Raw genomic sequence first — 115,343 nt, 5'->3', positions numbered from 1 at the left:
CCAGCAGCGGGAGGCCGTGCAGGCGGGTGGCCATGCCACCGGGGCCAGAGGCAAAGCCACCGAAGGCGACCACCGCACGCGGCTGGCGCTTGCGGATGATCATGCCGGCAGCGCGCAGCGCGCGCATCAGCCGCCACGGCGCGCCCAGCAGGGCCAGCTTGCCCTTGCCGCGCAGGCCGGTGATGGCCAGCGTGTCGATTGGAATGCCGTGCTGCGGCACCAGTCGCGTTTCCATCGCGCCGTCGGCGCCCATCCAGGTCACCGGCACGCCGCGCTCGCGCAGCACGCGGGCCACAGCCAGGCCGGGAAAGATGTGACCGCCGGTGCCACCGGCCAGGATCATCACCGGGCGCACGCTATCGGTGGCCGCGCTCATGACAGCCTCCCGAAGGTCGGTTCGATACGCGACTGAAGGCGGCTGGTGCCGCGCGCGGCGTTTGCTGGAGCTGGGGCTGCGGCCGTCGCCCCGGCGCTGATCGGCGCGCTGGCGGCCACCTGCACGGCTGGCTCGCCCACCGGCTCAGCAGCTGCGTCTTCGGCACCACCGATGCGCACGGCCTGGCGGCGCTCGGCACGCTTGAGTTCATAGGACACGCGCAGCAACAGGCCCATCGCAACGCAGGTCATCAGCACCGACGAACCGCCGGAGGAAATCAGCGGCAGAGTCAGTCCCTTGGTCGGCAGGATGCCCAGGTTCACGCCGATCGAGACGAAGGTCTGCATGCTGATCCACAGGCCGATGCCGAAGGCGATGTAGCCAGAGAAGTGGCGCTTCATTTCCACGCAGCGCATGCCCAGCCAGAAGGTCCGGCCGACCAGCAGCGCGTACAGGGCCACGATCACGCAGGTGCCCAGGAAGCCGAATTCCTCGGCGGTGACCGAGAAGATGAAGTCGGTATGCGCTTCGGGCAGGTAGTACAGCTTCTGCACCGAGTTGCCCAGGCCGACGCCTGTCCACTCGCCACGGCCCACTGCCATCAGCGCGTTGGACAGCTGGTAGCCGTCGCCCTGCTGGTCGGCCCACGGGTCCAGGAAGGAGGTGATGCGGCGCATGCGGTAAGGCTCGATGATCGCCAGCGCGCTCATGCCGACCAGGCCGATGATCACCGGCATCGACATGCGCGGCATGTTCACCCCGCCCAATACCAGCATGCCGGCGGTGATCGCCAGCAGCAGGGTGGACGAGCCGAAGTCCGGCTGCAGCAGCAACAGCACCACCAGCGCACCGGCCACGCCCAGCGGCTTGAGCATCGCCGGCCAGGTCGCGTTGACCTCGTCGCGGAAGCGCACCAGGTAGCTGGACAGCCAGACGATGTAGAGCACTTTCACCGCCTCGACCGTCTGGAACTTGGAGATGCCCAGGTTGATCCAGCGGCGCGCACCGTTGACCGTGCTGCCCAGGCCCGGCGCGAACACCGCCAGCAGCAGCACGAAGCAGCCCAGCAGCAGCATCTGGTTGTACTGCTCGATGGACTTCAGCTCGGTACGGGCGGCAAGCACCGCCAGCACGATACCCACCGCCAGGAAGATCAGGTGGCGGTTGAGGTAGTAGAACGGGCTGCTCATCAGCGCGATCGAGCTGGACGCCACCATCACCACGCCAATGCCGGTGAGCGCGATGATCGCGCCCAGCAGCCACTTGTCGTAGCTGCCTTCGATGGCTTCAAGGCGTGTTGCCTGGCGGGACAGGTCGTTCATCTCAGCGCACCTTCAACGTGGCCAGGCCGATCAGCACGAGCACGACGGAGATGATCCAGAAGCGCACGATCACGCGCGGCTCCGGCCAGCCCTTCAGTTCGAAATGGTGGTGGATCGGCGCCATGCGGAACACGCGCTTGCCGGTCAGCTTGAACGAGGCCACCTGGATCATCACCGACAGCGTCTCGATGACGAACACGCCGCCCATGATCACCAGCACCAGTTCCTGGCGGGTGATCACCGCGATCGTGCCCAGCACCGCACCCAGCGCCAGTGCACCGATGTCGCCCATGAACACCATGGCCGGATAGGTGTTGAACCACAGGAAGCCGAGGCCCGCACCGGCGATGGCCGCGCAGATGATGACCAGCTCGCCGGCGCCCGGGATCTGCGGGATCTGCAGGTAGTTGGCGAACACTACGTTGCCCGAGGCGTAGGCGAACACACCCAGCGCGCAGGCCACCAGCACGGTCGGCATGATCGCCAGGCCGTCCAGGCCGTCGGTCAGGTTCACCGCATTGGAGAAGCCGACGATCCAGAAGTAGGCGATCGCCACGAAGCCGATGCCGGCCAGCGGCAGCGCCACCGACTTGAACATCGGGATGTAGAAGGTCAGCGCTGCCGGCACGTCGGCTGTATGGAACAGGAACAGGCCGGCAGCCAGGCCGAAGATCGACTGCAACAGGTATTTCCAGCGCGACTTCAGCCCGTTCGGGTCGCGGCGGACGATCTTGATCCAGTCGTCATACCAGCCGATGGCACCGAAGCACAGCATCACTGCCAGCACCAGCCACACGTAGCGGTTGCGCAGGTCGGCCCACATCAGCACCGACAGGGTGACGGTCAGCAGGATCAGCGAGCCACCCATGGTCGGCGTACCGGCCTTGGAGAAATGGGTCTGCGGACCGTCCTTGCGGATCGGCTGGCCGCCCTTGAACTGGGCAAGCTTGCGGATCATCGCCGGGCCGAGCCACAGCGACAGGAACAGGGCCGTCAGCGCGGCAAGGATGGCGCGGAACGTCTGGTAGTTGAACAGCCCGAACAGGCTCTCCAACTGCTGCAACCATCGAGCCAGTTCATACAACATGCGGGGATTCCTCTCCTTGCGCCAGCAGCGCTTTGACAATCGTGTCCATGGCGCTGCCACGGGAACCCTTGACCAGGCAGCGCACGCCGGCGTGCAGCTCGTCCTTCAGCGCCTTCGACAGCGCGTCATGGGTGGCAAAGTGACGGCCGCCTTCGCCGAAAGCGGTAGCGGCAGCGGCGCTGAGCGGGCCCAGCGCATACAGGCGCTTGAGGCCGGCCGACCGCGCGCGGAGCCCGGCCTGCGCGTGCAGCGCTCCGGCGTCCGGACCCAGCTCACGCATGTCGCCCAGCACCAGCCAGCCCTCTTCCGGCGCGGCGGCCAGGGCGTCGATGGCCGCGGCCAGCGAACCGGGATTGGCGTTGTAGCTGTCGTCCACCAGCACCGCGCCATTGCGCAGCAGATGGGCAATCTGGCGGCCCGGTACCGGCTGCGCCTCGGCCAGGCCAGCCGCGATCAGCGACAGATCGACACCGGCGGACAGCGCCAGGCTGGCGGCAGCCAGCGCATTGCTGACGTTGTGGCGACCCGGCAGGCCGAGCACCACGCGAGCCTCGCCGGCCGGCGAGACCAGGGTGAACTGGCTGCCCTGCGTACCTGCGCGGATGTCGCGCGCGGTCACATCAGCAGTATGTTCCAGGCCGTAGCGCAGCACGCGGCAGCGTGCCGGGGTACCGACGAAATGCTGTTCGAACCAGCGGCCGTAGGCATCGTCGGCGTTGATCACCGCCACGCCATCGGCCGGCAGTGCGGCATAGATTGCGCCCTTGGTCACGGCCACGCCAAGCAGGCTGCCCATGCGTTCCAGGTGTGCCGGGGCGATGTTGTTGACCAGGGCATAGCGCGGGCGGGCGATTTCGGTCAGGTAGGCGATATCACCCGGCTTGCCGGCGCCCATCTCGTAGACGGCGTAGTCGGCATCTTCCGGCGCATCGATCACCGCCAGCGGCAGGCCGATCTCGTTGTTGCGGTTGCCCGGGTTGGCGTAGACCACCTTGTGGGCGTGCTGGGCCACCTGCTGAAGGATCGACAGCAGCAGGCTCTTCACGCTGGTCTTGCCGTTGCTGCCGGTGATCGCGAACACCTCGGTGTCCCGGTCACGCTGCATGCCGGTGGCGATCTTCGCCAGTGCAAGCTCGCTGTCGGCCACCAGCACCTGCGGCAGCTCGACCGGCAGCAGGCGCTCGACCAGCAGCGCGCTGGCACCGCGCACCTGTGCGTCGGCGGCAAAGTCATGGCCGTCGAAGCGCTCGCCGCGCAGCGCCACATACAGGCTGCCCGGACCGAGGCTGCGGGTGTCATTGCTGACCGCGTCGATGGCCACGTCGTCGCCGTGGATCTCACCGCCGGCCCAGTGGGCGATCAGCGAAAGCAGAGTGCGCTTCACGCGGCACCCTCCCCGGCCTGCGCCTCTAGTACACCGGCCTTGGCCGCCAGTGCAGCGGCAGCCACCTCGGTGTCGTCGAAGTCATGGCGCACACCGTTCACTTCCTGGTACGGCTCGTGGCCCTTGCCAGCAATCAGGATGATGTCGCCGGCACCGGCACGCTTCACCGCCAGGCCGATCGCACGCGCGCGACTGCGCTGCACGGTCACGGCATCGGCATTCTGGAAGCCGGCCAGGATGTCGGCGACGATCACGTCACCGTCTTCGCCACGCGGATTGTCGTCGGTGACGATGACCTGGTTGGCCAGGCGCTCGGCGATCGCGGCCATCTGCGGACGCTTGCCGGTGTCACGCTCGCCGCCGCAGCCGAACACGCAGAACAGCGTACCCTGCAGGTGACCATGCAGGCTGCCCAGCGCTTGTTCCAGCGCGTCCGGGGTATGTGCATAGTCGACCACCACGGTCGGCAGGCCATTCTCGCCGCCGAGGCGGTTCATGCGGCCGCGGATCGGCTGCAACGCCGACAGCACCTCGGCGATGCGCGGCAGCGGCTGGCCCTGCGCATGCAGGGTACCGGCCACCGCCAGCAGGTTGTCCACATTGAAGCGGCCCAGCAGCGGCGAATGCACGGCCGCGCGCTGGCCGTCGATGACCAGTTCAAACGCAATGCCACGACCATCCAGCTGCAACGCTTCGGCGCGCACGCTGGCATCGCTGGCACCACGCGAACTCAGGCCGATCGGCTGCATGCCCACCGGCAGGCCGGCGAACAGCTGGCGACCGAAGGCGTCGTCCAGATTGATCACCGCTGCCTTCAGGCCCGGGCGATGGAACAGCCGCGCCTTGGCCGCGCCGTAGCTGGCCATGTCGCCGTGGTAATCCAGGTGATCGCGGGTGAGGTTGGTGAACACCGCCACGTCGTAGTGCACGGCATCGACGCGACCCTGGTCCAGCGCGTGCGAGCTGACTTCCATCGCCACCGCGCGCGCACCTTCGTCGCGCAGCTGCGCAAGCAGCGCATGCATCTGCAGCACCAGCGGCGTGGTGAAACCGGTCGGTTCAACTGCACCATAAAGTCCGGCGCCCAGCGTGCCGATACTGCCACTGGGCGTGCCGAGCAGGTGCCAGGCCTGGGCCAGCAGCTGCACGGTGGAGGTCTTGCCGTTGGTGCCGGTCACGCCCACCATCGCCATCGCCCGCGACGGCGCGCCATGGAACTGATCGGCCATCGCACCCATGCGTGCGCGCAGGCCCGGCACGGCGATCGCATCGGCTGGCGCCGGCAGTTCGGCCGGTGCCGGGGGCTCGAACAGGATGGCGCTGGCACCGGCCGCGCGGGCCTGCTCGACAAAGTTCAGGCCATGCGCGCCGAAACCGGCGATGGCGACGAAGGCATTGCCGGGACGCACGGCGCGGCTGTCCAGCGCCAGCCCGGTCAGAACGGGATCATGGCCCGCCAGGGCCACGTCCGGAAGCAACTGCGAAAGCAACATCGAAGGACTCATTGCGTGCCTCCCGTAACGGGGGGCGTCTGGGCGTGCGCGCTCGGCAGCGCAGCATCGAATTCAGCGGCGGCATCCACCGGCAGCGCGGTCTCGGCCGGCGGCGCGGGCAGGATCGAGGCCGAGTGGCCGACCTTGCCGGACTGCTGTGCGGCCAGCCACGACTGCAGGTCATCCAGCGGCACGTCCATCAGGCGCAGTGTGCCTTCCATCACGTTGTGATAGACCGGCGCCGACACCAGGCCGCCGTAGAACTTGCCGGCCTGCGGATCGTTGATGACGATGACGGTGGCGAAGCGCGGGTTGGTGGCCGGCACCACACCGGCAAACAGCGCGTTGTAATGGCCACGCTCGTAACCACCCGGGCCGGTCTTGCGCGCGGTACCGGTCTTGCCGGCTACGCGGTAACCCAGCACCGCTGCCTGCTTGGCGCCGCCCTGGGTGACCACCGTTTCCATCATCGCCACCACCTGCCTGGCGACGCTCTCGTCGATGATCTGATGCGCTTCGTTGCGCTGGCCCTTGACGAAGGTCGGCGCGATCAACTTGCCGCCATTGGCCAGCGCCGAGTAGGCGGTGGCGATCTGCAGCGGTGTCACGTTCAGGCCGTAGCCGTAGGACATGGTGGTCTTGGTGGCACCGTCCCAGTTGGCCGGGCGCCGCACCACGCCACCGGATTCACCCGGGAACCCGCTGTGCGGCACCGAGCCGTAGCCGAAACGGCGCACGCCGTCATAGAACACCTGGTCCGGCATCTTTGCCGCGACCTTGGCCGCGCCGATGTTGGAACTGCGGGTGATCACGCCGGTTACGTTCAGCACGCCGTTGTTGCGCGGCACGTCGCGGATGGTGAAGCGGGCCACCTGCATGTAACCCGGGTTGGTATCGATGATGGTGTCCTTGGTCACCGCACCGGCCTGCAGCGCCGTGGCAATCGTCAACGGCTTCATCGTCGAACCCGGCTCGACCAGGTCGGTCACCGCACGGTTGCGGCGCGCATCGGGCAGCGCGCCGGTCAGCGAATTCGGGTTGTAGGTGGGCAGGTTGACCATGGCCAGGATCTCGCCGGTGTTCACGTCCATGATCACCATCGAACCGCCGGCCGCCTTGTTGGCCACCAGCGCGTTGCGCAGTTCCTTGAACGCCAGGTACTGGATGCGGCGGTCGATGCTGAGCGTCAGGTCCTTGCCCGGTTCGGCGGCGCGCAGCAGATCGCTTTCGACGGTCTCGCCCTTGCGGTTGCGGATCACCCGCTTGGCACCGGCCTTGCCGCGCAGCCATTCGTCGAACGCCAGCTCCAGGCCTTCCTGGCCGCGGTCGTCAATGTTGGTGAAGCCCAGCACGTGCGCCATCGCTTCGCCCTGCGGGTAGAAGCGGCGGAACTCGCGCTGCGCGGCCACGCCCGGAATCTTCAGCGCGACCACCTTTTCTGCCTCGTCCGGATTGATCCGGCGACGCAGGTACATGAATTCCTTGTCCGACTTCTGCGACAGGCGGCTGCTCAGCTCATCCACCGACATGCCGACCGCCTGGGCCAGCTCCGGAATGCGCTCGGGCGAACGCAGCAGGTCCTGCGGATTGACCCAGATCGAGGCGACCGGGGTGGACACCGCCAGCGGCTCGCCGTTGCGGTCGGTGATCATGCCGCGCGAGGTCTTGATCGGCAGCTCGCGCAGGTAACGGGCCTCGCCCTGGCGCTGGTAGAAGTCGCTGTTGATGATCTGCACGTAGGCGGCACGACCGACCAGCGACACCGAGCACAGGCCGAGCGCCAGCGCGACCCAGCGCAGGCGCTGGCGCAGGTTGAAGGCGTTGCGCGGGCGGTTGCGGCCGGTCTTGCTCATGGCCGCACCACCACGATGTCGGCGGCCTCGGGGAACTTCATGCCGAGCTTCTCGCGGGCGATGCGATCGACACGGTTGGCTTCGGCCAGGGTGGCCTGTTCCAGCTGCAGGCGACCGAACTCCAGGTTGATGTCATCGCGCTTGCGCTCGGCGCGCGACAGTTCGATGAACGTCTGCCGGTGACGATGACGCACGAACACGACGCCGATCGCCGAGGCCACGGTGGAAGCCAGCAGGATGATCAGCAGCAACCGGCTCATGCGTCGGCCTCCCGCTTCTGCGCCACGCGCAGCACGGCGCTGCGGGCACGCGGGTTGGCGGCCAGCTCTTCGTCGGTGGCCTTGATGGCACCGCCGATCAGGTCCAGCGTCGGCACGAACGCGACCGCCTCGGGCAGGCGGCGGTTGGCCGGCGGCGCCTTGGCCAGGCGGTTCATGTACTGCTTGACGATACGGTCTTCCAGCGAATGGAAGCTGATCACCGCCAGGCGGCCACCGGGCTTGAGCCGTTCCACCGCCGCATCGAGCCCGGCTTCCAGATCGGCCAGCTCGCGGTTGATGTGGATGCGGATGGCCTGGAAGCTGCGCGTGGCCGGGTGGATCTTGTCTTTCCCACGCGGCATCACCGAAGCGATCAGCTCGGCCAGTTCGGCGGTGCGGGTGAACGGCTGCTTCTCGCGGCGAGCCACGATGGCACGGGCGATGCGGCGGCTCTGCCGCTCTTCGCCGTAGGTCCACAGCACGTCGGCAATCTCGCGGTCTTCCACGCGGTTGATCCACTGCGCGGCGCTTTCGCCGCTGTCCGGATCCATGCGCATGTCCAGCGGGCCGTCCTTGCCGAAGCTGAAGCCACGTTCGGCCACGTCCAGCTGCGGCGACGACACGCCCAGGTCGAACAGCACGCCGTCCAGGCCTTCGGCCGTCGCATCCCACTGCAGCAGCTGGGCGAAGCTGCCACGGAAGATGGACACGCGCGGGTCCGGCGCGAAATCGCGCTCGGCAACGGCAATGGCTTCCGGATCCTTGTCCATGACCAGCAGGCGCCCCTCGGGACCAAGCTGGGTGAGCACGCCACGTGCATGACCGCCACGACCGAACGTGCCATCCAGATAACGTCCGTTTTCGATCACCCTCAGGCCTTCAAGGACCTGGGTGTACAGGACCGGCAGGTGCACCGCCGGCGACTGCGACACCGGAAGGTGACCGGTCTGCGCTTCTGGGCGCATCCGGGCACCCCGGCTCACAACTTCAGGTCGAGCAACCCATCACCCAGATCCTCGTCAGACAACGTCTGCTGGATCAGGGCCCGATGCGCCTGCTCGCTCCACAATTCGAACTTGTCGCCCATACCGAGCAATACCGCCCTCTTTTCAATGCCCACCGCACCGCGGTGGCTGGCGGGGATGCTGATGCGACCGTTGCCGTCCAGTTCCAGATGGGCGGCCGAGCCGACCAGCTTCTGCTGCAACAGGCGCACGACGCGCTGGGTGTTGGGCTTGGACATGACGTCGTCGCGGACCCGCTCCCATTCCGACTCTGCATACAGCCACAGGCAGCCGGCTTCGAACGGGTTGTAGGTCAGCACGAGACGGTTGTTGCTGGCGCGCGCGACGAGGTCGCGGTAAGCGGTGGGAACCGCCATGCGCCCTTTATCGTCAACTGTGATGGCCGTCTCGCCCTGGAACACGACGCGTGCACCTATCCTTCGCCCGGTGAAACATTGAACCACGAAAACCCACAAAACACCCGGATTTCCCTCTGATGCCCACCTTAGCAGCGGCCGAAGGGTTGTCAACAACTTTTCAGCGGGGAAATCGCCAGCCACATCAATGGCTTGCAACAACCTTTAGAGAATTGTTCAAGGCTTATCCACAAGTTGCTGATCCGTCTCAATTTTTGAGATTGAACGGAAGTTCAGGGCTGTGGACAGGGCGTGAAACACCTGCTGCGCATTCATCCGCGAGGGCCCGGAAACGCCGCCGGACTGCGCAAACCATGCACAATGAACCCATGTGCCTGCTCGCTCTTGGCTGGATGCACCACCCGCGCTGGCGGCTGGTGATGACCGGCAACCGTGATGAGTTCCACGCCCGCCCCACCGCGGCGCTGGCCCCCTGGCAGGATGAGACCTCCGTCATCGGGGGGCGCGACCTGCGCTCCGGCGGTGGCTGGGCCGGCGTCGGCGCCTCGGGCCGGATGGCGGTGGTCACCAACGTCCGCGACCCGCTGGCGGCCCAGACCGGTCCGTCGCGCGGGGCACTGGTGGCCGACTTCCTGCGCGGCCGCGACCCGGCGGCCGTGCATATTGATCGCTTGGCGACCGTGGCTGGCGCCTACGCCCCGTTCAATCTGTTGCTGGCCGATAGCAACAGCCTGGAGTACCTGGGCAACCATCCCGCCGAACGGCAGACGCTTGGCCCGGGCGTGCATGGCATGTCCAACGGCGCGCTGGACGCACCCTGGCCGAAGACCCGACGACTGATGGCCGCGCTGTCGGCATGGCTGGAAGCGGACGGGGTCAGATCCCTTTCGCAACGCGAAAGGGATCTGACCCCAGACCTGACCCCGCTCTGGGACGCCCTGGCCGATGAACACCGCCCCGCCGACGGCGACCTGCCCGACACCGGCATCGGCCTGGAACGCGAACGCTGGCTGAGCCCGGCCTTCATCCGCGGCGACGACTATGGCACCCGCGCCAGCACGGTGCTGCTGATCGATGCCGAAGGGCACGGGCAGATCCACGAGCGTCGCTTCGGCCCTCAGGGTGTCGCCCTCGGCCAGAGCCAGGTCGATTTCTGACCCTGTACCTGTTTCCTGTGTCTATAAATGTCTGCACGCACGCCACACGATGACCCGGCGCGGTTCTGCCGCGCGCCTCACCGATCCACAGGGAGTCATCGATGCGCCGTGTTCTCGTACTTGTCGTCACCCACCTGCTCGCCCTCGGCCTGGGCTTCGGCCTTGGCATCTACCTGCTGCCGATCCTGATCGCTCCCGACGACCCGCCGGTCGCGCAGGTACAGGCGGCGATGGGCGACGCCCGTTACCACACCACCTTCCGTCGCGACCTCAAGGGCAGCGACGCCGTGCACTGGGCCGACGGCAAGGTCAGCGTCAGCCCGCGCCAGGTCGCGTTCGACGGCAAGATGGGCCCGGGGCCGGACTACAAGGTCTACCTCGTGCGCGACTTCGTCGACAACAAGGCCGATTTCCTGAAGATCAAGGCACAGGCCCAGCGCATCGGCGAGGTGAAGACCTTCAACCGTTTCCTGGTGGACGTGCCTGAAAGCGTCAACGTGGACGATTACACCACCGTAGTGGTGTGGTGCGAACGGTTCGAGCAGTTCATTTCCGCCGGGCAGTACCGCACGCCGGGTTGAACAACATCCCAAGCATCTGGGCGAAGAGCAGCCGAGCATGGCTCGGCTCTACTGTAGAGCCGAGCCATGCTCGGCCTACCGTAAGAAAGAGGCGGAGCCGGCCGATAAGCCGGGTTCTGTCGTGGACAGTCATTCCTCTAGGCGTTACGTCACCGCAACGCTCAAGCAACCTACCCGGATCCAACGCGGGCCGCGCCAAAGGATCCCTATTTGGTCTTGCTCCAGGTGGGGTTTGCCGTGCCGGTCTGTTGCCAGACTCGCGGTGCGCTCTTACCGCACCATTTCACCCTTACCGGCCTTCCGAAGAAGACGTAGGCGGTATCTTTCTGTTGCACTTTCCGTCGGCTTGCGCCGCCCAGGCGTTACCTGGCACCTTGCCCTATGGAGCCCGGACTTTCCTCGGCACCCCCGAAGGGATGACGCGACTGTCTGGCCGACTCCGCCAGCGCGTATTCTAGCGTACGCACGCCCTTCCTGCCGTGCCGATCGCGGCGTCCGGTTCATCCATGCACGCGTGGCGTGGATCTACCGATGCCGCTGCCCTGGTGGGTGCGGATTCCGCTCTGGTGGGTGCGGACCTTGGTCCGCACGATCCATCAACTGCCGTACAACGCCTTGCGCGGCGCACCGGTCAGTTCCGCGGCCAGCTTCGCGGCGGTCGACGGCGGCAGATGCTCGCTCAGCTTGGCGTAGACGCGGCGGCCATGCGCCAGCTGCGCTTCCTCATCGTCGCCGGCGCCCTGCACCATCACCACGAACTCGCCCTTGCGCTGGTTCTCGTCAGCTTCCACCTTCGCCAACAGGCCGGCCAGGTCACCGTCGAGCACGGTCTCGAACAGCTTGGTCAGCTCGCGGGCCAGCACCGCCGGGCGCTCGCCGCCGAAGATCGCCGCCATGTCGGCCAGCGACTCGGCGATACGGTGCGAGGATTCGTAGAACACCATCGTGCGCACTTCGCCGGCCAGCGCCTGCAGGCGGTCGCGGCGGCCGCTGGCCTTGGCCGGCAGGAAACCCTCGAAGCTGAAACGGTCGCTGGGCAGGCCGGCCACGCTCAGCGCGGCGATGGCGGCGCAGGCACCGGGCACCGGGCTGACCTTGATACCCGCCGCGCGCGCGGCACGCACCAGGCGGAAACCGGGGTCACTGACCAGCGGGGTACCGGCATCGCTGACCAGCGCCAGCGACTCGCCGGCCTGCAATCGCGAAACCAGGCGCTGCGCCAGGGCCTCTTCATTGTGTTCGTGCAGGGCCACCAGCGGTTGCTGGATGCCGAAATGGGACAGCAGCTGGCCGCTGCGGCGGGTGTCTTCGGCACAGATGGCCGCCACCGAACGCAGCACCTCCTGCGCGCGCGGGCTCAGATCGGCCAGGTTGCCGATCGGGGTGGCGACGACGTACAGGGTTGGGACACTCATTTCAGCGGTACTCACGGGGCAAGGGTAGAATCGTAGCGTGTACCCGGCCAAGGCCGCTGCCCTCATCGCATGGACCCGATCATGAACAAGCCCGCCGCACGGATCTCCGCCCTGTCGCTGTCGCTGATGCTGCTGGCCGGCTGTGCCACCACCAGCCTGACCAGCGCGCCCGAATCGCCGGCCCAGAGCCAGGCGCTGGCGCTGATCGAACAAGGCAAACCGCGCGACGCCGCCCTGCAGCTGGAAGCGCTGGCCGCAACCCTGAAAGGTGGCGCCCGCAGCAACGCCCTGGCCGATGCCGCCTGGGCCTGGCACCTGGCCGGCGACAGTGCCCGCGCACGCAGCCTGCTCGGCCAGCTCACCGCCCGCCAGCTGTCCGGCGCCAGCCTGCAGCGCTACCAGCTGACCGGCGCCGAGCTGGCACTGGCCGACAAGCAGCCGGCGCAGGCCCTGGCCCTGCTGAAGGAACAGGGCGACAACGTCTTCCCCGCGCTGCGCACGCGCTGGCACGTAGCCCGCGCCAACGCGCTGCAGGGCACCGGCGATGCCTTCGGTGCCGCCACCGAGCGCGCCCGCGCCCACGCCAGCCTGACCGGCAGCGCACGCAGCGAGAACCAGGCCGCCATCGCCGGTCTGCTCGGTACGCTTGACGACGCCACCCTGCGCAGCCGTGCCGCCGCGCTGCCGGCCAACGACCCGCTGTACAACTTCGCCGGCCGTGCACTGATCGCGCGTGGCCTGCCGCTGCCGCGCCCGTTCGACCGCGATGGCGCCGCCCAGTTCGATACCAGCAAGCGCCCGCCGGCCATGAGCGACGGCTACCGTCCGCCGGCCAAGCTGGCCGTGCTGCTGCCGCTCAGCGGCCGCCTGGCCACCGCCGCGCAGCCGGTGCGTGATGGCCTGCTGGCCGCGTACTACGGCGAGACCCGCCGCCGCCCGGACATCAACTTCATCGACACCGCCGGTACCCCGGCCGGTGCGCTGGCCGCCTATGACAAGGCCGTCGCCTCCGGCGCCGACTTCGTGGTCGGCCCGCTGGGCCGTGACGAAGTGGATGCGGTCTATGGCCGCCAGCAGCTGCAGGTACCGGTGCTGGCCCTGAACCGTGGCAAGGACGCGCCGCCAGCCGGCAGCGCCGGCTTCTCGCTGGCGCCGGAAGACGACGGCATCGTCGCCGCCGAATACCTGCGTGGCCGCGAGCGCGGCAAGGCGTTGGTGATCAACAGCGCCGACGACACTGGCCGCCGTGCCGCCGCTGCCTTCGCCCAGCGCTTCGCCCAGCGTGGCGGCCAAGTGGTGGCCACCGTCGGCGTCAGCGACGCGGTTGGCGATGTCGGCGCGCAGGTGCGCAATGCCGGCCAGGTCGATGCCGTGTTCCTCGCCGTGCGCGCGCCGCAGGCCCGCCTGCTGGCGCCGCAGCTGGCGCTGGCCGGTGCCGGTGGCGCCACCCGCGTGGGCACCTCGCAGCTGACCGTCGGCAGCGGCAAGGTGGAAGAAGACGTGGCGCTGGACGGCATCGTCTACCCGAACGAAGCCTGGAACGTGCGCAGCGTGTCCGGCCTGCCCTCGGCCAGCCAGGTGGCCAGCACCCTGCCCAGCGCACGCGGTGCCGCCGGCCGCCTGTTCGCCTTCGGCGCCGATGCCTGGAAGATCACCGCCTACCTGGACAAGCTGTCCAACGAAGGCGGCCTGGACGGCGCCACCGGCACCCTGTTCCTGGACAGCAACGGCAACATCCTGCGCCAGCCGGCCTGGTCCACCTTCAATGGCGGCCGGCCGATGCCGATCGTCGGTGGTCGCTGAGCGCAGCCAACGGGGCTCGGCGGTGGAAGCCGCCGCCGAGCAGCATCTGCAGCAGGCCGGACTGCAGCCGCGTGCGCGCAACGTGCGTTATCGCGGCGGTGAACTGGACCTGGTGATGGACGACGCCGGCACCGTGGTCTTCGTGGAAGTGCGTTACCGCGCGCGATCCGATTTCGGTGGCGGCGCGGCCTCGGTGGATGTGCGCAAGTGCCGACGCGTGGCACATGCCGCGTTGCTGTACCTGCAGGACCATCCCGCGCTTGCCGATGCGCCCTGCCGTTTCGATGTGGTGGAAGCCACGGGTGAACCTCCGCAGTTGAACTGGCTGCGCGATGCGTTCCGGCTGGATGATTGCTGATGTGTACCGTCCGCTCTGGTAGAGGCCAACCTTGGTTGGCGCTTCTGTGCCAACCAAGGTTGGCATCTACCAGCGCGCAGCCTGGCCGGCACGACCATGGTGCGTGACTGATGCCGTCGATCATCACCCATGCCGCTGTACCGCTGGCGCTGTGGTGCGCCGCGGATCGTGGCCGCATTCCTGCGTGGTTGCTCGCTGCGGGTGTGGTCGCGGCGATGCTGCCCGATGCCGATGTACTGGCCTTTGCCCTGCACATTCCCTATGCCGATGCGTTCGGCCATCGCGGTGCCAGCCATTCGTTGTTGTTTGCCTGCGTGCTGGCCGCGTTGGCCGCGGTGTGGGCGTTCTTTGGTAGCGGCCGGCCTTGGTCGACACCACACAGCTCCGGTAGTCGCCGACCTTGGTCGGCGGTTTCGTGCCAACCAAGGTTGGCACCTACCCAGCGAGGGCCAACGTTGGCGTCCACCGTACAGGCGGCGGTGTTCGTCTTCATCTGCGCCGCCAGCCATCCCCTGCTCGACGCAATGACCTCCGGTGGCCTCGGCGTTGCCCTCGCCTGGCCGTGGAGCGAACAGCGCTTCTTCGCCCCGTGGCGGCCGATCCGCGTTTCACCGTTTGCGCCGCAGTTCTTCAGCGCGCGCGGCATCGCCACCCTGCTCTCTGAACTGCGCTGGGTCTGGCTGCCGCTGGCCGGCGCCGTTGTTGCCTGGAAACTGATCCAACCCGCTCCTGCTTCCCCACGAGATCTGTCATGAGTACTGCCCTGCCCGCTGCCCTGGTTGCCGAACTGTCTGCCCTGCTGGGAGCGGAGGGCTGGCGCATGGATGACAACGCGCTGGAGGCGAACGCGCAGGACAACTCGTGGCGCCACCAGCGCCCCGCTGCCGTCGCGCTGCCCGCCAGCGTCGAACAGGTACAGGCACTGGTGCGCGCCTGCCGTGCACATCACGTGGCGCTGGTTGCGCGCGGCGCGGGCACCGGCACCACCGGCGCTGCCGTGCCGTTGCCGGGCAGCATCGTGCTGTCGTTCACCCGCATGGACCGCATCGTGGAGATCCGTGCCGGTGATCGCTGCGCCGTGGTGCAGCCGGGCGTGCTCAATGGAACGCTTCAGCAAGCCCTGGCACCGCACGGCCTGTTCTGGGCGCCCGATCCTTCCAGCGCGGAGATCTGCAGCGTGGGTGGCAACCTGGCCTGCAACGCCGGTGGCCCACGCGCCGTGAAGTACGGCACCAGCCGCGACAACGTGCTGGGCCTGGTGGCCGTCACCGGCACCGGCGAGGTGATCCGCTGCGGGGGTGCCTACACCAAGGATTCCACCGGCTACGACCTCACCCACCTGCTGGTGGGCAGCGAAGGCACGTTGGCGCTGATCGTGGAGGCCACCCTCAAGCTGACCCCGCTGCCGGTCAGCCAGGCCGGATTGCGCGTGCTGTACCGCGACGCCGATGCGGCCGCCGCCGCAGTGTCACGCCTGATGTCGCAGCCGGTGGTGCCCACGCGCCTGGAATTCATGGATTCACGCAGCCTGGAGCTGTTGCGCCTCAATGGTGCTGACGTACCCGAGGCAGGCGCGATGCTGCTGGTCGAAGCCGATGGTGACCACGACACCCTGCCCTACCTGCTGCAGGCACTGGCCAGCGCCGCCGAAGGCGACGGCATGATCGAGCTGGACGTGGCGATGGAAGGCCGTGCACGCGACCAGCTGTGGGCCGCGCGCAAGGCACTGTCGCCGGCACTGCGCACCGTAGCGCCCGGCAAGATCAATGAAGACGTGGTGGTGCCGGTGTCGCGCATTCCGGAACTGGTGGCTGGCGTGCAGGCGTTGGCGCGCGACTATTCGCTAACCATCGTCACCTTCGGTCATGCCGGCAACGGCAACCTGCACGTCAACATTCTTTACCACCCGGACGATGCCGATGAGAACGCACGCGCGCATGCCGCGCTGCCGAAGATCTTCGAACTGACGCTGTCCCTGGGCGGCACGTTGTCCGGTGAGCATGGCATTGGTCTGGCCAAGCGCGATTTCATGGCACAGGCGTTCAGCCCGGCCACGCTGGCGACGATGCGCGCGATCAAGGCTGCGTTGGATCCGGATGGCATTCTCAACCCGGGCAAGGTGCTGCCGCCGGTGTGATGCTGGCCGGGCATGAACCGGCGCTATCAAGGCGTGCACCTGTAGAGCCGAGCCCACGCTCGGCTGCTCTTCGCTCAGATCACGATGCACCCGCGCTTCGCGCGGTGAGCCGAGCGTGGGCTCGGCTCTACAGAGGTCCGCGTGCCGACCCCGGCATTGCCGCTTACCAGGCCATGCGCACGCCCACCTGGCCACCCACGTTGCGGTAGCCGTGCTCACCGCGCTGTACGCTCAGCCCGCCCCATGCGCCCCAGCGCTGGCCCAGCTTGAACTCGGCACCGGCCTGCACTTCATAACGATTGCGCGGCACATCCGCGCCCAGCGTGTCATCGTTGAACTGCAACGTGCTGATGCCGCTGCCGCGCAGCCAGTTCATGCCCAGGTACGGCTGCACGGTGTTGCCGGCCGCAGTGCCATGACCGAACACACGTATGCCCAGGCGCCCACTCAGGCCACCGGCATCGGCGTGGTCGATCACCGTGCCATTGCTCTCCACGTGGCGATCAGCGCGGAAATCGACATAGCTCAGCTGCAGCTGCGGCTGCACATACAGCGCGCTGGCGATGCCCTGCCACACGTTGAAGGTGTAGCCGGCCTCCAGCGACGCACTTGTCATGCGCGAATCGTAGTGCTCCGGCTCCAGGCCGATGCCCTGCACCCGGTTATCGAAACGGCCGTGCTGCAGGTTTGCATCCATGTACGCACCCTGCGTGCCGTCAGCGGCCTGCAACCAGGTGCCGTACACACCCACCGCGCTGCCGCGCACCCGACCCTTGGCGCTGTAGCCGGTCAGATCGGACACTGCACTGCTGTCGGCACGCCCCGTGCCCAGCATCACGCCGAACGCTGCATTGCCTCGGCGAACCAGATCAGTGCCAATCTGCAGCACCGAGGTGTTGCCATCAATCGACAGCTGACCACCGACCGCGCTGAAGTCCGCCTGCTGACGGCCCACGCGCACCCACGCGGCACGGCCTTCATCCAGCGAAACGGCACCGATGCGGTCGTTCAGGCGATGGGAAAACATGTTGATGGCTGCCGACTGGTTGGCCAGGTACGCCCCGGCTTCGGGACGCAGCACCGGCACCGGATCCACCGGATCCACCGGATCCACGGGGTCCACCGGATCGATGGGGTCAACCGGATCAACCGGGTCCACCACACAGCCCGGCGCGGCCGGATTGTCCTTGCAGACATCAAACCATTGCGAACGCAGATACCAGTTGCCATCGGTGGGATCAGTCACGCCCCCCTTGAAGAGGAAGTACTCATAGGAGCCGCCCACGGCGCGGCCGGCCAGCGTATAGGTTGCCAGCGATGCACCGTCCACTTCGATCAGCTGGATGCCATCGGTGGTCTGAGCGCCAACGCCGCCAATGTTCCTCACCGCAATGCTTGCATCGCCCGAAGTATCGCCACGCACATGCAGGCGATCAAAGGCGCTGTCGTCACCGCCCAAGGCGCCCTGGAACAGGAACGTGGCGCCTTCGCTGTGCAGGTCGCCCTCCACGGTGAGCGTGTTGAAGCGGCCACTGGCGTCGGACAACGCCACGCCGCTGTTGCGCACATCCAGCTCGCCCACCGTAGCGTCGCCGGTCAGTGTCCACTGGCTACCGCTTTCAATCGCCATCGTCTGCACCAGGTTGGACGTGCCCTGCCACAGCGACCCGTCTGCCAGGCGCACGTGCACATCGGACTGCGGCACCAGACCGGCATCCTCGTCCTCGGGCGTGATGACGATGTCGCCGACCATCTGCGAACCACCCCGGACGACCACATCGAAGCGACCGGCCACCGCCGCATCCAGCGCGATGGCGATGCCGTTGCCACCGGATACGTAAGCGTTGTTGGACAACGTCAAACCCGGGTCACGGCTGCTCCGTACCCAGACACCGCCATGCTGGGCGCTCACCAGCGAACTACCATCGATGCCCAGGCTGCCGTTGTCATTGATGACGGCGGCCCATGCGCCCTCACCCTCGGTACGGACGTCGGTCCCGGTCAACGTCATCGCACCGGTGCCACCGGCCAGCACACCGTAGGCCTCGCGCCCCTCGGTGCGGATGATGCTGTCGTCCAGGTGGATGCTGCCGCCCTTGCGTGCCACGGCGCCAATGGCCCCGACGCCAGACGTAACAACCTGGGTCGCACGTGCGCTGATGGTCGGATCGATACCGATACCAGTGAAGTCGGCATACAACCCATGGCTGCTCTCGCCCGACGTGGTCACATTCACACTGTCTAGATCCACCGTACCGGTTCGCACATCGATGCCGACAGCGCGATCACCCTCGCTGATGACGGAACTGCGTGCCATCGCCAACGTTGAATCGGAGAACATCTTGACGGTTCCCGTCCCATCGCCGGTGCTATGGAAGCTGGAGTCCACCACAGTGACTGCGTTGCCGCGGCCATTGATGTCCAGCGCGATGCCGCTGGCCCTCACGGTGCTTCCCGCAAGGTCGAGCTGGTTGTTATCGGCCAGCCAGATGCCGGACGCACCCTCAATCTCAACGCCGGTCAGGCTCATGTTCGCTCCGGTGGCCGACACCGCCCGGCTGCCCAGCCCCATTGCCGAGATCGAGCCACCGGTCATCGTGATGTCACCGCCGCCGGAGAGACCCACTGACGACACCCCCTCCATGCGGATGTTCACATCCTGCAGCGTGGCCTGGCTCCCGGTATGGGCCACAACGCCCATGCCGGTACCCTTGTTGATCACGTCGGTCGCCGTCAGATTCAGTTCACCGCCCGTCGTCGCCAGTGCCGTGGTGGCACCGAAGCCGGTGGTGACCAAGGTCGAACCGTTCAGTTCGATACGACTACCAGCGCCTTCGGCACGCGCCGCGGATGCACCATCGCCATCCGTACTCACGTTGACCGCACCCAACGGCACGATGCTGCCGCCATTCAGCGCATGGAACGCATGATTGCCCACTCCGGTTGCACTGTAATCGCCCGCTGCCGGGATTTGCGCGTCACCGTCCGCAATGACCTGCTGTGCGTGTGCCTTGACGGGAATGCCAACGGCGAGTGTAGCCGTCAGTGCCAAGGCCAACGCCGAGTAGTGGACCTGATCGATTTGCATGTCCGGATCTCCATTTGTCGAGACCGGCATGGTGGATGTCGCGTTACCCACCCACCATGCAATTAGTTGCAATGTGGAATACGGCATAGCCACAGCACTTGCGTCACCACTTGTCGCGACACAACCGAATTAGCCTGTCAGCGCTCCACCAACATCGCGCAGATTGACGCGTTGCCCCCATTCAAGAAAAATGGCGAGAATGCGACGACATTGCGAAACCGGAATCATTCAGCACCTGCTACAGCAACTGCGCTCGTACCCCAGCTTTCGTGAAGTCCAGTCTCTGGCGTGACAGCTGTGACGGTTCCGCGGAAGGTCACATCAGCGCCATCCTCACGGACTGAAGGTTGGTGCAAGATAGTAGTAGGCACTGCTGTCCAGGCTTGGGTACATCGGCGAGCGCAGCGAAATGACTCCGGTGCGGATGCTGGAGGACTGCATCCGTCCGCCGCGCGAGAACACAAGCGCTGTGTAGTTGATGGTGTATTGCAGGCCATCGCCGGCGCGCGTTTCGTACATGATTTCCATCTCCTCACCCAGACGCAGCGGCGTGCGGTCGAGAGCATTCCAGTACACGTCGAAGGCCAACAGGGCCGAATCGGCAGAGGTGGCGTAGGACGCATACGTCCTGCCTTCATACTGCAGCTCCCCCACATAGGTAAGCCCCGGCACGTCCAGGCGCACGAAGATCGGAATCGGTCCTCCGGGGAATGAGCACTTCCTCATTGCCGAGCGCCCGCGCTCCTGGTCCATGAACATCCGAGGTTGTGTCGGAGCGGATGCATAGAAAGAATCAAGCACAACGTCGGGGTACGCCGAGTACTGCTCGCATGCCGCTGCCGTACCGAAGACCATCAGTGCACCGGCCAGAACCACCGCCTTCAACTGGAGCGGGGCGCGCAACACTCGTTTGCTGCCGGTGTTGGCCGCACGTAATGCGCGGGATGCGTTGGTGCGGCGCGGCGGAGGGAATAGTGCGGAACGAATGCGGTCATGAGTCATGCTGGCACCTCGGAAAAGATCGAACCATCCTCGCCGAGGCCGCCATGCTGCGCCATCAAACTGGTTGCAGAATCACCAACGCACCACACCTGCAGGAGATCGTCGCGCGCACATCATGTGCACGCGCGATCCGCTGCACGGCCTTACCAATAGCTCACGTTGAGCACCGCCTCACCCTTGATAAGACCCGGCATCAACGGCTCATCGGTGCGGATGTAGCGAGCCGTGAATGCGATGTCATGCGTCCCGCCAACACCCGGCTCGAAATTCCAGATTCGTCCAAAGTTCACTTCGCCTCCCGCTTGCAGCAGTTGCACCCGCACGCCCTTCGCATTCGAATCGGCCGTGGGTGTCAGCTGGCTCCCCGAATTTTTCGGGTCGCCAGCATCGGTCAATGTGATCTGCGCGCGCGGTGCATCCGTGCCGCAGTTCAGGCGGACCGCCACCGGCTTCTCCTTGGCAGTGCTGCCCGGCGTGGACAACTCAGCCCACTGGACATCCTGAAGCGTTTCCGAGACATCCCGCAACGGACACGTCACGGCCGGGAACTGGGGTGCCAGGTAGTAGGGCGCACTGGAATCCAGACCAGGATGCGCGGGAGATCGCAGCGAGATACTACCTGTGCGAATACTGGAAGTGCGCATCCGTCCTCCGCGCGAGAACACCAGCGCGGTGTATGAGATCACGTACTGTACACCGTCTCCAGCGGTGGTCTCGTACTCCATTTCAAGCTCTTCGCCCAGGCGAAGAGGCTTGCGGTCAGCCTCATTCCAGTACACATCGAACGCCAGTAGAGCCGAGTCTTCAGAAGTGGCATACGATGCGTAGGTTCTACCCTGATACTGCAGGTCACCCACGTAGGTAAGTCCCGGAACGTCCAAGCGCACGAAGACAGGAATTGGGCCGCCCGGGAACGAGCACCGCCTCAGTGATGACCGGCCTCTTTCCTGGATCATGAACCTCTGCGGGTCCTCCGGGGCATTCGTAAAGACGGTATCAAGGACAACGTCTGGAAACGCGGTGTAGTGCTCGCACGCCGCTGCCGTTCCGGAGAAAACCAGTACACCGGCAAGGGCAGCCGACCTCGGCCGGAGTTGGCCGCGAGACACGCGCTTGTTGCCGGCCTTGGCAAATTCGGCTGCGCGGGACAGATTGGTTCCGCGCAGCGGAAAGAAGAATGCGGAACGAATGGGATCAAGCCTCATGTTGGCGCCTCGGCGGCGGTGGCCCATCGTCGCCGCCACCGCTATGCAGCGCCATCGAACTGGTTGCAGAATCGCGGGCACACAGGCACTCGCGCACATCTCCAGCGGAAGCGAGCCGCTACACGGTCTTACCAGTAGTCGACGTTGAGCACCGCCTCTCCCTTGATCAGACCAGGCACCAGTGCCTCGCTGGTGCGGATGTAGCGCGCGGTGAAGGCGTGATCGTGCACGCCGCCGACGCCAGGCTCGAAGTCCCAGGTCTGGCCGAACTGCACTTCGGTGCCATTGCGCAGCAGCTGCACGCGCACGCCTTCAGCATCGGAATCGGCTGTGGGCGTCAGCTGGCTCCCGGTGTTGCCCGCATCGCCGGCGTCACTCAACGTCATCCGGGCGCGCGGCGGATCGACACCGCAGTTCATGCGAATCGCCACCCGCTTTTCCTTGGCTGTCCCACCAGGAGTGGACAATTCTGCAGTCTGCACGTCGTCCAGCGTCTCGTCGCTGTCCTGCAACGGACACGTCGCCACAGGAAAGTGCAGGGTGTAGGAGCTGTTGTAGGCACCATCAATTGCCGGGTGCTGCGGGGAAGTCCAGGTCAAGGACACGTCAAACGTATACGTACGCATCCGCCCACCTCTGGAGAAGAACTCGGGCCGGAAATCGACGTTCGCATTCATCGGCGTCTGTACCTGGATGGGATAGGTCTGTTCGCGTCCCACTTCAAGCGGGACGCGCTCCCAGCCAACAACCTGCTCAAAGGTGAAGATCACCAAGGGAGATTCCGGCCCGAACTCGTAAGCCGGAAAGGTCATGCCCAGATAGTCGAGGGTGCCGACATAGGTCAGCCCTGGTGCGTCCAGGTGCAGATTCAGATCGAAGTCGGCCGTGCAGTTATTGAATGTTGTGGGGCCATTGCTCCCTCTGAACCATCGGCCACGCTGCTCCGGATAGGTGTCATGGGTGTATTCCCGATGCCTTGGAGTGTTGCTGAAACCTGTGCACGCCTGGACCATCGCGGACACCGTCAGCAGTGAGAGGCCAATCACCAGTGCCGCTGCACGCAATCGCGTGTTCTTTGCCATTGGCTCTCGTTTGAATGCAACGTTCATTGTCATGCTCCCTGGGCGTTGACCCGCCGCCTCACTCGTAGTCAGCAGTAACCACGATCTCAGTGGAAACTTCACCGGCACTCAGCGAAGAACCGGTCGGTGCGTGATACGCCGCCCGCAGGTCATAGCGCGCGGTGGCGCCGGTCACCGGCACATCGATGCCGGTGTCACCGTCCTTCAGATAGGTGTTGCCGGTGGTGCCCGACAGCAGCGAAATCGACACACCGTCGGCGGCATCGGTGGCAGCGGTGTTTTTCCAGCGATCGGCATCACCGTCGGCCGGCGTACCGGAGAACGACAGCACCGCCTTGCTGACGCCCACGCAACCGGTGAACTCCAGCGCACCGGCCTTGATCTGGCTGTCCTGCCCAGGGGTCAAGTCGCTGGCTTTGACCTCGTCCAAGGCGATCGGCGCAGCGGTGAGCGTGCAGGTGCCGGGCAGAACGCGGCCGGTGATGGTCAGGGTGGCGCTGTCGGCCAGGGCCAGCGGCGCAGCGGCCAGCAGCACGGTGGACAGGGTGAGTCGGTTGATCAGGTTCATGGGGTACTCCAAGGTGAAAGAAGAAGTCGGGATCAGGGGGTTGATTCGCTTGCTGCATCCAGTGCGGCCTGCAGGCCGGGGCTTGGCTTGCGCAGCGGCGTGCACACCGCCTGGCTCCACGACAGCCCATAGGCATCGGGCGCGTCGGGGGTGGTGTACCGCAGGCGGCAACGGTTGGGGCCTTCAGGGTCGACAATCAGCTCGCCCTGTTCCGGTGCGCCGCGCAGCTGGATCACGCCGCCCTGGCCAACGGCGCCGTAGGCACGGCCGCTGTCGTCCTCGATGCGCGCGGCAAACGGCAACGGTTGGCCCAGCGCATCGGTGGCATCGATGAACAGCGTGCGTTCGCGCTTGGCATTGAACGCCACGCGCACAATGCTGCCCGCCGTGGGTGCCACCCGCTGCGAGGTCTGCAGCAGCTCCACGTCCATCGGCAGGCCCGACGGATCCAGTTCGATCTGGTTCCAGCGGTAGGGGCTGACATGCGGCAGCAGCGCGTAGCCGTTGCGGCCGATGCGGACATCATCGCCATAGCCGATGCGTGCACCTTGCGCGCCGTCGGCCTGCACCAGCGCAAAGCCATCACCCAGGGGGGCGCCGAAGTTGATGCCATCCCGGTGCAGCACCACGCTGCCCGCCGCGCTGGCATTCATGGCGCTGTAGTCGCCCGAGCGGCTGTAGCCGGCCGTCACTGTGCCGTGGCCACCACGATAGGTGGCATATGCACTGGTGCTGCGCTGGCCGCCGCTGCCGTCGCTGGCACCCACGCTGTAGCTGAGCTGCTGCGATTCGCCCAGCGTGCCGCTCAGGCCCAGCTGGCCCTGTTCGCCACGGGCAGAATGGGCCAGCTGCGTGCTCAGGCGCGGGGCGCGCGGCGCGGTGCCCAGCGGAATGCTGAGGCTGGCGGTGTAGCGCGTATCCTGGCGGCCGTCACCCAGGCGGTAGCGCATGGCAGACAGGCTGTAGCTGGCGCGGCCGATGCTGCTCTGGAAGCGCAGCTGCAGGTCGTTCTGCTGCGGAGAATCGCCCCAGTAGCGCACATGGCCGCCACTGAGCGAAAGGCTGCTGCGCTCGCCCAGGCGCTGCGAGAAATTCACCTGGAAGCGCTGGCGCGCGCGGCCAGCGTGGCCCCAATCGTCACTGCGCGACAGCGCGAAGTCGTTCAGGGTCATGTAGCCGCGCGTGCTGTAGCGATGCGCAGCCAGGCCGAAGTTGGTGCCGGTGGCAGCCACGTAGCGCTGGTAGTTCACCCGGAAGCTGTTGCCGGTCACCTGTTCGCCATTACCCAGGCGCGCACGCGAGTGGGTCACATCGGCACCGAATGCACCAACGGGCGTGTTGACTGCGCCACCGAACAGCGCCGCCTGGAAATCCTCGGCGATCTGCACGCCGCCCAGCGCGGTGAAATGATTGCTGATGCCACGCGCGTAGGTGCCTTCGGCAAACCGCAGCGCCTCGCGCTCGCCACGCGCGTCGCGCAGCTCACCGGCGGTGGCACTGAAGCGGCTGGCGCCCGGGCGCAGTGCCTGCGGCACCGCAGAGAAGTTCACGGTGAAGCGCTGGGTGCGGCCATCGGCTTCGGTAACGGTGACCTCCAGATCACCGCCGAAGTTGGTCGGGTACAGGTCCTCGATGGAGAACGGCCCCGGGGCAACGCTTACCTCGTGGATGATGTTGCCGTTCTGGCGGATGGTCACCAGCGCATTGCCCTCGGCAATGCCCTGCACCACCGGCGCGAACCCGCGCAGGGAATCGGGCAGCATGCGTTCATCGCTGGCCACGCGCGCGCCGGTGAACGACAGCGATTCAAACAACTCGCCCCCGGTATTGCCCTGCCCCAGCAACAGCTGGCTGTTCCAGGCCGGAAGATCGCGTTGCAGGTAACTGCTGATCACATCGTGGCGGGTGCCATGGCTGCTCTGGCTGAAGGACGAACGGTGGCGCAGGCGCCAGGCCCCCAGGTTCAGGCCCGTGTTCAAGCCAAGATAGGTCGCATCCTGGCCTTGGGCACGGTTGTGGTTGACGTTGTAGTCGAAGAACGCAGCGGTAACGCCATGGTCGCGCTGGTCCGGTGCCACGTAGCCGCGTGCATTGCGCGCCTGTGCGGCCTGCGGCACGTTCACAAGCAACTGCAGGTTGCCTGCATCGAATTCCACGGTGGCGCCTTCCACCAGCGCAGGCAATGCAATGCAGCCCTCTGCATCTTCCTGCAGATCGGCCAGGTAGCTGTCCTTCAGATTCAAGCGGCCCAGCAGCGCCATCGGCAGGCAGGGCGTGGCACCCACCGGCGCCGGTGCCTCGACAAAGCGGATGTCGCGGTTCTCCAGGAACTGCCCGTTCACCACCACGTCCAGCGGATAGTCACCTGGCTCCATCGGATTGCCCTGCGCATAGCGCTGCATGTCGATGGCCTTGCCACCAATCAGGAACCCTGCGCTGAACTGCAGCGGCTCACCGTCGCCGGCATGGGCGTGGCTGGCCACTGCCATGGCCATTGCAACGGCAATGGCCACGCCCAGCGGACGGCTGATCAGGCGGCAATGATTGCGGCAAGGGAAGGCTCGCTTTTGCATGGCAAACGTCACTCGATGAGGCCAAAGCCGACATCGCTCGTAGTCGAAGTGGGCCGAAGCGTAGACAGCCCCCCGCCGCCTTCCCATGCAATTTGTTGCAAAGCGACAACACGGAACGCAAAGACGCGGCTTTCCGTGAATGCGCCGTTTTATGGCGATTCAGCGTTGTTTTCACGATGCGACGATGGTCAATCGAATGCGTTGCAGATCACGCACCTCCCGCTTTCAATCGACGGTCGCAGGGTCGAATGTCGTTTCCTGACTGCGCGCTTTACCGCAAGCACGAACCCGCGCGTTGCACAAGCACCTTGCAACTAATTGCATGTTCCCGGCGGGCATGCCCGGGAACACTGGGTGCATCCGCTGGCACGCCCAATGCGGATTCATTGATCCCCCTTCAAAGGACATCCGCATGTCGAACACGTTGAACATGATTGTTGCCGGTGCGCTCGCACTGGCTGTTTCCCCCGCCGCCTTCGCTGAAAAGCTGGAGATCACCGGCGAACTGATGACCAGCACCTGCGCGGTGGATGCCGTGGGCGGCACCATCACGGTGCCGATGGGCAAGGTTGATGTGGCTTCGGTCAATGCGTCCGAGCGCGCTGGCATGAAGAACTTCAGCATCCAGCTGGACTGCACCGGCTCCGGCGCGACGCAGGATGTGGGCGTGCGCTTCGGCGGCACCCCGGACGGCAGCACCGGCAACCTGGCCCTGAACCCCGACCCGAACGCGGCCTCCAACGTGGGCGTCGCCCTGTACGACGTGGCCGGCAATCACCAGAAGCTGGGCGAGGACCCGCTGCAGTGGGTGACCATTCCGGCCGCCGGCAAGGGCCAGCTGGATTACAGCGCGTGGTACGCCTCGCCGGGGCAGAACGCTACCGCCGGTGTTGCCAATGCGTCCGGCGACTTCGTCGTGCTCTACAAGTAATCCCTTCTGCACGCCGGCCCAGGGACGGGCTGGCACGCACTCAACCGAGGTATCTGCAATGAAGTTCCGTGCAATGACGTGGATGACCGCGCTGCTGGCTGGCGCATTGGCGCTGCCGGCATCGGCAGCGGTAACGCTGCAGGGCACGCGTATCGTGCATGACGCAGCCAAGGGCCGCGACGTGACCGTAAAGGCCACCAATACCGGTGAGCAGGCGGCGATGGTGCAGGTCTGGATTGACGATGGCGACAGCCATGCACGTCCTGAGAACGTGCGCACGCCGTTCCGGCTGACCCCGGCCGAACCGCGCCTGCTGCAGGCGCACCAGGGCCAGGCCTATCGCATCACCTACGCGCCGCGTCCGTCGGAAGCACCGCTGCCGACTGATCGCGAATCGGTGTTCTATTTCAATCTGCTGGACATTCCGCCCAAGCCCAGCGATGCCAGCGGCAAGAACCTGCTGCAGTTCGCGGTGCGCACGCGGATAAAGCTGTTCCATCGCCCTGCCGGCCTGCCCGGCAACGCGCGCGATGCGGCAGCGCAGCTGCAATGGCGCGCCGAGGGCAACGCGCTGCAGGTGCGCAATCCCACGCCCTACCACGTAACGCTCAGCACGCTGACCCTGTCTGACGGGCGCACGGTGGAGGTGGACATGGTGGCACCCGGCGCACAGGTACGCCTGCCGCTGCCGGCCGGCTCGGCGATGCCGACCACGGCCAGCTTCACCTGGCTGGATGACTACGGTACGCCGCGCGAGGCCGAGGCACGTATCGAGCGGTAGGTGCAGCGCACCACCATCTACTCTCCGTTGAGCCGAACCATGCTCGTCGGCGCCTCGGTCAGCCCGTATCTGCCCGCGAACTGGTTGCCAGATCGCGCCGGTGGTGGCATCGCCTTCGAGGATGAAGTGCTGAAGGTCGGCATTCCGCGAAACCATTATGAACTGAGCGCGGGTGCGCGGATGGAGTTCCGTTCCGGATGCAGTGCGTGGGATGGCTTCGGCGTGATGCGCGGTGACAGCGGGTACCGGGGAAGCAACGGACAACCTGTCGGTGGCGTACAGCTGTTACCGCGCCGGCATGCCCGGCGCCGTTCCACTGTGCACGATGCGCCTTCTGTAGAGACGAGCCCATGCTCGGCTGCTCTCCGGTCAGGTCACGAAGAACGCCGCGCTTAGCGCGGTAGGCTGAGCATCTGCTCAGCTCCACAAGGGTCTTGCGCGTAGCTTCCAGCGCTCTCTGCCATCGCCTTAACCGCCCTGAAGCACGCGCGCCAAATAAGCCGGTTTTGCAACTAATTGCATGGGCCAGAGCTGTACCTGCACCCAAAATTCGTGCCGATCAAGACACAGGTTGCCTACTTAGGCCCATCACGCACGCTTCACGCGAACAGGTCGAAAAGGCCACATACGTGAACGAGTGCCTGAACGACTCTCTGTGTCGACTCTTTCCCAGAAAGGACAAGACCATGAACCGTCATCGCACCCGCACTGCTCATCCTCATCAACGCCCGCTGGCGCGTGGCATCGTCCTCGCACTCTGCATGCTGCCGCTGGCCGGCGCCTGGGCCGGTGATCTGGACGGTACCGTGGCATCGGTCAACGACGGCGACCCGATTGAGGAATGGACGCTGCGCAACGACGCGATATTGAACGTGACGGGTGGCCAGACCAACAACATCCGTGCCGTTGATTCACGCGTGACCATATGGAATGCCACCATCAACCGCAGCGGCTCCCACCAGCGTGCAGTGGAACTGGACGGGACGGCACGCTTCGAATCAGAGTTCAGTACGATCCGTGGTGGCGGCATCCTGGTGCAGGGCTCCTCGTCGGCGCACCTGATCGGCAGCCGCATTCTTGTCACCGCTGCCGACGGCCTGCTGCCAAGCAATCCACTCAGCATCGGCCTGACGCTGGGCAGCACCCCCGGCGGCATTCCCTTGCCCGGCGCCTGGTCCATTCTGGATTCCACCCATGTGCGCGTGGAGGACACGACAAGCGGTAGCGATATGTCCAGTGGTCTGGGCGTGCGCATGGAAAACGGCCGGGTAGACATCGTCAATGGCTCGGAAATCGACGCCGACAACGTGGGGGTGTTGATGTACGGCTCGATCCATACGCCCGACACGCTACGTCTGGGTATTGACGGTTCCACTATTCGCTCCGGGCGCGGCGCGGCGATCCGCGTGGGCGCCGACGAGGCTGCCGACTTCGAGATCACCGTGGCAAACGGTGCACGGTTGATCGGGGGGAATGGCAACCTGCTGCAGGTGGACTCGCTTACCGGTAGCAGCACGCCGGGGGCCAGCCATGTGCGCTTCAACGTGGATGACGCGCGCCTGATCGGCAATGTCAGCTTCGATGCCGCAACGGTTGATGGCAGCCTGGACGTCTTCCTGCGCAACAAGGCGCAGATCGACGGCCGCTTCATCAACGTCACCAGCGCCACCATCGATACCGACAGCGCCTGGCTGATGACCGGCGACAGCAGCGTGGGCCATCTCACCCTGGGCGCCGGCGGTACCGTGGCGCTGGGCAATGGCAGCAGCTTCAACACCCTCAGCCTGGACGAGTTCACCGGCAACGGCGGCACCCTGCTGTTCAACACCCAGCTGGGTGACGACACCTCGCTGACTGACACGCTGGTGATTGCTGGTGATGCCAACGGCCAGGCCAACGTGCGCGTGCTCAATGCCGGCGGTGCTGGTGCCAAGACCGAACGCGGCATCGAGCTGATCGACATCGGCGGCGCCTCCAACGCGCAGTTCGATCTGGTCGGCCGCGCTGTGGGCGGCCAGTACGAGTACTTCCTGGTGAAGGACGCCAACGGCAACTGGTACCTGCGCTCGGAACTGGCGACCACGCCGGACCCGTGCCTGGCCGACCCGACCCTGCCGCAGTGCAAGCCGATCATTGATCCGATTGATCCCATCGACCCGATCACCCCCATCCCGATCCTGCGCCCGGAGACCGGCGCCTACCTGGCCAACCAGTTCGCGCTCGACCAGATGCTGCGCCACAGCTACCGCGATCGCCAGGGCGGCGCCGCGGCGGCGGAGGGCATCCGAGGCTGGGCCCGCGTGGACGGCACCCAGAGCAAGCTCGGTGCAGTGGATGACCAGCTCGACCTGCGCGTGGACCGCTCGCGCCTGCAGCTGGGTGCGGACGTCGGCGTGTTCGATGACGGCCGTGGCCGCGTCGGCGTGATGGGTACCGCGGCACGCAGCAGCGCCACCTCGCGTTCGGACGTGACCGGTTTCAGCGCACGCGGCAAGGTGGAAGGTGGTGCTCTGGGCGTGTATGGCAACTGGGCCAATGATGCAATGTACGTGGACGCCAGCGTGCAGCGCGGCCAGTTCCGCAACCGCGTGCAGGGCGACGGTCTGGCCGAAGAGCGCTACGACTCGGATATCTGGCAGCCGTCTGTGGAAGCCGGCTACCGCTTCGGCATCGGCCAGATCGGCAACACCGCGCTGAGCCTTCAGCCGGAGGTGCAGCTGATCTACACCGACGCGAAGACCGACGTGCATACCGAAACCAATGGCACCGTGGTGCGTGCAGCGGGTAACAGTGGCCTTTCCGGCCGTGCCGGCCTGCGCCTGCAGGGTGAATCGCGCTCGGCAGCGGGTGCCTCGGTCAGCCCTTATCTGGCGGCCAACTGGTACCGCGATGGCGCGGGTAATGGCATCGCCTTCGATGATGAAGTGCTGAAGGCCGGCATTCCGCGCAACCGCTATGAACTGAGCGCAGGTGCGCGTGTGGAATTCCGTTCCGGTTTCAGTGCATGGGGCGGGTTTGGTGTGATGCGTGGTGACAGTGGGTATCGCGAGGCGACCGCCAACCTGTCGGTGGCGTACAGCTGGTAATGGGAATAGAACGGCGCCGACATCTCCGGCGCCGTTCTGCTTTCTGTAGAGCCGAGCCATGCTCGGCTGCTGTCCGATCAGATTGCGGAAAGCGCCGCGCTTCGCGCGGCAAGCCGAGCATGGCTCGGCTCTACAAGGACGCTGCGCGAATGCTGACGCATTCGCCTCACTCTGCACGGCGATCTTTCGCGCGCATGCAGATTGCAATAACTTTGAATTTGAAACTTTTCTGATTGGTACAGCGGCACCTTCGTGCGCATCATGTGTCCGCCACCGACAACGGGTGGCACGGGCTTGCAATCCCGTTTGATGACTCTGTTGTTTACGCTTGCCTGTCGGCGTCGCCCATTCCTCGGGTGGCGCCGGCAGGCATTCTGTCCGCGCTTACATGGCGGGCGGTGCGTGGGGGCCTCGTGCCCGCCGGCGTTTCGCAGAGTTGTCACCGGTATTGCAACCACGCACCGTCCGCCACCCTCGCTGTTAAGCGGGGTGGCCCCTTGCTTCGCACACAAGGACGCCGCCATGACCACATCACACTATCCCCACCTGTTCGCCACCTTGGGCGAGGCCGCCACGCGCCTGCCCGACGATCTGGCGCGCACGCTGGAAAGCACCTTCGCCACACTGCAGGAAGGCGAAGCGCCCGGCACCATCACGCTGCTGCACTGCCTGCAGCACATCCGCCAGGGCGACGCCGCCGATGGGCAGCCGTGGCCGGGCAAAGGCCGCACGCCAGGGCAGCGGCTGGCACTGGCGCGCATCGACCGCGCCAATGCCGGGCTGACATTTCTACTTGAACTGCTGCACGCCACCGAGCGCGTGCGCGTGGACGGCGAGATCAGCCAGCAGGTGGACGATGACGCGCGCGAGGGGTTGCTGCTGGCGTGCCGGGGGTTGGCCGAGTATGTGGATGTGCAGCTGCACGCAGCTTAGCGGCTTCTGTAGAGCCGAGCCCATGCTCGGCTTGCCCGGAACCTGACCGAAGAGCAGCCGAGCGTGGGCTCGGCTCTACAGGGCCGCGCCGGTTTTCAGTCGTAGGCGGCGGTGACCACGATCTCGGTGGAGATATTGCCGGCGTTGATACCACTGGTGTTGGGAATGAAGTAACCCGCGCGCAGCGGATAGGACGCCGTCGCGCCAGAGACAGCCACCGGAATATCAGTGTCGCCCTTCTTCAGGTACGTGTTGCCGGTCGCGCCGGCCAGCAGCGCGACCGTCACGCCGGTTGCTGGCGTGGTGGCGGCGGTGTTCTTCCAGCGCTCCGGGTCGCCGTCGGCGGCCGTGCCATCGAAGGACAGGCGCGCACGGCTGACGCCCACGCAGCCCGTGAAGTTCAGTGCACCGGCCTTCACGCTGTTGGCGGCACCTGGCGTCATCTCATCGGCCTTCACCGGATCCAGTGCGATGGTGGGCGCTGCCAGCGTGCAGGTGCCCGGCAGCACGCGACCGCTGATGGTGAGTGTGGTTTGGGCACCTACGGCCGACGCGATCAGGCACAGCATCGGCACCGCGATCACCTGAAGAAGAGAACGGGACATGGTTGAACTCCTGTGAACGTTGAAAGGAAAGACGAAACTCATGGGGCGGTGCCCTCTTCCTGCTCCGGCGTGCCCGCCTGCAGGCTCTCCGGCGGCAACGGCTGCGGCACGCACACGGCCTGGCTCCACGACAGCCCGTAGGCGTCCGGCGCATCGGGCATTCGGTAGTCGATGCGGCAGCGTCGCTTGCCATCGGGGTCGACGATCAACGCGCCGCTGTCCTGCGCACCCCGCAGCTGGATCACCCCGCCCTGCCCCACCGCACCGGTCGGCGTGCTGTCTTCGGTCTGCACCATCGCCGCAAACGGCAGCGGCTGGCCCAGCGCGTCGGTGGCGTCGATGAACAGCGTGCGCTCGCGGCGCACCTGGAACGGCACGCGCACGATGCCACCGGCGGTGGGCGCTACACGCTGCGAGGTCTGCAGCAGCTCCACCTCGATCGGCAGGCCAGAGGGGTCCAGGTCAATGGTGTTCCAGCGATAGGGGCTGATGTGCGGCAGCAGTGCGTAGCCATTGCGCGCCACACGTAGGTCAGTGCTGCTGCCGATGCGTGCGCCCTGCGCCCCCGGCGCCTGCACCAGCGCGAAGCCGTCGCCCACGGGAGCGCCCAGGTTCAGGCCACCGCTGTGCAGCGCCACGCTGCCCGATGCGCCAAGCGACAGGCTGCGGTAGTCGCCACTGCGGCTGTAGCCGGCATTGAGATTGCCACGGCTGCCTTGCCACGCGGCATAAGCACTATGGCTGTTCTGTCCATTGCCTTGTGCGCTGGACAGGCTGTAGCTCAGCGCACGTGACTCACCCAGGCTGCCGGTGATGCCCAGCTGCGACTGCCTGCCACTATCGGCGTGGCTGAGCTGGGTGCTGGCACGCGGCGCGTTGGCGCTACGGCCCAGCGGCACGCTGAGGGTGAACGCGTAGCGGGTGTCCTGGCGGCCATCGCCCACGCGGAAGCGCAGCGCGGACACACCATAGTTGACCCGCCCCAGCGTGCTCTGGAAGCCCACCTGGAAATCGTTGCGGCGTCGGGCGCTGTCCCAGTAAGACACATGGCCGCCGCTGAGATACAGGTTGCTGCGCTGGCCGACCTTCTGCGAGAAGTTCACCTGGTAGCGCTGGCGGGCGCGCTGGCCGTAACCCCAGTCGTCGCTCTGCGCGCGTGCCACATCGTTGAGGCTGAGGAAGCCGCGCGTACTGTAGCGATACGCAGCCAGGCCGAAGTTCGTACCGGTGCGCGCCACGTAACGTTGGTAATTCACGCGGAAGCTGTTGCCGGTGGCGGTGTCGTTGCCGCGCAGGCGGGCGCGCGAATGGGTGACATCGGCACCGAATGCACCGATGGCCGTGTTGACCGCAGCACCGGCGAGCAGGGCGCGATAGTCCTCACCCAGCTGCGCGCCACCCAGCACGGTAAGCCGGTTGTTCAGGCCGTGCGCGTAGGTGCCCTCGGTGAAGCGCAGCGCCTGCAGCGTGTTGCCGGTGTCGCGCAGCTCGCCCGCGGTGACCGCAAAGCGCGACGACCCGGCACGCAACGCCTGCGGCACGGCGGAGAAATTGACACTGAAGCGCTGCACGCGGCCATCGGCTTCGGTAACGCTGACGTCCAGATCGCCGCCGAAGTTGGTGGGATACAGATCCTCGATGGTGAACGGGCCCGGCGCCACATTGCTTTCGTGAATGATGCTGCCGTTCTGGCGGATGGTGACCACTGCATTGCCTTCGGCGATGCCCTGCACCACCGGCGCATAGCCGCGCAGCGAATCGGGCAGCATGCGTTCGTCGCTGGCCACCCGGATGCCGGTGAACGGCACGCTTTCGAACGGCTCGCCACCGGTGTTGCCCTGGCCCAGCAGCAGTTGGCTGTTCCAGCGCGGAATGTCGCGTTGCAGATGGCTGCTGATGACCTCGTGCCGGGTGCCCTGTCTGCCATGGGTGAACGATGCGCGGTGGCGAAGCCGCCATGCGCCCAGGTTCACGCCTGCCCGCAGCCCAAGGTAACTGCTGTCGCTGCCTTGGCTGCGGTAGTGGTTGGCGCTGTAATCGATGAAGGCAGCGGTGATGCCGTCGTCGCGCAGTTCCGGTGCCACGAAGCCACGCGCGGCGATGGCCTGTGCCGCCTGCGGAATGCTGAGGGACAACTTCAGCTCGCCACTGTCAAAGGTGCTGTTGGCGCCCTCCACCAGCGCTGGCAGATTCACGCAGGTGCTGTCTTCGGCGGGCAGTGCCTCCAGGAACGCAGGCTTCAACGGCAGCCCGCGTACCAGCGCCGGTGACAGGCATGGCACCGCAATCTGCGGGTCGTCCTGGATGACGAAGCGGATGTCCTGGCTGCGCAGGAACTCGCCGTTCACATGCACGTCCACCGCGTAGTCGCCGGCCGGCAGCGGATTGCCGTTGGCGTATCGCGCCATGTCGATGGCTTCGCCGCCGATCAGGAAACCTTCGCTGAACTCGACCGGGGCTGCCGTGGCATCCAGTGCGAATCCAGCCGACAGCACCCCACCGATGGCGGCGCAGAGCGATCGCGTGGCGGCACGGGTACGATTGACAGCCATCATCGGTAGTCGGCGGTCAGCACCGCCTCGCCTTTGACGTCGCCCGGCACCAACGGATCGGCCGTACGCAGATAGCGCGCACTGAACGGAATGGCCTGTTGCCCCTTGCTGGACCAGCCGTGCGACCACGCCTGGCCGAACTGCACCGGCTGGCCACCACGGAGCAGCTGCACCTGCACCCCGCCAGCGGTGGCGCTTGGCGCTGGCGCAAGCTGGCCGTTGCTGCTGCCAGGATCATTGGCATCGGCCAACGACAGCTGCACGTCGATGTTGTCCATCGGGCAGTTCATCGCGACGTCGAAGCTGGATTCCTTCGCGTTGCTGCCGCTGGCGGCGAGTTCGTTGGCGAGCACGTCGTCAAGGGTGTGGGACGCATTGGCGAGCGTGCAGGTGACGGGAGGGACCGTGAACTCCACCGTAAAGGAATGCCGGAATGGATTGGCCGGATTACTTACCGGCCACGTCTCTACCGTACCCAGGAATGAGCGAGGCACGCTCTCCATCGCACCACCGCGGAAGAAGATCCGGATCTGGATGTAGTGCTCGATTGTAGATGCCGAGGCGAGCAACGTACCTGGATTCCGGTTGAGCAAGCCGTTGCGCAATGGAATGGCCGAGAGAGAGCCACCGAAACCGCCGGAACCACGTACGCCATGCAGGAAGATCACCAACGGCGAGCGTGGACCCAAGCTGTAAGCGGGAACCGACAGCCCTGCGTAGGAAATCTCGCGCTCATAGGTCAGCCCCGAGAGGTTCATGCTCACCAGGAACTCTTCCTGCCCGGGCGGACACTGGTAGGAATCTGAGAGCGTCACACCTGTGCCTGAAAAATGCTGATCTGGGCGATCCAGGTTGGGGACCGTCCGAACGAGCTCATCAACCTGATCATCGAGCCTCAATCGAACGCATGCTGCGGCCTGCCCTGCAACTGCAAGCAGCACCACCGCCAAGGCCGTCATGCGAAGCGATTCTGGAAAGGAGGATGGAATCCGCATAGCGATCCCCTTGGAAACCAATCGAGGCCGCGCAGTCTAGGCAGCGGCACTGCCACTTCCTATCGGATTAATTGCAGTTCGCAAACGTCAACGCGCTTTTACAACTTGTTGCATTCCGTGGTCTGGCGCGCGCGTCGAAACTGGCCGCGCTGGCTGCCGTGGGCGGCCACTGCGTGCCTTCATTCCACAACCGAGAACTGTCATGTCCCTGACGCTCCGCCTGCTGTCCCTTTCCGTCTTCGCCATCGCCGCGTCGTCGGTGTCTGCCGAAACGCTGGAAATCACCGGCGAACTGATGACCTCCACCTGCTCGGTGGGCTCCACCGGCGGCACCATCACCGTGCCGATGGGCAAGGTGAATCTGGCCTCGGTCAACGCCAGCGCCCGTGCCGGCCAGAAGAACTTCACCATCGCCCTGGACTGCTCGGGCTCGGGTGCATCGCAGGATGTGGGTGTGCGCTTCGGCGGCACGCCCGATGGCAGCACCGGCAACCTGGCACTGACCGCGGCGTCTTCTGCAGCCAATGTTGGCGTGGCCCTGTACGACGCTGCGGGCAACCAGCAGAAGATCGGTGAAGATCCGGCGGTGTGGGTGACCATCGCCGCCGGTGGCAGCGGCCAGCTGGACTACAGCGCGTGGTACGCCTCGCCGGCCCAGAACGCTACCGCTGGCACTGCCAATGCCTCGGGCGACTTCGTGGTGCTCTACAAGTAATCCGCTTCCGGCAGGCCAGCGCCACGTTGTGCTGGCCTGCACCCTTGAATGAGGTTGACCATGAAACTACGCGCCGAGGCGTGGATATGCGCACTGCTGGCCGTGTCGGTGGCGCTGCCGGCATCGGCCGCGGTGACACTGCAGGGCACGCGCATCGTGCACGATGCCAGCAAGGGCCGCGACGTGACGGTCAAGGCCAGCAACGTGGGTGAGTTGCCCGCGATGACCCAGGTGTGGATCGATGACGGCGACAGCCAGTCGCGTCCTGAGCATGTACGTACGCCCTTTCGGCTGACACCGGCCGAGCCGCGACTGCTGCAACCGAAGCAGGGCCAGGCATATCGCGTCACCTACGCACCGCGCCCGTCGGAGGCACCGCTGCCAACCGATCGCGAATCGGTGTTCTATTTCAATCTGCTGGACATTCCGCCCAAGCCCAGCGATGCCAGTAGCAAGAACCTGCTGCAGTTCGCGGTGCGTACGCGGGTGAAGCTGTTCCATCGCCCGGCCGGGCTGCCGGGCAGTGCACGCGATGCAGCGGCCACGCTGCAGTGGTCTGCCGATGGTGATGGCCTGCAGGTGCGCAACCCGAGCGCGTACCACGTCTCGTTGAGTTCATTGACGCTGGCCGATGGCCGCCGCGTGGACGTGGATATGATCGCGCCGGGGGCACAGGTGCGCTATGCGCTGCCGGAAGGTGCAGCCATGCCGGCAACGGTGGCGTTCAAATGGCTGGATGATTACGGCACGCCCCGTGAGGCCGAGGCGCGCGTTGATCGGTAAACGTAGATCGGGCTTCCGCAGTGCACCGGCAATGACTTGCACTGAGGGTGGCAGACGCGTCACGCTGCACGCCACAGCCTCACAACCCAGGTTCGCACCATGGCGTCACCCTTGGGCTCCGTGCTTGCCACCCTGCAAGGCCTGCAGCGCCGGCTGCTGTTCGGCGGCGGTGCCGTCTTGACCCTGCTTCTCCTGGCCGCCGGCTGCGCGGCGCTGTGGCTGCGGTTGGAAACGGTGCACCTCAACGAGCGCGAGGCGCTGCAGCGCGGCCAGCAGACGGTGGATCGCTACATTGGCGAGCGCAGGCGGGCCTACGTGGCCAGCTTGAACACCAACGCCATGCTCTGGGCTACCCAGCAAACCGCACTGGTGGCCGGTGGCCTGCCTGTTGCGGCCCGCTTTTCAGCACAGGATGGCCAGGCCGGCGTGGTGGCACCGGGCGCCCTGTCCGTCCCCTGGCTGGCGCTGTCCCCGCGCGAGGGCCGTCTTCCGCCACAGGCGGAGGCGGCATACCTGGGCATGGTGCAGACCTATTCGGCGTACATGGCCGCCACCGTAGCGGCGCAGGATTCGCCCACTTCCTTGATCTCCTTCGCCTTCGAACCGGAAGGGCGCCTGTTTGCGATCGCCGGGCTGCATGATGAAGCGCAGCTGCTGCAACTCATGAAGGTGCCTACCCGTGAACAGGCACTGGCCGCGCTGGCACAGACCGCCGATGCCGGCTGGCAGTCAGCGGGTGCGGACTCCGAGCTTCAACTGGACAGTGGCCGGCTGCGCGCCTACTTCGGCCGCAATCCGTTCACCGGCGAGGATGCACTGGTCACCCAGATGCGCCTGCGCAGCAATGGCACCCCCTTCATCAACCGGCTGACGTTTGAACCGCTTCAAGGCCTGCGCGAGCGGTTGGAGGAGGCCAGCCCGGGAATGTGGGTGGTGCTGGACCGGCAGGGAAACGATGTTCTGCGCAGTGCTGCGGACGCTGCGATTTCCGGGCCTGCGCTGCGCGCCGCGCCATCGCCCCGGCCTACGCTATTGGCACTGCCTGCCGGCCGTGCCTTCGTGATGTCCGCACCCTTGCAGGGCATCGACTGGACGCTGCTGCGGCTCTACCGCTGGACCGACATCTGGACGGCGCAGCAGACCTATCTGCTCGGGGGCGGGCTGGCCCTGACCGCCCTGCTGGCCGCACTGTGGACGCTGTTGCTGCTGGTGGACCGGCGCGTGCTGCGGCCGGCGCTGGAAGAAGCCGCGAGGGTGCATGAAAGCGAAGCGCTGAGCCGCACGCTGATCGAAACGTCGCCGGTCGGCCTGTGCCTGCTCGACCAGCAGAGCGGGCAGCTGATCCTGCACAACCAGGCACTGGAGCAGCTGATCGGTGACACCACTGGCAACCTGATGGACGCGCTGGTCGGCCGCCTGGTGCAACGCGTTGACGGCCAGGTACACGGACAGCTGTTCGAGGCGCCGTCCGCGGACGAGCACGGCCCATCGCGCTACCTGCAATCCATCGTGGCCGCCGCGCGCTACCAGCGGCGGGCGATCTGGGTCTGCGCGGTGACCGATGTGACCGCACAGACGGAAACCCAGCAGCGTCTGCTGGATGCACGGCGTCATGCCGAACAGGCCCAGCACGATGCCGAGGCCGCGGACCAGGCCAAGACCGCCTTCGTGGCAATGATCAGCCATGAAATACGTACCCCTTTGAGTGGCGTGCTCGGCCACCTTGAACTGCTTGCCCGCCAGACCATGCCGGCGGCGGCGCATAGGCATGTCACGCGCGCGCGCAGCGCGGCCGATGTGCTGCAGGGGCTGGTGAACGATACCCTCGACCTTTCCCGTATCGAAGCCGGGCTGATGACGCTGGAACCGGCGCCTTTCGACCCGCGTGCGCTGCTGCAGCAGACTGCGACACTGTTCGAACCACAGGCTGCCGCGAAGGGGCTGCGCCTGGAGCTGCACACCGGCAATGCGCTGGGGCCAGCCTACGTGGCCGACGCGGGTCGCGTGGCGCAGGTGATCAACAACCTGGTGGGCAATGCGGTGAAGTTCACGGCATCGGGAACGGTGGCGGTCAGCGTTGATGCCTCGCTGCGGCCCGATGGCACCGAGTGGCTGCACGTGGAGGTGCGCGATACCGGCCCGGGCATCGATGCCGAAGCACAGGCCGTGTTGTTCAAGCCGTTCGTGCAGGTCGGTGCCGGCTCGGCACGGCAGCACGGCGGCAGCGGCCTGGGGCTGGCCTTGTGCCAACGCTTCGCCGAACTGCTCGGCGGCACCCTCGGCGTGCGCAGCACCCCGGGCACCGGCAGCGTTTTCCGCCTGGACATTCCAGCACGCCGGACCACCGCCGTGGCAGGCACGCCGCCACGGCCGGCGCCTGTAGAGCGCGCGCATTCCCCGCGTGGCCACGCCTTGCTGGTGGATGACAGCGTGATCAGCCGCGACGTGACGCTGGGGCAACTGCATGCGCTGGGTTGGCAGGTCACCCTCGCGGCCGACGGCGAGGAGGCGTGGCAACGCTGGCGCGAGGGCCGGTTCGACATCGTGCTGACCGATCTGAACATGCCGCGCCTGGACGGATACGGGCTGGCCCGGAAACTGCGTGCGGATGACTCCTCCATCCCCATCGTCGCGCTCACCGCCAATGCGATGCCCGAGGACGCGCAGCGCGTGCGCGAGGCCGGCATGTCCAGGTTGCTGCTGAAGCCGCTCGACCTGCCGTCGCTAGAGGCCGCGCTGCATGGATTCGACCTCGATCGCTCGGCACAGGCACCACTGCCTCCGGTAGTGAGCGCGGCGGTTCAGCGGCAGATGCGCGAGGCGTTCCTGCAGACCGCGCACCGCGACTACGCGGCGCTGACCCAGGCGCTGGACAGTGCCGATGCACCGGCCATGATCGATCAGCTGCACAGCTTCGCCGGCGCGCTGGTATTTCTGGGAGAGCCCCAGGCGGCGCGCAGCTGCCAGCAGGCCGAACAGGCCCTGCGCAGCACCGGCGCGACAGATGCGGCGTCGAAGGCGATCGTCATTGAGGCTGTCGGATTGATCGCGGCGAGCATCGAGCGTCAGGTCGCCGCGCAGCAGGCTTGAGCCCGCACCCTCAACCGGCGAAGTGCTGGTATCCGCCGTCGGCGGCTTCGCCATCCACGTGCACGCCCTGCCCTTCGGCAATGCGGCCGATACGGGTCAGCGGCACATCCAGCGATTCGGCGAGGTAATGCAGCGCGTCGCGCTGGTCGGCAGCTGCCGTGAAGCACAGTTCGTAGTCGTCGCCACCCCGCAGTGCGCATTCGCGGGCGTTTTCGCGCCCAAGCAACTCACGCAGCGCATTCGAGATCGGCAACAGATCGGCATCAACATGCGCGGCCACCGCGCTGCGCGTGGCGATGTGGCCCAGATCGGCCAGCAGGCCATCAGACACGTCCACGGCCGCATGCGCGAACGCACGCAGGCGCAGGCCGAGGGTGACGCGCGGGGTCGGCCGCAGCAGGCGCAGGCGCAGACTCTCGTAGTCGGCCAGCAGCGTGGCGGTGGCCACGTTCAGCGCCCCCTGCTGCCACAACCGCAGTGCACCGGCAGCGTCGCCGAGGGTGCCGCTGACCCAGATGTCATCGCCAATCTGTGCGCGATCACGACGCAGCGCCTGGCCGCGCGACACCTGCCCCATCGCAGTGACCGACAGCGACAGCGGGCCACGCGTGGTGTCGCCACCAATCAGGGCGATGTCGTGCTGGTCGGCCAGTGCGAAGAAACCGTCGGCGAAGGCCTCGATCCAGTCTTCGCTGGCTTCCGGCAACGACAGCGCCAGCGTGCACCACGCCGGGCGCGCGCCCATCGCGGCGAGGTCGGACAGATTCACGGCCAACGTCTTCCAGCCGATGTCGAACGCCGGCGTTTCGGCCGGGAAGTGCACGCCGCTGTTGAGCGTATCGGCGGTGACCACCAGCTGTTCGTTCGGGCGTGGCTGCAGCAGTGCGGCGTCGTCGCCAATACCGAGCACGATGTCGTCGCGCTCGGCGGTGCGGGCGCGGATGCGGTCGATGAGGGCGAATTCAGCCAGGGACATGGGGCGTTCCCGTGGGGGTGGCGGCGATATCGGGCATCGGTGCCAACCAGGGTTGGCACCCACCAGAAGCGGAGTCAGGGCCGGTATCGACCCAGCAGGTCACGGCCCGTCCAGGACGAGCAGAACCGGGTCAGTGACCCGATTCGACCTTGCGCCATTCCACGGCGGCACGATCCAGCACGCCGTTGACGTAGGTGTGGCCGTGTTCGGAACCGAAGCGCTTGGCCGATTCGATGGCTTCGTTGATCACCACGCGGTACGGCACATCCAGGCGGTAGCGCAGTTCGTAGGCGGCCAGGCGCAGCACCGCGCGTTCGATCGCGTCCACTTCCTCGATGCCGCGGTCCAGGTACGGGCCGAGCGCTTCGTCGATGTCACGACGGTTGTCGAGCACGCCGTGCAGCAGCGCCTCGAAATACGCCAGATCGGCGATTTCGCGGGCCTGCTCGTGGGCGAACTGGGCGATCAGCGACTGCGCGTTGCCACCGGAGATCTGCCAGGCGTAGATGGCCTGCACGGCACGACGGCGGGCGCGCGAGCGCAGCACCGGATCGACGCCATCGCGGCGGACGGGTTTACCGGAGGGCTTGCCCTGGGTGTTCTTGTTCATGGCAGCTGCTCCAGAAGATTGACCATTTCCAATGCGGCGAGTGCGACTTCCTCGCCCTTGTTGCCGTGGCTGCCGCCTGCGCGGGCCTCGGCGTCTTCAACGCGTTCCACCGCCAGCACGCCGTTCAGCACCGGCACGCCGAAGTCCAGCTGCACGCGCATCAGGCCCTCGGCGCAGCGGTCGGCCACGTGTTCATAGTGGCGGGTATCGCCACGGATCACGCAGCCCAGGGTGAGGATGGCGGCGTGTTCATGGGCGGCGGCCAGGCGTGCGGCCACCAGCGGCAGCTCCCAGGCACCCGGCACGCGGATCACGTCGATGTTGGCTTCGGTGATGCCGTTGCCTGCCAGGCTCTGGCGGGCGCCAGCGACCAGCGTGTCGGTGATGCGGGCATTCCAGCGGCTGGCCAGGATGGCGAAGCGCGCCGATTCGGGAGTGCGAAGATCGCCTTCGTAGTGGCTCATATGCGGCTTGGGGGACTCGATAAGGGGGTAATTCTAGCGTGGATGGGCCCCGGCCGTGGCTGGCGGGACCTGCAGGGTGTGCCGACCAACGGTCGGCACCCACCACGGGCAGGGCATGGTCGGCACCCACCACAGGTAGGGCATGGTCGGCACACCAAGGGGGTTACAGGGCCACCGTCTCCACCACTTCCAGGCCGTACCCGGCCAGGCCGATCTGGCGGCGCGGGGTGCCCAGCACGCGCAGCTTGCCCAGGCCCAGGTCAGACAGGATCTGTGCGCCGGCCCCGTTGCGGCGCCACTGGCCCACATCCTTGTCCTTGCCCGGCACCACCGGCGCCGGCTGCTGGCGCAGGCGGGCCAGCAGCGCTTCGCTATCGCGCGGGGCCGACAGCACCACCATCACGCCCGCGCCCTCGGCATCGATCGCACGCAGAGCGTCGGTGGCCGCCACACCGAAGTCGTCACGGCGCCAGTGCAGCAGGTCGGCCAGCGGATTCTCCACCTGCACGCGCACCAGGGTCGGGGTGTCCGCATCCGGGGTGCCGCGGACCAGGGCGAAATGCAGGTCGTGGGCGATGCGGTCACGGTAGGTCACCAGCTTGAACGGACCGAATTCGGTGTCGATCTCGCGCTCGTCCACGCGTTCGACGGTCTTTTCAGTGGCCAGGCGGTAGGCGATCAGGTCGGCGATGGAGCCCATCTTCAGGCCGTGCTCGCGGGCGAACACTTCCAGCTCCGGGCGGCGCGCCATGCTGCCATCCGGGTTCAGGATCTCCACCAGCACGCCAGCCGGCTCCAGCCCGGCCAGCATGGCCAGGTCGACGCCGGCTTCGGTGTGGCCGGCGCGGGTCAGCACGCCGCCCGGCTGGGCGATCAGCGGGAAGATGTGGCCCGGCTGGTGCAGGTCCGACGGCTTGGCATTGGGCTTCACCGCGGTGCGGATGGTGTGCGCGCGGTCATGCGCCGAAATGCCGGTGGTGACGCCCTCGGCAGCCTCGATGCTGACCGTGAAGTTGGTCTGGAACTGGGCGGTATTGGCCTGCACCATCGGCGCCAGGCCGAGGTCGGCGGCGCGGGTGCGGGTCAGCGGCAGGCACACCAGGCCACGGCCGTGGGTGACCATGAAGTTGATGTCACTTGCCTTGACCAGCTCGGCGGCCATGATCAGGTCGCCTTCGTTCTCGCGGTCTTCGTCATCGACGATGACCACCATGCGGCCCTGGCGGATGTCTTCCAGGATTTCCGGGATCGGGGCGAAATTCATGCAACGTCTCCCTGGGGGTGTTGACCGTTGGTCGGCACGCTGATCAGCCGCTCCACGTAACGGGCGACCAGATCGATTTCCAGGTTCACCGCGCTGCCCACGCCGGTGGCGGAGAAGGCGGTGTTGGCTACCGTGTGGGGGATCAGGGCGACTTCAAAACCCTCATCGTCCACTTCGTTGACGGTGAGGCTGACGCCGTCCACGCAGATCGAGCCCTTCCTGGCTATGTAGCGGCGCAGCGAGGCCGGCGCGGCGAAACGCCAACGCTGGGCACGCGCGTCTTCGTGGATGGACAGGACCTGGCCAAGGCCGTCGACGTGGCCGCTGACCAGATGGCCGCCGAGGCGGTCGGTCGGCCGCATGGCGCGCTCCAGGTTGATGACCGCCCCTTCGCCCAGCTGGCCCAGCGTGGTCAGGCCCAGGGTTTCGGTGGAGGCATCGGCTTGGAAGCTGCTGGCGTCGAATGCGATGACGGTGAGGCAGACGCCGTTGATGGCAATGCTCTCGCCCATCTGCACGTTGTCGAACGGCAGGTTTCCGACATTGAAGGTGAAGCGGACATCGCCGCCGATGGATTCGCGTGCGGCCAGACGGCCGACGCCTTCGATGATTCCAGTAAACAAGAAACGTTCTCCGCGGAATGTGAGCGAAAAACGCCGCAAGGCAAACAGGCGGGCGCAGGGCATGAGCCCTGTGGCACCGTCTTCTTTCATCCGGACTATGACCGTCGGCTCCGGCATTGGACCGGATCTGCTGACCCCCGGCCGTGGGCCGGGGCGCTCGCGGGCTCGTGCTTGCGCACCTACCGCCGGTGGGGAGTTGCACCCCGCCCTGAAGACGTTTGTGTACCGGCGAACCGGCGTGGCCAGTGTACCAGCCCGGGCTGAACGGGGCTGGATGCCACAGCTGTGACGGCCGTCGCTCGCAATTTGTAAAACTTTCATTAAAATTCGCAGCGGACGACATGAGGTCGCCCACGGGTAGCCGAGAGGGCTGGCCCGCCAATGGACTGAAATTCACAGGAATTCCCATGCGCAAGATGCTGATCGTGGCCGCCCTGCTGGCCGCCGCCCCGCTCTCGGCTTCGGCCGACGCCCTGAGCTACACCTACGTCGAAGGCGGTTGGACGCAGGTCAAGGTTGACGACAACGCACTGGACGACCCGAAGGTCGACGGCGGCTACCTGCGTGGTTCCGTGGCGATCGCCGAACAGGTCCATGTGTTCGGTGGTTGGACCTACGCCAGCAAGTCGTACAACTACGACTACGGCTCCTACAAGCTGAAGCTGAACCAGCCGGAGCTGGGCATCGGCTACCACATGCCGTGGACCGACCGCGTCGACTTTACCGCTGACGCCGCCTGGGTCCGCCAGCAGGCCGAAATCACCGTCAACTCCGATTTCTACGGTCGCCTGCGCAACAAGGACCACACCAACCTGGGCCGCGTCACCATGGGCATCCGTGGCAAGCCGTCGCGCATGACCGAAGGTTGGGTCAAGGCCGGTTACATGGACGGCGGCAACAACTTCAAGGGCACCTGGGTCGGCACCGTCGGCGGCCAGATCAACTTCACCAGGACCTGGGGTCTGGTGGGCGAGATCTCCGGCTACCGTGACGTCACCCAGTACTCGGCCGGCGTGCGCGCCAGCTTCTGATCCAACGATCGCTCCTCGTCGTGCGGTCGAACGGGCCCCGCAAGGGGCCCGTTTTTTTGGCCGGGGTACACCGCCATGTGACCTCTGGCCGCCATCGAAAGTAGCGCTGGATGCGCTAGGCTTGCGCGCCTCTGGAACAGGAAAACACCGTCATGAAGACCCCCACCCGTACCCTTCTGGCCAGCGTGCTGCTGTGCGCCCCGCTGTTTGCCAGCGCTGCACCGGCCCAGCTGACGCCCGAGCAGGCCTTCGACCTGTACGCACGCGTGCTGCTGGAAGACGACGCGGCCGCCACGCGCACGCTCAACGACGCACTGAAGCCGGCCTTCGAAGGCCAGGACGCCTTGACCCCCAACCCGGGTGCGCTGGCCAAGGCATTGGCCGAACCCTGGCAGACCGTGCTGGCCAGCGCCGGTGACAAGTCCGACGCTGCGGCCACCGAAGCGCTGTATGCCAAGGCGCTGCGTGATTCGAAGTGCCGCGCGACCAAGAGCGTGGTCGAAGACAACGAATACGTTGAAGACCAGAAGCTGGCGCGGATCACCTACAGCTGCCAGCTGCCCGACCTGGGCAAGGTCCGCCCGCTCTTTGCCGCCAGCCTCGCGTCTGACGCCAGCCCGGCCGCGCGCAAGCAGTTCACCGATGCCTACACCCAGGCACTGCAGAGTGGCGTGCGCGTGCCGGTCAGCGGCACCTTCACCCTGTACCCGGCCAAGGACAACGGCTACTGGTACAGCGGTAATTTCGATGATCTGGTGGGCACCGTAGCCGGTGCGCTGGCGCCGTTCGAGGACTGGATGCAGGATGCACAGGCCGCCAGCGCGCCGAAAGTAACCGGCGTACCGGGCTGCGACCTGCTGCTGCAGCAGCACCGCGCCTGCGTGGCGAAGATCGCGCCGGAGCAGATCAGCGGCGTGGATGCGATGGCCGAGGAACTGAAGGCCAAGGCGCAGGTGCAGTCGGCCGAGGAGATGACGCAGGAGTGCAAGGCACTGCGGCCGATCGCCGAGATGATGTGGACCGACGAATGCGCGTGAGGTGGTAAGCGGTAGCGCCGGGCCATGCCCGGCGGTTCCATCCCACGACATGCGCCGGACAATGCCCGGCGCATGTCATTGCGCTACGACCGCAGCAACAAGCGGATGTCCTCACCCACCTGCCGCTGATCCACCACGTGCAGCCGCCGCTGCTGGTCCATCGCCTCGATGCCGAGGCCGGCCAGCAGCGGACGACCGTTATCGCCCAGCAGCGTGGGCGCCTGATACAGCAGCAGTTCGTCCACCCAGCCGCCGCGCAGCAAGGCACCGGCCAGCGTCGCGCCGGCTTCGGTATGCACTTCGTTGATGCCACGTTCGGCCAGCAGCGCCAGTACCGCGCCCAGGTCCAACCGCCCATCAACACAGGGCACGCTGGCAAACTCGGCGTCGGCCGCATCCGGTGCGCTTACTGCTGCGCCATGCAGGTACAACGTCGGCGCCCCACCCTCGCGCACACGGCTGCATTCCAGCGAACGCAGGCGTGAATCGAGCACCACGCGCAGCGGTGGCATCACCTCGGTATCGGCCAGGCGCACGGTCAGCATCGGATCGTCGGCCAGCACGGTGTCGGCGCCGGTCAGGATCGCACCCGCACGTGCGCGCCAGTGCTGCACGTCTTCGCGCGCGGCCGGACCGGTAATCCACTTGGAGCTGCCATCGGCCATCGCGGTACGGCCATCCAGGCTGGCGGCCAGCTTCACCCGCAGCCACGGGCGGTTGCGCTCCACGCGCGACAGGTAACCCTTGTTGAGCTCGCGCGCCTGCGCCGCCATCAGCCCTTCGGCGACCTCGATGCCTGCATTGCGCAGCAGATCGAAGCCACTGCCATCGACCTTGGGGAACGGATCGCGCATCGCCGCGACCACACGCGACACGCCCGCTTCGATCAGTGCCAGCGCACACGGTGGCGTGCGCCCGTAGTGCGCGCAGGGTTCCAGGGTGACGTAGGCGGTGGCGCCACGGGCGTCGCTGCCGGCCTCGCGCAGCGCGAACACTTCAGCATGCGGGCCACCGGCGCGCTGGTGCCAGCCCTGCCCGACCACGCGTTCGCCATGGGCGATGACGCAGCCGACCATCGGATTGGGACGGGTGGTGTAGGCGGCACGCTCGGCCAGGCGAAGTGCGTTGGCCATGTGCAGGTGGTCGAGGACGGAGAACGGGGTGGTCATGCGGCCATGGTAACGCCGCCGGTGTGGATCCATGCCGTCAGTGCCAACCAACGGTTGGCACCCACCAGTGAATGCGGCCACCGGTGCCCACCAAGGTTGGCACCCCCAAGGCAGAGGCAGTCAGCCTTTCTTTTTCTTGGTCAGGGCAATCACATCGCCCAGCAGCTGCAGCTGTTCGGTACTGGCCGGCAGCTCGCGCTCGAGCTTCTCGATCTCCTCGCGGAAATCGGCCACGTCCTCGAAGCTGCGGTACACCGAAGCGAAGCGCACGTAGCCCACGTGGTCGAGCTTGCGCAGTTCGTTCATGACGAACTCGCCAACCTTGATCGAGGGCACTTCGCGCTCGCCGCTGATACGCAGCTGGTGCACCACCGCACGTACCGCTGCTTCGATCTTTTCTTCGGGCACCGCGCGCTTCTGCAGCGCGCGATCGAACCCCGCGCGGACCTTGCGCTGGTCGAACGCTTCACGGGTGCCATCGCTCTTGACGATGGCCGGCAGCTTCAGCTCGACCGTTTCCAGGGTGCTGAAGCGCTCGCCGCAGGCTTCGCATTCCCGCCGACGGCGAATCGTCGCGCCGTCTTCAGAGACGCGCGAGTCGATGACCCGGGTATCGGCATGTTGGCAGAAGGGGCAATGCATGGAACGCCTGGCTCAGGGAGCAATTGCCACGGTCATGGCAGCGTCGCAAAGGTACCTGAGAAAGGGCGCCGCAGCAAATGCTGCCTGCGCGGAAGCGCCTGCATTCTGGCTACCCAGCGTGTCCGGCGAGTTCGGATGCCCGGCTCAACCGGGTGCGGGTGGCGGCGATGCCATGCGTGCCCAGCGCAGCCACGCCAAGTGCCCGGACATCACCAGTAGCGGCGGGCCAAACCCGAGGAAGCCCAATGTCGAGATCTCGCCATTGCTGACCGTGGAGTACAGCGTGGCGACGACCACGCCCGACGCGGCCAAGCCACCCAACGCCAGGCCGACCCAGGCCATGACCGGTGCTTGGCGAAGGCCGGCAACACCGCGCCACAGGAACAGCCCGCTCAGCCACAGCCACGACAGCAGGCCGATGATGCCGGCCGACGACCACAGCAGCAACAGCGTGTACTCGTCGCCCGTCAGGTACTTGCCGTCCCATACGGCCATCAGCCCCAGCACGGCACCCGTGCCGCCTGCCGCCACGGTGGGCAGGCCCACCAGCAGGCCGGCGATCGCCATCCAGCGCTTGTGCAGGCGCTCATCCATGCGTTCGATGTCCTTCCATGGGCCACGTCATGCCCGGCGCTTGATCCACACCAGCATCGCAGCCGGCACCAGCATCGACGGGCCCAACAGCAGCAGGGCGATGCCTTCGGCGTGCAGGGTGCTGCTCCACCACAGCGCCAGCCCCAGCGGGGGCACGGCGGCAAGACCGCCGGCCAGCAGCATCCACCACCAGAGGCGATGCACCTGCAGCCCGGCACGCCCCTGCAGCAGATACCCGGCGCTGAGCCACAACCAAGCCAGGCAGCCGGCAATGCCGGCCAGGCCCCACAGCGGCATCACGGTCACCGCAGCCAGCGTGCCATGGCCGAACTGGCCCAGCCCCGTCAGCAGCAGCATCAGTGCGGCAAAGCCGCCGGCCACCAGGCTGGGCAGGCCGAACAGCACGGCCAGGGTGGCGTACAGGTATTTGAGGCGGCGCTCATCCATGCGCGATCGCTGCAATGCCGGGGTCAGAGCCCTTCCCTGCGGGAAGGGGTCCGACCCCAACCCGATCAGCCGTAGACCGGGTACTTGCGGCACTGCGCGCTGACGGCGTCGCGCACGCGGGCGATGACGGCGTCGTCGTTCGGTGCATCGAGCACGTCGGCAATCCAGTTGGCCAGGTCCACGCAGTCCTGTTCGACGTAACCACGGGTGGTCACCGCCGGGGTACCCAGGCGCAGGCCCGAGGTCACGAACGGCGAACGCGGGTCGTTCGGCACCGAGTTCTTGTTGACGGTGATGTGGGCCTTGCCCAGCGCGGCTTCCGCGTCCTTGCCGGACACGTCCTTGCCGATCATGTCCACCAGCATGAGGTGGTTCTGGGTGCCGCCGGAGACGATCTTGTAGCCGCGCGCGATGAGCGTATTGGCCATCGCCTGGGCGTTCTTCACCACCTGCTGCTGGTAGGTCCTGAAGGCCGGTTCCAGCGCTTCCTTGAAGGCCACGGCCTTGCCGGCGATGACGTGCATGAGCGGACCGCCCTGGATGCCCGGGAACACGATCGACTGCAGCTTCTTCACCAGGTCTTCGTCGGCGCCCTTGGCGATGATGATGCCGCCACGCGGGCCGCGCAGGGTCTTGTGGGTGGTGGAGGTCACCACGTGGGCGTGCTCGAGCGGGCTCGGGTAGACGCCAGCGGCGACCAGGCCGGCCACGTGGGCCATGTCGACGAACAGGTAGGCACCGACCTTGTCGGCGATGGCGCGGAAGCGCGCCCAGTCGATCACCTGCGAATAGGCCGAGAAGCCGGCAACGACCATCTTCGGCTTGTGCTCCAGGGCCAGGCGCTCGACTTCGTCGTAATCGATCAGGCCCTGGTCGTTCACGCCGTACTGCACGGCGTTGAACAGCTTGCCCGAGGCATTCACCTTGGCACCGTGGGTGAGGTGGCCGCCGTGGGCCAGGCTCATGCCGAGGATGGTGTCACCCGGCTGCAGCAGGGCGAAGTACACGGCCTGGTTGGCCTGCGAGCCGCTGTGCGGCTGTACGTTGGCGTAGTCGGCACCAAACAGCTGCTTGAGGCGGTCGATCGCCAGCTGCTCGGCAATGTCCACGTATTCGCAGCCGCCGTAGTAGCGCTTGCCCGGGTAGCCTTCGGCGTACTTGTTGGTCAGCTGGCTGCCCTGGGCTTCCATCACCGCCGGGCTGGTGTAGTTCTCGCTGGCGATCAGCTCGACGTGGTCTTCCTGGCGCTGGGTTTCAGCGGCAATGGCCTTGGCCAGTTCGGGATCGTAGGATTCGATGCGGACGTCACGCGGGAACATCGGGTACTCCAGCAGGCAGGGAAAGGGGTACGGCTCAGCCCCTGATTGTAGCCCCGCACCGGCCCGCCGGGGCCGAAAAGGACGGGGCCGGCACTTCCGAAGGAATCCGGCCCCGTGCATGCCAGTGGATCCACGCCATGCGTGGACGTGGCCGCCGGCTCAGCGGCTGTTGATGATGTAGTCGGCGATGATGCCGGTTGCCACCGCCACCAGCAGCATGTTGCCGCGGTCGTCGCGGATCCAGTGGTGCCCATGCGGCGGGCGGCGCAGGTGGTAGCGCGGGTAGTCGTTCACCACGTAGATCGGGCCACGGTAGTAGTCGCGGTAGCGGTGGCCGACCTTCCAGCCGTAGCCCGGGCCATAGGCCGGTCGATAGACCACGCGCGGCGGCGGTGCCGGGCGGTAGTAGCGGTCATGGTCGCGGTGCCAGTCGCGGCGGTCGCGTTCCCAGTCGCGCCGGGCCTCGCGGCGGTCGCGTTCCCAGTCACGGCGGTCCTGTCGCCACTCGCGGCGGTCCTCGCGCCACTCGCGGCGGTCGTGGCCGCGGCGGTGGTCGTTGTCGGCGAAGGCGGGAGCCACGGCACCGAGCGCCAGCACAGAGGCCACGGCGCTGGCCATTACTCGATTGATGCGCATGTCAGACCTCTGTTTGGGTGGTGGTGAGCCCATATTGCGCAACCGATCTGAACCGTTTCCGGCTGGAAACGCTTCCCGCTGCAGGACTGTGACGGAGTATTCAGGCCACGGCCAGCCGGCGCCCCTGCGCCGGGCGCGGCCCGGAACCGGTTCCGGCTATAATTGGCGGCATTCCATTCCAGTCTGTGCCCGCTGCCGCAACGGGATGTTCCCGTGACGGGTCGGGTGCAGGGCCGCGCCTACGGAGACCTCATGTCGTCGCAATACATCTACACCATGAACCGCGTGTCCAAGGTGGTCCCGCCCAAGCGGCAGATCATCAAGGACATCTCGCTGTCCTTCTTCCCGGGTGCCAAGATCGGCCTGCTGGGCCTGAACGGCGCCGGCAAGTCCACCGTGCTGAAGATCATGGCCGGCGTGGACACCGATTTCGAGGGCGAGGCCCGCCCGCAGCCGGGCATCAAGGTCGGCTACCTGGCGCAGGAACCGGAACTGGACCCGAACAAGACCGTGCGCGAGTCGGTCGAGGAAGGCGTGGGCGAAGTGCTGCAGGCGCAGGCTGCGCTGGAAGCGGTGTATGCCGCCTACGCCGAGGAAGGTGCCGACTTCGACGCGCTGGCCAAGGAGCAGGAGCGCCTGGAGGCGATCCTGGCCGCCGGTGATGCGCATACCCTGGAAAACCAGCTGGACGTGGCCGCCGATGCGCTCCGCCTGCCGCCGTGGGATGCCAAGATCGCCAACCTGTCCGGTGGTGAAAAGCGCCGCGTGGCGCTGTGCCGCCTGCTGCTGCAGAAGCCGGACATGCTGCTGCTGGACGAACCGACCAACCACCTCGACGCCGAGTCGGTGGAATGGCTGGAACAGTTCCTGGCGCGCTACACCGGCACCGTGGTGGCCGTTACCCACGATCGCTACTTCCTGGACAACGCCGCCGAGTGGATCCTGGAACTGGACCGCGGCCGCGGCATTCCGTGGAAGGGCAACTACACCGAATGGCTGGTGCAGAAGGATGAGCGCCTGAAGCAGGAAGAAAACCAGGAAAAGGCCCGCCAGAAGGCGATCCAGAAGGAACTGGAGTGGTCGCGCCAGAACGCCAAGGGCGGCCGTTCCAAGGGCAAGGCCCGTCTGGCCCGCCTGGAAGAGCTGCAGTCGCAGGATTACCAGAAGCGCAACGAGACCAACGAAATCTTCATTCCGCCGGGCGAGCGCCTGGGCAACATGGTGATGGAGTTCAAGAACGTCTCCAAGAAGTTCGGCGACCGCCTGCTGATCGACAACCTCTCGATGCTGATTCCGCCGGGCGCGATCGTCGGCATCATCGGCCCGAACGGCGCCGGCAAGTCGACCCTGTTCAAGATGATCACCGGCCAGGAAAAGCCGGATTCGGGCGAGATCGTGATCGGCCCGACCGTGCAGCTGTCCTACGTGGACCAGAGCCGCGACAAGCTGGAAGGCAACCACAACGTCTTCCAGGAAATCGCCGGCGGCCTGGACATCCTCAACATCAACGGCATCGAGATCCAGTCGCGCGCCTACATCGGCCGCTTCAACTTCAAGGGCCAGGACCAGCAGAAGATGGTCGGTTCGCTGTCCGGTGGTGAGCGTGGCCGCCTGCACATGGCCAAGACCCTGCTGCAGGGTGGCAATGTGCTGCTGCTGGACGAACCGTCCAACGACCTGGACATCGAAACGCTGCGTGCGCTGGAAGATGCGCTGCTGGAGTTCCCGGGCAACACCTTCGTGATTTCGCACGACCGCTGGTTCCTGGACCGCATTGCCACGCACATCATCGCTTTCGAAGGCGACTCGCACGTGGAGTTCTTCCAGGGCAACTACCGCGAGTACGAGGAAGACAAGAAGCGCCGCATGGGCGACGACGCTGCGCCGAAGCGCCTGCGCTTCAAGGCGCTGAAGTAAGCCCCGCCGCAGAAAACGAAAGGCCGCGCTCGCGCGGCCTTTCGTCTTTCAGGCGTTCCTGACGCCCGCCTTCCGGGCGTTTTCGCTGGCCGCGATTCAACCGTTGATGAACGCGGGCGCCTCAAGCGGGCTTGAATCCCTGTCGTAATCGGACTTTGCAATTCGTTGTATGTTTCCGCGCGCCCACATCGGTTTTCCTACGCCCCGATTCATCCCCCAACGTAGGAAATTCCAATGAAAGCACTGATCATCACCACGGCAGCCGTGATGCTGTCGGGCACCGCCACGGCCGCGACCACCGACTGGGACGGCTTCTACCTGGGTGCCCAGGCCTCGCATGGCGAGGGGCACAGCAAGGACCGCAGCAATGCCAACGCCTCGGAAAAGAGCGTGCGCGGCTTCACCGGCGGCGTGCAGGGCGGCCGTCGCTGGCAGTTCGACAACAGCATCGTGGTCGGCGTTGAGGGCACGCTGTCGTTCGGCAACGTCACCCGTGACTGGAAGGATCGCGAACAGCACCAGTACAGCCCGTACTACGGCGAAGACGCGCTGACCCGTTCTGGCACCCTCGATGTAACGCTGGGCCGTGCGATGGGCCGCTGGCTGCCTTATGTCGGCGCGGGCGTGACCGTGGCCCAGCAGGAATTCACGCTGGGCTGCGACAAGTCGCTGGTGGAGGCCACCAACGGCTGCCGCGTGGCCGAGTTCGAGATCCGCGCCTCGCACCTTTCCACCGGCGCCCACGCCACCGCAGGCGTGCTGTACCGCTTCAACGAGCGCCTCTCGGCCGGTGCCGAATACCGCTACACCCACCTGGGTTCCAGCCCGGTGACCCTGGAAGACCCCAACTACCCCGCTGCGGCGCGTCGCAGCTTCCATACCGACTACAGCAGCGTTACGCTGAAGTTGAACTACCACTTCTAACCGCCTGGCGACGTACCCGCAGGTCCCCCGGGGCGGCAGGGCGCGCAGGCATGAGAGATCTGCGATGTCCCTGTTCGAGCGCCTGTTCCAGCTGCAGCAGCACGGCACCACCGTGCGCACCGAGCTGCTGGCCGGTGTCACCACCTTCCTGACGATGTCTTACATCGTCTTCGTGAACCCCGAGATCCTCGGCACCACCGGCATGGACGCCGGCGCGGTGTTCGTGGCCACCTGCCTGGCTGCTGCACTGGGTTCGGCGGTGATGGCGCTGGCCGCCAACTTCCCGGTCGGCATGGCACCGGGCATGGGCCTGAACGCGTTCTTCGCCTTCACCGTGGTTGGTGCTGCCGGCCTGCCGTGGCAGCAGGCGCTGGCGGCGGTGTTCATCTCCGGCCTGGTGTTCCTGGTGCTGTCACTGACCGGCGTTCGGGCATGGCTGGTATCGGGCATTCCTTCGTCGCTGCGCTCGGCCATCGTGGCCGGCATCGGCCTGTTCCTGGCGATCATCGCGCTGCAGAAATCCGGCGTGATTGTCGGCAATGAAGATACGCTGGTGGCACTGGGACCGTTGAACACGGCGCCGCCGCTGCTGGCACTGGCCGGCTTCCTGCTGATCGCGGTGCTGGAAGCGCGCCGCGTGCGTGGTGCGATCCTGATCGGCATCCTGGCGGTGACCGGCGCCGGCTGGGCATTGGGCGATGTGCAGTACCAGGGCCTGGTTTCGCTGCCGCCGAGCCTGGCGCCGACCTTCCTGCAGCTGGACCTGCCGGGCCTGCTGCACCACGACGGTGGTGCGCCGATCGCCGTATTGCTGCAGGTGGTACTGGTGTTCGTGCTGGTGGAAGTGTTCGATGCCACCGGCACGTTGTACGGCGTGGTCGGTCGCGCCGGCCTGCTGAAGCTGCCCGGCGCGCAGAAGCGTTTCGGCCGCGCGCTGCTGGCCGACAGCACCGCCATCGTGGCCGGTTCGGTGCTCGGCACCAGCAGCACCACGGCCTTTGCCGAAAGCGCCTCGGGCGTGCAGGTGGGCGGCCGCACCGGCCTGACCGCATTGGTGGTGTCGGCACTGTTCCTGGCCGCGCTGCTGTTCTCGCCGCTGGCGTCGATGGTGCCCAGCTATGCCACCGCACCGGCGCTGCTGTTCGTGGCCGGCCTGATGCTGCGCGAACTGGTGGAGGTGGACTGGAGCGACCTGACCGAATCGGTGCCGGCCGCGCTGTGTGCGCTGGCAATGCCGTTCACCTACTCCATTGCCAACGGCCTGGCCTTCGGCTTCATCGCCTATGCCGCGCTGAAGGCGGGCACCGGCCGCTGGCGCGAAGTGCATCCGGCGGTGTGGCTGGTGGCGGTGCTGTTCACCCTGCGCTACGCGCTGGAATGATGCCTGGCTGAGGGTCGGTCGGAGCCCACTGCGCTGCGTAGGTACCTGACCCCGCAGCGCTGCAGCTACCAGCGCGGCTGCAGGCGGCCGTCGGTGGCGAAGCGCCAGCGTCCTTCGGCCCAACCCACGCCGAACAGGGCCAGCATCTGCGAGTAATAGGCCGGTGCATCGGCGCGTTGCTGCTCGGCGCTGGGCAAGCTGGCCCGCAGCGACTGCGCGCGCTCCGCTTCGCCCTGCGCGATCAGATAGGGCAGCAGGGCCGCGCGGAATCCGTAGTTGCCTTCGCCCTGCCCCTGGCCACTGCGGGTGTCGATCTTTTCCCACATCGGTGCACCACTGCGCAGGCGCTGCAGCGGTCCGGACAGCGCCGCCAGCTGCGCGCGGAACAACGGATCGCGCGATGCGGTCATGCCTGCCCAGGTGTAGCAGCGGATGGCGTCGTAGCCGCCGACCGCACCGCGCACCGGATCGACGACGAAGCGATCGCCTTTCCACGCCGCCCAGTCCGGTGCGAACCCGTGCGGGCTGCTCTGCTGCAGCAACTGCACGCTGTTGCGCGCCAGCGCCTGCCACGGCCCGCTGCGATCCTCCGCCGCAAAGCGGCGCAGCAGCGGCAGTGGCAGATAGCTGGGGTTGACCCGCGTGGCGTCCCCTTCAATGAACCCCTGTGGGCCTGGCAACAGCATTGGGCCGAGCCCGGGCAGATCCACGATCTCGCGCGCCCGCACCTGCACCAGCATGCCCTCCGCGATGGCCTTCAGCGCCGGACGGCGCCACAGCCGCGCGCCTTCCAGCAGCGCGTAGGCCAGCCAGAGATCGGAGTCCGAGGCCGGGTTGTCGTCCAGCACCCGCCAGGCGCCGGCGTCATCGCGTCCCCACAGCCAGGCCGGCAGGCGCTTGCCCATGTCGCCACCGGCAAGGTTGTCCTGGGTCCAGCCCAGGATGCGGTCGAACAGCGCCTGGTCGTTGTCGACCAGGGCGAAGAACAAGGCATAGGACTGGCCTTCGGAGGTGCTGCGCTGATCGTCCTGGCTGCGATCGATCATGCGCCCGTCGCGGCTCAGGCTGCTGTCGAGCAGTACCTGCCACGCCGGCCAGCGCGGGGCGGGCGCGGCATGCACACGGCACACGCCGAGCAGCGGCAGTGTGGCGACCGCCTGCAGCAGGCGCCGTCGTCGCAGGTCAGCGGAATTCGCCATACGGCACCAGTGGTGATACGGGCAGCGGCAGGTTTCCCTGCCAGGGCTTGAAGGTGTAGCGCAGGTAGAGCTGGAACGAATTCGGCGAGAAATCGCGGCTGCGCTGGAGGGTGCCGGCAGCGCCCAGCACGAAGTGGTCGCCGAGGCGGCGTTCCACCGCGCCGTACAGGCGGTACCCGGTGCCCGTGCTGCTGCTGTCACCGGTGTACAGGCCGGCCTCGTCCAGCCGCAGCGGGCCGTACTGCGGCTCAAGCTGTGCAATCACGCGCTCGATCAAGGCCTGGTCGGGGAAACGGCTGATCGACGAGGTACGCGCACTGGACACACTGACCGAGCCATCCAGGCGCACCGACCACACGTCGTTGCGCCAGGCAAAGCTGACCGGCAGGCTCAGCGATGCATAGCGCTGCGGGCTGTAGTAGCCGCCCTGGCCCAGCGAGTAGCCGCCCAGGTCCTTCTGGTAGCGCCAGTACATCGCGGTGGTACCCACATCCAGCCGCATGTCGGGGCGCTGGATCAGCTTGTGGTACCAGCCCACCATCGCGCGTGCGCGGGTGTTGTCGACCACGTTGTGCCCGGTCAGCCGATGCCAGCTCCAGTTCGACCACACGCCATCGCGGCCGCCCTGGTCGTAGCCGAGGCTGAAGGTCACGCCGTTGGCGGTGACGCCGCCCCAGCTGATGCCGCTGCGCGGATCAACCGCACCGGCCTGCGACAGCAGCGAATTGGTCATCGGCCGCCGCGACAGCGTGGCGCCCCAGCCGAAGCGCCCGAGGTCGCCATTGAGCGTGACACCGCCAAGCCAGTTGCCGACCACGTAGTTGGACGGAGTGTGGCCGATATCGACGTTCCAGCGGTCATCCAGGGTGCGCCAGCCGACGGCGAAGCCGGCACCGGAGGTGCGCCGCTGGTGCACGAAGCGGGTGCAGCCCGGTGCGCGCAGGCGGCTGTCGTCGGCCTGCAGCAGATCCAGGTCACAGCTGCCGAAATCCTCGTCGTAGGCGCCGCTCTCATCGGTCTGGAAGCGGCCCGCATCGAAGCTGACCTGCTCGATGCGCGCCCAGCCCAGGCCACCGGCGAATGGCGCGTCCAGATGCGCGATGCGGGTATCGCGCGACAGCCGCGAAATGCCCGGCGTGCCATCGCTGCGGCGACCGGTGTCCTGCATCACCGTCAGGGTGGGATTCTCCTGCTGGTACAGGGTTTCCACATCGCTGCGCAGGCTGCGCCGCAACCAGTCATCGCCGGCTGTCTCGCGGCTGGCCAGGGTCAACGCGCGGTTGTCGCGCGGCGTGACCTGGCCGGGAGCCAACACGCCGTTGTCGGCCATCGCCTGCGCGTACATGTCCAGCGCCTGCTGCGGATCATCGCGGCGCACCAGCCGTGCCGCATCACGCCAGGACTGTGCGTCGGGCCCGGTCTTGCGCGCAAGCAACGCGCGCAGGATCGCCAGGGCCTTCGTGTCCTCGCGCAGGTCGGTCCAGATGGTGGCGAGCTGACGCTGCTGGCCGATCTCGTCATCGTCCACTGCCGGCGGTGCGTCGTGCATCTGGCGGCGTGCGCTGGCCAGATCGCCGGTGCCAATCCAGGCCTGGACCTGGCCCAGCTGCGCATCCACATTGTCCGGCTGTGCGGCAAGCACGCGCTGGTAGTAGTGCAGCGCCTGCACGTGATCGCCGCGCAGGCGCGCCCACTCGGCCATCAGCAGATCATTGTCGGTGCTGGGCGGTTGCTGCTGCAGCAGCGCGATGGCTTCGGCCTCCCTGCCCTGCGCACGCAGATCCCACAGATGATCGACCAGCTGCTGCCGCTGCAGGCGCGCCGACAGCGCGCGGATGTCGTCGTTCCACTTCGCCTGCGGCAGCGCGTCGAGTACCGCCAGCGCTTGCGGCATCCGATCGGATCCCGACAGGTAGAGCGCCTGCGCGTAGCGCGCTTCGGCGCTGTCGTTATGCGTGGCCATGTCGGCCATCGCCGCGTCGGCCTCGTCCTGCCGGCCAGCGGCGCGCAGCTCGTTGGCCAGCGCATAGGCCAGCCATGCATCGCCCGGCAGTTCGCGGCGCAGCTTCTGTCCCAGCGTGATCGCGGTGGTCGCATCACCGGCAGCCAGCGCCTGCTCGCGACGCTCACGCAGGCGGCTGATCTGGAGCTGGCGCAGGTCTTCGGCATACAACCTGCGTTGCGCAGCGGGCAATGCGTTGATGAAGGCTTCCAGCCGCTGCGGGTCGGTGCGGCCGTACAGCTGCACCAGCTTGCGGATCACGTTGGCATCGTTGGGCGCCATCCGCCGCGCAACCTGCAGCTGGCGTTCGGCTGCGGCGTCGTCACCGCGGGCCACGGCCACGTCGACCAGGCCCAGTGCAGCATTGACGTCGCGGGGCTGCTGGCGATGCGCCTGCGCATAGAGGCGCTCGGCCTCGTCCAGCCGGCCGGCCGCCAGCGCCGCATCGGCCTGGTCCAGCTGCAGCCAGTAGCGGGTGCTGGCGATCAGGTCGCGCCACTTGTCGTTGCTGTCGCCGGCCGGGGTGGCCTGCACCGCACGCTGGAAATAGCTGATGGCCTGCTCGCGGCGGCCCTGGCGCATCAGCGCCATGCCCAGCCCCCCCAACAGGTCGGGCTCGCGCGGATAGCCGCGCAACGCCTGCAGGAAAGCGCGCTCGGCCTCTGCATTGCGGCCTGCGTCGAGCAGCTGCTGGCCGCGCAGGCCGGCGCGCCACGCCGGGTCGCTGACCCGCTTGTGCTGGTCGGTGTAGCGCTCGCGCACCAACGCGATGTCGGCAAACGCTGGGTTGCGGGTGATGAAGTCCTGCAGCCGGCGCACGCTGCGGTCGTCGGCCGGCTGATCCTTCAGGTAGGCCCATTCGGCGTCCGCCGCCATGCCGCGGGCCTCCGGATTACGCCCCATGCGCTGCAGCGCGGCGAGCGCCTCTGCATCGCGGCCGGCAGCGAACAGCATCTGCGACAGCGCCTGCAGCAATGGCACATTGCCCGGATAACTGCGGTCCAGTTCGCCCAGCGCACGGATCGCCTGTGCACGCCCATCCGCCTGGCCGCCGCGCAGGCGCCAGTACTCCAGGCCCAGCTGCAGGCCGGGTGGATCATCGTTGAACAGGCGGCGGTAGATCGCCAGCGCTTCGGCGCTGCGACCACCGGCAGCGAACAGACGCGCCTGCTGCAGATCCTGCTGCAGATCACCGCGGTAGGCCCTCCAGAGGCGTTCGCCGGCGGCCAGTTCACGGGTACCTGTACCGATCTCGCGCAGGCGCTTCAGGGTCGCCTCGGCATCCTGCAGCTTCTGTTGCGAGAGCTGCACTTCCAGGATCGCCACCAAGGTGCCGCGATCATCCGGTGCCAGCATGCGCAGCCGCGCCAGGGCGTCTTCGATCAGGCTCTGGCGACCGGTGGCCTCACCGATGCGCACCTGCTGCAACAGCCACTGGCGCTGCTCGGCGACGGTTCCGCCCGGCGTATCGGGCAAGGCCTGCGCCGCGCAGGGCCCGGCACCGGCCAGTCCCAACAGGACGAGGCCGGACGCGGTGACCAGCGGATGCCGCGTACGTGCCATCAGTGCCCCGGGTCCAGGCGCTTGGCCGCGACCCAGCGCAGCGCGCGCCACAGCAGGAAGGCGACCATCAGCACCACCAGCGTGGCCAGCACCGCCAGCAGCGCCGGGTGGTCGGCCAGGTGGTACCACAGCAGCAGCCACCACGGCAGCGCGCCAACGTAGTAGTGATCACCGACGAACTGGCTGTGAATGCCCGAGGTACGCAGGATCGCCACCGAGCCGGCGATGGCTTCGCGCTTGCCGGTATCGCTGAGTGCATCGTGGAGCAGGCCGTAGTCGGCGGCATTGCTGGCGGCCAGCGAAACGATGCTGCGCTGCGCATGCGTCGGTGACTGCATGCCGATGATCGCGGCAAACGGTGCCTGCGCGCTCACTGCCACTTCGGTCACCGCTGGATCGCCATCGCGGCTGCCACGGCGGGCCTGTTCCATCGCCTGCTGCGGCGACGGAGACTGGCCATTGAGCAGGCGCGTGCGCTGGTCGTCGATCAGCAGCGACAGCTGCTGGCTACCGCGCAGTTCGGCCGGCAGGGCGCCCAGCATCAGCAGGTCCGCATCCAGCGCGCTGGCCTGCTTCCAGTCATCGGACAGGCGCAGCCCATAGGCCGGATAGCCGCTCTGCACACCCAGCCCACCGATCAGGTTCAGCAGCAGGCTGACCTGTGCCTCGTTGGCTTGGGGTGGCACCAGCACGACAGTCTCCGACAGATCGGCCATGCGGGTGAAGGGGAATCCACTGAGCGCGAACGCGGACAGGTCCGGCAGGCCCATGTAGTGATGGAATCCGGAGAAGTCGATGGTCGAGTCGTCTTCGATCGCTGCCTGCAAGTTGGGCGGCAGCACGGTCTGGCAATGATCGCGCTGCGCACTGCCCATCACGCTGGCAAAGTTGAAATCGAAACGCAGCTGGTTGCGGTCGCCCAGTTTGAGCGCCGGAATCAGCAGGCGACCGTCATCGGCACCGGCATCGCCGGCCAGCACCGGCAAGCGGATTTCCTCCAGGCCCTGCTTGCCGTTGCGGCGCACCAGCGGGAAGCTGGAGATGAACTGGTCGTTGATCGCCACGCCCAGCCGCGACTCATCGCTGCCAAACGGCGGCGTGTAGCGGTAGCGCAGGTTCAGCGGAATACCCTGGTTGCGCCAGATGAACAGATCCGGCGGCAGGTTGAGGTTGACCGTGATCGGCTGCGGCGACACGCCGTTGGCGTGCAGTTGTTGCGGATAGTCGAGCAGTTCAGCCAAGCGGACGGCGCGGTCGGTGCGCACCCAGTTCGGTGCGTCGTACGGCTTGCGCGGGGCCAGTGGCTTGACCTCATCGACACTGACCTGGCGGCCGCGGAACAGCACGTTGCCGGCCGCCATCGCAGCCACGGCCTTCTGCAGGTCGTCATCGTTGCGGCCCAGCACCAGCAGCAGCTTCCGCTGCGGATCCTCCGGCAGCGACATCAGTTCGATCATCGGGCCCTTCACCGGAGCATGGTTGGCGATCACCGGCGGGAACCTGCCGTTGACCGCCAGCACCACCGCGTGGCCCTTGTCCGGCAACGTGCCGAAGCTGACCGGGAAACGTGCCTGGCGCCACCAGCCGGACAGGCTGCCGAAGTACGAGGACATCACCGCCGCCGCCCGCTGCTGTGCCAGGCTCGGCGCAGCGGCGAACACCACTGGCAGTTCCAGCCGTGCTGTATCACGCGGATCGAAGAACGGCAGCGGGAAGTTGGCCAGGTCGTCCTGCATCGCCAGCGGCTGGCCGCCCAGGCGCAGCGTGCTGTTGCTGGAGAGATTGACCCACAGCGAGCTGTGCGTCGGCTCTTCGCAGATGTCGGTGTAGTGGCCGACGAACTCCAGGCGGACCTGGTTGAAATCCGCAATCAGGCGCGCGTCCAGCGGTAGCTTGGCCTGCACCGGGCGGCCCAGCTGCTCGTTGCTGATCGGCACCACGCCCATCATCGCGTCGTTGAGATAGACCCGCAGGTGCGACAGGGTCGGCAGCAGCGACGGTGAAGGCGTGAAGCTCAGATCCAGCTCGGCATCGCGGACCAGGCGGTCACGGCGGACCTGGAACTCGAAGGTGGTGGCATTGCGCACGCCCGACAGCAGCGTGTCCTGGCGGCGCCCCAGCTGCGCGAAGGTGTTCTGCCGCTGCCAGGGCCAGGCGCTGCCCGCCCAGGTCTGCGCAAGCGCGGGCTCGGTACCGGTGGCAGGCGTGGTGGCTGGCGCGGCCGGCACCCCCGGCGCCGGCGGAGCGGCAGGCGCGGTAGTGGGAGGGACAACCGGCGCCGGGGCAGGCGCGCTGTTGCCTGACGCCACGGGCAGGGCCAGCAGGGGCAGCAGCAGCCAACGCAGAGAGGACGGACGGGTCATGGACGAAGCCCTGGATCAGCGGCTGGGTCAGCCGGGTGGGAAGGAAGCGGACGTTGCGGAGCAAAACTGGCCAGCCATCGCAGCAGGCGACGGTTCCAATGTGCGGGGCGGTCGAGGTCGAACGGTGCGAAATCACCCATCCGCCGGTAGCCGCGCCAGCCCAGGACCAGCACGCTCCACAGGCTGCGCGGCAGGCTCTTGGGCTGGTAACCGGCGTGCCAGTCAAGCCAGGCATCGGCGCGGGCGAAGGTGCATTGGGCGAACTCGACGCGCTGGCGCTCGTCCTCGAACAGCAGCAGCAGGCCCAGTCGCTGGCCGACCGTGCGTTGCACGCGCGCCGGGAATGCGAACTCGCGGCGACCCCGCCCCAGCAGCACCTGCACGCGCTGGCCTTCGGCCAGCTGTGCGTCTTCGCCGAGTTCGACGCCCACGCCATCGTTGGAGTAATCCTGCAGCACGCCGCGCAGGCGGCGGCCATCGGGCACCTGCAGCGCCATCGGCAGACGGGTGGTGACGCGATGCGTGCGTCGCACCTGCTGCACTTCGGCCGCCACCGCCAGCGCACCGCCGATGATCAGCAGGTTGTACAGCACCCACAGCGAACTCACGATCACCGTGCCACGTTCGTCAAGTGGGCCGTGCACGAAGCGCCACACGGCAAAGCACAGGCCCAGCACGTTCAGCAGCGCCAGCACCAGGTAGGGCTGCGCCACGCGCCAGTCGAAACGATCGCCGGCCTGGGTACCGCCCTTGTCGGTGACGTTGAACTTGCCGCGGCCCGGACTGAACAGCGCCACGGTGGTGGGCCGTGCGATGTACCAGGCCAGCACCGTCTCGTACACCTCACCCCAGAACGGACGCCGGTACTTGCCCTGGATGCGTGCGTTGGTCAGGCTGGCGTGGGCCATGTGCGGTACCACGAACAACAGGATGGCCAGCGCCGGTGCGTAGATGATGTACACATGCAGCAGCAGGAACGCCAGCGGCGCAGTGAGGAACACCAGGCGCGGAATGCCAGCCAGGAAATGCAGCATCGCGTTGGCATAGCAGAAGCGCTGGAACAGGCTCAGGCCCTTGCCCAGCAACGGGTTGTCGATGCGGAAGATCTGCACCATGCCACGCGCCCAGCGGATGCGCTGGTTGACGTGCGCGCCGAGGCTGTCGGTGGCCAGGCCGGCCGCCTGCGGAATGCGCAGGTAGGCCGAGTTCCAGCCCTTGCGGTGCAGCCGCAGCGCGGTGTGCGCATCCTCGGTGACGGTCTCGGTGGCAAACCCGCCGATGGCATCGATGGCTTCGCGCCGCAGCACCGCGCAGGAGCCGCAGAAGAACGCCGCGTTCCACAGGTCGTTGCCGTCCTGCACCAGGCCGTAGAACAGCTCGCCTTCGTTGGGATCGCTGCGGAACACCTGCAGGTTGCGTTCGAATGGATCGGCCGAGAAGAAGTGGTGCGGGGTCTGCACCAGCGCCAGTTTGGGATCGCGCAGGAACCAGCCGCAGGTGATCTGCAGGAACGACCGCACCGGCAGGTGGTCGCTGTCGAAGATGGCCACCAGCTCGCCATCGATCAGGGTCAACGCATGGTTGAGGTTGCCGGCCTTGGCATGGCGGTTGTCGGCACGGGTGATGTAGTTGACCCCGGTGCGCTCGGCGAATGCGCGGAATTCTTCGCGCTTGCCATCATCAAGGATGTGGATGCGCAGCTTGTCGGCCGGCCAGTCCAGGCCCATCGCCGCGTACACGGTGTGCCGCACCAGCGCCAGGTCTTCGTTGTAGGTGGGGATCAGCACATCCACCGTCGGCCACTGGCGGATATCGGCCGGCAACGGCGCCGGGCGGCGCCGCAGCGGCCAGGCCACCTGCACGTAACCGAGCATCAGCACGAGCCACGAGTAGGTTTCCGCCGCCAGCAGCACCACGCCACAGACCAGGTCGAAGGTGCTGTTCCAGTTCAACGTGGCCGTATAGCGCCACCACAGGTACCGGCAGGACACGGTGATCGACAGCACGACCAGCACCAGCGTCGCATAGCGCCCCTGCATGCGCCGCACCAGCAGCGCGATGGCCCACAGCAGCACCACGAACACGAACTGCGCCAGATAGGTGAACGGCTGGGTGATGCACAGCGCCGCCAGCCCCAGCGTGGCCAACCCGACCAGCAGGGTCAGCAGGTGCCGCGAACGCGGCGACAGGCTGCCCATCTTCCGGCCGAACCATGCCGCCACGCGGCTGTTCCAGAATTCACTGGGCGCATCGCGCATGGCGCGCAGGTAGCGCAGGCGGCCGCGACCGGCCGCACCGCGCAGTTCGGCAATGCGTTCGCGACGGGCCCGGGCCAACCGTTGCCGCCTCAGCGAGGGCTGCGGTACCAACCGCACCACCGACAGCCACATGGCCTGGATCAACAACCGCAGTGGATCGCCCGGGCGCCAGCGGCGGTCGCCCTGGATCTGCGGGAAGGCGTTACGCAGGCGCGGGGCCTGTGCCTGCCATGCCGGCCCTTCCAGGCGCAGGAACGCCCAGCCCACGCACTGCAGCAGCCACAGCAGCGAGCGGGTTGGCCAAGGCGCATGCACGCGTTCGCGCAGGCGCCCCCAGTCCAGGTAGTAGACGCGGGCGCCCATCAGCGTGTCCCCGCAACGGGCAGGCGCCGTGCGGCCTCGGCCAGGCACCACAGCACCAGGCCATCGACATCGGCAGCGGCCAGCGAATCGGTCGCATAGCGCCCCAGTGGCTGCTTGCTGGCCAGCGCGGAGGGCACCCGCGCATCCTCGTGCAGCGGCTGCGGCACCAGCCGCGGGCCGTGCGCGTGAAGCCACAGCTGCATCAGATCGCGCTGCACCGGGATGACCGGGTCATAGCGGTTGGCCAGCAACAGGCGTGTGTCCTCCGGCTGCCGCTGCAGGAACACGTGGCTGACCGGATCGACACAGGCCAGGCGCAGCGGCAGCGTGCAGCGCACGTGCTGGTTGATGGCCGCTGCATGCGCCGGCAGGCGCTGCGGCAGGTCGAACAGGATCCAGTCGAACTGGGTCTCCAGCAGCGGAATGCGTTCGGCCCAGGTGCCCGGTGCCTGTTGCAGCTGCTGTTCGATGCGCATTGCGGCCTCGCTATCGACGCGACCATAGGGCAGCACCGCAAGTCCTGCTGCAACGGCGTAGGCGGCATCACGCCAGTCCGTGCCGTCCAGCTGCGCGCGCCCCCAACCGTTGTCCACGTCGGCAGGCAGCCCCAGGTGCAGGCCGAGCATCTGGTCCGGACTGCATTCGACCAGCAGGACGCGCTGGCCCTGCGCGTGCAAGCCCTGGCCGAGTGCGGCCAGGACCGTGGTGACACCGGTTCCGCCATGGATGCCCTGCAGCGACAGCACGGTGCTCATCGGCGCGGCTCCAGTTCGGCCAGCAACTGCCAGCGCGCCAGCGCCTGGGCACGCTCATGCTGGGCAGAGAAGTCCACGTAGGGCAGCCCCGGCATGCCCAGGCTGCGGCGCAGCAGGTCGATATCGTCCTCTTCCACGGACAGCGTGACCGGTACGGCAAGGATGTCGGCAGGCATCAGCGTGCCTCCTCGGGGTAGGGGCTCCAGGCCTGGCTGCCCTGCAGCTGCAGCCAGGGCTTGCCGGCGTACTCGATGACCTTGGCGCCTTCGTTTTCCGACACCGACGGTGTCTGCGGCAGCCCCTTCAGGAGGCTGTCCCAGTTGCGCTCGCTCGGCGGCGACTGGGCATTGAGCGCGTACACGCGCGAAACCAGCTCGGACACGGCCAGGTAGCTGCTCGGTTCGGGAACATGACGCGGGCCGCCGGCCGCCGGCGCGCCCATGCCGATCAGCTTCACGCCCACCGGCACGTGGGTGATCGACGGGCTGGGAATCTCGCGCATGCCCGGAATCTGCATGCGGTCGCCATGCAGGGCCGCGCCATGCTCGGGTACCACCACGATCATCGCGCGGCGGCCACTCTTCTCCACCGCATCGACGAAACCGGCCATGTCGCCCAACACCATTTCCGCACGTGCCTTGTAGTCGGCGGCATTCGAACGGCCATCGGCGCCGACGATGCGGTTGCCATCGTGCAGCGAAATCGTGTTGTAGAACAGCGCCACCTGCTGGCTGGACCCGGCCAGCCGCTGTTTCCACCACGCCATCAGCACATCGCCATCGCGGCGCAGCGGCGACTTGTCGAACGCCACCAGCGCTTTAGGAAACGCGCTGATATCCATCGGCTGTGCCTGCAGCCCGCCGTACTGGTGCAGTTCACCGATGAAGTCGTCGAAGTGACCGTCGTGGTTCATCGCCAGCTCGCTCTGGAAGCCCAGACGCTGCAGGTTCGAGAACAGCTGGCACTCGGCCGGCACCGGATCGAACAGCCCGGTATGCGAGGTCTGGCCACAGCTGGCGCGCAGCAGGCGGATCGCCGCCGGGCCGCTGTAGGCGGTTGCCGAGTTGAAGTCGTCGAACACCACGTCCATGTGGTCGAGCAGATTGTTCTGGCGCAGCCCCACTTCATCCAGATCGCTCCATGCCAGCGAGCAGATGTTGAGGATGATGACGTCGAACGGCGCGCCGCTGCCCGGTGCCGGGAAGCTGGTCTTGAGGCTGGCCTGCTGCTGGTAGAAGCCGGCCAGCCATGCGTTGAGCGTCTCGTTGTTGGCCGGCGGCAGGCCGCCACTTGAAGTGCCTGCGACGCTGGTGGTGGCCGCGGTGGCGGTACCCTGCCCCCAGTTCCAACCCGCCGGCATCGGTATCGCCATCACAGCCAGGCCAAGCATGCCCAGCACGCTCAGAGTGGTGATGCGCAGCCACGGCTTGAGCAGTACGTAGGCCAGCACCAGCATCGCCAGTACCGCCACCATCTGCCAGTTGATGAAGCGCTGGGCCAGCTCGAGCCAGTAATCAGCCGAGAAGTCCAGCACGCCAGGTTGCACCAACAGGCGCCGGAACGGCGGCCACCAGGTGTCCTGGTAGTACAGCGCCACGCCCACCGGTACCGCAGCGACAGTACGCGCGATGCGTGCCCAGCGCCAGCGCAGTGGAACCAGCAGCGCGCCCAGGAACAGCAGGTTGGGCAGGATCTTCAGATCCAGCGCGCCCATCCAGGCCAGTACCACCTTGGACAGGAAATACAGGTTCCAGCCGCGCAGGTCGGCCCAGGCGAAGGGCGATGCGGGAGCCACCTGCGGACTCATGCAGCCCCCCGCGGCGCACGCAGGCGTACACCGGCGCGGCGCAGGTGGCGAGGGGGCAGCCAGCGCGCGGCACGGCGGCGCAGCGCACGCCACAGCGTACCGAGCATGGCACCGAAGGGAATCATCACGAGCGCACAGGCGACGATCAGGGTCCAGAGTTGCTGGTCGGTGGTCATGCGCGATCTCCCAGTCGCAGCGGCTTCGGGACAGTGAAAACAGGCGCCTCCAGCGCCGGGGCCACCGGCGGCAGGACGGCGGGGGCTTCGGGCAGGACCTCGGCCTCCGGATCGCTGCTGCCGGCGTTCATCGCTGCAATGTCGTATTCGGCCAGACGCTGGTAGCCATCGAACAGCTCCCTCCAGGGTAGGCGGAACAGATTGCCCAGGGCCTGTTCGACCGCATCACGCCGGCACCCGAACAGGAACAGGCGCACCTGCCCGCGGTAGACACAGGCCAGATCGCCCTGGCGGCGGATGCGCAGCTGCTGCAACGTCTGCTCGGCGCGCAGGCCGGCCACCGGCTGCAACGCCAGCACGGCGCTTTCCACCGCGCTGCCGTCCTGGTCGATGCGTTCGCCGGCGATCTGGCGGAAGCGTGCGGCGTTGACCAGGCCGCTTACCGGTGGCGGCCGATGCGCACGGATCAGCGGCTCCGGATCGTCAGCCAGCTGGCCCTGCCAACGCTGACGCTGCACGGTTTCCAGCAGGGTCAACAGGCGCGGCAACGGCGTGGCTGACGGCACTACCAGGCTGCAGCCGCACTGCATCAGCAGCCGCTCATCAGCGTAGCGCAGGCAGGGCTGCAGCTCGCGCACCACCAGTTTCAGTGCATTGCCACGTTCCCGGCGCAGGCGGTGCAGCAGTCGGGCCAGTGCATCCACCTTGGCGTTCTCGTCGATGGCCAGCACTACGGTGGCCTCGCGCGCCTGAAGCGCGGCCGGCAACAATCCAGCCCAGCCGTCATACAGGTGCCAGGCTGCCGACAGTGGCGGCGCACCGTCCAGTACTTCGGTCTGGGCCAGGAAGACATCGCGATCACTGCCACTGGTGGCATCGACCCCAGTCCCGGCGGCATCGGCCTCGGCCAGATGGCGCAGCCCGCGGCTTTCCTGCTCGACGCCGAACGATCGCTGGGCCACCACGCCATGGCTATTGGACCAGTAGTGCAGCAGCAGCTGCAGGGCACCACGATGCGGATGCAGCTGGGCCACACCGGCGCAGCTCCGGTTCAATGACAACAGGCGCGGGGCCAGGGTCGCCACTTCGCCATGGCACAGCAACAGCAGCACCTGCTGCGCCTGCCCGGCCCAGTCCTGCAGCTGCTGGCACCAGCGCGCCAGCCGGGCATCATCCCAGCCGTCCAGCGCCGCCACCGGGAACTGCACCACGCTGAGCCGGGTGCGCACCGAGGCGGTGCGCGGCAGATCGCCGGTCAGCCCGCGCAGCGCCTGCTGCATGCCGTGATGCGACCGCTGGAACAGCCGCAGGCGGGCCGGCCCCTGATCGGCCGGCAGCAGCGTCAGCATCGATTCGGCCCCCCGCCCCAGCGTGACCAGCACGGCCTCATCCAGTGCGTCGGCCGTGGCCAGCACACCGGCACCGAGCAGATCCGTCGGCGCGCTGCCCGCGGCAACGACCCAATACAGGCCCCCGCTGCGCATCTCCACCAGTTCGGTGGGCAGTCCGGCAATGGCAAGGTGTGTTGCTGGCACGCCGGATCCTTTCATTGCCCCTCACCCAGGCCGACGGCCCGGCAGCGGGGGCGCTGCAGTGGAGAGGGGATCATTTCCATGACGCACATCACATTCATGTGTCTGTACGGCAATGATAGCCCTGATCTTCACGTCTGCGGGATCAAGACGCAGTCAACGCCCCACGCGGAGCGGGGGGGTGAGGCTCCAAACTCAGCAATGGGAGACCTGCGCTACTCGTACTGGATGGTGAACGTCGCCTGCCCGTTGGCGGTGCCCGCACCGACGGTACCTGCCTGGGTCTGCACATAGCGCGCGCGCAACGGCAGCGCCATGACGCTGGTACCCGGCGCCGTAGTGCCGACGTTGATGGTCTGGCCGAAGCGCACTTCTCGCTCGGTGCTGCCGTCGCGCTGGACCATCTGGATGCCGATGCGCGTGGCGCTGTTGCTGGTCGCGCTGAGCTTGAGCACGCCCGGCATGTTCGAGCTGTCCTGGTCGGCGTCGAGGCGGATGCCGATCTTGCTCTGGTAGGCGGCCACGTTGCTGCCCTGGCAGTTCAGGCGGATCTCGAAATCGCGATCAGCGGCCTTGGAGCCGACACCGGTGAAGGTGGTGTTGGGCACGCTGCCGAAATCGACGGCGATGTTGCGGCTGCCGGCCTGCACTTCGCAGGTGGGGCTGACCACGGTGGTACCCGAGCCCTTGAACGTCGAGGTCAGCTCCGGACGGCCAGGACCGTCGCCGTCGAGATAGTAGGTGGTGAAGCGGCCGTTGGGCGCGATGATGCCCGAGCCCGTCTGCGCGGCGGTCTTGATCAGCTCCACGCGGAAGCGGCCACCATTGAGGGTCAACGTCCGGTTGCCCCCCAATTGCAGCGTGTGCGGGTAGTAGGTCTGGATGGTGCCCGAATCACGATAGACACGGATACCCACTCCCGCTACATCGGTCGCATAGACGTTGCTGAAACCCGGGACTGCGTTTTGCTGTGCGGCGTTGACGAAACGCCCGTTGGCACTACCGCCCCAGCGATCGCAGTAACCGATGCTGTCGCGCTGGTTGATCGGCACGATCAACTCCTTGATCACACCACCGACGGGCAGGCTGGGCAGGATCACGATCTGCCCCATGTCCATCTGCACGTCCTGCGCGACAAAGCCCTGCTGGGTGATATAGCAGGTCGCCAACGCCGGGCTGGCCACGGCGATACCCCCCATCACGGCCATGGCGGCAAGCAGCGTGCGGCTGCGGGAAGAAATCATCGGCATGCTGCCTCCAGCGGAATGAAGCCGGTCTTGGACGCATCGGCGCCCGCCGGAACCTGGTAATCGATGGTGCAGCGCTGGTCTGCACCGGCGCCCCACTCCACCAGCAGGCGGCCCTGGCTCTTTTCACTGCGCACGTACAGGCGGCCGCCCTGGCTGACCATGCCCACCGGCTGGCCCTGCTCATCCTTGACCTGCGCACCGAACGGCATGCTGCGGCCATCGGCATTGCGTACCTGGATCAGCAGCGCATTGCCTTTGCGGGTATCGAAGCGCAGGTAGCTGATGGCACCGGCGAACGGCGCGATCGACTGGCTGGTGCTTTCCAGCTCGACGTCATGGGCCATGCCCTGCGGGTCAAGGGTGACGGTGTTGAGGCGGTACGGCGATACGTACGGAACCACTGCATATCCACGGCCATCTACGCGCAGGCCCGGGGCGTTGCTGACGATCGCATCGCGCGCACCCGGCGCTTCCACCAGCACCATGGTGTCGCCCCGCTGCGGGGTGAAGGTGAAGCCGCCCGGATGCACGACCACGCTGCCGTTGGCACCGACCGAGGCCTGGCGGAAATCGCGCGAGTGGCTGTAGGTCGCGTTCAACGCGGAGTAGCGGCTGCGGTACTCGGCGTTGCCGACCGCCGTGGTGCCACCCTCGCGGGAATCGGACAGCGCCACGCCGTAGCTGAAGTTGTTGTCGACGCCGGCCGACCCGGTGATGCCGACGCGGCTGTTGTCGTAGCCACCGCGATCGCGCATGCCCAGGTCGGCGCTGAACGATACCGGGTGAGTGCCACGGCCCAGCGGCACGCTCATCGACAGCAGGTACTGGGTGTCGGAACGCCCGAGCACGCCCTCTTCGGTGCGCAGCGCCGAGAAGCCGTAGTTCACCGAACGCCAGGCGTTGTTGTAGCCCACCTGGTACTGCTTGGAGGTGCCGGAACGGTCGTAGAAGTCACGCACCGAACCGGTCACGTACAGCGCGCCGCCGCGACGTCCCAGCGGCTGGTTCAGCGTTATCTGGAACTGGCTGCGCTGACGGCCACGGGTGGTCGGATCGATGCCGCGCGTGTCCGAATCACGGCCGTACAGCGCATCCTGCAGGCTGTAGAAACCTTCGGTCGAATAGCGGTAGGCGGCCAGGGTCAGGTTGGTCCCGGTCTCGCCGATCATGTTGCTGTAGCTCAAGCGCACGCTGGCACCGGTGTGGTTGCCGTAGTGGTCGAACGTCGTACGTGCGTGGGTGACGTCGGCGGCGAACGCGCCAACCGGCGTGGACAGGCCGACGCCGTACAGCAGCGACAGGTAGCCGTCGCTCAGTGCACTGCCGCCGTACAGGGTCAACTGGTTGCCGATACCGCGCTGGTAGGTGCCCTGCACCAGCCACGGCTCATCGGCCAGCAGCTTGTTGCGCACCTGGCCGGCGGTCAGCGAGTAACGCGACACGCCTTCGCGCAGCATCTGCGGCACCGAGCCGAACGGCACCTTGAATTCGCGGCGGCGGCCATCGGCCTCGATCACGCTCACTTCCAGATCGCCGCCGTAGCCGGTCGGGTACAGGTCGTCGATGACGAAGCTGCCCGGCGACACGGTGGAGGAGTAGATCAGCTGCTCGTTCTGGCGCACTTCGATGCGTGCATTGGTCTCGGCGATGCCGCGCACGACCGGCGCGTAGCCGCGCAGCGAATCGGGCAGCATGCGGTCGTCGCTGGCCAGGCTGGCACCGCGGTAACCGATCGAGTCGAACAGTTCACCGGTGGTGTAGGCCTCACCGATGGTGAGCATGCCGCGCACCTGCGGAATGCCGCGCTGCGCATAGGTGGCGATGCTCTGCCAATGGCGGCCATCGCCCTCGGACCAGGTCAGGTTCGAATCGTGGCGGAACTGCCAGCCACCCAGGTTCATGCCGGCGTTGAGGCCGAGGTAGGCACTGCGGTTGCGCTGGCCACCTTCGACACGGCTGTCGCTGTCGATGGCATTGAAGCTGTAGCCAACGAAGCCGGCATTGATGCCGCGGTCCCACAGCGCCGGGTTGACGTAGCCGCGTGCCTCACGGCGCAGGAATACCTGCGGGATGCTCAGGTCGTAGCGCAGGTTGCCGCTGTCATAGACACCATAGGCATTGGCCATGCGCTGCTGGACCGGCACGCAGCTGGTCTTGTCGGTCGGCACGGACGGATCCTGCTGCAGCAGCACGGCTTCGCTGTCCACGCCCATTTCTTCCAGCATCGGCAGCGGCAGGCAGGCGTCGACACGGCCCTGCGCATCGGCCTTGAACTGCAGATCGCGACGGCCCTGCCAGGCACCGTTGACGTAGACGTCGACACGATAGCTGCCGGCCACCATCGGGTTGCCGTTGCTGAAGGCCGCCAGGTCGACCTGCTTGGCCTGGCCAGACAGGAAGCTGGAATTGAACTGGGCCGACTCCGGTGCACGCGCATTGGCCGCACCACTCTGCGCCATCAGCGCCTGTTCGCCGAGATTGGCCGGGGCAGCCAGCGCCCATCCTGGGCAGGCCACGCCAGCAACCAGCAGGCAAAGCGCCTGATGGATCGACAATGTCAATCTGTTTCCGATCACACTGACATTCCTTCAATTCGCCGCACAGCGGCGGTGGCGGGATGCGCAGGCCAAGGGCCAGCGCGGCGCGTTCAGCCCCCGGTGCTGCCGAGGCGGATGGTGTGTTCCACCCGGCCGCCGTAGTCGTTGATGGTGATGAAGCGGACCTGGCCGGTGCCCGCCGGTGCGGCGAACTCCAGGCTCTGCTTCGGCGCGACCATCGCGCCCTTGTCCTCGACGGCCTTTTCACTGCTGCCGGTCACGGCATGTACTTCGGCCAGAGTGACGTGGAAGGGGCTCGGGTTTTCCACCCGCAGGCGGTCGCCATTGCGGGTCCAGCGCAGCGCTGCCGGCGCGTCGTTGGCGACGCCCTTCAGGCCCTGCGGCCGGTAGAAAAGCTTCAGGCGCGAACGGAACGCGACCTGCAGGTAATTCTGTTCGCCGCTTTCGGCGTTGTCCGGGGACGGCGGCACATCCAGCACGTTGAGCCAGAACACCGACTCACGGTCGGTCGGCAGCTGCGCGCCGGAGAAGATCAGTCGCAGCGCCTGGCTGCGGCCCGGCTCGACACGCGCGATCGGCGGTGTAAGCACGAACGGGGCATCGCTGGTATCGGCGGTCTGGTTGGCGTCGCCGCTGTCGATCCAGGCCTGCACCAGCGCCGGCGAATCGCCCACGTTGTCGACCTGCACGGTGACTTCGCGCGCCTGCGCCGGATAGATCACTCGCGTGCCATTGACCACCACGCCGGCCAGTGCGTTCTGGCAGAAGGGCAGCGTGAACGCTGCCAGCAGCAGCGCCCGGGGAAAGAATGCTTTCATCGGAAGTACTACGCTCGAGGGGTGTGGCCAGCGGCCGCGGAACACCGGCCGGCGCGAACGCCGGCCAGTGGGGGCATGACTGCGATCAGTTGTAGATGATCGTGTACTTGACGCTGCTGGTGACGTCGCCCGGGGTGGCGGCGGCAGTGGCGTAGTACTCAGCGTAGTAGTTCAGGTCGGCCGAGCCGTCGGTGCCGACGGTGACCCACTGCGAGTTGGTCTGGGCCAGGCCAGCACCAGCCGCCTTGATCGGCAGGAACTGGTTGTTCGAGCCCAGCAGCTGCAGCTGCACGTTGGTGGCAGCGTTGGCCGAGGCCTGGTTGACCAGGCGGCCACTGTTGAAGTCGACGGTCGAACCCGGCTCGAAGTAGGTGGCGACGTTGCCGGCGCTGCACTTGGTCAGGTTGATGGCGAACGGAGTACGGCCCGCAACGGCGCCGGCGGTGGCCAGGGTGTTCTTGGACACGGTCGGCAGCGTCACGGCGAAGTCCTTGCCGCCCGGGGTCGAGATGGTGCAGGTCTTGTCGGTCACCTTGCCATTGAAGGTGATGGTGCCGTCGGCGGCGTTGGCGGCCAGCGGAGCGGCGGCCAGCATCAGAGCGGCGATGATATTGATCTTGTGCATTCGCTTTTACCTAACCCTACTGAAGAGATGAGAAGTAGAGGAGGAAGCAAGGAGCACTGCCGGGCTAACAAGACCCATCCTTGCGTCTCACCTGTGGCCGGACTCGGACGTAGCTTTCCCTGAATCCGTGACGCAAGTATAGGTGCAAGTGTGATGAAAGTCTCATTATTTTTCTGAACGTCAATTCATTGACGCTGGAAATGTGACGTGATAGCCGAAATCAGGACCCACGGGGGTTCGGGAACCCGACGGTCGCCGGATCAGGTCAGAAGCGACCTTGGATGACGCTTCGGGTGGCGCGTTCGGCATGCACGGAAACAAACCTTTTCCCGGCGGAAATCGGCTTCTTTGATGCGCATCACTCTTTCTTGGTGATGGCCCTAGCAGATTCGGAATCGTCCTATTAAAGGCTGATCGAAGCTGTCGCTAACTAGGACACACCGAACCAGAGAACGTGTCATGAGGAATTCCATTCTGCTGTGCGTGGCCCTGATGTCCGTCAGTGCGCTGGCCCAGGCCAGCAGCGGCAGCATCCGTTTCAGTGGCCGCATCGCCGAGCCGGGCTGCACGACGAATCTGTCCCAGGGCGAGCTGAGCCTGGCCGCCTGCCCGCCGTCGGCCAAGGGCTCGACGGTGGAAGTGACGGCGCTGGCCAACGGCCAGGCCGCGACGCTGCGCGACGGCAAGCGCCAGGGCCAGAAGCTGTCGGTGTCGGCCAGCGCGCTGCGCGCCGGCGATATCGCCTTCTCCGAGCGTTACAGCGTGCAGGCTTCGACGCAGCAGCCGCTGCAGGGCGCCTATCTGGTGGTGGTCGACTACCTGTAAGCCGGCACGCTTACGCCGGCGGCAGCTCGAAGACCTGGCGCAGGTAGGCCAGGTAGCCCGGGTCGTCGCACATGCTCTTGCCTGGCGAATCGCTGAGCTTGGCCACCGGCTGGCCATTGCAGCGGACCATCTTGATGACGATGTTGAGCGGCGTTGGCCCCAGATCATTGGTCAGGTGGGTGCCGACGCCGAAGGCGACCTGGCAGCGACCACGGAAGTAGTCGTACAGGCGCATCACCTTGGCGATGTCGAGCCCATCGCTGAACACCAGCACCTTGCTGCGCGGATCCACCCGGCGCTGCTGGAAATGCGCCAGCATGCGGTCGCCCCAGTCGAACGGATCGCCCGAGTCGTGGCGGACACCGTCGAACAGCTTGCAGAAATACATGTCGAAATCGCGCAGGAACGCATCCAGGCCGACCACGTCGGACAGCGCGATGCCGAGGTCGCCGCGGTACTCGCGTGCCCACGATTCCAGTGCCGCCACCTGCGAATCACGCAGGCGCGGGCCAAGTGCCTGGAATGCCTGCAGGTACTCATGGGCCATGGTGCCGTGCGGGGTCATGCCGTACAGGCGGGCGAAGTGCACGTTGCTGGTGCCGACCAGTTGCGGGCCGAGCGCATCGCGCAGCAGCGGCAGCAGGCGCGCATGCCAGTCACGCGAATAACGGCGGCGGCTGCCGTAGTCGGCAATGCGGCACTGTTCGAAACCGGGAGTATCACGCAGCAGCGCGGCCTTGGCCTGCAGCCGACGCTCGCCCTCGGCAAAGTCGGCGGTGGTGGTGTTGCGGAACCAGACTTCGTTGATGATCGCCAGCAGCGGGACTTCGAACAGGATGGTGTGCAGCCACGGGCCGGTGATGTCCAGTTCGATCTCACCGGGCACGGCCGTCGACGCGCGTAGCTGGATGTACTTGCGGTCGAGGTGGAACAGGCCGAGGAAATCGGCGAAATCCGGCTTCACGAAGCGCAGGCCACGCATGTAGTCCAGCTCCGCGTCGCTGAAGCGCAGGCTGCACAGGTGGTCGATCTCTTCGTCGATCTGGTCGATGTAGTGGGCCAGGTCGATGCCGGGCGTGCGGCACTTGAACCGGTACTGCACCTGGGCACCGGGGTGCTGGTGGAGCACCGCCTGCATCATGGTGAACTTGTACAGATCGGTGTCGAGCAGGGACTGGATGATAGGCATGAGGCGGATTATGCGCCCGGACGGGTGAACCGGGGTGGCCGCGGGCACGCTCGGCTCTCCGCGTGGGTAGATCCGCGCCATGCGTGGATGCAGGTTCGGCCCTACAACGACCTGCGCAACAGGCGCGGTACCAGCATCAGGGCGTGCCCCCAGATCGCGGCCCACACCGCCACGCGCACCGGCAGCGAACGCTGCCTGGCCTCGAACTTCTGAAAGTAGCGCCACAGGCCCCTGTGCTTGTGCCATTCAACGAAGAACGGCCGCGATCGGCTCGAGACGCCACGTACATGGGTGACCTGCAGGTCGTTTGCAATCGCCACCACGGCCCCGGCTTCGCGTGCACGCCGGCACAGGTCCAGGTCTTCGGCGTGCAGACGATACCCGGCGTCCCAGCCTCCGATCCGGTCGAACAATGCACGCGGCATCATCAGCAGTGCGCCAGACAGTGCCGGCACCCGCTGCAGCACCTGCTGCGGGTCACGCGGCAGCGCCAGCTTCGAGCCCTTTCCCGGCGAGCGCAGCATCATCAGGAAATCCGGGTCGCGGCGGCGCACGGCTTCGTCGGCATGGCCCTGCTCGTCCACCTGCTCGACACCGAGCAGGCAATCGCCCAGTGCTTCCGCCCGGCTGCGCAGTGCGGCCAACGTCTCCGGCTCGACCATCAGGTCCGGGTTGATGAAGGCCAACCAGGGGCTGCGCGAATCGGCCACGCCCTGGTTGTTGGCAGCGGCGAAGCCGGGATTGTCCGGGTTGCCGACGAAACGCACGCGCGGATCGTGGCTGGCATGGCGCTGCACGATGTCCAGCGTGCCATCCATCGAGCCATTGTCGATCACCCGGATCTCGGCCACGTCCTGCGCCTGGCGAAGGCGCGAGAGGCAGGCATCGATGGTGCTGGCACTCTGGTAGGTCACGACGATGGCGGCGATGGCAACATTCAAGCGAGTGACTCCGGCGCGGAAGGAACGAACAGGTCGCCCTGTTCCTTCGGCATTATCGCCTGCCGCATGCGCTGCTGCAGGTCGGCGCGCAGCCCGTGCAATGGATCGTGCATCAGGAAATCGGCCAGGCGCGGCACCCAGCCAGGCCAACGCGCAGCCAGCGCCTCAAGGTCGCCATCGCGGCTGGCCGCCTCGCCCGCCCGGCTCACAAAGGCGGTCTCGCACAGTACGTTGCGCCAGCCCAGGCCGGCCATGCGCAGGCTGAGGTCGACCAGGGCCGCGTTCCAGCCAGCGTAGCTGTCCACATCCAGGCCACCGGCGCGGCGGCGCGCATTGCCACGCACCAGAACCGCATGGGTGACCGCCGATGGCAGTTCCGGGTGCAGCGCCGGCAAGGCGGCGCAGGTCTGTGCCAGCAGCGCCGCATCCTCGGGCTCGGGATTGATCTCGCCCAACCGTGGCCACGCTGCGGTTTCGCCGGCATTGCACCACGGGGTTGCGGTCGCGATGGCGGCATCGCGGGCGAAGGCGTCCTGCAGTTGTTGCAGCCAACCCGGCGCAGGCACGCTGTCCGGTCCCAGCACGGCCACGTCCAGGCCATCGCAGGCGCGCAGCATCTCGTCCAGATGGGCGACCTCGCCCAGTGGCCGCGCGCGCCGGGTGTACTCGGCCTGTAGTGGCGTATGTGCCAGCCAGTGTTCCACCACCGCCTGCGCACGCGGCCCGGTCTGCGCATCGTCGGCCAGCCAGACTGCGGTGCCCGGCGCGGTGCCCGCATCCAGTGCGGCCAGGCAGCGGTCGAGCGCGGCATCGTCCACGCACAGCGGCAACAACACGATCGCCCCCATCCCGCCTCCGTGGTTGTCGGTGGCCACAGCCTAGCACCGGGAGGGTATCGGCCGGGTTGCGCCCGGCACCCGCTTCAGGCCAGGGCAACAGCAACAGCCGAAGCAAGGGCTGGGTTCCTGGGGTTGGCGGGGTGGGTCCGGTTGCGGGGGACGCTGCAAGTACGTCCATGTAGGTCGGTCGCCGCATCCATGCGGCTCACGCCCCCACAACCGGACCCACCCCACCGTCGACAGTTTTCCGCGACCTGCCTGCTCTTCTGTAGAGCCGAGCCGTGCTCGGCTCAGATCTCACAGATATCGAAATATTCGATTTCGATGGAGAGTCATCCACGCATGGCGTGGATCGTGTCGACCAAGGTCGACACCTACCAACAGCAAGCAGGAAACCGTCGAAGGCGGGGCACTGTGGGTTTGCGGGGTGTGAGCCGCATGGATGCGGCGACCAAGCCTACATGGACGTATTCACGGCGTCCCCGCAAACCCACAGTGCCCCCGCCATCCCTCAGTAAACCCGCTGTTGCTGTTGCTCCGGCCTCGGCGGGTGCCGGGCGCAGCCCGGCCGCAAACCCCTTACTTCTTTGCGCGCGGCTGGTTCAGCGGTTCCATCGCGCGGAAGCGCTGGCTGTACTCGTCGGTCAGATTGCGCGCTTCCTGGCTGTTGCGCACGATGCTCGGGGTCAACAGCACGATCACCTCCGAACGGCGGCTGGTGCGGCTCTTCTGCCCGAACAGCGCGCCCACCACCGGAATCCGGCTCAGGCCGGGAATGCCGCTGCTGCCATCGGTGCCCGAATCGGTGATCAGGCCGGCCAGCATGATGGTGTCGCCACTCTGCACCGCCGCTTCGGTCGACAGCTTCTTGGTGGAAATGCGCGGGTTGCAGTTGCGCTCCTGCGGGTTGCAGTTCTCCGGTACGTTCGAGGCGCTGCTCACTTCCTGCACGATGTCGAGGAACACCGTGCCGTCGCGGGTCACGCGCGGGCGCACCTTCAGGATCACGCCGGTGTCGATGTACTGCACCGAGCTGTAGCTGCTGGTGCCGATGCCGGTGTTCACCGTAGTCGTGTTGATCGGCACCTTGTCGCCCACGTTGAGCGTGGCCTCGGCATTGTTGCGCACGAACACCGAAGGGGTCTGCAGCAGGCGCACATCGGTGACCTTGTCCAGCGCGCTCACCACCGCTGCGCCGTTGTGGCCGGTGAACGCCCAGCCCAGGCCTTCGCCACCGGTCGCGGCACCGGCGAAGCTGCTCCAGGAGCCACCCGCTGCTGCCGGCAGGGTCACGCCGCCCAATGCGCCCGTCAGGGCACGCCCGGCCACGGCGTTGTCGAAGAACCAGTTCACGCCGTACTTCAGGTCGCCATCGAGCGAGACCTCGGCCACCTGGGCTTCGATGTGCACCTGCAGGGGCATCACGTCCAGCTTCTCGATCACCTCGCGGATCGACCGCCAGGCCTGCGGGGTCGAACGCACCAGCAGGGTGTTGGTTTCCTCCACCGCCGACACGCCCACGCGGTCGCCTTCCACTTCCAGGCTGACACTGACGTTGCCGGACTGGCGCTGCGGCAGGTTCATGCTGCCGTTGCCACCGCCACTGGAGCTGCTGCCGGGGACCGAGCCGAAGCTGCTGCTGTTGTTGGTGGTGCTGTCCATGCCACGATCGGAGTCGCTGCCCAGCTGCGACGGCATCGCCCCCGGGGCCAGCGAGGCCGGACTGGAACCGCCGCGGTTGCCACTGCTGGCAAATGCTTCACTGAGCCGTTCGGCCAGGTCACGCGCCTTGATGTAGCGCAGCTCGTAGGAAAACAGGCGGGCACTGCCACCGGCGGTATCGATGCGGTCCAGCCACTGCTGGATCTGGTCCAGGTAACGCACCTGCGGGGTGATCACCAGCACCGCGTTGGCGTTTTCCAGCGGCAGGAAGCGGAACATGCCGGCACTGGGCGTCTTGCTCTCCTCGCCGAATACTTTCTCCAGGTCGGCAGCGACCTGCTCGGCCTTGCCCGACTGGATCGGGAACACGCCCACCGACATGCCCGACAGCCAGTCGACGTCGAAGATCTCGACGGTGCGCATGTAGTTTTCCAGCTCGGCGCGGGTACCGCCCAGGGTGATCACGTTGCGGCCGCTGTCGACGTTGACGATCGCATTGGGCCGCGCATAAGGCTCCAGCACCTTCTTCATCTCGGTGGCGGAGATGAACTGCAGCGGGACCACGCGGACCTCGAAGCCACGCGCGCTGGCGGCTGGCGCCGTGCTCGGCGCAACCGTACCGGCCAGCGCCTGGTCGGCGGCAACGATGTTGTAGCGCCCACCGCTGTAGACCATGCGTGCGTTGTTCCAGCCCAGCACCATCTCCAGCAGGTTCAGCGCCTGTGCCGGCGACACGGGCTTGGGGGTGGCCAGGGTGACCGTGCCCTGCACCCCCGGTGCGATCACGTAGTTCTGGCCCAGCATGTCGCCGAGGATGGCCTTGACCACCGCATGCAACGATTCGCCTTCGAAGTTGAAGGTAGCCTCGCCGGTGCTGGCGCCATGCAGCGCCGGTGCCGGTGCGCGGGCTGCTTCGCGGTTGATCATGGTGCCCGTGCCACGGCGGATCACCGCCTGCGGCGCGCCCTGGGCGTCACGGGCGGCGTCAGCGGTGACATCGGCCGCCCGGCCAGCCTCGGAGGTGGGCGACAGATTGCCCTTGCGCTGCACGTGCGGCGCGGACACGGTGCTGCAGCCGACCAGCAGCGCGAGGGCAAAGGACCAGGGAAGGAAACGCAGGCTCATGCATTCACTCTATCGGTTGGTGCCATCGCCCGGGGGCGGCGACGGTTGTTGCTGCTGTTGTTGCTGCAGCTGGCGGCGACGGGCCTGGATGCGTTCGCGGATGGCCTGCATCTGCGCTTCGCTGGGGCCGTTGTTGGTGGCAGGGGCGGATGCCGCAGCCGAGGGCGCTGGCGCACTGCCAGCAGGCGACGGCGATGGGGTTGCCGCAACCGGCGGCGGTGCCGGCGGAGCGCCTGCCGGGGGCGGCACAACGATCGCACCTGCCGGCGGCACACCATTGGCGCCGCGCAGTACGGTCGGCGGTTCACCGCCCTGCCCGTTGAATACCGCCAGTTCCAGCACCTGGTTGCCACCGGGGCCGATCACGGTGGCCTGGCGCGGCTGCAGCGCCACCAGCTGCCAGCCGTCGACAGCTTCACCGTTGAGGCGCAGGCGCAGCGAGCGGTTCTGTTCGGTGGTGAAAGTGGCCATCCCGAAGTTGCCGGTCAGCAGCACGCCGGTCAGGCGCAGCGCGGCACTGGCGGCGGGCTCGCTGCCACCGAGCAGGTAGGGCTTGGGCCTGCGGTCCTCGGCGAACAGCGGCCGTTCGCTGATTGCGCTGTAGCTGTCGGCGCTGGGCATGCGTTCTGCAGCCAACGGCGGCAGCACCGGCAACGAGGGCACCGCGTCGGCATTGCCGCCGGCAGCTGGCAGCTGGCTGCCCAGCCCGAAGCCGGTGGCCAGCCAGACCGCTGCCGCCCAGCCGGCCAGTGCCAGCAGGAAACCGGTGCGCAGGCTGATCTGCTCAAGCTTCATCGGCCACCTCCTGCCCCTCTTCCGGCGCAGCCGGTGAGGGTGCCGGTGCAGCCGAAGGCGGTTGCGGCGCCGCGCCTGGCTCGGCTGCCGGTGCCGCCGCAGCGCCATCGGCAGCGGCACCGGGCAGCAGGTAACCGGCCAGTTCGAACGACACGTCCAGGCCGAGCCCGGATTCATTCGGCGACTGCTGGAAGCGCTGCGCGATCAGGTTGAGGTTGTCGACGAACAGGCGTGGGCTGCCGGTTTCCAGGCTGTGCAGCACCGTGGCCAGCTCGGCCACGCCACAGCGCAGGCGCACCTGCATGGCCACTCGCACGAATTCGGCGTCACGACGGTTGTCGGCCAGTGGCGTGCGGTTGCTGATGGTGCAACTGCGGTTGCCCGGGCTGGCCATCGCCACCGCATCCTGCAGCCTGGCGCCAAGCGCAGCGGCCGCAGCTTCGGCCGTGGCCTCACGCAGGAAACCAGGCCGCTGCTGCAATGCCTCGCGGGTGGCGCGCAGCCGTTGTTCGATCTGCGGCTGCTGCTGCAGCTGCGCCTGCACGCGCTGCTCGCGTTCGCGCAGGGCGGCCACGTCGGCGTCGATTTCACGCAGTGGCCGGGTGAACCAGGGGTGCACCAGCAGCAGGTAGGCCAGGCCCAGCACTGCCAGCAGCAGCGCCAGTGCCAGCCAGCGGTCACGGCGTGCGCTTGGCATCGGCATCGGCCGCCTCCCGGGCCGGGGCTGCAGCCGGCAACGGCTGCAGTTCGGCAGTCATGGTGAAACGGTCACGGCCGCTGGCAGCACCATCGGCCTGCAGTACGCCGGTCAGATTGACCTTGCGCCACTGCGGTGCGTCCTGCAGCAGCTGCACCAGCTGCGACGCCTCGCGGCTCAGGCCGATCAGCTGCAGGTTGTTGTTCTCGATGGCCAGCTTTTCCAGATAGGTGCCCTCCGGCAGGCGCCGGGTCAGTTCATTCCAGATTTCCACCGTTCCGGCACGCTGGCTGCGCTGCTTTTCCAGGAATGCGGCACCATCGATCAGCGCCTGCAGCTGCGCGCGTTCGCTGGCGACACCACGCGCACTGCGTGCACTGCGCTCGACCTGCGCACGCAGCGCATCGGCAGCGTCACGGCGGTTGTCGAGCAGCTGCACGGCGGCCAGCACCAGCATCACCAGCGCGGCCACGGCCAACAGCACGTTCCAGCGCCGCATGGGATCCGCGCGCAACTGGCGCTGCGCCGGTGGCAGCAGGTTCACCTGCAGAGGCTCACCCTCGCTGTCGACGGCATCGACACCGGCCAGTGCATCGGCCCACTCGCCCACGCTGGCCCGCCACGCTTCCAGCTGGCGCAGCGGCCAGGCGATCAGTTCGACCTGCAGCTGGCCCTCGGCTGCGCCCCCCAGCTCACGCACGTCAAAGCTGACCTGGCTCGATTCGAACGGCGTCTGGCGGTCGATCTCGAAACCGACCACGGCGCGCAGGCGGTCGGCCGCAGCCGCGGGCAAGCGCAGATGACGACGCAGTACCTCGCTGGCAGGCAGCAGCCACACCCGTGGCAGGCTGCGCAGCCGCGGTTCCAGCACGCGGTCCAGTTCCACCGGCGACAGCGGCCATGGCACGCTGGCAACCGCTTCGCGGCGTTCACCGGCCTCACGCCAGACCTGCAGCTGGTCACCCTGGCGCTGCAGCAGCAGGCGCGCCTGTGCCCAGCCCAGCGCCCACTGCCAACGGGCCGGCACCCACGCCAGCAGCGATTGCCGCCACCAGCGCAGGAAACGGCCGGCGCCCGGGCCGATCCGGCCCTGCACCTGCCGCACACTGTCCTGCCATGCCGTCATCTTGCTGTCATTCCCTGCTCCCAGCGAAGCACTGTGTAGGACCGCCCGGGAACCCCGCCCGAGCCATTGCGTACCACTGCCTGCAACACCGACCGGCGTCCACTGCTGTCGGTTGCACGGGACTCGATACTATAGGTGCCGCTGCTGCTGGCAAGCGTTGTCGCACCGCCAGCGGTATCTGCGTCACGCTCCTGCTGGGCGCGCTGCGCCAGCACGGTATCCGCATCCAGCCCCAGTGCGGTCAGCACCGGCGCGCTGGCGAACTGGGGATCCGGGCGCGCCTGGCGGCTGTACAGGGTCAGGTGGGGCAGCATGGCCTTGTACAGCGGGCCGCGCATGCCCAGCACCCGCTGCAGTTCGCCGAGTGTCTCAAAGCGCTTGTTGCGCGGGCCATACGGCAACCCGGCCGCCGCGTAGTCCGGCGCTTCGGCACCGCCACCGGGCTGCAGCAGGCTGTCTTCATCACGCCAGTCAACAATGGCGCCGGCCATCTGCCGGGCAGCGCCTTCGTCTTCACCGAGTGCCTTGAGGAACGCCGTCAGCAGGGTCACGTCGGCCAGGTTGAGGTTGATCTTGCCATTCTCGTCCAGCACCTTGATCTCGATGCTGGCGTCATCGAACTGCCAGCGGTAGGTGCGGCCATCGGCACGCCAGGGCGCCCGCAGCGGATCAGCGGACAGGCGCAGCAGCGCGTACTCCAGGCCGGCGCGCGCACGTTCCTGCCCGCGTGCATCGTCATCCAGTACCCGCTGCTGCAGATGCTCGACCCGTGCGCTCAGCGCGAACGCACCGACCAGCGCGGTCATCAATGCGATCAGCCACAGCACCAGCACCAGCGCCGCACCGTGTTGCCGGTTCATCGCGCACCTCCACTGCCACCGGCGCGCGGTGCCACCACCAGCAATGGCCAAGGCGCGCCCTTGGCGGGCACGATCCTGATCTCCACCAGCATCGGCAGCCGCCGGGTATCGTCCCAGCGCGGCATCCAGTCACTCATCTGACCGGTGCCCGCATCGATGCCGCGATAGCGCAGCTGCACCGACTTCAGGTTCTCAACCAACACCTCCGGCGGGCGTGGCGGATTCTCGGCGATGCGCTCGCCTTCCTGCAGCAACACCAGGTCCAGCAGCAGGCGCTGTTGCCCCTCGCGTCCGTCCACCTGCAGCGCGTGCAGGTAGGAGCCTCCACGGCCGAGGTAGCCGGGCAGGTCGGCGGCGAACAGCATGCGCTGTTCTTCGCCCTGGAAGAACACCGGTTCGCGGGTGGGGTCCGGGACCTCCAGCGGGGTGCGCAGTGCGCCGGCCAGCTGCCTGCGCAGCAGAGACTCGACCGCCCGCATGCGTTCACTTTCGGCGGCGATCTGTTCGCCGCGCTGGCTGACCGCCATCGCCGAGCGCACGCTGGCAAAGGCCAATGCCAGGCCGCCGGCCAGCAGCACGGTGGCCAGCATTACTTCGACCAGGGTGAACCCTGCGGCGCGGCGCTTCACCGCGCATTCTCCAGGTCGGGCGGCAACAGGCGCAGGCTGCGCCAGCGCAGCTGTTCGCGCTCGCTGTCACCCCAGCGCACCTGCAGCTGCAGTTCGGCCAGCCAGGGGGTTCCCGGTGACGTTGCCTGCGCGACATTGCCTGCGCGCGGCTCCGCCCACGGCTGGACCTGCAATTCCCAGTGGTAGCGCCCCTGCTCCCAGTCTCCCTGCTGCCTGCCTGCCTGCAGCGGCGAGGCGACGCCGGTTTCGGCCAGCAGCGACTGCGCATGCAGCACCGCGCGCGTGCGCAGCTCGGCATCGCGCACCTGTTTTGCGCCGCCGGACAGGCTGCCCAGCAGCAGCGTCAGCGCCAGGCCCAGCAGGGCGAAGGCGATGATCACTTCCAGCAGGGTGAAGCCGCGGGCGCGCCGCTTCATTGCGCCCGCCAAGGGCCAGAGCGGACCTCACCGGTCAGCCAGCCCACGTCGATGCGCCATTCGGCGTCGTCACGCTGCAGCCGGATGCGGCCACCGCTGGAGCCGCCATCGGGGTGGAACTCGATCACGCCCTGCCCCGGCGCGGTGGCCAGCTGCGCGGCGCCTTCGAACTGCACCTGCAGCTGTGCCGGCACGTCACCGTGGCGCTGGTTGGCGCCTTCCCAGCGCCGCTTGGCCGGCTCGATGACAAAGCGCTGCGGCTCGCCGCGGGTGATCGCCTGCGCGCGCACCATGCGCAGCTGGTTGGCGATGTCCTTGCCGGCGCTGCGCAGCTGCATGCCAGCGAAACCGCGTGACAGGCCGGCAGCGGTGATCAGGCCGATCGCGGCGATCAGCGCGATCACCAGCAGCATTTCCAGCAGCGACAGGCCCGCTGCGCGCCTCCCGGGCAGGCGCGGGCGTTGCAACCGGCGCGGCAGGAAACGCGACATGCCCGGTTACGGCTGGTAGCGGATGTCGGCGTCGACACTGCTGCCACCGGCCTTGCCGTCCTTGCCCAGGCTGATCAGCTCATACGGCTGGCCCTCGCCCGGCGTGCGGTATTCCAGCGCATGGCCCCACGGATCGTTCAGATCGGCCGGCGTGGCATAGGGCCCCAGCCAGCCAGCCACGCCAGCCGGTGCAGTCACCAGATCATTGAGCGAGCCGGGCAGCTTGCCGGTATCGATCTGGTAGTTGTCGACCTTGGATGCGACGGTCTGCACCTGTGCCTTGGCAATGTTGGCCTTGCCGCGGTCGGCGCCACCCAGCACGCGGCTGGCGACCAGGGTCAGCACCGCGCCGATCAGCACGATGACGATGATGATCTCCAGCAGGCTCATGCCCGACTGGTTGCGCGCTGCGGTGAAGGAAAGGCGGATCGGTCGACGGGAAGCAATCATGGTCGGTCCTTTCAGTTGCGGAGTGTCGGGGTTGCGTAGGGATCCATCGTCAACCGATGGCATTGGTCAGGTCGTACAGCGGCACCAGCACGGCAACGATCACCGCACCCACCACCGAGGCCAGCACCAGGGTGATCGCCGGCACCATCGCCGCCAACAGGCGGTCGATGCGGCGGGCGCTGTCCTGTTCGAAGGTGTCAGCCGCTTTCAACAGCATGGTATCGAGCGCGCCGGACTCCTCGCCAACCTGGATCATCTGCAGGGCCAGGCGCGGGAAACGCCTGCCTCGCGACAGTGCCAGCGACAGGCCGGCACCGTTCTTCACTTCATCGGCGGCGGTTTCCACATCGGCAGCCAGCGCGCGGTTGCCCAGCACGTTGCGGGCGATGCCCAGGGCACCCAGCAGCGGTACGCCATTGCGCAGCAGGGTACCCAGCGTGCGCGCCAGCCGGGCAGTCTCCAGTTCACCCAGCAGGCGGCCGATGCCGCGACGCTGCAGCAGCCAACCATCCAGCGCCAACCGGAAGGCCGGCTGCCGCGCCTTGCGTTCGAAGAACAGCGCCACCAGCGCCGGCACCACCAGCAGCAGCACCCACCAGTCACGCACGAACAGGCCCAGCTGCAGCACTGCGTTGGTGAACCACGGCAGCGCCACATCCAGGCTCTCGTACATCTGCGCGAACTGCGGCACCACGTAGCCAAGCAGGAACAGCAGCGCACCACCCACCACCACCAGCAGGATGGCCGGGTACACCAGCGCGTTGATCACCTTGCCTTGCAGGGCCCGGCTGCGTTCGAGGTAGTCGGCCAGGCGCTGCAGGGTTTCGTGCAGGCTGCCGCCGGCCTCACCGGCACGCACCATGTTCACGTACAGGCGCGAGAACAACCCGTGCTGGCGTTCCAGTGCGGTCGACAGCGGCGCGCCACCGCGCACCACATCGCGGATGTCGGCGATCGCGCGACGCGAACGATCGTCTTCGGGCAACCCGAGCAGGATCGACAGCGCGCGGTCCAGCGGCTGGCCCGCACCGAGCAGTGTCGCCAGCTGCTGGGTGAACTGCAGCAATGCCGCGCCCTGCAGCGGCCGTTGGCGGAACAGGTTGCGCCAGGTACCGCCACCGATCGCACCGCCATCGGCCAGCTGTGTCTCCATCGGCAGATGGCCCTGGTCCTGCAGGCGCGCGACCAGCTCGGCCTCGCTGGCCGCTTCCATCTGCCCGTCGAAGATCTCGCCGTGCGGATTCAGTGCCTTGTAACGGTAGGTCGGCATGTCAGCCCCGTCGTCCTGCGCGCATCAGCTTTCCTCGGTGACACGCAGGACTTCCTCGATGGTCGTCTGCCCACTGAGGGCCTTGGACAGGCCGTCTTCGTACATCGTGCGCATGCCGGCTTCGCGGGCAATGCGTTCGATCTCGCCCATGCCGTCGCGGCGCATCACCGCACGCCGCAGCGCATCGTTCATCACCAGGAATTCCATGATGGTGGTACGACCGAGGTAACCGGTCGGCGCCAGCGCCGAGGGCCTGGGGCGGAACAGATGGATCGGCCCCTCCGGCTGCAGGCGGCGCAGCTCGAAGCGTTTGATTTCCTCCGGCGAAGCCTCGTAGCGCTCGGCGTGGGTCGGTTCCAGCCGGCGCACCAGGCGCTGGGCCAGAATCCCGTTGATGGTGGAGGTGAGCAGGTAGTCTTCCACGCCCATGTCGAGCAGGCGGGTGATACCACCGGCGGCATTGTTGGTGTGCAGGGTGGACAGCACCAGATGGCCGGTCAGTGCCGACTGGATCGCGATGCGCGCGGTTTCCAGATCGCGCATTTCGCCGATCATGATGATGTCCGGATCCTGGCGCACGATGCTGCGCAGCGCGTTGGCGAAGTCCAGGCCGATCTGCGGCTTGGCCTGGATCTGGTTGATGCCCTCGATCTGGTACTCGACCGGGTCCTCGACCGTGATGATCTTGACGTCGGCGGTATTGAGCTGGCTCAGCGCGGTGTACAGCGTGGTGGTCTTGCCCGAGCCGGTCGGGCCGGTCACCAGCAGGATGCCGTGCGGCTGTTCCAGCACCTTGCGGAACTGCGGCAGGAACGCATCGGTGAACCCCAGCCGGTGGAAATCAAACACCACTGTCTCGCGGTCGAGCAGGCGCATCACCACGCTTTCGCCGTGCGCGGTCGGCACGGTGCTCACGCGCAGGTCCAGCTCCTTGCCCTGCACGCGCAGCATGATGCGGCCGTCCTGCGGCAGGCGGCGCTCGGCAATGTTGAGCCGGGCCATGATCTTGATGCGGCTGATCACCGCTGCGGTGAGGTTGGCCGGCGGGCTTTCGCCCTCCACCAGCACGCCATCGACACGGTAGCGGACCTTCAGGCGGCTCTCGAACGGTTCGACATGGATGTCCGACGCGCGCAGTTCCACCGCACGCTGGATCACCAGGTTGACCAGGCGGATCACCGGCGCTTCCGAGGCCAGGTCGCGCAGGTGCTCGATATCGTCGACCGCGCCGCCCTCGCCGTCTGCGGTCTCCACGATCGCGCCCATCGCGCTGCGGCCCTGGCCGAACCAGCGCTCGACCAGGTCATCGATCTCCGCGCGCATGCCCAGCACCGGTGTCACCGGAACCCCCAGCGCCAACTGCACGGCCTGCTGCGGATAGGCATCGTGGGCATCGGCCAGCCACAGACGCACCCCGTGTTCATTCAACTCCAGCGGGCACACATGGAACTGCTTCAGGAAGCGCAGCGACAGTGGCATGCCCTCGGCCAGTGCCGGTGGCGGGGCCTCCGGCACCTGCCTGCCCTCCAGCAGCGGCAGGCCCAGCACCTCCGCGCTGGTCTGTGCCTGGTCGCGTTCAGACACCAGGCCCAGGCGCACCAGCAGGCCCAGCAGGCTGCCGCCGGCCTCGGCGTGCAACGGCCGCGCGCGCGCCAGGTCTCCTTCCTTGAGCCGGCCGCGTGCCAGCAGCGCATCCAGGATGCGGCCTTCGGCATCGTCGGTAACGGTTGCAGCGAGCGCGTTCACGTGACTCTCCTGTCAATCGGACCGACTTTAGCAGTTAAGCCATGATTTCCGCCGCCCTGCGGCCAGCTTTCGTAAAAAGACGAAGCCCGTCACACAGGATGACGGGCCTCGGCCGTTCAACTACGACACGTCAGGCTTACTGCGTGGCGAGGATGCTCACGCCGTTGTAGGCCGCTTCGCCCACCACCTTGATGTAGTAGGTGCCTGCCACCGGCTTGTTCACCCGTACCGTTTCGGACGTGCCGGGACGGGTCGACTTGCCATCGTTGTCGCTGGCGCTCGGCTCGCGACCCTGGGCGATGTAGACCGACACGTTGCCGGTGCCACCGTAGGTGATCACGCTGAGCTGCTTGCCAGCGGCTGCCTCGAAGCTGTACAGGCGGCTGCTGCCGGCCGTGCCGTTCAGCCCCCCCACGGCGGCCTTGTTGGTCAGCGGCGTCGCCACCGGTCCACAGTTCTCGGTGCACGGCTCTTCCAGCGCCTTTGCCAGCGCCGCCTTGGCATCGACGATGCCGGTGCCGATCGGAGTGGCGGTCGGGATGCTGACCGGGAACGGACGCGCGGTTTCCTTCAGCAGGGTGCGCATCGCGGCGGGGGCCAGCGGATCCTTGCCCTTGGCGATCAGCGCGCTCTGCACCAGTGCAGCGACGGCAGCCACGTGCGGCGAGGCCATCGACGTGCCGCCCATGCCCATGTAGCTGTAGCTGCCCGACTCCGGCGTGGTGGCCGCATCGGAACCGGACTGCCAGACGTAGCCGCCGGGATTGCCGTCGACGCTGCCACCACCACCCGGACCGGACAGGTCCACGCGGGTGCCGTAGTTGGAGTAGTAGGTGATGCCGCCGGTAATGCGGGTGGCGCCGACGGTCACCACGCCGTCGCAACTGGCTGGACGGTATTTGGAGGCGTTGTCGGTCTCGTTGCCGGCCGCCACGACCACGGTGGTGCCACGCGAGATCGCGCCATTGATCGCATCCTGGTAGGTTCCGTCACAGCTGCCGCTTCCACCCAGGCTCATGTTGATGATCTCGGCCGGGTTGGCATTGGCGGGCACGCCCGCCACCGTGCCGCCGGAGGCCCAGGTGATGGCGTCGGCGATATCGGAAAGGTAGCCACCGCACTTGCCGAGCACGCGGACCGGCAGCACCTTGGCCTTGTGCGCGACACCGGCCATGCCGACGCCGTTGTTGGTCTGCTCGGCCACGGTGCCAGCCACGTGGGTACCGTGCCAGGAGCTGTCCTCCGCGACGGAACCGGTGTAGCACTCGTTGTCGTTCTCGACCCAGTCACCATAGTCCTGCGCACCTGGCACGCGATCGTTGGTGGCACGGCGCGACGTCTCGGCATCGCTGATGAAGTCGTAGCCTTCCAGCAGGTTGCCGACCAGGTCCGGGTGCTGCGGCAGGATGCCGGTGTCGAGTACCGCCACCACCACGCCTTCGCCCTGCGATACATCCCACGCCGACGGTGCGTTGATGCCGCCGGTGGCGTTGTGCAGGTGCCACTGGTACTGCTGGTAGTAGGGATCATTCGGCGCCAGCGCCGGCTGCACGTCACCGGCACGCAGCTCGGTACGGCGCAGCTTCACATCGGCCTCGGCGTACTGCACGGACGGATCGGCCTTCAGTTCCTTCAGCACGCGCTGCAGTTCGGCAGGCGCCAGGCGCCCCTGCAGGCGGATCAGGTCGGCACCGACGCCCAGCCTGCGCACGACCTGCGGGCCGAGCGCGCTGGCGCGGGTAGTGCCACCGGACAGGCTGGCGCGGGTCAGCGCGGACTGCACGGTGGACAGCTTGGCCGACCGGTCGCCCGCCGCAGTGGTGCCGGCACGGTACTTGACGATGATGCGCTGGGTGCCGGGCTCGGCGGTGCTGGCCTGGCGCACCGGTTCACGGGTCGGCAACCCGGCGGCGTGGACGGCACCGACGGCGGTCATCGACAGCACGGCGGCGGCAAGCACATTGATGCGAAGGTTCTGCTTCTTGATCACGTCGAATTCCTCTTCTGGGTCATGGATCGAACCAACACTGCGGCCATCATTCCTTGACGACTCCCGGCCGGCCCAGCCGGGATTGCCGTGACCTCCCCCCAGGCCCTGTTTGCAGGTTTGGCGCCGGCGTGGGTGGCCGCCGGCGCAGTGGTTTGGCTTACCAGCCGAAGCCGGCACCGACGCCAACCGAGCTGTCGTCACTGCTGAAGGCACCGCCGAAGGTAACCGTGGCGCGATCGCTGATCGCACGCTGGTAGCCCAGCGACAACGCCGACTCGCCGCCCTGGAAACCGATGCCGACGCCGACCCGGTTCTGGGTGCGGATACCGGCGGCACTGGTGGCCATGTTGAGCATCGCCGCACTCATCGCACCCTGGCGGTCGATGCGGCGGTCCATGTGGCGCAGGCGTCCATCGATTTCACCCTTGAACACATCGAAGCTGTCGGCGACGGCCTGGACGCGGCTGTCGGTGTAGCTGTTCGCCGTGGCCACGCCACGGTCCAGCTGGCCCTTGTTGACGGCGTCGGTGGCGGTGGTGCCGGCGGCGACGTTGGTGACCTGGCGTTCGTTGCCTTCGCTGCCGACCGACACGGTGTTGGCACGATCGGCGACCGAACCCTGGCCCAGTGCCACGGCGTTGGCAGCCGTGGCACTGGCACCCTGGCCGACGGCGGTGGACGACGCGCCGCTGGCGACGGCGCCCTCGCCCATGGCCACCGCATTGGCGCCGGTCGCCGGGGTCCCGACCGGAATGCCAGCACCCGCCGCGGCGGCCGTCGGCGTACCCTGCACCCGCGCGGTGCCGGCCGGTGCTGCATCGGCTGTTGCACGCGCATCCGCGGCGCTGGCCAGCGGGCTGTCATCCAGCGAGGCACTCATCGCGCGCAGGCTGGCGGTTCCGGCACGCGTGCCACCGGCGGTGCGACGGTCGATCTCGCTGACCTTGCGGTCCAGCGCGCCCAGCGCATCGCCGACGTTGCTGTAGGTGGCGCCCTGGATCACGCAGTTCGGCGCCACGAACACGCCCTGCATGCCAACGCTGGCGCCACCGCCGAGGAAGCTGGCGGCATCACTTAGCGACTGGAACAGCTGCCCGCCGGTGATCACCTGGCGGCTACCGGCGGCGATGCTGCCGGCACCGACGTTGTCGATGGTGGTGCCCTGGAAACCGGACAGGGTCAGTCGGTCACGGCTGGCGTCGTCGTAGCCGACCGCACTGGCCGCCGTGGTCTCGACCGTCGCGATGCGCGAGTCGAAGTCACCCACGCGGGTTTCCACTGCTCCCACCCGCTGGTTGGTGACGTTGAGCTGGGAGCCGGTGATCGCATCGGTGCTGCCGGCAGCGATGCGGCCGTCGGCGACGTTGACGATGCGCCGCGTGGCCGGACCGGCGGTGCCGTTGCCACCGCCGACCGAGACCACGTTGGCCTCCAGCGCGCGCGAACCGGCACCCAATGCCACCGAGTTGTTGCCGCTGGCGCCGCTGTTGGCACCCAGTGCCAGCGTCGCATTGCCGATGGCCGCGGCACCGCTGCCCAACGCATTGCTGCGGCCGCCACTGGCGTTGGCGTTGCCGCCAATGGCCACGGCATCGGTGCCGGTGGCACTGGCGGTACCCGAACCGTTGGCCTTGAAGCGTTGGCCGACCGCATCGGCGGTGGCGGCCACTGCATCGAGCTGGCCCTTGTTCACCGCATCGGTGGCCTGCGTACCCGCCGCGACATTGGTGAGCTGGCGGTTGATCGCGCTGTGGGTGACGCCGGCGGCATCGACCCACTCCTGCGCAGCACCCACCGACACCGTGTTGGCGCGGTCGGCCAGCGAGCCCGCGCCCAACGCGACGCTGTTACCGGCGTCCTTGGTGGTCCAGGTGTTGCTGCCGAGCACCGTCGCGTTGCTGGCCTGCGCATAGCTGTTGTAACCGACCACGGTGGCGCCATCTTCGGTGGCCCACGCTTCACTGCCGATGGCGGTAGTGAACTGGCCGGCGCTGGCGCTGGCGGCATCCTGTCCGGCCAGTGCGTTGAAGCCGACCGCCACGCCGTTCAACCCGGTGGCGGCGTTGTTGCCCAGAGCGGTGCCGTACTCGCCAGCCTTTGCCTGCACGCCGAAGCCGGCGCCGGCGATCTGCGCGATGGTGCCCTGGCCCACCGCCGTGGAAACATCGGCGGCCTGCGCAGCACTGCCTACGGCGGTGCCGAAGAAGCCGGCGCTGGCACCTGCACCAAACGCCGTGGCGCGCCAGCCGCTGGCCTGCGCGAAGTTGCCGACTGCGGTCGTTTCGCGGCCATCGGCGATCGCGCCGTAGCCCACTGCGGTAGCCGCAAGGCCGGCGGCCTCGGCCATGCCGCCGACAGCGGTCGCCCCGATGCCCTGCGACTGCGACTGCGCGCCGATCGCAATGCTGGCGGCGCCGCCGCTGCTGCTCTGTGCACCCAGCGCAACGGCACTGTCTGCGGTGCTGCTGGCACCGCTGCCGATGGCCACGCTCTGCTCGGCCGTGGCCAGTGCGTCGACGCCGACCGCCGTGGCATTGGCAGCGACCACCGTTGCGCCGCTGCCCAACGCGGTAGCGCCGTTGCCAATTGCATTGGCCGCATTGCCAGCGGCGAGCGCGTTGTCACCCTCCACCAGTGCGCCTGCTTCGCCATCGGCATTGCCGCTGGCCTGGAACTGGCGGCTGGTCTTGTCGGCAACGCTGGCCACCGCGTCCAGCTGGCCCTTGTTCACCGCATCGGTGGCTTCAGTGCCGGCTGCAACATGGGTCACCTGGCGCTCACCGCCCGCGGTTCCCACAGCCACGGTATTGTCGCGCTCGGCCTTGGAGCCGGCGCCCAGCGCCACGCTGTTCAACCCACTGGCGGTGGCACCGGCACCCAGCGCAGTGGCATCCGCCGCATCCGCCCACGAGTTCCAGCCGATCGCGGTCGCGTAGTCTTCGGTCGCCCACGCACCCGCACCGAATGCCGCTGCACCAGTGCCGCTGGCACGCGACGGGATCAAGCCGAAGAAGGTGCTGCCACCAATGGCCACACTCTCCTCGCCACTGGCCTCGCTGGACTGACCTACGGCCACGGCACCGGTACCGGCCGCGGCAGCGCCGAAGCCGACTGCCGTGGTGTTGGCACCACTTGCCGCCGAGCCATAGCCCAACGCGGTGCCGAGGCGTCCGCTTGCTTCGGCATAGCCACCGACGGCGGTGGTGCCATCGGCCGAGGCGGCGCTGCGGAAGCCGCTGGCCAGTGCCTGCGTGCCGCTGGCGTTGGATTCAGTGCCGGTCGCGGTACTGTATGCACCACTGGCCTGTGCACGCGCACCCACGGCACTGGCACCCAGCTCGCTGGCGCTGGCGCCGGTGCCGAGCGCAAGGCTGTCTTCGCCGGTGGCCTGTGCGGCACTGCCCAACGCTGCGGCGTTGTCGCCGGTGGCCAGCGCATCGAGGCCCACCGCCGTGGCGTTGGCCGCCAGTGCATTGGCGCCGCTGCCGAGTGCGGTGGCGCCGTTGCCGATGGCGTTGGCCGCATCACCGGCGGCCAACGCGTTGTCGCCCTCAACCAGGGCGCCGGTTTCACCATCGGCGTTGCCACTGGCCTGGAACTGCCTGCTGGTCTTTTCCGCTGCAGCGGCTACGGCGTCGAGCTGGTTCTTGTTGACCGCATCAGTGCCCTGCGTGCCAGCAGCCACGTTGGTGATCTGGCGGGTATTGCCACCACCGCCCACCGACACGGTGTTGTCGCGGTCGGCGATCGAATCGGCACCCAGCGCCACGCTGTTGGCCGCGCGCGATTCGGCGGCGTTGCCCAGTGCGGTGCTGTTGATGCCACCGGACCAGGCGCCACCACCGACGGCGGTGGAGTAGTTGCCCGATGCTTCGGTGGCCAGCACGCCGAACAGCGAACCGCCGACGGCAACACTGTTGGTGCCGGTGGCCAGGCTGCCCTGGCCGGTGGCCGTGCTGTAGGCACCGGAGGCTTCCGCATCGCCACCCACTGCCACACTGTTGGAACCGGAGGCATTGGCGAAGTTGCCGAAGGCGGTGGCGTTGAACGCCGAGGCCTGCGCATAGCCACCGATGGCGGTGCTGTAGCCACCGGTCGCTTCTGCACCGATGCCGAACGCTGCCGACGCGGTGCCGCTGGCCACGCTCTCGCTGCCGACAGCGGTGGCCGCATCGCCGCTGGCATTGCTGAAGTAGCCCACCGCCACGGCTTCCTCGCCGGAGGCTTCGGACAACACACCGTTGGCGGTACTGCCGGCACCACTGGCGATGCTGGCGGCACCGAACGCCGCGCTCTGCTCGCCGCTGGCTTCGCTTTCCGCGCCCTGTGCGGTGGCGTACTCACCGGTGGCCTGCGCGTTGGCACCGACGGCGCTGGCGTTGGCGGCGCTGGCCAGCGCGTTGAAGCCGATCGCCTGCGCGTTGCTGGCCAGCGCATTGGCACCACTGCCGAGCGCGGTGGCGCCGTTGCCGATGGCGTTGGCCGCATCACCGGCGGCCAGCGCGTTGTCACCGTCCACCAGGGCACCAGTCACGTCGTCGCCGTTGCCGCTGGCCTGGAAGAAGCGGCTGGTGGTCGTGGCGGTGGTCGCCACTGCATCCAGCTGTGCCTTGTTCACCGCGTCCGTGGCTTGGGTACCGGCAGCGACGTTGGTGACCTGGCGTTCGTTGCCGCTGCTGCCCACCGACACCGTGCGTGCACGGCTGGCAACCGAACCGGCACCGAGCGCGACAGCATTGCTGGCGCTGGCGTTGCTGCCGGCGCCCAATGCGATCGCACTTTCGCCGCCGGCCACCGTATTGGTACCGATGGCGATGCTGTTGATGCTGTTGCCCAGCGCCTGGAAGCCCAGTGCCACGCTGTTGTCGCCATAGCCGAATGCACCGCGGCCGACCGCAGTGGAACTGGCCCCATTGGCCCAGCTGTTGTAGCCGATGGAGGTTGCGCCGCTGCCACTGGCCCAGGCCGCGTTGCCAAAGGCCGACGCGTTGGTGGCGGTGGCCCACGCACCCGAACCGAACGCTGCTGCGCCACTGGCCGTCGCCCAGCTGTAACCCCCTACCGCGGTGCTGTCATCGCTGCTGGCGAAGGCGCTGTCACCAACCGCGACCGCATAGCTGCCGGTTGCACGCGACGTGCCGCCAGCAGCGAAGCTGTTGTCCCCGCTGGCCTTGGCCGCATTGCCGAACGCGCTGCTGGCGGCGCCGGTGGCCTGTGCGCCGCTGCCCACTGCGGTGGCGTTGGCGACGGCGGTGGTGCCTACCTGCTGCGCCGTGCCGTCGGCACCGATGATCGGCTGGTTGTACTCGTCGTAGGCCTGGCCGAGGCCACCGATGGCAACACCGCCGTTGCCGGTGGCGTTGCTGTTGCGACCCACCGCTACGGCGTCGTCACCGATGGCCGAAGCGGCGGCGCCATGTGCAACCGCACCGGCGCCGATCGCATTGCTCGACGAACCGGCCGCCACCGCGCCTTCGCCCTCGGCCAGCGCACCGGCATCACTGCCCGCTTCCGGCTGGGCCTGGAAGAAGCGCGCGGTGTTGTCCGCGGTACTGGCCACGGCGTCCAACTGCGCCTTGTTCACTGCATCGGTGGCTTCGCTGCCGGCAGCGACGCTGGTGATCTGCCGTTCGTTGCCGGCACTGCCGACGGCCACGCTGTTGGCGCGCACCGCTTCGGAATTCGCGCCAAGCGCGACGCTGTTGGCGCCACGCGCGGTGGCGTAGTACCCGACGGCCGTGCTCTGTGCGCCGCTGGCCCAGGTCTGCGCGCCGAGTGCGCTGGCATTCTCACCCGGGGCGTAAGCGAAGTAGCCGACGGCGGTGGATTCCGCGCCGGAGGCTTCGGTCAGGCTGCCGTTGGCCACCGCACGATCACCGCTGGCGATAGCGCCGGCGCCGACCGCGGTGGCGGCTTCGCCGCTGGCCTGGGTCTGCACGAAGAAGCCCAGGCCCGGAATCAGGTCGGCCGGGCCGCCGATGGCGACGCTGCTGCTACCAGTGGCGGTACTCTGCGTACCCAGTGCGGTGGAGTAGTCACCGATGGCATTGGCGACCGCACCGAATGCCGACGACTGCGCACCGGCGGCATACGCGCCAACGCCGTAGGACGACGCCGCAAATCCACTGGCTTCGGCACTGGCGCCCACCGCGGTGCCACCGACACCGGCGCTGGTGGCGCCGGTTTCCACCGGCACGCCGCCACTGGTGATCAGCGGGTTGCCGTCGGCATCCACCGCAGCACCACCGACGGCGACACTGCCCGGGCCGTTGGCCTGTGCGTTGTTGCCGAACGCGGCGCTGTTCTGGCCCGACGCCAGCGCGTTGTTGCCGACGGCGGTGGCGTTCTGCGCAACGGCCGTGGCGCCGGCACCCACGGCGGTGGTGCCGTTGCCGATGGCGTTGGCCGCCTCGCCGGCCGCCAGTGCCTCGTCACCTTCGGCCAGCGCGCCGGCGTCGCTGTTGCTGCTGCCAGTGGCCTGGAAACGCTTGGCCGTGGCATCGGCCACGGCGGCCACGTTCTTCAACTGGCCGACATTGACCGCGTCGGTATCTTCGGTACCCGCAGCGACGCTGGTGATCTGCCGGGTCAGGCCATATTCGGCGGCGCCGACAGAGACGGTATCGACGCGGTCGGCCAGCGAGCCGGCGCCCAGCGCCACGCTGCCGGTGGCAACCGCCGCCGAGTTGGACCCCAGCGCGGTGCTGTACTCACCGACGGCGGTGCTGAACGCACCCACCGCGATTGATGCTTCATTGGCGGCAGTGGCGCCGCGACCCAGTGCGGTACTGCCCGGGCCCATCGCCACGGCACCGCCACCCACGGCAGTGGCGCCATCGGCGGTGGCTTCGGACAGCGCACCCAGGGCGGTGGCCGCGCCGTTCTCGCTGGCGGCATAGGCGCTGGCGCCAACGGCGGTGTCACCGAGACCGAACGCTGCGGCGCTCTGCCCGACCACCACGCTGGCATCGCCGATCGCCAATGCGCCTTGTCCGAACGCACTGGCGCCGAGACCGGCGGCAATGGCCTGGGTGCCGATGGCGGTGGTGGCATTGGCCAAGGACTGGGCGCCGGCACCGGCGGCTACCGCGCCTTGCCCGTCGATCTTGGCCGCGTCGCTGTCATCACCTGCGCCATCAGCCTTGAAGTAGCGGTCCCCAGCTGCGGCGACATCCGCCAGCGCGGCCTGCGTGGCGCGCGCCTGCGCATCTAGCTGCCCCTTGTTCACCGCATCGGTGGCCTGGGTACCGGCGGCCACGTTGGTGATCTGCCGTTCCTTGCCGGCATCGCCGACAGACACCGTGTTGGCGCGCGTAGCCTTGGAGCCTGCGCCCAGCGCAACGCTGTTGGCTGCGCTGGCGCTGCTGTTGCCACCGATCGCCACCGCGTTGCTGCCCTTGGCACTGGCCGTGCCTTCAACCAGGCACTTTTCCAGCAGCTTGCCGCTGAGTGCCACACAGGTGGCGCTGCCACCGATCTGCACCGACTGTGCAGCGGCGGAACTGCTCATGCCCAATCCCAATACCAGGCCCAGTGCCACCGCCAACAGCGCGGGCGTGGCCTGTGTCGTATCGCGGCGCTGGTCGACAACACCACCGCTGCTGTCGGAGGAGGCCAGCTCCGAGGCCACCACCAACTGACCCAATACTTTGTTCCAGACCTTGCGATAAATCCGATTCATCGGTACGGCTCCTGATTGGACTGGTTTTGGGCAAAGCGACGCCATCGCCGAGCCTTCTGGCCCAGCGTCCCCTGGGGGCGTCTATTCGCGTGATTTACTGCGGGTAATGCCGAACGGCGCGCAGCGACAGAAACCCGAGCGCATGCGCCAAGCGGTTACTGCGAAATGAATGATTCTGAAACGGGCTTCAAGTGTTAACGGCAACTTTGCAGATCGTCAAGACTTTGACACGGCAAATCCTGTTGCCGTGAAGCAGTTCACCATTTCGCGTGTTTATAAAAGAACTTCGTTATGCACACGTGACGAACTGCTGGCGCATGAAAATCGATGTAACTAGCGGGCGCGACAAGGGTTTCGCGCGCGCAAAGAAAAACCCGCCGGCAACGCGGCGGGTTTTCCATACGCGATGGCATTGCGCCGTGCGCGCAATGCTGCGATCAGCCGCACCACACCCGTGCGTTGCGGAACATGCGCATCCACGGCGAATCACCCTGCCATTCGGCCGGCGCCCAGCTCATGTTGAGCGCGCGCGGGGTGCGCTCGGGGTGCGGCATCATGATGGTGACCCGGCCGTCGCTGCTGGTGAGGCCGGTGATGCCATCCGGCGAACCATTCGGATTCAGCGGATACTGGCTGGCAACGTTGCCATGGCCATCAATGTAACGCAGCGAGACGCGGGCCGCGGCCTGGTCGACGGCCGTGTCGAACACTGCCTGGCCTTCACCATGCGCCACCGCCACCGGCAGGCGCGAGCCGGCCATGCCACGCAGCAGGATCGACGGCGACTCCACCACTTCCAGCAGTGCGGTACGGGCTTCGAACTGCTCGCTGGCATTGCGGCGGAACTGCGGCCAGTGCTCGGCACCCGGAATGATGTTCTTCAGCTGGCTCATCATCTGGCAGCCATTGCACACGCCCAGCGCGAAGCTGTCTTCGCGTGCGAAGAACGCGGCGAAGGCATCACGCAGTGCGCTGCGCTCCAGGATCGAGGTAGCCCAGCCACGGCCGGCACCGAGCACGTCGCCATAGCTGAAGCCACCACAGGCCACCAGGCCGGTGAAGTCCTGCAGCGCCACGCGGCCTTCGATCAGGTCGCTCATGTGCACGTCGAAGGCGCGGAAGCCGGCGCGTTCGAAGGCGTTGGCCATTTCGATCTGGCCATTGACGCCCTGCTCGCGCAGCACGGCCACGCGCGGGCGCGCACCGCTGCTGATGAACGGTGCGGCCACGTCTTCGTTGAGATCGAAGCTGAGCTTCGGCTTCAGGCCCGGTGCGTTGAAGGCACGTGCCACCTCGCGCTCTGCGTCGGCATTGGCCGGATTGTCGCGGCGCTTCTGCATCGCGTGGGTAACCGACCACCACGCGTCGAACAACGCTTCCCAGCGCCATTCGGCCAGGTTTTCGCCACCCAGCGACACGCGCACCACCGGTGCGGTGGTCGGCTTGGCGATGCGCTGCGCGCATTCGGTCAATGCATGGCGTTCGACAAGGTCGGCAAACGCGGCGCGGTCTTCGCGTGCGATCTGCACCACCGCACCCAGTTCTTCGTTGAACAAGCTGCGGAACGGATCGTCACCCCAGGCATCGAGGGTGATGTCCAGGCCCAGGCGCGAGGTGAAGGCCATTTCGCACAACGCGGCGAAGGCACCGCCGTCGCTGCGGTCGTGATAGGCCAGCAGCAGGCCGGACTGGCGCGCATCGCGGATCAGTTCGAAGAAACCCCGCAGGCGCTGCGGATCGTCCAGGTCCGGGGCGGCACCGGCAAAGGCCGGCAGTTCGCTGTGGTCGGCATGCACCTGGGCCAGGATCGAACCACCCAGGCGTTGCTTGCCGGCCCCCAGGCCGATCAGCCACAGCTCGCTGTCCACCTCCCGGTCGAGCAGCGGGGTCAACTGCTGGCGCACGTCGGCCACCGGCGCGAACGCCGAGATCACCAGCGACACCGGCGACACGCTCTTGTGCGCCTCACCCTGGTCGTGCCACTGCGCCTGCATCGACAACGAGTCCTTGCCCACCGGGATGCTGATGTCCAGCTGCGGGCACAGTTCCATGCCCACTGCCTTCACAGCGTCGTACAGCAGTGCGTCTTCGCCCGGGTGGCCGGCCGCGGCCATCCAGTTCGCCGACAGCTTGATCTCATCCAGCGCATCGACCGGCGCCGCGCACAGGTTGGTCAGCGCTTCGCCCACCGCCATGCGTGCCGAAGCAGCCGCATCGAGCAGGGCCAGTGGGGTGCGCTCGCCGATCGACATCGCTTCGCCGGCGACGCCGTCGAAGTCGGCCAGGGTGATCGCCACGTCGGCCACCGGCAGCTGCCACGGACCGACCATCTGTTCGCGTGCGGTCAGGCCACCGACGCTGCGATCACCGATGGTGACCAGGAAGTTCTTCGAGGCGACCGTCGGGTGCGCGAGCACGCGCAGGCCTGCTTCCTGCAGATCCAGGCCACCGGTCTTCAGCGCCGGCCAGCGCGGTGTCGGCGGGTGCGCAGTGTCGCGGTGCATCTTCGGCGGCTTGCCGAACAGCACGTCCATCGGCAGGTCGATCGGTGCGTCGGCCGGGGTGTGGCCCGGCACGGCGCCATAGGCCACCACCAGATGTTCCTCGGCGGTCGCCACGCCAACTGCAGCGAACGGGCAGCGCTCACGAGCACACAGCGCGGCGAACTCGGCCAGGCGCTCCTGGGCCACGCCCAGCACGTAGCGTTCCTGCGATTCGTTGCACCACAGCTGCATCGGCGACAGCGACGGATCATCGGTGGGCACCTTGCCCAGATCGATCACGCCGCCGACCCTGGAGTCGTGCAGCAGCTCGGGGATGGCATTGGACAGGCCACCGGCGCCGACATCGTGGAAGAACTTGATCGGGTTGTCGGCGCCCATCGCCACGCAGCGGTCGATGACCTCCTGGCAGCGGCGTTCCATTTCCGGGTTGTCGCGCTGCACGCTGGCGAAGTCCAGGTCCTCGGCGCTTTCACCGGAGGCCACCGAACTGGCGGCACCGCCGCCCAGGCCGATCAGCATCGCCGGGCCACCCAGCACGATGACCGCATCACCGGCCTGCAGCGGGATCTTGTCGACCTGCACGCGGTCGATCGCGCCGAGGCCACCGGCCAGCATGATCGGCTTGTCGTAGGCGCGCACCAGATCGGCGCCTTCGGGCAGTTCGAAACTGCGGAAGTAGCCGAGCAGGTTCGGGCGGCCGAACTCGTTGTTGAACGCCGCGCCACCGAGCGGGCCGTCGGTCATGATTTCCAGCGCCGGTGCCATGCGCGGGTTCAGCGCGCGCGGCGCCTCCCACGGCTGCGGCAGTTCCGGAATGCGCAGGTGCGAAACCGAGAAGCCGGTCAGGCCGGCCTTGGGCTTGCCGCCGCGGCCGGTCGCGCCTTCGTCGCGGATCTCGCCACCGGCACCGGTCGAGGCGCCCGGGAATGGCGCGATCGCGGTCGGGTGGTTGTGCGTTTCCACCTTGATCTGGAACGCGCTGGGCACCTGCGGCTCGCGGCGGTACTCGCCGCTGGCCGGATCCGGGCGGTAACGCGACGCCGGATGGCCTTCAATCACCGCGGCGTTGTCGCTGTACGCGCTGAGCGTGTGCTGCGGGGTCTGCTGGTGCGTGTTCTTGATCATCCGGAACAGCGAGCGGTCCTGCTCCTGGCCGTCGATGGTCCAGCTGGCATTGAAGATCTTGTGGCGGCAGTGCTCGGAATTGGCCTGCGCGAACATCATCAGTTCCACGTCCGACGGCGACCGGCCCAGCGCAGTGAAACGCTCGCGCAGGTAGTCGATCTCGTCCTGGGCCATGGCCAGGCCGAGGCGCTGGTTGGCGGCCTCCAGCTGGTCCACCGGCACGCGCTCCAGTTCACCCCGGGCCGGTGCCGAGAACAGCGCCTGGCCCTGTTCCACGGTCTCCAGCACGGACTGCGTCATCGGGTCGTGCAGCGCCTTGACCAGCGCCTGCTGGGCGGCGGCATCGGCCGGCCAACCCTGCACGTCGATGCGCAGGCCACGCTCGACCCGGCTGACCGGCTGGCCGGCACCTCGGACCAGTTCGGTGGCCTTGCTCGACCACGGCGACAGCGTGCCCAGGCGCGGCACCACGATGCGGCTGACTGCGCCTTCGGCCACGGCTTCGGCCTGCGGCGCCGCTTCGAGGATGCGGCACAGCGTGGTCAGGTCGGGGGCGGCGCTGCCTTCGGGCTGCACGAAGTAGACGTGCCAGGCACCGCTGATGCGCAGGGAGGGAGCGATGGACTGCAGGCGGGATTCAAGACGTTCGCGGCGGAACGGCGACAGGGCGGGCGCGCCCTCGAGGACCATCATGTCCGGGGAACCGTAGTTGGGAAACGGGCCCGACATTGTACCGGAAGCGGGGGAAGGGCTCTGGCCGGGCGGCGCCCGGCACCCGCCGAGGCCAGGGCAACGGCAACAGCAACAGCAAGAGCTGGCTTCCTGTGGGCTGGCGGGGCGGTGGGGGCCAGCAGGACACGCCGTAAACCCATCCATGGGGGCTCGATGGCGCCATCCATGGCGCCAACGGTCCTGCTGGCGCCCACCACCCCGCCCCGACAGATTTCCGCGATCTGCGGCCATGCGTGAATGCTCCCCGGTAGTGCCGGCCGCTGGCCGGCACCCAGGAAATGTCAGAAATCAGGCATTGAAGAGCGCAGCGACCGGCTTTTGCCTTTGTTTTTTCTTCTGTCTTTCGTGGCTGGCCGCGCAGGAACCTGTCCGTGGCCGGGCGGGTGGGCTGCGCAGGGGCGTGAGCCGCATGGATGCGGCGACCGAGCTTACATGGACGTACTTGCAGCGTCCCCTGCGCAGCCCACCCGCCCGGCCAACCCCCAGAAATCCGCTGTTCGCGGAAAGCCCCAGCCACGAGGGGCTCCGCCGATGGCCGCCGACCGCGCGCAGCGCGCTCTCCGCCCGATTCCCCGAACCATGCGCTTGCTCACGGATTGACCACGCAATTGATGACAACGTTGTCCCCACCTGGTGCCGGACTCTCTCCCCGGCCTCCCAGGTGCCCTCCGTCCGGCCCCTCCGTCGCCTTCCCCGGCGATGCCCGGACCTGCGTCACGCGCGGCGCCATCGGGGCCCGCGCGCCCTTTGATCGGAGACTTACCCATGTACGACCCGATTGTGCGCAGTGCCGAACGTTCGACCCGAAGCTGTCGTCCCCGCCGCCTGGCCTGGCTGCTTGCCTTGGCCGCCGGTGCCGCCGTCCTGCCCGGCCTGGCGCAGGCCGCCAGCTGTGCCGGGGTGGCCGAATGGGACCAGGCCAGGATCTACCGGGCCGGCGATACCCTGCAGAAAGGAGGCGTCCTCTATCGGGCGAACCAGGACATCTGGAACGCGCCGCCGGACCATCCGGCCGGCGCGCCCTACTACACCAACCTCGGCGCCTGCGATGGCGGCGGCGCCAACCAGCCGCCGGTGGTCAGCCTGACCTCGCCGGCCAACGGTGCCACCTTCAGTGCCGGCAGCACGGTGAACGTGACCGCCACCGCCAGTGATCCAGACGGCAGCGTCGCCAAGGTCGAGTTCTTCCGCGATGGCAGCACGCTCGGCGTGGCCACCAGCGCGCCGTATGCGGCCAGCTGGGCCAACGCCAGCGCCGGCAGCCACACCCTGCGCGCGGTGGCCACCGACAACAACAACGCCACCACCAGCACGGCGACCATCACCATCACCGTCAACGCCGCCAGCGGCGACACCACCGCGCCGAGCGTGCCGGGCGGGCTGGCGGTCGGCACCCGTACCGCCAACAGCATCGCGCTCAGCTGGAGCCCGTCCACCGACAACACCGGTGGCAGCGGCGTGGCCGGCTATGACGTGTACCGCAACGGCAGCCTGGTCGGTTCACCGTCCAGTGCCAGCTACGTCGATGGCGGGTTGACTGCATCCACCACCTACCGCTACCGCGTACGCGCACGCGACAATGCCGGCAATGCCTCAGCGCAGGGCACCGAGATCAGCGCCACCACGCTGGCCGGCGACGGCGGAACCACCGGCAAGCGGGTCATCGGTTACTTCACCCAGTGGGGCATCTACGGCCGCAACTACCGGGTCAAGAACATCGACAGCAGTGGTTCGGCCGCGCGCCTGACCCACATCAACTACGCGTTCGGCAACGTGCGCAACAACCGTTGCGAAGTGGGCGTCACCCAACCCTCGGATCCGAACAGCGGTGCCGGTGGCGATGCTTTCGCCGACTACACCAAGGCCTTCAGTGCCGCCGAGAGTGTCAGCGGCAGCGCCGACACCTGGGACCAGCCGCTGCGCGGCAACTGGAACCAGCTCAAGCAGCTCAAGGCCAAGTACCCGAACCTGAAGGTACTGATCTCGCTGGGTGGCTGGACCTGGTCGCGCGGCTTCTCCAGCGCAGCGCGCCCGGAGAACCGCCAGGCCTTCGTCGCCTCGTGCATCGACGCGTACATCAAGGGCAATCTGCCAGTGACCGACGGTGCCGGTGGTGCCGGTGCCGCGCTGGGTGTGTTCGACGGCATCGACATCGACTGGGAATACCCGGTGGCCTGCGGCATCGAATGCGGCAAGCCGGAAGACAACGCCAACTTCACCGCGCTGATGGCCGAGTTCCGCCGCCAGCTCGATGCGGTGCGTCCGGGCCTGTTGCTGACGGTGGCGGTGGGCGCCGGCATCGACAAGATCCGCGTCACCGATCCGGCCGCGTACCACCCGTACCTGGACTACATCAACGTGATGACCTACGACTTCCACGGCGCGTGGGATGCGAAGACCAATCACCAGTCGGCGCTGTTCGATTCGCCCAATGATCCGTCCACCGGCGACCAGAAGCTGTACAACAGCAACGACGCCATCGAGGCCTTCATCAGCCGCGGCGTGCCCGCGGCCAAGCTCAACCTGGGCATCGGCTACTACGGGCGTGGCTGGACCGGTGTGGCCAACGCCAACAACGGCCTGTACCAGACCGCGACCGGCGCTGCCCCGGGCACGTATGAAGCCGGCATCGAAGACTGGAAGGTGCTGAAGAACCTGGCGTGGCCGGGCTACACCGACAACACCGCAGGTGCCACCTGGATCTACAACGGCAGCACGCTGTGGAGCTTCGACACCCCGGCCAACATCACCCGCAAGATGGGCTACGTGAAGACCCAGGGCCTGGGCGGCGCGTTCGTCTGGGAGTTCAGTGGTGACGATGCGCAGGGCACGCTGACCAAGGCGGTCAGTGATGGCCTGAAGTAAGAAAAAAGCCGGGGGTGCTGCGCGCCCCCGGCTTCCTACCTGTAGAGCCAAGCCCATGCTCGGCTGCGGAAACATCAGCCGAGCATGGGCTCGGCTCTACAGAAACAAGGTCGGTCGCGTCAGCGCTTGGCCGACAGCTTTTCCAGCGCCGCACGCAGCTGTGCCGGCGGCAGGTAGCCCCCCAGCTGGGTGCCGTCCGGCGCGAAGATCGCCGGCGTGCCGTTCACGCCCAGCTGCTGGCCCAGTGCGTACTGCATCGCCACCGGGTTGGTGCAGTTCTTTGCCGGCACGCTGCCACCGCGCTTGGCGTTGGTCAGTGCCTGGCGGCGATCAGCCGCACACCAGACCGAGATCATGTCGGTGTAGTCCTTGCTGCCGAGGCCCATGCGCGGGAATGCCAGGTACTCGACGGAGATGCCGTTGCGGTTGAGCTCGGCGATGTCCTGGTGCAGCTTGCGGCAGTAGCCGCATTCGATGTCGGTGAACACGCTGATGGTGTACTTGGCGTTCGGTGTGGCAAACACGATGCGGTCGCCATGGTTGGCCTTGGCCAGCAGATCGCGGCGGTAGCCGAGCAGGCCTTCGCTGTTGGCCGGGCCCTTGGCACGGGTGTCGTAAGGCTGCGACTGGAACAGGTAACGGCCATCATCGGACACGTACAGGAGCTGGCCGGAGACCACCACTTCACGGAAGCCCGGGAACGGTGCGGCACCGATGTAATCCACCTGGAAACCGGGATTGAGCGCGGTCAACGCGGCACGTACCGCCTGGTCGGCCGACGCGTTGGCGGCGGGGGCGGCCTTGGCCGCAGCGGCAGCAGCAGGCGCCTTGGCGGCCGGCGGGGCCGGCTGGGCGCAGGCGGTCAGGCTGAGCGCACCGAACACGGCGGCGATGGCAAATCGGAGCATGGAACGATCCGGACAGAAGAAGACCCTGGATTCTGACACAGCCGGCGGTACCGGACAGCGGCACCGCCCATGGTTTGTGGCCGGGATTCAGGGGCCTGCTCAGCCGCGCGGATGGTGGCGGGCGTGCAGCTTCTGCAGGTGCTCGCGCGCTACCAGGGTGTAGATCTGGGTGGTGGACAGCGAGCTGTGGCCGAGCAGCATCTGCAACGCGCGCAGGTCGGCACCACGGTTGAGCAGATGGGTGGCGAAGCTGTGGCGCAGGCCGTGCGGGCTGATCCGCGCCGGGTCGATGCCGGCCACCTGCGCATGGCGCTTGACCAGCTGCCAGAACGCCTGCCGGGTCAGCGCATGCAGCGACGGCTCGATGAACAAAGGCGTCTGCCCATCGGCCAGCGCCTGCACCTTGCCCTTCCCGACCAGCTGCGGCCGCGAGTGCTGCAGGTAGCGCTCCAGCCAGTGCTGGGATTCCTCGCCCAACGGCACCAGCCGTTCCTTGCTGCCCTTGCCGGTGACCCGCAGCACGCCTTGGCGCAGGTTGACCGCAGTCGCGGGCAGCAGCACCAGCTCGCTCACGCGCAGGCCGGCGGCGTACATCAGTTCCAGCATGGCGCGATCGCGCAGGCCCAATGCGCTGTCGGTATCGGGCGCTGCCAGCAGCGCGTCGATCTGGCTTTCGGCCAGCGCCTTGGGCAGCAGCCGTGGCAACTTCGGCGGGTCGAGCAGCGCGCTGGGATCCTCGCTGCGTTCGGCGCGGCGCACGCCATCGGCGAAGAACGCCCGCAACGCCGACAGCAGGCGCGCATTGCTGCGCGGCGACCAGCCATGCCGGGTGCGCCAGGCCAGATACTCGAACAGTCCGGGGCGCTCGATGCCGGCCAGGCCACCGTCGCGCCCATCCATCCAGCGCGCCAGCCCTTCCAGATCGCGCCGGTAGCTGTCGAGGGTGGCGCGGGCCAGGCCGTTCTCGGCCCAGATCGCATCAAGGAAGCGCTGGATGCGTGCGCTGTCGTCGGCGCGCAGTTCGGGCAGTTGCTGGACCAGCTGGCGGCGTTCGGCGGGGGTGGAAACATGGGCCATGCGTGCAGGATACGGGGGCCACTGCGGGCACGGCCAGCTTTGCGTATGCTCGACGCATGTCCCAGCCTGCCACCGACACGGCCTCTGCCGCTGCTACCGAAATGCCCCATCCGCGCGCATTGTTGCTGTGGCGCATGCTGGCAATGGTCTACGACGCACTGCCGGTGCTGGCACTGTGGATGCTCGCCGGCACGCTGTTCACCCTCGCCTACACCCTCAGCGGCCACGCGCAACGCGAGAACATCGCGCCATTCAGTGCCTGGCAGTGGCTGCTGTGGGGGGTGTGCTGGGCGATCACGGGGTGGTACGCCACGGCCAGCTGGCGCCGCGGCGGACAGACGCTGGGCATGCGTCCATGGCGGCTGAAAGTGCAATCGAGCGATGGCACGCCACTGCGGCGCAACCAGCTGTGGCTGCGCTTTGCGGTAGGTACGCTGTCACTGCTGCTGGGCGGGCTGGGATTCTGGTGGGCGTGGGTCGACCGTCAACGCCTGACCTGGCACGACCGCGCCAGCGGCACCCGTCTGGTGCGCATGCTGAAACGGTGATGCACGACCTGTAGAGCCGAGCCCATGCTCGGCTGGCAGGCGGTGCGCAAAAAGCAGCCGAGCATGGGCTCGGCTCTACAGAATCCAGCACGCTGGGCCGGGATGCTGGTGGTCCTGGCACGGATGCCGAAGCGGTGGATTGCCCCGGTAGCGCCGGGCATGGCCCCGCGCTACCAGAATCAGCCCGACTTGCGCCGGAACAACAGTCCGGACACCGCCAGCATCACGATCGGCGGCAACGCATAGGCAATGCGGTAGTCGAACTTCAACGCGCCGGCCATGCGCCCGAAGAACAGCTGCAGCAGCCAGAAGCCAAGCGCGAACAGGATGCCCAGGAACAGGCGCTTGCCCATGCCGCCGCTGCGCAGCGAACCAAACGCGAACGGCACCGCCGCCAGGCACAGTGCCAGCACGTTCACCGGGTAGAACCAGCGGCTCCAGTAGACATCCTCGAAATCGCGCGCATCCAGCCCGTTGCGCTGGCGGTAGGCAATGCTGGTGCTCAGCTCGGCAACGCTCAGGTTGCGCGGCTTGGCGATGCCGGTAGCCAGTGCCGCCGCATCGAGATTCGAGTTCCACGGCTCGCGCGCAACTTCCTGGCGGGTCGCCGAACGCTCGCCGAAGGTGTCGCGACGCACCCCGGTCAGCACCCAGCCGTCCTTGTCGTGCTCGGCGGTGGCGGCATGGGTCAACGAGGCGATCCCTCCGTTCCCGGCAATGCGGTAGAGACGCACGTCGCGCAGGATCAGGCGGGTGCCCTTGTCACCGACCAGCTGCTCCTCGCCGCTCTGCGCGTTGAGGAAGGTATCGCCTTCGCGTGCCCACAGGCCGGAGTAGCGGCTGGTCGCGATATCCCGGCCCCACTTGGCGCTGGACTTCAGCGCATCGGCGCGGTCCTGGCCCCAGGGGCCCAGCGTCTCGGCGCTGAGCACCATCACCGCGGTCAGCAGCGACAGCGCGATCGCCACCGAAACGCTCAGGCGCTTGCGCGACAGGCCCAGTGCACGCAGCGCGGTCAGTTCAGAGGTCGCTGCCAGCTGGCCCAGGCCCATCAGTGCGCCGATCACCGCGGCCGTGGGGAACATGGTGTAGGCGCGGCGCGGCACCGTGTACAGCACCCAGGCGGCGGCATGGCCAAGCGTATAGCCGTTCTTGCCGATGTCCTTGAACTCGCCGGAGAAGGCCATCACCACGTCCAGGCCGACCAGCACCGCCCAGGTCAGCAGCACCGTGGTGAACACCGACCGGCCCAGGTACAGGTCGAAACGCATCGGGCGCAGCCTCATGCGCGGGCTCCCTTCGGGTGGCCCAGGCGGCCATCACGTGCATACATCCAGATCGCCAGCGCCAGCAGCGGCACCGTCAACCACCACAGGCCCAGCGCGGCCGGAATCTTGCCGTTGGCAATCCAGCCACTGCCGATGAACATCAGGTTGGTACCCACCATGTAGGCCATCAGGGCCAGCATCATGCGGCCATAGCGCTGCTGTCGCGGCGAACTGCGGCCCAGCGGCACGGTCAGCAGGGCGAACGCCAGCGCGATCAGCGGCGGTGCGATGCGACGGTGCAGCTGCGCCTGCGCCTGCGGGCGCGCATCGCCGATCAGCTTCAGGGTCGGCATCAGTTCCGGGTCGTCCTCGGTGCGGGTCTGTGCGCCGTCGGGCAGGGCCACGTCATTGCGGGCGAAGGTCGCCAGCCGGTAGTCGAGCCCACCGGCCACGGGCCCTTCCACCTGGTGGCCATCATCCAGTTCCAGGAAGCGCTGGCGGGTGCCCTCGAAGTACATGCGGCCACTGTTGGCCGACACCACTTCCAGGCGATCATCCTTCTGCCGCTGCAGGAACACCTTGCCCAGCTGGGTGCCGTCGGGCGAGATCGAGGACAGGTAGACCACGCCGCCGTTGGGCAGCGGCGTGAAACGGCCCGGCTCCAGGCCGGCCATCAGCACGCTGCGGTTGGCCTCGATGACCATCTGCTCTGCCACCCGGCCGGCCCACGGGCCCAGCCACAGCGAGCAGGCGCCGACCAGCAGCACCACCGGCACCACCAGCATCAGCAGCGGCCGCAGCAGCCGCTTTGGGCCTACCCCGATCGCGGTGATGACCGCCATCTCCGAGTCGCGGTACAGGCGGGCGATGGCCAGCAGCAGGCCCAGCATCAGCGCCAGCGGCAGGATCAGCGGCAGGTAGGCGATGAACTGCAGGCCCAGCTGCGAGAACAGCAGCTTGGCCGGCAGGCGCCCGTCGGCGATGTTGCCGAGGATGTCCACCAGCACGCCGCCCACGCTGACCACCAGCAGGACGATCAGGGTAGCCAGGAAACTCTGGACGAAATCGCCCAGCAGGTATCGGTCGAGCTTCAGCATGGGGCGGTGGTTTAAACTCTGGGGTTCGTTCGCGGTGCCGCCCAGTCTACTGTCTGGGCGTAAACGGCCTGCGATTGTACGGACTCGCCAATGGAATCTGCTCAATGGCCCTCGAATTCACCCTGAACCACGTTGCTCCGGCCGCCGCCACCGTTGATTGCCTGGTGGTCGGCGCGTATGCCGACCATACCCTGACCCCGGCCGCGCAGGCGCTGGATGCCGCCAGCGGTGGCCGCCTGGCCGCCCTGGCTCAGCGTGGCGACCTGTCCGGCAAGACCGGCGCCACCACCCTGCTGCACGACCTGCCGGGCGTGAGCGCGCCGCGCGTGCTGGTGGTCGGCCTCGGCGACGCCGCCCGCTTCGGCGTGCCGCAGTACCTGAAGGCCGTGGGCGACGCCGTGCGTGCTTTGAAGGCCGGCGCTGCCCGCAGCGCACTGTTCACCCTGTCCGAAGTGGCGGTGAAGGACCGCGACGCGGCCTGGGCGATCCGCCAGGCGGTGATCGCCGCCGATCACGCCGCCTACCGCTACACCGCCACCCTGGGCAAGAAGAAGGCCGACGACGCCGGCCTGGCCCAGCTGGCCATCGCCGGTGACGACGCGCAGGCCCTGGCCCAGGGCCAGGCCATCGCCGCCGGTGTCGAGTTCGCCCGCGAACTGGGCAACCTGCCGCCGAACTACTGCACCCCGGCCTATCTGGCCGAGGTGGGCGTGAAGTTCGCCGCCGAGCACGAAGGCGCCGAAGCCGAGATCCTCGACGAGCACCAGATGGAAGCGCTGGGCATGGGCTCGCTGCTGGCGGTGGCCCGCGGTTCGGCCAACCGCCCGCGCCTGGTCGTGCTGAAGTGGAACAATGGCGGTGACGCCAAGCCGTACGTGCTGGTCGGCAAGGGCATCACCTTCGATACCGGTGGCGTCAACCTGAAGACCCAGGGCGGCATTGAAGAGATGAAGTACGACATGTGCGGTGGCGCAAACGTCATCGGCACCTTCGTCGCAGCGGTCAAGGCCAAGCTGCCGCTGAACCTGGTGGTGGTGGTGCCGGCGGTGGAAAACGCCATTGACGGCAATGCCTACCGCCCGTCCGACGTGATCACCTCGATGTCGGGCAAAACCATTGAAGTGGGCAACACCGACGCCGAAGGCCGCCTGATCCTGTGCGATGCGCTGACCTACGCGCAGCGCTTCGAACCGGCGGCGCTGGTCGATGTCGCCACCCTGACCGGTGCCTGCATGGTCGCCCTGGGCCACCAGACCGCCGGCCTGATGAGCAAGCACGACGACCTGGCCAACGAGTTGCTGGCCGCCGGCGAGCAGGTATTCGACCGCGCCTGGCGCCTGCCGCTGTGGGACGAATACCAGCCGATGCTGGATTCGACCTTCGCCGACGTCTACAACATCGGCGGCCGCTGGGCCGGTGCGATCACCGCCGGCTGCTTCCTGTCGCGCTTCGCCGAAGGCCAGCGCTGGGCCCACCTGGACATCGCCGGCGTGGCCAGCGATGAAGGCAAGCGCGGCATGGCCACCGGCCGCCCGGTGGGCCTGCTGAGCCAGTGGCTGCTGGACCAGGCCGCCCGCGCCTGATGCCGTACCCGACCCTGGCCGGCAGACGCCGGCCCGGGCCTCGCCCGGCACCGCCGGAACCCTGCCTGACCCGGACCCTGCCATGCCCCGCGCCGACTTCTACCTGATCGCCAAGCCCCGTTTCCTGACCGAGCCCCTGCGCCTGGTCTGCGAGCTGGCGCGCAAGGCCAACGATGCCGGGCTGTTCACCCTGGTACTGGCCCGCGACCAGGCCCAGGCCGAGGAGCTGGACGAACTGCTGTGGGCGTTCGACAACGATGCCTACATCCCGCACCAGATTGCCGGCGAAGACATGGACGAGGAAGAAGCCCTGGTGCTGATCGCCGTGCCCGGCACCGAGGCACCGGTGCGTCCGCTGGTGATCAACCTGCGCGACGAGCCCTGGCTGGGCCAGTGCGAGCGCGTGCTGGAAGTGGTTCCGGCCGACCCGGAAGCGCGCGAACCGCTGCGCGAACGCTGGCGCCAGTACAAGGCCGCCGGTTACGACCTGAACAAGCACGACATGTAAGCGCGCCCCGGTCCCTTGATGGGCCGCCGCCGCGCCCTGATCCTTCAACGATTACCTCCTGGTTCCCCCGCATGACCCAACTCGCCTCCAGCTACGACCCGACGTCCTTCGAGACCGACCTCTACGAGGCCTGGGAGAAGGCCGGCCACTTCAAGCCGTCCGGCAAGGGCGAGCCCTACACCATCCTGCTGCCGCCGCCGAACGTGACCGGCACCCTGCACATGGGCCACGCGTTCCAGCAGACCCTGATGGACGCGCTGGTGCGCTACCACCGCATGCGCGGCTACGACACGCTGTGGCAGGTCGGTACCGACCACGCCGGCATAGCGACCGAAATGGTGGTCAGCCGCAATCTGGCGCTGGAGGGCAAGGGCGAGACGCGCGATTCGCTGGGCCGCGAAGGCTTCATCGGCAAGGTCTGGGAGTGGAAGCAGCAGTCCGGCGACACCATCGAGCGCCAGATGCGCCGACTTGGCACTTCCGCCGACTGGTCGCGCAGCACCTTCACCATGGACCCGCAGCCGTCGGCGGCGGTCAACGAAGCCTTCGTGCGCTGGTACGAGCAGGGCCTGATCTACCGTGGCCAGCGCCTGGTGAACTGGGACCCGGTGCTGAAGACCGCCATTTCCGACCTGGAAGTGGAGAGTGCCGAGGAAGACGGCTTCCTGTGGTCGATCGCCTACACGTTGGATGAAGGCCTGAGCTACGAGCACGTCGAGCGCGATGCCGATGGCGTGGAAACCCTGCGCGAAATCCGCGACTACCTGGTCGTCGCCACCACCCGTCCGGAAACCCTGCTGGGCGATACCGCAGTGATGGTGCACCCGGAAGACGAACGCTACGCGCACCTGATCGGCAGGAACGTGGTGCTGCCGTTGACCGGCCGCCGCGTGCCGGTGATCGCCGATGATTACGTGGACCGCGCGTTCGGCACCGGCGTGGTCAAGGTCACCCCGGCGCATGATTTCAACGACTACGAAGTGGGCGTGCGCCACAGCCTGCCGATGATCAACCTGTTCACGCCGGTGGCAGCGCTGAACGAAAACGCGCCGGAGCGCTTCCAGGGCCTGGACCGCTATGAAGCGCGCAAGGCCGTGCTGGCCGAACTGGAAGACCTGGGCATCCTGATCGAGACAAAGGCGCACAAGCTGCAGGTGCCGCGCGGTGACCGTACCGGCCAGGTGATCGAGCCGTACCTGACCGACCAGTGGTTCGTGAAGATGGACGACCTGGCCAAGCGTGGCCTGGAACTGGTCGAGGACGGTTCGATCTCCTTCGTGCCGCCGAACTGGATCAACACCTACCGCCACTGGATGAACAACATCCAGGACTGGTGCATCAGCCGCCAGCTGTGGTGGGGCCACCGCATCCCGGCGTGGTTCGATGCCGCCACCGGCAGCTGCTATGTCGGTCGCAGCGAAGAGGAAGTGCGCGCCAAGAACAACCTCGGCAGCGACGTGGTGCTGAACCAGGAAAGCGACGTGCTGGAGACCTGGT

General features: G+C 67.3%; 89 protein-coding genes, 1 other RNA gene and 1 riboswitch (2 of these 91 only partly in view). Of the genes, 25 read left to right on the top strand and 65 right to left on the bottom strand.

Annotated elements, in window-relative coordinates; translation table 11 throughout:
• The 9 genes in view from murG to mraZ are tightly spaced (at most 14 nt apart) and all read right to left on the bottom strand, a layout consistent with a single transcriptional unit that may run on beyond the window.
• Window positions 1–376, bottom strand: the beginning of a protein-coding gene (murG, locus tag G370_RS0113450; protein WP_019661072.1) for an undecaprenyldiphospho-muramoylpentapeptide beta-N-acetylglucosaminyltransferase. The gene continues 713 nt to the left of window position 1, outside the view; 376 of the gene's 1,089 nt are visible here — the first part of the coding sequence; it begins with the start codon at window positions 374–376; its stop codon lies beyond the left edge, outside the window.
• Entirely contained in the window at window positions 373–1,698 is a 1,326-nt protein-coding gene (gene ftsW / locus G370_RS0113445) for a putative lipid II flippase FtsW (RefSeq protein ID WP_019661071.1), read from the bottom strand. The genes murG and ftsW overlap by 4 nt, the downstream gene beginning before the upstream one ends.
• Window position 1,699: 1 nt before the next feature.
• A complete protein-coding gene (gene mraY, locus G370_RS0113440) occupies window positions 1,700–2,785 on the bottom strand; it encodes a phospho-N-acetylmuramoyl-pentapeptide-transferase (RefSeq protein WP_019661070.1) in 1,086 nt (361 codons plus the stop codon).
• Window positions 2,775–4,169 carry a UDP-N-acetylmuramoyl-tripeptide--D-alanyl-D-alanine ligase gene (locus tag G370_RS0113435; RefSeq protein ID WP_019661069.1) on the bottom strand — a complete coding sequence of 465 codons (1,395 nt, stop codon included), beginning with the start codon at window positions 4,167–4,169 and terminating at the stop codon, window positions 2,775–2,777. Before G370_RS0113435 ends, mraY begins: the two co-directional genes overlap by 11 nt.
• On the bottom strand, window positions 4,166–5,674 hold the full coding sequence (locus tag G370_RS0113430) for a UDP-N-acetylmuramoyl-L-alanyl-D-glutamate--2,6-diaminopimelate ligase (RefSeq protein WP_019661068.1): 1,509 nt from the start codon (window positions 5,672–5,674) through the stop codon (window positions 4,166–4,168). The genes G370_RS0113435 and G370_RS0113430 overlap by 4 nt, the downstream gene beginning before the upstream one ends.
• The gene (locus G370_RS0113425) at window positions 5,671–7,515 is read right to left on the bottom strand and encodes a peptidoglycan D,D-transpeptidase FtsI family protein (RefSeq protein WP_019661067.1); all 1,845 of its coding nucleotides are present in this window, start codon (window positions 7,513–7,515) and stop codon (window positions 5,671–5,673) included. The genes G370_RS0113430 and G370_RS0113425 overlap by 4 nt, the downstream gene beginning before the upstream one ends.
• Window positions 7,512–7,775, bottom strand: a complete 264-nt coding sequence (ftsL, locus tag G370_RS0113420; protein WP_005412242.1) for a cell division protein FtsL — start codon at window positions 7,773–7,775, stop codon at window positions 7,512–7,514. Before ftsL ends, G370_RS0113425 begins: the two co-directional genes overlap by 4 nt.
• Window positions 7,772–8,740 (bottom strand): 16S rRNA (cytosine(1402)-N(4))-methyltransferase RsmH, encoded by a 969-nt coding sequence (rsmH, locus tag G370_RS0113415; protein WP_019661066.1) that lies wholly within the window; start codon window positions 8,738–8,740, stop codon window positions 7,772–7,774. The genes ftsL and rsmH overlap by 4 nt, the downstream gene beginning before the upstream one ends.
• Before the next feature lie 14 nt (window positions 8,741–8,754).
• On the bottom strand, window positions 8,755–9,201 hold the full coding sequence (mraZ, locus tag G370_RS0113410) for a division/cell wall cluster transcriptional repressor MraZ (RefSeq protein WP_019661065.1): 447 nt from the start codon (window positions 9,199–9,201) through the stop codon (window positions 8,755–8,757).
• Between the two features lie 323 nt (window positions 9,202–9,524).
• On the opposite strand from mraZ, the gene G370_RS0113405 reads away from it, so the two are divergent.
• Window positions 9,525–10,313, top strand: coding sequence for an NRDE family protein (locus G370_RS0113405; protein WP_019661064.1), 789 nt, complete (start codon window positions 9,525–9,527; stop codon window positions 10,311–10,313).
• 101 nt (window positions 10,314–10,414) lie between these two features.
• Entirely contained in the window at window positions 10,415–10,894 is a 480-nt protein-coding gene (locus G370_RS0113400; protein WP_010481944.1) for a DM13 domain-containing protein, read from the top strand.
• A gap of 89 nt (window positions 10,895–10,983) precedes the next feature.
• Here the strand turns inward: G370_RS0113400 and rnpB are convergent.
• Together rnpB and rsmI are read right to left on the bottom strand one after the other, a co-directional pair.
• Window positions 10,984–11,335, bottom strand: an RNA gene (gene rnpB / locus G370_RS1000000121075) — RNase P RNA component class A.
• Window positions 11,336–11,490: 155 nt separating this feature from the next.
• Entirely contained in the window at window positions 11,491–12,309 is an 819-nt protein-coding gene (gene rsmI / locus G370_RS0113395) for a 16S rRNA (cytidine(1402)-2'-O)-methyltransferase (RefSeq protein WP_019661063.1), read from the bottom strand.
• Window positions 12,310–12,390: 81 nt separating this feature from the next.
• Between rsmI and G370_RS0113390 the strand changes: the two genes are divergently transcribed.
• From G370_RS0113390 to G370_RS0113375, 4 genes are all read left to right on the top strand, one after another.
• Window positions 12,391–14,112 (top strand): penicillin-binding protein activator, encoded by a 1,722-nt coding sequence (locus tag G370_RS0113390; protein ID WP_019661062.1) that lies wholly within the window; start codon window positions 12,391–12,393, stop codon window positions 14,110–14,112.
• Window positions 14,102–14,470, top strand: coding sequence for a YraN family protein (locus G370_RS0113385; RefSeq protein WP_026347139.1), 369 nt, complete (start codon window positions 14,102–14,104; stop codon window positions 14,468–14,470). The genes G370_RS0113390 and G370_RS0113385 overlap by 11 nt, the downstream gene beginning before the upstream one ends.
• A 110-nt stretch (window positions 14,471–14,580) precedes the next feature.
• Window positions 14,581–15,225 carry a metal-dependent hydrolase gene (locus G370_RS0113380; RefSeq protein ID WP_019661060.1) on the top strand — a complete coding sequence of 215 codons (645 nt, stop codon included), beginning with the start codon at window positions 14,581–14,583 and terminating at the stop codon, window positions 15,223–15,225.
• Window positions 15,222–16,607 (top strand): FAD-binding oxidoreductase, encoded by a 1,386-nt coding sequence (locus G370_RS0113375; RefSeq protein WP_019661059.1) that lies wholly within the window; start codon window positions 15,222–15,224, stop codon window positions 16,605–16,607. The genes G370_RS0113380 and G370_RS0113375 overlap by 4 nt, the downstream gene beginning before the upstream one ends.
• Window positions 16,608–16,770: 163 nt before the next feature.
• Here G370_RS0113375 and G370_RS0113370 read toward each other — a convergent pair whose 3' ends face one another.
• The 6 genes from G370_RS0113370 to G370_RS0113345 all read right to left on the bottom strand — a co-directional run bounded on the left by G370_RS0113370 (window position 16,771) and on the right by G370_RS0113345 (window position 26,125).
• Window positions 16,771–19,695: an autotransporter family protein gene (locus tag G370_RS0113370; RefSeq protein ID WP_019661058.1), complete on the bottom strand. Its 2,925-nt coding sequence runs from the start codon at window positions 19,693–19,695 to the stop codon at window positions 16,771–16,773.
• Between the two features lie 333 nt (window positions 19,696–20,028).
• Window positions 20,029–20,697 (bottom strand): hypothetical protein, encoded by a 669-nt coding sequence (locus G370_RS0113365; RefSeq protein WP_245541221.1) that lies wholly within the window; start codon window positions 20,695–20,697, stop codon window positions 20,029–20,031.
• Between the two features lie 143 nt (window positions 20,698–20,840).
• The gene (locus tag G370_RS0113360; protein WP_245541220.1) at window positions 20,841–21,902 is read right to left on the bottom strand and encodes a fimbrial protein; all 1,062 of its coding nucleotides are present in this window, start codon (window positions 21,900–21,902) and stop codon (window positions 20,841–20,843) included.
• A gap of 128 nt (window positions 21,903–22,030) precedes the next feature.
• On the bottom strand, window positions 22,031–23,011 hold the full coding sequence (locus tag G370_RS1000000121925) for a fimbrial protein (protein WP_237707029.1): 981 nt from the start codon (window positions 23,009–23,011) through the stop codon (window positions 22,031–22,033).
• A 31-nt stretch (window positions 23,012–23,042) separates the two neighbouring features.
• On the bottom strand, window positions 23,043–23,552 hold the full coding sequence (locus G370_RS0113350) for a fimbrial protein (RefSeq protein WP_019661054.1): 510 nt from the start codon (window positions 23,550–23,552) through the stop codon (window positions 23,043–23,045).
• Between the two features lie 32 nt (window positions 23,553–23,584).
• Window positions 23,585–26,125, bottom strand: coding sequence for a fimbria/pilus outer membrane usher protein (locus tag G370_RS0113345; RefSeq protein ID WP_026347138.1), 2,541 nt, complete (start codon window positions 26,123–26,125; stop codon window positions 23,585–23,587).
• 412 nt (window positions 26,126–26,537) lie between these two features.
• Here G370_RS0113345 and G370_RS0113340 point away from each other — a divergent pair, with 412 nt between their 5' ends.
• The 5 genes from G370_RS0113340 (at window position 26,538) to G370_RS0113325 (ending at window position 31,856) form a co-directional block, all read left to right on the top strand.
• The gene (locus G370_RS0113340) at window positions 26,538–27,056 is read left to right on the top strand and encodes a fimbrial protein (RefSeq protein WP_019661052.1); all 519 of its coding nucleotides are present in this window, start codon (window positions 26,538–26,540) and stop codon (window positions 27,054–27,056) included.
• Between the two features lie 58 nt (window positions 27,057–27,114).
• Window positions 27,115–27,837, top strand: coding sequence for a fimbrial biogenesis chaperone (locus G370_RS0113335; RefSeq protein ID WP_026347137.1), 723 nt, complete (start codon window positions 27,115–27,117; stop codon window positions 27,835–27,837).
• Complete coding sequence (locus G370_RS1000000121635; protein ID WP_154081344.1) at window positions 27,838–28,233, top strand: hypothetical protein; 396 nt, start codon at window positions 27,838–27,840, stop codon at window positions 28,231–28,233.
• 290 nt (window positions 28,234–28,523) lie between these two features.
• Window positions 28,524–30,923: an autotransporter family protein gene (locus tag G370_RS0113330; protein ID WP_026347136.1), complete on the top strand. Its 2,400-nt coding sequence runs from the start codon at window positions 28,524–28,526 to the stop codon at window positions 30,921–30,923.
• Window positions 30,924–31,445: 522 nt separating this feature from the next.
• Window positions 31,446–31,856 (top strand): hypothetical protein, encoded by a 411-nt coding sequence (locus G370_RS0113325; protein WP_019661049.1) that lies wholly within the window; start codon window positions 31,446–31,448, stop codon window positions 31,854–31,856.
• Between the two features lie 95 nt (window positions 31,857–31,951).
• Here G370_RS0113325 and G370_RS0113320 read toward each other — a convergent pair whose 3' ends face one another.
• From G370_RS0113320 to G370_RS1000000121920, 3 genes are read right to left on the bottom strand one after another with little or no spacing between them, the layout of a single operon-like run.
• A complete protein-coding gene (locus G370_RS0113320; protein WP_235651182.1) occupies window positions 31,952–32,461 on the bottom strand; it encodes a fimbrial protein in 510 nt (169 codons plus the stop codon).
• 38 nt (window positions 32,462–32,499) lie between these two features.
• The gene (locus tag G370_RS0113315; RefSeq protein ID WP_019661047.1) at window positions 32,500–35,016 is read right to left on the bottom strand and encodes a fimbria/pilus outer membrane usher protein; all 2,517 of its coding nucleotides are present in this window, start codon (window positions 35,014–35,016) and stop codon (window positions 32,500–32,502) included.
• Window positions 35,013–35,972: a fimbrial protein gene (locus tag G370_RS1000000121920; RefSeq protein WP_245541218.1), complete on the bottom strand. Its 960-nt coding sequence runs from the start codon at window positions 35,970–35,972 to the stop codon at window positions 35,013–35,015. The genes G370_RS0113315 and G370_RS1000000121920 overlap by 4 nt, the downstream gene beginning before the upstream one ends.
• A 238-nt stretch (window positions 35,973–36,210) precedes the next feature.
• Between G370_RS1000000121920 and G370_RS0113305 the strand changes: the two genes are divergently transcribed.
• The 3 genes from G370_RS0113305 to G370_RS0113295 all read left to right on the top strand — a co-directional run bounded on the left by G370_RS0113305 (window position 36,211) and on the right by G370_RS0113295 (window position 40,596).
• Window positions 36,211–36,723 carry a fimbrial protein gene (locus tag G370_RS0113305; protein ID WP_019661045.1) on the top strand — a complete coding sequence of 171 codons (513 nt, stop codon included), beginning with the start codon at window positions 36,211–36,213 and terminating at the stop codon, window positions 36,721–36,723.
• Between the two features lie 60 nt (window positions 36,724–36,783).
• Window positions 36,784–37,506 carry a fimbrial biogenesis chaperone gene (locus G370_RS0113300; RefSeq protein ID WP_019661044.1) on the top strand — a complete coding sequence of 241 codons (723 nt, stop codon included), beginning with the start codon at window positions 36,784–36,786 and terminating at the stop codon, window positions 37,504–37,506.
• A gap of 99 nt (window positions 37,507–37,605) precedes the next feature.
• The gene (locus G370_RS0113295) at window positions 37,606–40,596 is read left to right on the top strand and encodes an ATP-binding protein (RefSeq protein ID WP_026347134.1); all 2,991 of its coding nucleotides are present in this window, start codon (window positions 37,606–37,608) and stop codon (window positions 40,594–40,596) included.
• 10 nt (window positions 40,597–40,606) lie between these two features.
• Here the strand turns inward: G370_RS0113295 and thiL are convergent, their stop codons facing one another.
• From thiL to G370_RS0113270, 5 genes are all read right to left on the bottom strand, one after another.
• Entirely contained in the window at window positions 40,607–41,572 is a 966-nt protein-coding gene (gene thiL, locus G370_RS0113290) for a thiamine-phosphate kinase (RefSeq protein WP_019661042.1), read from the bottom strand.
• A gap of 130 nt (window positions 41,573–41,702) precedes the next feature.
• Window positions 41,703–42,182 carry a transcription antitermination factor NusB gene (nusB, locus tag G370_RS0113285; protein WP_005408062.1) on the bottom strand — a complete coding sequence of 160 codons (480 nt, stop codon included), beginning with the start codon at window positions 42,180–42,182 and terminating at the stop codon, window positions 41,703–41,705.
• Entirely contained in the window at window positions 42,179–42,646 is a 468-nt protein-coding gene (ribH, locus tag G370_RS0113280) for a 6,7-dimethyl-8-ribityllumazine synthase (RefSeq protein ID WP_010481977.1), read from the bottom strand. The genes nusB and ribH overlap by 4 nt, the downstream gene beginning before the upstream one ends.
• 163 nt (window positions 42,647–42,809) lie before the next feature.
• Window positions 42,810–43,910 carry a 3,4-dihydroxy-2-butanone-4-phosphate synthase gene (gene ribB, locus G370_RS0113275; RefSeq protein WP_019661041.1) on the bottom strand — a complete coding sequence of 367 codons (1,101 nt, stop codon included), beginning with the start codon at window positions 43,908–43,910 and terminating at the stop codon, window positions 42,810–42,812.
• Window positions 43,907–44,533: a riboflavin synthase gene (locus G370_RS0113270; protein ID WP_026347132.1), complete on the bottom strand. Its 627-nt coding sequence runs from the start codon at window positions 44,531–44,533 to the stop codon at window positions 43,907–43,909. The genes ribB and G370_RS0113270 overlap by 4 nt, the downstream gene beginning before the upstream one ends.
• Window positions 44,534–44,607: 74 nt before the next feature.
• A riboswitch (FMN riboswitch) is annotated at window positions 44,608–44,753 on the bottom strand.
• A 187-nt stretch (window positions 44,754–44,940) separates the two neighbouring features.
• Between G370_RS0113270 and G370_RS0113265 the strand changes: the two genes are divergently transcribed.
• Both G370_RS0113265 and G370_RS0113260 read left to right on the top strand, forming a co-directional pair.
• Window positions 44,941–45,564 (top strand): outer membrane beta-barrel protein, encoded by a 624-nt coding sequence (locus tag G370_RS0113265; protein ID WP_019661039.1) that lies wholly within the window; start codon window positions 44,941–44,943, stop codon window positions 45,562–45,564.
• A gap of 152 nt (window positions 45,565–45,716) precedes the next feature.
• A complete protein-coding gene (locus tag G370_RS0113260) occupies window positions 45,717–46,601 on the top strand; it encodes a hypothetical protein (RefSeq protein ID WP_019661038.1) in 885 nt (294 codons plus the stop codon).
• 83 nt (window positions 46,602–46,684) lie between these two features.
• Here the strand turns inward: G370_RS0113260 and ribD are convergent, their stop codons facing one another.
• The 6 genes from ribD to G370_RS0113230 all read right to left on the bottom strand — a co-directional run bounded on the left by ribD (window position 46,685) and on the right by G370_RS0113230 (window position 51,408).
• Window positions 46,685–47,770, bottom strand: coding sequence for a bifunctional diaminohydroxyphosphoribosylaminopyrimidine deaminase/5-amino-6-(5-phosphoribosylamino)uracil reductase RibD (gene ribD / locus G370_RS0113255; RefSeq protein ID WP_019661037.1), 1,086 nt, complete (start codon window positions 47,768–47,770; stop codon window positions 46,685–46,687).
• 120 nt (window positions 47,771–47,890) lie between these two features.
• Complete coding sequence (gene nrdR, locus G370_RS0113250) at window positions 47,891–48,412, bottom strand: transcriptional regulator NrdR (RefSeq protein ID WP_019661036.1); 522 nt, start codon at window positions 48,410–48,412, stop codon at window positions 47,891–47,893.
• A gap of 144 nt (window positions 48,413–48,556) precedes the next feature.
• Entirely contained in the window at window positions 48,557–49,006 is a 450-nt protein-coding gene (locus tag G370_RS0113245) for a hypothetical protein (RefSeq protein ID WP_019661035.1), read from the bottom strand.
• Between the two features lie 27 nt (window positions 49,007–49,033).
• The gene (locus G370_RS0113240) at window positions 49,034–49,453 is read right to left on the bottom strand and encodes a hypothetical protein (protein ID WP_019661034.1); all 420 of its coding nucleotides are present in this window, start codon (window positions 49,451–49,453) and stop codon (window positions 49,034–49,036) included.
• A 65-nt stretch (window positions 49,454–49,518) separates the two neighbouring features.
• Window positions 49,519–50,772, bottom strand: a complete 1,254-nt coding sequence (gene glyA, locus G370_RS0113235) for a serine hydroxymethyltransferase (RefSeq protein ID WP_019661033.1) — start codon at window positions 50,770–50,772, stop codon at window positions 49,519–49,521.
• 159 nt (window positions 50,773–50,931) lie between these two features.
• Window positions 50,932–51,408: an RcnB family protein gene (locus G370_RS0113230; protein WP_019661032.1), complete on the bottom strand. Its 477-nt coding sequence runs from the start codon at window positions 51,406–51,408 to the stop codon at window positions 50,932–50,934.
• Between the two features lie 252 nt (window positions 51,409–51,660).
• Here G370_RS0113230 and ettA point away from each other — a divergent pair, with 252 nt between their 5' ends.
• The 3 genes from ettA (at window position 51,661) to G370_RS0113215 (ending at window position 55,630) form a co-directional block, all read left to right on the top strand.
• Entirely contained in the window at window positions 51,661–53,325 is a 1,665-nt protein-coding gene (ettA, locus tag G370_RS0113225; protein WP_005415249.1) for an energy-dependent translational throttle protein EttA, read from the top strand.
• Between the two features lie 234 nt (window positions 53,326–53,559).
• Window positions 53,560–54,249 carry an outer membrane protein gene (locus tag G370_RS0113220; RefSeq protein ID WP_019661031.1) on the top strand — a complete coding sequence of 230 codons (690 nt, stop codon included), beginning with the start codon at window positions 53,560–53,562 and terminating at the stop codon, window positions 54,247–54,249.
• A 64-nt stretch (window positions 54,250–54,313) separates the two neighbouring features.
• On the top strand, window positions 54,314–55,630 hold the full coding sequence (locus G370_RS0113215; protein WP_019661030.1) for an NCS2 family permease: 1,317 nt from the start codon (window positions 54,314–54,316) through the stop codon (window positions 55,628–55,630).
• Window positions 55,631–55,695: 65 nt separating this feature from the next.
• Here the strand turns inward: G370_RS0113215 and bcsZ are convergent, their stop codons facing one another.
• The 13 genes from bcsZ to G370_RS0113150 all read right to left on the bottom strand — a co-directional run bounded on the left by bcsZ (window position 55,696) and on the right by G370_RS0113150 (window position 74,899).
• Window positions 55,696–56,829 carry a cellulose synthase complex periplasmic endoglucanase BcsZ gene (bcsZ, locus tag G370_RS0113210; RefSeq protein WP_019661029.1) on the bottom strand — a complete coding sequence of 378 codons (1,134 nt, stop codon included), beginning with the start codon at window positions 56,827–56,829 and terminating at the stop codon, window positions 55,696–55,698.
• A complete protein-coding gene (gene bcsC / locus G370_RS0113205; protein ID WP_019661028.1) occupies window positions 56,813–60,394 on the bottom strand; it encodes a cellulose synthase complex outer membrane protein BcsC in 3,582 nt (1,193 codons plus the stop codon). The genes bcsZ and bcsC overlap by 17 nt, the downstream gene beginning before the upstream one ends.
• On the bottom strand, window positions 60,394–62,757 hold the full coding sequence (bcsB, locus tag G370_RS0113200) for a cellulose biosynthesis cyclic di-GMP-binding regulatory protein BcsB (RefSeq protein WP_026347130.1): 2,364 nt from the start codon (window positions 62,755–62,757) through the stop codon (window positions 60,394–60,396). Before bcsB ends, bcsC begins: the two co-directional genes overlap by 1 nt.
• Complete coding sequence (bcsA, locus tag G370_RS0113195) at window positions 62,754–65,378, bottom strand: UDP-forming cellulose synthase catalytic subunit (RefSeq protein ID WP_019661026.1); 2,625 nt, start codon at window positions 65,376–65,378, stop codon at window positions 62,754–62,756. The genes bcsB and bcsA overlap by 4 nt, the downstream gene beginning before the upstream one ends.
• Window positions 65,378–66,133, bottom strand: a complete 756-nt coding sequence (gene bcsQ / locus G370_RS0113190; RefSeq protein WP_019661025.1) for a cellulose biosynthesis protein BcsQ — start codon at window positions 66,131–66,133, stop codon at window positions 65,378–65,380. Before bcsQ ends, bcsA begins: the two co-directional genes overlap by 1 nt.
• Window positions 66,130–66,309, bottom strand: a complete 180-nt coding sequence (gene bcsR / locus G370_RS01000000120840) for a cellulose biosynthesis protein BcsR (RefSeq protein WP_019661024.1) — start codon at window positions 66,307–66,309, stop codon at window positions 66,130–66,132. Before bcsR ends, bcsQ begins: the two co-directional genes overlap by 4 nt.
• Window positions 66,309–67,940, bottom strand: a complete 1,632-nt coding sequence (gene bcsG, locus G370_RS0113180) for a cellulose biosynthesis protein BcsG (protein ID WP_026347129.1) — start codon at window positions 67,938–67,940, stop codon at window positions 66,309–66,311. The genes bcsR and bcsG overlap by 1 nt, the downstream gene beginning before the upstream one ends.
• Window positions 67,937–68,116 (bottom strand): cellulose biosynthesis protein BcsF, encoded by a 180-nt coding sequence (bcsF, locus tag G370_RS0113175; RefSeq protein WP_019661022.1) that lies wholly within the window; start codon window positions 68,114–68,116, stop codon window positions 67,937–67,939. The genes bcsG and bcsF overlap by 4 nt, the downstream gene beginning before the upstream one ends.
• Window positions 68,113–69,651 carry a BcsE family c-di-GMP-binding protein gene (locus G370_RS0113170; RefSeq protein ID WP_019661021.1) on the bottom strand — a complete coding sequence of 513 codons (1,539 nt, stop codon included), beginning with the start codon at window positions 69,649–69,651 and terminating at the stop codon, window positions 68,113–68,115. The genes bcsF and G370_RS0113170 overlap by 4 nt, the downstream gene beginning before the upstream one ends.
• A gap of 212 nt (window positions 69,652–69,863) precedes the next feature.
• Window positions 69,864–70,898, bottom strand: coding sequence for a fimbrial protein (locus G370_RS0113165; protein ID WP_019661020.1), 1,035 nt, complete (start codon window positions 70,896–70,898; stop codon window positions 69,864–69,866).
• On the bottom strand, window positions 70,889–73,453 hold the full coding sequence (locus G370_RS0113160; RefSeq protein ID WP_019661019.1) for a fimbria/pilus outer membrane usher protein: 2,565 nt from the start codon (window positions 73,451–73,453) through the stop codon (window positions 70,889–70,891). Before G370_RS0113160 ends, G370_RS0113165 begins: the two co-directional genes overlap by 10 nt.
• Before the next feature lie 92 nt (window positions 73,454–73,545).
• Window positions 73,546–74,274, bottom strand: coding sequence for a fimbrial biogenesis chaperone (locus G370_RS0113155; RefSeq protein ID WP_019661018.1), 729 nt, complete (start codon window positions 74,272–74,274; stop codon window positions 73,546–73,548).
• 85 nt (window positions 74,275–74,359) lie between these two features.
• Window positions 74,360–74,899, bottom strand: coding sequence for a fimbrial protein (locus G370_RS0113150; RefSeq protein ID WP_019661017.1), 540 nt, complete (start codon window positions 74,897–74,899; stop codon window positions 74,360–74,362).
• Window positions 74,900–75,358: 459 nt separating this feature from the next.
• On the opposite strand from G370_RS0113150, the gene G370_RS0113145 reads away from it, so the two are divergent.
• Window positions 75,359–75,724, top strand: coding sequence for a hypothetical protein (locus G370_RS0113145; protein ID WP_019661016.1), 366 nt, complete (start codon window positions 75,359–75,361; stop codon window positions 75,722–75,724).
• 10 nt (window positions 75,725–75,734) lie between these two features.
• On the opposite strand, the gene pncB is transcribed toward G370_RS0113145, so the two are convergent.
• From pncB to purL, 17 genes are all read right to left on the bottom strand, one after another.
• Complete coding sequence (pncB, locus tag G370_RS0113140) at window positions 75,735–76,913, bottom strand: nicotinate phosphoribosyltransferase (RefSeq protein WP_019661015.1); 1,179 nt, start codon at window positions 76,911–76,913, stop codon at window positions 75,735–75,737.
• A 101-nt stretch (window positions 76,914–77,014) separates the two neighbouring features.
• Window positions 77,015–77,854 carry a glycosyltransferase family 2 protein gene (locus G370_RS0113135; protein WP_019661014.1) on the bottom strand — a complete coding sequence of 280 codons (840 nt, stop codon included), beginning with the start codon at window positions 77,852–77,854 and terminating at the stop codon, window positions 77,015–77,017.
• Window positions 77,851–78,702 (bottom strand): glycosyltransferase family 2 protein, encoded by an 852-nt coding sequence (locus G370_RS0113130; protein WP_019661013.1) that lies wholly within the window; start codon window positions 78,700–78,702, stop codon window positions 77,851–77,853. The genes G370_RS0113135 and G370_RS0113130 overlap by 4 nt, the downstream gene beginning before the upstream one ends.
• Before the next feature lie 570 nt (window positions 78,703–79,272).
• Window positions 79,273–81,480, bottom strand: a complete 2,208-nt coding sequence (gene gspD / locus G370_RS0113125; RefSeq protein WP_019661012.1) for a type II secretion system secretin GspD — start codon at window positions 81,478–81,480, stop codon at window positions 79,273–79,275.
• Window positions 81,481–81,489: 9 nt separating this feature from the next.
• The gene (locus G370_RS0113120) at window positions 81,490–82,275 is read right to left on the bottom strand and encodes a hypothetical protein (RefSeq protein ID WP_019661011.1); all 786 of its coding nucleotides are present in this window, start codon (window positions 82,273–82,275) and stop codon (window positions 81,490–81,492) included.
• Window positions 82,265–82,972, bottom strand: a complete 708-nt coding sequence (gene gspM, locus G370_RS0113115; protein WP_241745020.1) for a type II secretion system protein GspM — start codon at window positions 82,970–82,972, stop codon at window positions 82,265–82,267. Before gspM ends, G370_RS0113120 begins: the two co-directional genes overlap by 11 nt.
• On the bottom strand, window positions 82,953–84,098 hold the full coding sequence (locus tag G370_RS0113110) for a PilN domain-containing protein (protein WP_019661009.1): 1,146 nt from the start codon (window positions 84,096–84,098) through the stop codon (window positions 82,953–82,955). The genes gspM and G370_RS0113110 overlap by 20 nt, the downstream gene beginning before the upstream one ends.
• A complete protein-coding gene (locus G370_RS0113105; RefSeq protein ID WP_019661008.1) occupies window positions 84,095–84,958 on the bottom strand; it encodes a type II secretion system minor pseudopilin in 864 nt (287 codons plus the stop codon). The genes G370_RS0113110 and G370_RS0113105 overlap by 4 nt, the downstream gene beginning before the upstream one ends.
• Window positions 84,955–85,587 (bottom strand): type II secretion system protein J, encoded by a 633-nt coding sequence (locus G370_RS0113100; RefSeq protein ID WP_019661007.1) that lies wholly within the window; start codon window positions 85,585–85,587, stop codon window positions 84,955–84,957. The genes G370_RS0113105 and G370_RS0113100 overlap by 4 nt, the downstream gene beginning before the upstream one ends.
• Window positions 85,584–86,003 carry a type II secretion system protein XpsI gene (xpsI, locus tag G370_RS0113095; protein WP_019661006.1) on the bottom strand — a complete coding sequence of 140 codons (420 nt, stop codon included), beginning with the start codon at window positions 86,001–86,003 and terminating at the stop codon, window positions 85,584–85,586. Before xpsI ends, G370_RS0113100 begins: the two co-directional genes overlap by 4 nt.
• The gene (xpsH, locus tag G370_RS0113090) at window positions 86,000–86,494 is read right to left on the bottom strand and encodes a type II secretion system protein XpsH (RefSeq protein WP_019661005.1); all 495 of its coding nucleotides are present in this window, start codon (window positions 86,492–86,494) and stop codon (window positions 86,000–86,002) included. The genes xpsI and xpsH overlap by 4 nt, the downstream gene beginning before the upstream one ends.
• A 6-nt stretch (window positions 86,495–86,500) precedes the next feature.
• On the bottom strand, window positions 86,501–86,944 hold the full coding sequence (gspG, locus tag G370_RS0113085) for a type II secretion system major pseudopilin GspG (protein ID WP_019661004.1): 444 nt from the start codon (window positions 86,942–86,944) through the stop codon (window positions 86,501–86,503).
• A 49-nt stretch (window positions 86,945–86,993) separates the two neighbouring features.
• Window positions 86,994–88,214: a type II secretion system protein XpsF gene (xpsF, locus tag G370_RS0113080; RefSeq protein WP_019661003.1), complete on the bottom strand. Its 1,221-nt coding sequence runs from the start codon at window positions 88,212–88,214 to the stop codon at window positions 86,994–86,996.
• 24 nt (window positions 88,215–88,238) lie between these two features.
• On the bottom strand, window positions 88,239–89,960 hold the full coding sequence (gspE, locus tag G370_RS0113075) for a type II secretion system ATPase GspE (protein ID WP_019661002.1): 1,722 nt from the start codon (window positions 89,958–89,960) through the stop codon (window positions 88,239–88,241).
• A 136-nt stretch (window positions 89,961–90,096) separates the two neighbouring features.
• A complete protein-coding gene (locus G370_RS0113070; RefSeq protein WP_019661001.1) occupies window positions 90,097–91,950 on the bottom strand; it encodes a S8 family peptidase in 1,854 nt (617 codons plus the stop codon).
• A gap of 157 nt (window positions 91,951–92,107) precedes the next feature.
• A complete protein-coding gene (locus G370_RS0113065) occupies window positions 92,108–99,631 on the bottom strand; it encodes an ESPR-type extended signal peptide-containing protein (RefSeq protein ID WP_019661000.1) in 7,524 nt (2,507 codons plus the stop codon).
• A gap of 437 nt (window positions 99,632–100,068) precedes the next feature.
• The gene (purL, locus tag G370_RS0113060) at window positions 100,069–103,953 is read right to left on the bottom strand and encodes a phosphoribosylformylglycinamidine synthase (protein WP_154081343.1); all 3,885 of its coding nucleotides are present in this window, start codon (window positions 103,951–103,953) and stop codon (window positions 100,069–100,071) included.
• 804 nt (window positions 103,954–104,757) lie between these two features.
• On the opposite strand from purL, the gene G370_RS0113055 reads away from it, so the two are divergent.
• Window positions 104,758–106,857, top strand: a complete 2,100-nt coding sequence (locus G370_RS0113055) for a glycosyl hydrolase family 18 protein (protein WP_019660998.1) — start codon at window positions 104,758–104,760, stop codon at window positions 106,855–106,857.
• 119 nt (window positions 106,858–106,976) lie between these two features.
• On the opposite strand, the gene G370_RS0113050 is transcribed toward G370_RS0113055, so the two are convergent.
• Together G370_RS0113050 and xerD are read right to left on the bottom strand one after the other, a co-directional pair.
• On the bottom strand, window positions 106,977–107,765 hold the full coding sequence (locus G370_RS0113050) for a DsbC family protein (protein ID WP_019660997.1): 789 nt from the start codon (window positions 107,763–107,765) through the stop codon (window positions 106,977–106,979).
• 99 nt (window positions 107,766–107,864) lie between these two features.
• Window positions 107,865–108,842 carry a site-specific tyrosine recombinase XerD gene (gene xerD / locus G370_RS0113045; protein WP_019660996.1) on the bottom strand — a complete coding sequence of 326 codons (978 nt, stop codon included), beginning with the start codon at window positions 108,840–108,842 and terminating at the stop codon, window positions 107,865–107,867.
• 56 nt (window positions 108,843–108,898) lie between these two features.
• Between xerD and G370_RS0113040 the strand changes: the two genes are divergently transcribed.
• Window positions 108,899–109,390, top strand: a complete 492-nt coding sequence (locus G370_RS0113040; protein ID WP_019660995.1) for an RDD family protein — start codon at window positions 108,899–108,901, stop codon at window positions 109,388–109,390.
• Between the two features lie 179 nt (window positions 109,391–109,569).
• Here the strand turns inward: G370_RS0113040 and lptG are convergent, their stop codons facing one another.
• A complete protein-coding gene (gene lptG / locus G370_RS0113035) occupies window positions 109,570–110,676 on the bottom strand; it encodes an LPS export ABC transporter permease LptG (RefSeq protein ID WP_019660994.1) in 1,107 nt (368 codons plus the stop codon).
• Complete coding sequence (gene lptF / locus G370_RS0113030; protein WP_019660993.1) at window positions 110,673–111,755, bottom strand: LPS export ABC transporter permease LptF; 1,083 nt, start codon at window positions 111,753–111,755, stop codon at window positions 110,673–110,675. The genes lptG and lptF overlap by 4 nt, the downstream gene beginning before the upstream one ends.
• A 104-nt stretch (window positions 111,756–111,859) precedes the next feature.
• Between lptF and G370_RS0113025 the strand changes: the two genes are divergently transcribed.
• The 3 genes from G370_RS0113025 to G370_RS0113015 form a co-directional block, all read left to right on the top strand.
• Window positions 111,860–113,338, top strand: a complete 1,479-nt coding sequence (locus tag G370_RS0113025; RefSeq protein ID WP_019660992.1) for a leucyl aminopeptidase — start codon at window positions 111,860–111,862, stop codon at window positions 113,336–113,338.
• A gap of 82 nt (window positions 113,339–113,420) precedes the next feature.
• Window positions 113,421–113,846 (top strand): DNA polymerase III subunit chi, encoded by a 426-nt coding sequence (locus G370_RS0113020; protein WP_019660991.1) that lies wholly within the window; start codon window positions 113,421–113,423, stop codon window positions 113,844–113,846.
• A 71-nt stretch (window positions 113,847–113,917) separates the two neighbouring features.
• Window positions 113,918–115,343: the 5' portion of a valine--tRNA ligase gene (locus G370_RS0113015; protein WP_019660990.1), read on the top strand. It continues 1,403 nt past the right edge of the window; the window shows 1,426 of its 2,829 coding nt (coding positions 1–1,426); it begins with the start codon at window positions 113,918–113,920; its stop codon lies off the right edge, out of view.

It is taken from the genome of Stenotrophomonas hibiscicola ATCC 19867 (assembly GCF_000382065.1).
Taxonomy (GTDB): Bacteria; Pseudomonadota; Gammaproteobacteria; order Xanthomonadales; family Xanthomonadaceae; genus Stenotrophomonas; species Stenotrophomonas hibiscicola.
The sequence above is the reverse complement of the archived record's forward strand: the minus strand, read 5'-3'. Positions and strand labels throughout refer to the sequence as shown.

Coding starts and splice junctions, on each gene's coding strand:
- ftsW (WP_019661071.1), bottom strand. CDS start 1,698: ATGAACGACCTGTCCCGCCAGGCAACACGCCTTGAAGCCATCGAAGGC.
- mraY (WP_019661070.1), bottom strand. CDS start 2,785: ATGTTGTATGAACTGGCTCGATGGTTGCAGCAGTTGGAGAGCCTGTTC.
- G370_RS0113430 (WP_019661068.1), bottom strand. CDS start 5,674: ATGAGTCCTTCGATGTTGCTTTCGCAGTTGCTTCCGGACGTGGCCCTG.
- G370_RS0113425 (WP_019661067.1), bottom strand. CDS start 7,515: ATGAGCAAGACCGGCCGCAACCGCCCGCGCAACGCCTTCAACCTGCGC.
- ftsL (WP_005412242.1), bottom strand. CDS start 7,775: ATGAGCCGGTTGCTGCTGATCATCCTGCTGGCTTCCACCGTGGCCTCG.
- rsmH (WP_019661066.1), bottom strand. CDS start 8,740: ATGCGCCCAGAAGCGCAGACCGGTCACCTTCCGGTGTCGCAGTCGCCG.
- G370_RS0113405 (WP_019661064.1), top strand. CDS start 9,525: ATGTGCCTGCTCGCTCTTGGCTGGATGCACCACCCGCGCTGGCGGCTG.
- G370_RS0113400 (WP_010481944.1), top strand. CDS start 10,415: ATGCGCCGTGTTCTCGTACTTGTCGTCACCCACCTGCTCGCCCTCGGC.
- rsmI (WP_019661063.1), bottom strand. CDS start 12,309: ATGAGTGTCCCAACCCTGTACGTCGTCGCCACCCCGATCGGCAACCTG.
- G370_RS0113390 (WP_019661062.1), top strand. CDS start 12,391: ATGAACAAGCCCGCCGCACGGATCTCCGCCCTGTCGCTGTCGCTGATG.
- G370_RS0113380 (WP_019661060.1), top strand. CDS start 14,581: ATGCCGTCGATCATCACCCATGCCGCTGTACCGCTGGCGCTGTGGTGC.
- G370_RS0113375 (WP_019661059.1), top strand. CDS start 15,222: ATGAGTACTGCCCTGCCCGCTGCCCTGGTTGCCGAACTGTCTGCCCTG.
- G370_RS0113370 (WP_019661058.1), bottom strand. CDS start 19,695: ATGCAAATCGATCAGGTCCACTACTCGGCGTTGGCCTTGGCACTGACG.
- G370_RS0113365 (WP_245541221.1), bottom strand. CDS start 20,697: ATGACTCATGACCGCATTCGTTCCGCACTATTCCCTCCGCCGCGCCGC.
- G370_RS0113360 (WP_245541220.1), bottom strand. CDS start 21,902: ATGAGGCTTGATCCCATTCGTTCCGCATTCTTCTTTCCGCTGCGCGGA.
- G370_RS1000000121925 (WP_237707029.1), bottom strand. CDS start 23,011: ATGAACGTTGCATTCAAACGAGAGCCAATGGCAAAGAACACGCGATTG.
- G370_RS0113350 (WP_019661054.1), bottom strand. CDS start 23,552: ATGAACCTGATCAACCGACTCACCCTGTCCACCGTGCTGCTGGCCGCT.
- G370_RS0113345 (WP_026347138.1), bottom strand. CDS start 26,125: ATGCAAAAGCGAGCCTTCCCTTGCCGCAATCATTGCCGCCTGATCAGC.
- G370_RS0113340 (WP_019661052.1), top strand. CDS start 26,538: ATGTCGAACACGTTGAACATGATTGTTGCCGGTGCGCTCGCACTGGCT.
- G370_RS0113335 (WP_026347137.1), top strand. CDS start 27,115: ATGAAGTTCCGTGCAATGACGTGGATGACCGCGCTGCTGGCTGGCGCA.
- G370_RS0113330 (WP_026347136.1), top strand. CDS start 28,524: ATGAACCGTCATCGCACCCGCACTGCTCATCCTCATCAACGCCCGCTG.
- G370_RS0113325 (WP_019661049.1), top strand. CDS start 31,446: ATGACCACATCACACTATCCCCACCTGTTCGCCACCTTGGGCGAGGCC.
- G370_RS0113320 (WP_235651182.1), bottom strand. CDS start 32,461: ATGTCCCGTTCTCTTCTTCAGGTGATCGCGGTGCCGATGCTGTGCCTG.
- G370_RS0113315 (WP_019661047.1), bottom strand. CDS start 35,016: ATGATGGCTGTCAATCGTACCCGTGCCGCCACGCGATCGCTCTGCGCC.
- G370_RS1000000121920 (WP_245541218.1), bottom strand. CDS start 35,972: ATGACGGCCTTGGCGGTGGTGCTGCTTGCAGTTGCAGGGCAGGCCGCA.
- G370_RS0113305 (WP_019661045.1), top strand. CDS start 36,211: ATGTCCCTGACGCTCCGCCTGCTGTCCCTTTCCGTCTTCGCCATCGCC.
- G370_RS0113300 (WP_019661044.1), top strand. CDS start 36,784: ATGAAACTACGCGCCGAGGCGTGGATATGCGCACTGCTGGCCGTGTCG.
- G370_RS0113295 (WP_026347134.1), top strand. CDS start 37,606: ATGGCGTCACCCTTGGGCTCCGTGCTTGCCACCCTGCAAGGCCTGCAG.
- thiL (WP_019661042.1), bottom strand. CDS start 41,572: ATGTCCCTGGCTGAATTCGCCCTCATCGACCGCATCCGCGCCCGCACC.
- nusB (WP_005408062.1), bottom strand. CDS start 42,182: ATGAACAAGAACACCCAGGGCAAGCCCTCCGGTAAACCCGTCCGCCGC.
- ribH (WP_010481977.1), bottom strand. CDS start 42,646: ATGAGCCACTACGAAGGCGATCTTCGCACTCCCGAATCGGCGCGCTTC.
- ribB (WP_019661041.1), bottom strand. CDS start 43,910: ATGAATTTCGCCCCGATCCCGGAAATCCTGGAAGACATCCGCCAGGGC.
- G370_RS0113265 (WP_019661039.1), top strand. CDS start 44,941: ATGCGCAAGATGCTGATCGTGGCCGCCCTGCTGGCCGCCGCCCCGCTC.
- G370_RS0113260 (WP_019661038.1), top strand. CDS start 45,717: ATGAAGACCCCCACCCGTACCCTTCTGGCCAGCGTGCTGCTGTGCGCC.
- ribD (WP_019661037.1), bottom strand. CDS start 47,770: ATGACCACCCCGTTCTCCGTCCTCGACCACCTGCACATGGCCAACGCA.
- nrdR (WP_019661036.1), bottom strand. CDS start 48,412: ATGCATTGCCCCTTCTGCCAACATGCCGATACCCGGGTCATCGACTCG.
- G370_RS0113245 (WP_019661035.1), bottom strand. CDS start 49,006: ATGGATGAGCGCCTGCACAAGCGCTGGATGGCGATCGCCGGCCTGCTG.
- G370_RS0113240 (WP_019661034.1), bottom strand. CDS start 49,453: ATGGATGAGCGCCGCCTCAAATACCTGTACGCCACCCTGGCCGTGCTG.
- glyA (WP_019661033.1), bottom strand. CDS start 50,772: ATGTTCCCGCGTGACGTCCGCATCGAATCCTACGATCCCGAACTGGCC.
- G370_RS0113230 (WP_019661032.1), bottom strand. CDS start 51,408: ATGCGCATCAATCGAGTAATGGCCAGCGCCGTGGCCTCTGTGCTGGCG.
- ettA (WP_005415249.1), top strand. CDS start 51,661: ATGTCGTCGCAATACATCTACACCATGAACCGCGTGTCCAAGGTGGTC.
- G370_RS0113220 (WP_019661031.1), top strand. CDS start 53,560: ATGAAAGCACTGATCATCACCACGGCAGCCGTGATGCTGTCGGGCACC.
- G370_RS0113215 (WP_019661030.1), top strand. CDS start 54,314: ATGTCCCTGTTCGAGCGCCTGTTCCAGCTGCAGCAGCACGGCACCACC.
- bcsZ (WP_019661029.1), bottom strand. CDS start 56,829: ATGGCGAATTCCGCTGACCTGCGACGACGGCGCCTGCTGCAGGCGGTC.
- bcsC (WP_019661028.1), bottom strand. CDS start 60,394: ATGGCACGTACGCGGCATCCGCTGGTCACCGCGTCCGGCCTCGTCCTG.
- bcsB (WP_026347130.1), bottom strand. CDS start 62,757: ATGACCCGTCCGTCCTCTCTGCGTTGGCTGCTGCTGCCCCTGCTGGCC.
- bcsA (WP_019661026.1), bottom strand. CDS start 65,378: ATGGGCGCCCGCGTCTACTACCTGGACTGGGGGCGCCTGCGCGAACGC.
- bcsQ (WP_019661025.1), bottom strand. CDS start 66,133: ATGAGCACCGTGCTGTCGCTGCAGGGCATCCATGGCGGAACCGGTGTC.
- bcsR (WP_019661024.1), bottom strand. CDS start 66,309: ATGCCTGCCGACATCCTTGCCGTACCGGTCACGCTGTCCGTGGAAGAG.
- bcsG (WP_026347129.1), bottom strand. CDS start 67,940: ATGAGTCCGCAGGTGGCTCCCGCATCGCCCTTCGCCTGGGCCGACCTG.
- bcsF (WP_019661022.1), bottom strand. CDS start 68,116: ATGACCACCGACCAGCAACTCTGGACCCTGATCGTCGCCTGTGCGCTC.
- G370_RS0113165 (WP_019661020.1), bottom strand. CDS start 70,898: ATGCCGATGATTTCTTCCCGCAGCCGCACGCTGCTTGCCGCCATGGCC.
- G370_RS0113155 (WP_019661018.1), bottom strand. CDS start 74,274: ATGAAAGCATTCTTTCCCCGGGCGCTGCTGCTGGCAGCGTTCACGCTG.
- G370_RS0113150 (WP_019661017.1), bottom strand. CDS start 74,899: ATGCACAAGATCAATATCATCGCCGCTCTGATGCTGGCCGCCGCTCCG.
- G370_RS0113145 (WP_019661016.1), top strand. CDS start 75,359: ATGAGGAATTCCATTCTGCTGTGCGTGGCCCTGATGTCCGTCAGTGCG.
- pncB (WP_019661015.1), bottom strand. CDS start 76,913: ATGCCTATCATCCAGTCCCTGCTCGACACCGATCTGTACAAGTTCACC.
- G370_RS0113130 (WP_019661013.1), bottom strand. CDS start 78,702: ATGGGGGCGATCGTGTTGTTGCCGCTGTGCGTGGACGATGCCGCGCTC.
- gspD (WP_019661012.1), bottom strand. CDS start 81,480: ATGAGCCTGCGTTTCCTTCCCTGGTCCTTTGCCCTCGCGCTGCTGGTC.
- G370_RS0113120 (WP_019661011.1), bottom strand. CDS start 82,275: ATGAAGCTTGAGCAGATCAGCCTGCGCACCGGTTTCCTGCTGGCACTG.
- gspM (WP_241745020.1), bottom strand. CDS start 82,972: ATGCCAAGCGCACGCCGTGACCGCTGGCTGGCACTGGCGCTGCTGCTG.
- G370_RS0113110 (WP_019661009.1), bottom strand. CDS start 84,098: ATGACGGCATGGCAGGACAGTGTGCGGCAGGTGCAGGGCCGGATCGGC.
- G370_RS0113105 (WP_019661008.1), bottom strand. CDS start 84,958: ATGAACCGGCAACACGGTGCGGCGCTGGTGCTGGTGCTGTGGCTGATC.
- xpsI (WP_019661006.1), bottom strand. CDS start 86,003: ATGAAGCGGCGCGCCCGCGGCTTCACCCTGCTGGAAGTGATCATCGCC.
- xpsH (WP_019661005.1), bottom strand. CDS start 86,494: ATGTCGCGTTTCCTGCCGCGCCGGTTGCAACGCCCGCGCCTGCCCGGG.
- gspG (WP_019661004.1), bottom strand. CDS start 86,944: ATGATTGCTTCCCGTCGACCGATCCGCCTTTCCTTCACCGCAGCGCGC.
- xpsF (WP_019661003.1), bottom strand. CDS start 88,214: ATGCCGACCTACCGTTACAAGGCACTGAATCCGCACGGCGAGATCTTC.
- G370_RS0113065 (WP_019661000.1), bottom strand. CDS start 99,631: ATGAATCGGATTTATCGCAAGGTCTGGAACAAAGTATTGGGTCAGTTG.
- purL (WP_154081343.1), bottom strand. CDS start 103,953: ATGATGGTCCTCGAGGGCGCGCCCGCCCTGTCGCCGTTCCGCCGCGAA.
- G370_RS0113055 (WP_019660998.1), top strand. CDS start 104,758: ATGTACGACCCGATTGTGCGCAGTGCCGAACGTTCGACCCGAAGCTGT.
- G370_RS0113050 (WP_019660997.1), bottom strand. CDS start 107,765: ATGCTCCGATTTGCCATCGCCGCCGTGTTCGGTGCGCTCAGCCTGACC.
- xerD (WP_019660996.1), bottom strand. CDS start 108,842: ATGGCCCATGTTTCCACCCCCGCCGAACGCCGCCAGCTGGTCCAGCAA.
- G370_RS0113040 (WP_019660995.1), top strand. CDS start 108,899: ATGTCCCAGCCTGCCACCGACACGGCCTCTGCCGCTGCTACCGAAATG.
- lptG (WP_019660994.1), bottom strand. CDS start 110,676: ATGAGGCTGCGCCCGATGCGTTTCGACCTGTACCTGGGCCGGTCGGTG.
- lptF (WP_019660993.1), bottom strand. CDS start 111,755: ATGCTGAAGCTCGACCGATACCTGCTGGGCGATTTCGTCCAGAGTTTC.
- G370_RS0113025 (WP_019660992.1), top strand. CDS start 111,860: ATGGCCCTCGAATTCACCCTGAACCACGTTGCTCCGGCCGCCGCCACC.
- G370_RS0113020 (WP_019660991.1), top strand. CDS start 113,421: ATGCCCCGCGCCGACTTCTACCTGATCGCCAAGCCCCGTTTCCTGACC.